The sequence below is a fragment of the Ureibacillus thermophilus genome (assembly GCF_004331915.1).
Classification (GTDB): Bacteria; Bacillota; Bacilli; order Bacillales_A; family Planococcaceae; genus Ureibacillus; species Ureibacillus thermophilus.
Window position 1 is genome coordinate 592,201 of the sequence record NZ_CP036528.1, and the last position, 104,266, is coordinate 696,466.

Annotated in this window: 111 protein-coding genes, 6 pseudogenes and 2 other annotated features; of the genes and pseudogenes, 101 read left to right on the plus strand and 16 right to left on the minus strand. The window is 39.1% G+C overall.

The genetic code is table 11. From position 1 onward, the window contains the following. Positions 1 to 172: 172 nt before the first annotated feature. The 4 genes and pseudogenes from DKZ56_RS02830 to tnpC (DKZ56_RS02845) all read left to right on the plus strand — a co-directional run. Positions 173 to 1,144: a DUF4003 family protein gene (locus DKZ56_RS02830; RefSeq protein ID WP_208651225.1), complete on the plus strand. Its 972-nt coding sequence runs from the start codon at positions 173 to 175 to the stop codon at positions 1,142 to 1,144. Between the two features lie 60 nt (positions 1,145 to 1,204). Then, entirely contained in the window at positions 1,205 to 2,632 is a 1,428-nt protein-coding gene (locus DKZ56_RS02835) for an aldehyde dehydrogenase family protein (RefSeq protein WP_208651226.1), read from the plus strand. Positions 2,633 to 2,730: 98 nt separating this feature from the next. Further along, a complete protein-coding gene (locus DKZ56_RS02840; protein WP_208651227.1) occupies positions 2,731 to 3,219 on the plus strand; it encodes an acyl-CoA thioesterase in 489 nt (162 codons plus the stop codon). Positions 3,220 to 3,388: 169 nt separating this feature from the next. Further along, positions 3,389 to 4,330: pseudogene (gene tnpC / locus DKZ56_RS02845) on the plus strand (IS66 family transposase); the annotation flags it as partial. A 251-nt stretch (positions 4,331 to 4,581) separates the two neighbouring features. Here the strand turns inward: tnpC (DKZ56_RS02845) and DKZ56_RS15920 are convergent. Then, positions 4,582 to 5,256 (minus strand): methyl-accepting chemotaxis protein, encoded by a 675-nt coding sequence (locus DKZ56_RS15920; RefSeq protein WP_425471046.1) that lies wholly within the window; start codon positions 5,254 to 5,256, stop codon positions 4,582 to 4,584. A gap of 90 nt (positions 5,257 to 5,346) precedes the next feature. Then, positions 5,347 to 5,898, minus strand: a pseudogene (locus DKZ56_RS15925) (protoglobin domain-containing protein); the annotation flags it as partial. Positions 5,899 to 6,035: 137 nt separating this feature from the next. Between DKZ56_RS15925 and DKZ56_RS02855 the strand changes: the two are divergent. The 32 genes from DKZ56_RS02855 to DKZ56_RS03010 all read left to right on the plus strand — a co-directional run bounded on the left by DKZ56_RS02855 (position 6,036) and on the right by DKZ56_RS03010 (position 40,914). Continuing rightward, entirely contained in the window at positions 6,036 to 6,263 is a 228-nt protein-coding gene (locus tag DKZ56_RS02855; protein WP_208651229.1) for a hypothetical protein, read from the plus strand. A 216-nt stretch (positions 6,264 to 6,479) separates the two neighbouring features. After that, complete coding sequence (locus tag DKZ56_RS02860; RefSeq protein ID WP_208651230.1) at positions 6,480 to 6,785, plus strand: DUF4870 domain-containing protein; 306 nt, start codon at positions 6,480 to 6,482, stop codon at positions 6,783 to 6,785. Between the two features lie 205 nt (positions 6,786 to 6,990). Then, on the plus strand, positions 6,991 to 7,455 hold the full coding sequence (locus tag DKZ56_RS02865) for a CtsR family transcriptional regulator (protein WP_208652143.1): 465 nt from the start codon (positions 6,991 to 6,993) through the stop codon (positions 7,453 to 7,455). 14 nt (positions 7,456 to 7,469) lie between these two features. Beyond that, positions 7,470 to 8,024, plus strand: coding sequence for a UvrB/UvrC motif-containing protein (locus DKZ56_RS02870; RefSeq protein WP_208651231.1), 555 nt, complete (start codon positions 7,470 to 7,472; stop codon positions 8,022 to 8,024). Continuing rightward, positions 8,021 to 9,115, plus strand: a complete 1,095-nt coding sequence (mcsB, locus tag DKZ56_RS02875; RefSeq protein ID WP_208651232.1) for a protein-arginine kinase McsB — start codon at positions 8,021 to 8,023, stop codon at positions 9,113 to 9,115. Before DKZ56_RS02870 ends, mcsB begins: the two co-directional genes overlap by 4 nt. Beyond that, positions 9,105 to 11,543 carry an ATP-dependent Clp protease ATP-binding subunit gene (locus DKZ56_RS02880; RefSeq protein WP_208651233.1) on the plus strand — a complete coding sequence of 813 codons (2,439 nt, stop codon included), beginning with the start codon at positions 9,105 to 9,107 and terminating at the stop codon, positions 11,541 to 11,543. The genes mcsB and DKZ56_RS02880 overlap by 11 nt, the downstream gene beginning before the upstream one ends. A gap of 124 nt (positions 11,544 to 11,667) precedes the next feature. Beyond that, positions 11,668 to 13,038 (plus strand): DNA repair protein RadA, encoded by a 1,371-nt coding sequence (radA, locus tag DKZ56_RS02885; RefSeq protein WP_208651234.1) that lies wholly within the window; start codon positions 11,668 to 11,670, stop codon positions 13,036 to 13,038. Between the two features lie 202 nt (positions 13,039 to 13,240). Continuing rightward, the gene (locus DKZ56_RS02890; RefSeq protein ID WP_208652144.1) at positions 13,241 to 14,335 is read left to right on the plus strand and encodes a PIN/TRAM domain-containing protein; all 1,095 of its coding nucleotides are present in this window, start codon (positions 13,241 to 13,243) and stop codon (positions 14,333 to 14,335) included. 27 nt (positions 14,336 to 14,362) lie between these two features. Further along, positions 14,363 to 15,058, plus strand: coding sequence for a 2-C-methyl-D-erythritol 4-phosphate cytidylyltransferase (ispD, locus tag DKZ56_RS02895; protein ID WP_208651235.1), 696 nt, complete (start codon positions 14,363 to 14,365; stop codon positions 15,056 to 15,058). Positions 15,059 to 15,255: 197 nt separating this feature from the next. Then, positions 15,256 to 15,738, plus strand: a complete 483-nt coding sequence (gene ispF, locus DKZ56_RS02900) for a 2-C-methyl-D-erythritol 2,4-cyclodiphosphate synthase (RefSeq protein WP_208651236.1) — start codon at positions 15,256 to 15,258, stop codon at positions 15,736 to 15,738. Positions 15,739 to 15,907: 169 nt separating this feature from the next. Then, entirely contained in the window at positions 15,908 to 17,368 is a 1,461-nt protein-coding gene (gene gltX, locus DKZ56_RS02905) for a glutamate--tRNA ligase (RefSeq protein ID WP_208651237.1), read from the plus strand. 8 nt (positions 17,369 to 17,376) lie between these two features. Continuing rightward, positions 17,377 to 17,591: a binding site (T-box leader), on the plus strand. Positions 17,592 to 17,721: 130 nt separating this feature from the next. Further along, entirely contained in the window at positions 17,722 to 19,125 is a 1,404-nt protein-coding gene (gene cysS, locus DKZ56_RS02910; RefSeq protein WP_208651238.1) for a cysteine--tRNA ligase, read from the plus strand. Between the two features lies 1 nt (position 19,126). After that, positions 19,127 to 19,540, plus strand: a complete 414-nt coding sequence (locus DKZ56_RS02915; RefSeq protein ID WP_208651239.1) for a Mini-ribonuclease 3 — start codon at positions 19,127 to 19,129, stop codon at positions 19,538 to 19,540. Then, entirely contained in the window at positions 19,537 to 20,286 is a 750-nt protein-coding gene (gene rlmB / locus DKZ56_RS02920) for a 23S rRNA (guanosine(2251)-2'-O)-methyltransferase RlmB (RefSeq protein WP_208651240.1), read from the plus strand. Before DKZ56_RS02915 ends, rlmB begins: the two co-directional genes overlap by 4 nt. Before the next feature lie 2 nt (positions 20,287 to 20,288). After that, entirely contained in the window at positions 20,289 to 20,801 is a 513-nt protein-coding gene (locus DKZ56_RS02925; RefSeq protein ID WP_208651241.1) for an NYN domain-containing protein, read from the plus strand. Positions 20,802 to 20,871: 70 nt separating this feature from the next. Continuing rightward, a complete protein-coding gene (sigH, locus tag DKZ56_RS02930) occupies positions 20,872 to 21,519 on the plus strand; it encodes an RNA polymerase sporulation sigma factor SigH (RefSeq protein WP_208651242.1) in 648 nt (215 codons plus the stop codon). Between the two features lie 82 nt (positions 21,520 to 21,601). Beyond that, positions 21,602 to 21,745, plus strand: a complete 144-nt coding sequence (gene rpmG / locus DKZ56_RS02935; RefSeq protein WP_208651243.1) for a 50S ribosomal protein L33 — start codon at positions 21,602 to 21,604, stop codon at positions 21,743 to 21,745. 44 nt (positions 21,746 to 21,789) lie between these two features. Beyond that, positions 21,790 to 21,975 (plus strand): preprotein translocase subunit SecE, encoded by a 186-nt coding sequence (gene secE, locus DKZ56_RS02940; protein ID WP_208651244.1) that lies wholly within the window; start codon positions 21,790 to 21,792, stop codon positions 21,973 to 21,975. A gap of 151 nt (positions 21,976 to 22,126) precedes the next feature. Next, on the plus strand, positions 22,127 to 22,663 hold the full coding sequence (nusG, locus tag DKZ56_RS02945; RefSeq protein WP_208651245.1) for a transcription termination/antitermination protein NusG: 537 nt from the start codon (positions 22,127 to 22,129) through the stop codon (positions 22,661 to 22,663). Positions 22,664 to 22,884: 221 nt separating this feature from the next. Continuing rightward, positions 22,885 to 23,310 (plus strand): 50S ribosomal protein L11, encoded by a 426-nt coding sequence (gene rplK / locus DKZ56_RS02950; protein WP_208651246.1) that lies wholly within the window; start codon positions 22,885 to 22,887, stop codon positions 23,308 to 23,310. Positions 23,311 to 23,422: 112 nt separating this feature from the next. Continuing rightward, complete coding sequence (rplA, locus tag DKZ56_RS02955) at positions 23,423 to 24,121, plus strand: 50S ribosomal protein L1 (protein WP_208651247.1); 699 nt, start codon at positions 23,423 to 23,425, stop codon at positions 24,119 to 24,121. A 73-nt stretch (positions 24,122 to 24,194) separates the two neighbouring features. Further along, positions 24,195 to 24,332: a sequence feature (ribosomal protein L10 leader region), on the plus strand. A gap of 31 nt (positions 24,333 to 24,363) precedes the next feature. Continuing rightward, the gene (rplJ, locus tag DKZ56_RS02960) at positions 24,364 to 24,864 is read left to right on the plus strand and encodes a 50S ribosomal protein L10 (protein ID WP_208651248.1); all 501 of its coding nucleotides are present in this window, start codon (positions 24,364 to 24,366) and stop codon (positions 24,862 to 24,864) included. A 70-nt stretch (positions 24,865 to 24,934) separates the two neighbouring features. Beyond that, the gene (gene rplL / locus DKZ56_RS02965) at positions 24,935 to 25,300 is read left to right on the plus strand and encodes a 50S ribosomal protein L7/L12 (RefSeq protein ID WP_208651249.1); all 366 of its coding nucleotides are present in this window, start codon (positions 24,935 to 24,937) and stop codon (positions 25,298 to 25,300) included. A 93-nt stretch (positions 25,301 to 25,393) separates the two neighbouring features. Beyond that, positions 25,394 to 25,993 (plus strand): class I SAM-dependent methyltransferase, encoded by a 600-nt coding sequence (locus DKZ56_RS02970; RefSeq protein WP_208651250.1) that lies wholly within the window; start codon positions 25,394 to 25,396, stop codon positions 25,991 to 25,993. Between the two features lie 244 nt (positions 25,994 to 26,237). Further along, positions 26,238 to 29,795 carry a DNA-directed RNA polymerase subunit beta gene (rpoB, locus tag DKZ56_RS02975; RefSeq protein ID WP_208651251.1) on the plus strand — a complete coding sequence of 1,186 codons (3,558 nt, stop codon included), beginning with the start codon at positions 26,238 to 26,240 and terminating at the stop codon, positions 29,793 to 29,795. Between the two features lie 96 nt (positions 29,796 to 29,891). Then, positions 29,892 to 33,581, plus strand: a complete 3,690-nt coding sequence (gene rpoC, locus DKZ56_RS02980) for a DNA-directed RNA polymerase subunit beta' (RefSeq protein ID WP_208651252.1) — start codon at positions 29,892 to 29,894, stop codon at positions 33,579 to 33,581. 189 nt (positions 33,582 to 33,770) lie between these two features. Then, complete coding sequence (locus DKZ56_RS02985; RefSeq protein ID WP_208651253.1) at positions 33,771 to 34,022, plus strand: 50S ribosomal protein L7ae-like protein; 252 nt, start codon at positions 33,771 to 33,773, stop codon at positions 34,020 to 34,022. 98 nt (positions 34,023 to 34,120) lie between these two features. Beyond that, positions 34,121 to 34,540 carry a 30S ribosomal protein S12 gene (gene rpsL, locus DKZ56_RS02990; protein ID WP_208651254.1) on the plus strand — a complete coding sequence of 140 codons (420 nt, stop codon included), beginning with the start codon at positions 34,121 to 34,123 and terminating at the stop codon, positions 34,538 to 34,540. A 37-nt stretch (positions 34,541 to 34,577) separates the two neighbouring features. Continuing rightward, a complete protein-coding gene (rpsG, locus tag DKZ56_RS02995; RefSeq protein ID WP_208651255.1) occupies positions 34,578 to 35,048 on the plus strand; it encodes a 30S ribosomal protein S7 in 471 nt (156 codons plus the stop codon). An 87-nt stretch (positions 35,049 to 35,135) separates the two neighbouring features. Then, positions 35,136 to 37,211, plus strand: coding sequence for an elongation factor G (gene fusA, locus DKZ56_RS03000; protein ID WP_208651256.1), 2,076 nt, complete (start codon positions 35,136 to 35,138; stop codon positions 37,209 to 37,211). A 128-nt stretch (positions 37,212 to 37,339) separates the two neighbouring features. Beyond that, on the plus strand, positions 37,340 to 38,527 hold the full coding sequence (tuf, locus tag DKZ56_RS03005; RefSeq protein WP_208651257.1) for an elongation factor Tu: 1,188 nt from the start codon (positions 37,340 to 37,342) through the stop codon (positions 38,525 to 38,527). A 206-nt stretch (positions 38,528 to 38,733) separates the two neighbouring features. Continuing rightward, the gene (locus DKZ56_RS03010) at positions 38,734 to 40,914 is read left to right on the plus strand and encodes a malate synthase G (protein ID WP_208651258.1); all 2,181 of its coding nucleotides are present in this window, start codon (positions 38,734 to 38,736) and stop codon (positions 40,912 to 40,914) included. A gap of 45 nt (positions 40,915 to 40,959) precedes the next feature. Here DKZ56_RS03010 and DKZ56_RS03015 read toward each other — a convergent pair whose 3' ends face one another. Beyond that, the gene (locus DKZ56_RS03015; protein ID WP_208651259.1) at positions 40,960 to 41,847 is read right to left on the minus strand and encodes a LysR family transcriptional regulator; all 888 of its coding nucleotides are present in this window, start codon (positions 41,845 to 41,847) and stop codon (positions 40,960 to 40,962) included. Between the two features lie 161 nt (positions 41,848 to 42,008). On the opposite strand from DKZ56_RS03015, the gene DKZ56_RS03020 reads away from it, so the two are divergent. From DKZ56_RS03020 to rpsI, 39 genes are all read left to right on the plus strand, one after another. Next, positions 42,009 to 42,686 carry a response regulator transcription factor gene (locus DKZ56_RS03020; RefSeq protein WP_208651260.1) on the plus strand — a complete coding sequence of 226 codons (678 nt, stop codon included), beginning with the start codon at positions 42,009 to 42,011 and terminating at the stop codon, positions 42,684 to 42,686. Next, on the plus strand, positions 42,683 to 43,675 hold the full coding sequence (locus DKZ56_RS03025) for a sensor histidine kinase (protein ID WP_208651261.1): 993 nt from the start codon (positions 42,683 to 42,685) through the stop codon (positions 43,673 to 43,675). The genes DKZ56_RS03020 and DKZ56_RS03025 overlap by 4 nt, the downstream gene beginning before the upstream one ends. A 104-nt stretch (positions 43,676 to 43,779) precedes the next feature. Next, a complete protein-coding gene (locus tag DKZ56_RS03030) occupies positions 43,780 to 44,544 on the plus strand; it encodes an ABC transporter ATP-binding protein (RefSeq protein ID WP_208652145.1) in 765 nt (254 codons plus the stop codon). Next, a complete protein-coding gene (locus DKZ56_RS03035; RefSeq protein WP_208651262.1) occupies positions 44,531 to 46,492 on the plus strand; it encodes an FtsX-like permease family protein in 1,962 nt (653 codons plus the stop codon). The genes DKZ56_RS03030 and DKZ56_RS03035 overlap by 14 nt, the downstream gene beginning before the upstream one ends. A gap of 439 nt (positions 46,493 to 46,931) precedes the next feature. Further along, positions 46,932 to 47,240, plus strand: a complete 309-nt coding sequence (gene rpsJ / locus DKZ56_RS03040; RefSeq protein WP_016839367.1) for a 30S ribosomal protein S10 — start codon at positions 46,932 to 46,934, stop codon at positions 47,238 to 47,240. A gap of 43 nt (positions 47,241 to 47,283) precedes the next feature. After that, positions 47,284 to 47,916 (plus strand): 50S ribosomal protein L3, encoded by a 633-nt coding sequence (gene rplC, locus DKZ56_RS03045; protein WP_208651263.1) that lies wholly within the window; start codon positions 47,284 to 47,286, stop codon positions 47,914 to 47,916. Positions 47,917 to 47,942: 26 nt separating this feature from the next. Further along, the gene (gene rplD, locus DKZ56_RS03050; protein WP_208651264.1) at positions 47,943 to 48,566 is read left to right on the plus strand and encodes a 50S ribosomal protein L4; all 624 of its coding nucleotides are present in this window, start codon (positions 47,943 to 47,945) and stop codon (positions 48,564 to 48,566) included. Further along, the gene (gene rplW, locus DKZ56_RS03055; RefSeq protein WP_208651265.1) at positions 48,566 to 48,844 is read left to right on the plus strand and encodes a 50S ribosomal protein L23; all 279 of its coding nucleotides are present in this window, start codon (positions 48,566 to 48,568) and stop codon (positions 48,842 to 48,844) included. Before rplD ends, rplW begins: the two co-directional genes overlap by 1 nt. A 45-nt stretch (positions 48,845 to 48,889) precedes the next feature. After that, positions 48,890 to 49,720, plus strand: coding sequence for a 50S ribosomal protein L2 (gene rplB, locus DKZ56_RS03060; RefSeq protein WP_208651266.1), 831 nt, complete (start codon positions 48,890 to 48,892; stop codon positions 49,718 to 49,720). A gap of 60 nt (positions 49,721 to 49,780) precedes the next feature. Next, positions 49,781 to 50,059 carry a 30S ribosomal protein S19 gene (rpsS, locus tag DKZ56_RS03065; RefSeq protein WP_141601979.1) on the plus strand — a complete coding sequence of 93 codons (279 nt, stop codon included), beginning with the start codon at positions 49,781 to 49,783 and terminating at the stop codon, positions 50,057 to 50,059. Between the two features lie 22 nt (positions 50,060 to 50,081). Beyond that, positions 50,082 to 50,429, plus strand: a complete 348-nt coding sequence (gene rplV, locus DKZ56_RS03070) for a 50S ribosomal protein L22 (RefSeq protein WP_208651267.1) — start codon at positions 50,082 to 50,084, stop codon at positions 50,427 to 50,429. A 2-nt stretch (positions 50,430 to 50,431) separates the two neighbouring features. Continuing rightward, the gene (gene rpsC, locus DKZ56_RS03075) at positions 50,432 to 51,088 is read left to right on the plus strand and encodes a 30S ribosomal protein S3 (RefSeq protein WP_208651268.1); all 657 of its coding nucleotides are present in this window, start codon (positions 50,432 to 50,434) and stop codon (positions 51,086 to 51,088) included. 2 nt (positions 51,089 to 51,090) lie between these two features. Next, positions 51,091 to 51,525, plus strand: a complete 435-nt coding sequence (gene rplP, locus DKZ56_RS03080; protein WP_208651269.1) for a 50S ribosomal protein L16 — start codon at positions 51,091 to 51,093, stop codon at positions 51,523 to 51,525. Further along, on the plus strand, positions 51,515 to 51,715 hold the full coding sequence (gene rpmC / locus DKZ56_RS03085; RefSeq protein ID WP_208651270.1) for a 50S ribosomal protein L29: 201 nt from the start codon (positions 51,515 to 51,517) through the stop codon (positions 51,713 to 51,715). Before rplP ends, rpmC begins: the two co-directional genes overlap by 11 nt. 17 nt (positions 51,716 to 51,732) lie before the next feature. Beyond that, positions 51,733 to 51,996, plus strand: coding sequence for a 30S ribosomal protein S17 (gene rpsQ, locus DKZ56_RS03090; protein WP_141601974.1), 264 nt, complete (start codon positions 51,733 to 51,735; stop codon positions 51,994 to 51,996). Between the two features lie 43 nt (positions 51,997 to 52,039). Further along, positions 52,040 to 52,408: a 50S ribosomal protein L14 gene (rplN, locus tag DKZ56_RS03095; protein ID WP_208651271.1), complete on the plus strand. Its 369-nt coding sequence runs from the start codon at positions 52,040 to 52,042 to the stop codon at positions 52,406 to 52,408. A gap of 37 nt (positions 52,409 to 52,445) precedes the next feature. After that, a complete protein-coding gene (rplX, locus tag DKZ56_RS03100; RefSeq protein WP_208651272.1) occupies positions 52,446 to 52,754 on the plus strand; it encodes a 50S ribosomal protein L24 in 309 nt (102 codons plus the stop codon). A gap of 27 nt (positions 52,755 to 52,781) precedes the next feature. Further along, a complete protein-coding gene (rplE, locus tag DKZ56_RS03105) occupies positions 52,782 to 53,321 on the plus strand; it encodes a 50S ribosomal protein L5 (protein ID WP_208651273.1) in 540 nt (179 codons plus the stop codon). Positions 53,322 to 53,339: 18 nt separating this feature from the next. Further along, entirely contained in the window at positions 53,340 to 53,525 is a 186-nt protein-coding gene (locus DKZ56_RS03110) for a type Z 30S ribosomal protein S14 (protein WP_208651274.1), read from the plus strand. 31 nt (positions 53,526 to 53,556) lie between these two features. Next, the gene (rpsH, locus tag DKZ56_RS03115; protein WP_208651275.1) at positions 53,557 to 53,955 is read left to right on the plus strand and encodes a 30S ribosomal protein S8; all 399 of its coding nucleotides are present in this window, start codon (positions 53,557 to 53,559) and stop codon (positions 53,953 to 53,955) included. Positions 53,956 to 53,985: 30 nt separating this feature from the next. Next, positions 53,986 to 54,525 carry a 50S ribosomal protein L6 gene (rplF, locus tag DKZ56_RS03120; protein WP_208651276.1) on the plus strand — a complete coding sequence of 180 codons (540 nt, stop codon included), beginning with the start codon at positions 53,986 to 53,988 and terminating at the stop codon, positions 54,523 to 54,525. A gap of 32 nt (positions 54,526 to 54,557) precedes the next feature. Further along, positions 54,558 to 54,917 carry a 50S ribosomal protein L18 gene (gene rplR, locus DKZ56_RS03125; protein ID WP_208651277.1) on the plus strand — a complete coding sequence of 120 codons (360 nt, stop codon included), beginning with the start codon at positions 54,558 to 54,560 and terminating at the stop codon, positions 54,915 to 54,917. Positions 54,918 to 54,938: 21 nt separating this feature from the next. After that, a complete protein-coding gene (rpsE, locus tag DKZ56_RS03130) occupies positions 54,939 to 55,439 on the plus strand; it encodes a 30S ribosomal protein S5 (RefSeq protein WP_208651278.1) in 501 nt (166 codons plus the stop codon). Between the two features lie 12 nt (positions 55,440 to 55,451). Continuing rightward, positions 55,452 to 55,634 (plus strand): 50S ribosomal protein L30, encoded by a 183-nt coding sequence (gene rpmD, locus DKZ56_RS03135; RefSeq protein ID WP_208651279.1) that lies wholly within the window; start codon positions 55,452 to 55,454, stop codon positions 55,632 to 55,634. Positions 55,635 to 55,670: 36 nt separating this feature from the next. Further along, positions 55,671 to 56,111 carry a 50S ribosomal protein L15 gene (rplO, locus tag DKZ56_RS03140; protein ID WP_208651280.1) on the plus strand — a complete coding sequence of 147 codons (441 nt, stop codon included), beginning with the start codon at positions 55,671 to 55,673 and terminating at the stop codon, positions 56,109 to 56,111. Continuing rightward, positions 56,111 to 57,406 carry a preprotein translocase subunit SecY gene (gene secY / locus DKZ56_RS03145; protein ID WP_208651281.1) on the plus strand — a complete coding sequence of 432 codons (1,296 nt, stop codon included), beginning with the start codon at positions 56,111 to 56,113 and terminating at the stop codon, positions 57,404 to 57,406. The genes rplO and secY overlap by 1 nt, the downstream gene beginning before the upstream one ends. 59 nt (positions 57,407 to 57,465) lie before the next feature. After that, the gene (locus DKZ56_RS03150) at positions 57,466 to 58,122 is read left to right on the plus strand and encodes an adenylate kinase (RefSeq protein ID WP_208651282.1); all 657 of its coding nucleotides are present in this window, start codon (positions 57,466 to 57,468) and stop codon (positions 58,120 to 58,122) included. Between the two features lie 391 nt (positions 58,123 to 58,513). Further along, positions 58,514 to 58,732: a translation initiation factor IF-1 gene (infA, locus tag DKZ56_RS03155; protein ID WP_208651283.1), complete on the plus strand. Its 219-nt coding sequence runs from the start codon at positions 58,514 to 58,516 to the stop codon at positions 58,730 to 58,732. Positions 58,733 to 58,768: 36 nt separating this feature from the next. After that, positions 58,769 to 58,882 carry a 50S ribosomal protein L36 gene (rpmJ, locus tag DKZ56_RS03160; RefSeq protein ID WP_152154137.1) on the plus strand — a complete coding sequence of 38 codons (114 nt, stop codon included), beginning with the start codon at positions 58,769 to 58,771 and terminating at the stop codon, positions 58,880 to 58,882. Between the two features lie 22 nt (positions 58,883 to 58,904). Further along, complete coding sequence (gene rpsM, locus DKZ56_RS03165) at positions 58,905 to 59,270, plus strand: 30S ribosomal protein S13 (RefSeq protein WP_208651284.1); 366 nt, start codon at positions 58,905 to 58,907, stop codon at positions 59,268 to 59,270. A gap of 22 nt (positions 59,271 to 59,292) precedes the next feature. Next, on the plus strand, positions 59,293 to 59,682 hold the full coding sequence (gene rpsK, locus DKZ56_RS03170) for a 30S ribosomal protein S11 (protein ID WP_016839392.1): 390 nt from the start codon (positions 59,293 to 59,295) through the stop codon (positions 59,680 to 59,682). Positions 59,683 to 59,810: 128 nt separating this feature from the next. After that, a complete protein-coding gene (locus DKZ56_RS03175; protein ID WP_208651285.1) occupies positions 59,811 to 60,755 on the plus strand; it encodes a DNA-directed RNA polymerase subunit alpha in 945 nt (314 codons plus the stop codon). A 41-nt stretch (positions 60,756 to 60,796) separates the two neighbouring features. Continuing rightward, positions 60,797 to 61,177 carry a 50S ribosomal protein L17 gene (rplQ, locus tag DKZ56_RS03180; protein ID WP_208651286.1) on the plus strand — a complete coding sequence of 127 codons (381 nt, stop codon included), beginning with the start codon at positions 60,797 to 60,799 and terminating at the stop codon, positions 61,175 to 61,177. Between the two features lie 348 nt (positions 61,178 to 61,525). Continuing rightward, complete coding sequence (locus DKZ56_RS03185; RefSeq protein ID WP_208651287.1) at positions 61,526 to 62,371, plus strand: energy-coupling factor ABC transporter ATP-binding protein; 846 nt, start codon at positions 61,526 to 61,528, stop codon at positions 62,369 to 62,371. Then, positions 62,347 to 63,216 (plus strand): energy-coupling factor ABC transporter ATP-binding protein, encoded by an 870-nt coding sequence (locus DKZ56_RS03190; protein ID WP_208651288.1) that lies wholly within the window; start codon positions 62,347 to 62,349, stop codon positions 63,214 to 63,216. Before DKZ56_RS03185 ends, DKZ56_RS03190 begins: the two co-directional genes overlap by 25 nt. Then, complete coding sequence (locus tag DKZ56_RS03195) at positions 63,213 to 64,010, plus strand: energy-coupling factor transporter transmembrane component T family protein (RefSeq protein ID WP_208651289.1); 798 nt, start codon at positions 63,213 to 63,215, stop codon at positions 64,008 to 64,010. The genes DKZ56_RS03190 and DKZ56_RS03195 overlap by 4 nt, the downstream gene beginning before the upstream one ends. A 15-nt stretch (positions 64,011 to 64,025) precedes the next feature. Continuing rightward, positions 64,026 to 64,769: a tRNA pseudouridine(38-40) synthase TruA gene (truA, locus tag DKZ56_RS03200; protein WP_208651290.1), complete on the plus strand. Its 744-nt coding sequence runs from the start codon at positions 64,026 to 64,028 to the stop codon at positions 64,767 to 64,769. Between the two features lie 158 nt (positions 64,770 to 64,927). Beyond that, on the plus strand, positions 64,928 to 65,365 hold the full coding sequence (gene rplM, locus DKZ56_RS03205; protein ID WP_208651291.1) for a 50S ribosomal protein L13: 438 nt from the start codon (positions 64,928 to 64,930) through the stop codon (positions 65,363 to 65,365). A 22-nt stretch (positions 65,366 to 65,387) separates the two neighbouring features. Continuing rightward, positions 65,388 to 65,780 carry a 30S ribosomal protein S9 gene (gene rpsI, locus DKZ56_RS03210; protein WP_208651292.1) on the plus strand — a complete coding sequence of 131 codons (393 nt, stop codon included), beginning with the start codon at positions 65,388 to 65,390 and terminating at the stop codon, positions 65,778 to 65,780. A gap of 144 nt (positions 65,781 to 65,924) precedes the next feature. Here rpsI and DKZ56_RS03215 read toward each other — a convergent pair whose 3' ends face one another. The 5 genes from DKZ56_RS03215 to DKZ56_RS03235 all read right to left on the minus strand — a co-directional run bounded on the left by DKZ56_RS03215 (position 65,925) and on the right by DKZ56_RS03235 (position 69,931). Beyond that, positions 65,925 to 66,950 (minus strand): tyrosine-type recombinase/integrase, encoded by a 1,026-nt coding sequence (locus DKZ56_RS03215; RefSeq protein ID WP_208651293.1) that lies wholly within the window; start codon positions 66,948 to 66,950, stop codon positions 65,925 to 65,927. A gap of 81 nt (positions 66,951 to 67,031) precedes the next feature. Beyond that, the gene (locus DKZ56_RS03220; RefSeq protein ID WP_208651294.1) at positions 67,032 to 68,009 is read right to left on the minus strand and encodes a hypothetical protein; all 978 of its coding nucleotides are present in this window, start codon (positions 68,007 to 68,009) and stop codon (positions 67,032 to 67,034) included. Between the two features lie 113 nt (positions 68,010 to 68,122). Next, positions 68,123 to 68,446, minus strand: a complete 324-nt coding sequence (locus DKZ56_RS03225; protein ID WP_208651295.1) for an ImmA/IrrE family metallo-endopeptidase — start codon at positions 68,444 to 68,446, stop codon at positions 68,123 to 68,125. Between the two features lie 12 nt (positions 68,447 to 68,458). Next, the gene (locus tag DKZ56_RS03230) at positions 68,459 to 68,758 is read right to left on the minus strand and encodes a transposase family protein (protein WP_208651296.1); all 300 of its coding nucleotides are present in this window, start codon (positions 68,756 to 68,758) and stop codon (positions 68,459 to 68,461) included. Positions 68,759 to 68,887: 129 nt separating this feature from the next. Beyond that, positions 68,888 to 69,931, minus strand: a complete 1,044-nt coding sequence (locus DKZ56_RS03235) for a zinc-dependent alcohol dehydrogenase family protein (protein ID WP_208651297.1) — start codon at positions 69,929 to 69,931, stop codon at positions 68,888 to 68,890. A gap of 226 nt (positions 69,932 to 70,157) precedes the next feature. On the opposite strand from DKZ56_RS03235, the pseudogene DKZ56_RS03240 reads away from it, so the two are divergent. The 20 genes and pseudogenes from DKZ56_RS03240 to DKZ56_RS03335 form a co-directional block, all read left to right on the plus strand. After that, positions 70,158 to 70,661 (plus strand): annotated as a pseudogene (locus DKZ56_RS03240) (tripartite tricarboxylate transporter permease); the annotation flags it as partial. Between the two features lie 241 nt (positions 70,662 to 70,902). Then, positions 70,903 to 71,421, plus strand: coding sequence for a helical membrane plugin domain-containing protein (locus tag DKZ56_RS03245; RefSeq protein WP_208651298.1), 519 nt, complete (start codon positions 70,903 to 70,905; stop codon positions 71,419 to 71,421). Further along, positions 71,414 to 71,758, plus strand: a complete 345-nt coding sequence (gene hypA, locus DKZ56_RS03250) for a hydrogenase maturation nickel metallochaperone HypA (RefSeq protein WP_096550093.1) — start codon at positions 71,414 to 71,416, stop codon at positions 71,756 to 71,758. The genes DKZ56_RS03245 and hypA overlap by 8 nt, the downstream gene beginning before the upstream one ends. A 2-nt stretch (positions 71,759 to 71,760) precedes the next feature. After that, positions 71,761 to 72,453, plus strand: coding sequence for a hydrogenase nickel incorporation protein HypB (hypB, locus tag DKZ56_RS03255; protein WP_245989585.1), 693 nt, complete (start codon positions 71,761 to 71,763; stop codon positions 72,451 to 72,453). A gap of 7 nt (positions 72,454 to 72,460) precedes the next feature. Next, positions 72,461 to 73,432 (plus strand): hydrogenase small subunit, encoded by a 972-nt coding sequence (locus DKZ56_RS03260; RefSeq protein WP_208651299.1) that lies wholly within the window; start codon positions 72,461 to 72,463, stop codon positions 73,430 to 73,432. A gap of 37 nt (positions 73,433 to 73,469) precedes the next feature. Beyond that, positions 73,470 to 75,074: a nickel-dependent hydrogenase large subunit gene (locus tag DKZ56_RS03265; RefSeq protein ID WP_208651300.1), complete on the plus strand. Its 1,605-nt coding sequence runs from the start codon at positions 73,470 to 73,472 to the stop codon at positions 75,072 to 75,074. 99 nt (positions 75,075 to 75,173) lie between these two features. Beyond that, positions 75,174 to 75,650 (plus strand): hydrogenase maturation protease, encoded by a 477-nt coding sequence (locus DKZ56_RS03270; protein WP_208651301.1) that lies wholly within the window; start codon positions 75,174 to 75,176, stop codon positions 75,648 to 75,650. After that, on the plus strand, positions 75,631 to 75,918 hold the full coding sequence (locus DKZ56_RS03275; RefSeq protein WP_096550097.1) for a hydrogenase maturation protease: 288 nt from the start codon (positions 75,631 to 75,633) through the stop codon (positions 75,916 to 75,918). Before DKZ56_RS03270 ends, DKZ56_RS03275 begins: the two co-directional genes overlap by 20 nt. 143 nt (positions 75,919 to 76,061) lie before the next feature. Continuing rightward, complete coding sequence (locus DKZ56_RS03280; protein WP_208651302.1) at positions 76,062 to 77,273, plus strand: tetratricopeptide repeat protein; 1,212 nt, start codon at positions 76,062 to 76,064, stop codon at positions 77,271 to 77,273. 13 nt (positions 77,274 to 77,286) lie between these two features. Beyond that, positions 77,287 to 77,661: a hypothetical protein gene (locus DKZ56_RS03285; protein WP_096550099.1), complete on the plus strand. Its 375-nt coding sequence runs from the start codon at positions 77,287 to 77,289 to the stop codon at positions 77,659 to 77,661. Between the two features lie 5 nt (positions 77,662 to 77,666). Next, the gene (locus DKZ56_RS03290; RefSeq protein ID WP_245989586.1) at positions 77,667 to 78,572 is read left to right on the plus strand and encodes a NifU family protein; all 906 of its coding nucleotides are present in this window, start codon (positions 77,667 to 77,669) and stop codon (positions 78,570 to 78,572) included. Then, complete coding sequence (locus DKZ56_RS03295; protein ID WP_096550100.1) at positions 78,541 to 78,804, plus strand: HypC/HybG/HupF family hydrogenase formation chaperone; 264 nt, start codon at positions 78,541 to 78,543, stop codon at positions 78,802 to 78,804. Before DKZ56_RS03290 ends, DKZ56_RS03295 begins: the two co-directional genes overlap by 32 nt. A gap of 23 nt (positions 78,805 to 78,827) precedes the next feature. After that, positions 78,828 to 79,943 carry a hydrogenase formation protein HypD gene (hypD, locus tag DKZ56_RS03300; protein WP_245989587.1) on the plus strand — a complete coding sequence of 372 codons (1,116 nt, stop codon included), beginning with the start codon at positions 78,828 to 78,830 and terminating at the stop codon, positions 79,941 to 79,943. A gap of 30 nt (positions 79,944 to 79,973) precedes the next feature. Further along, entirely contained in the window at positions 79,974 to 80,999 is a 1,026-nt protein-coding gene (gene hypE / locus DKZ56_RS03305) for a hydrogenase expression/formation protein HypE (protein ID WP_208651303.1), read from the plus strand. 32 nt (positions 81,000 to 81,031) lie between these two features. Next, on the plus strand, positions 81,032 to 83,017 hold the full coding sequence (gene hypF, locus DKZ56_RS03310) for a carbamoyltransferase HypF (RefSeq protein ID WP_208651304.1): 1,986 nt from the start codon (positions 81,032 to 81,034) through the stop codon (positions 83,015 to 83,017). Positions 83,018 to 83,029: 12 nt separating this feature from the next. Beyond that, positions 83,030 to 84,628, plus strand: a complete 1,599-nt coding sequence (locus tag DKZ56_RS03315; RefSeq protein WP_096550103.1) for an ABC transporter substrate-binding protein — start codon at positions 83,030 to 83,032, stop codon at positions 84,626 to 84,628. 23 nt (positions 84,629 to 84,651) lie between these two features. Then, entirely contained in the window at positions 84,652 to 85,644 is a 993-nt protein-coding gene (locus DKZ56_RS03320) for an ABC transporter permease (protein ID WP_168412710.1), read from the plus strand. After that, positions 85,641 to 86,477 (plus strand): ABC transporter permease, encoded by an 837-nt coding sequence (locus DKZ56_RS03325; protein ID WP_208651305.1) that lies wholly within the window; start codon positions 85,641 to 85,643, stop codon positions 86,475 to 86,477. The genes DKZ56_RS03320 and DKZ56_RS03325 overlap by 4 nt, the downstream gene beginning before the upstream one ends. Before the next feature lie 15 nt (positions 86,478 to 86,492). Continuing rightward, entirely contained in the window at positions 86,493 to 87,476 is a 984-nt protein-coding gene (locus DKZ56_RS03330) for an oligopeptide/dipeptide ABC transporter ATP-binding protein (protein ID WP_208651306.1), read from the plus strand. Beyond that, a complete protein-coding gene (locus DKZ56_RS03335; protein ID WP_245989588.1) occupies positions 87,439 to 88,086 on the plus strand; it encodes an ABC transporter ATP-binding protein in 648 nt (215 codons plus the stop codon). The genes DKZ56_RS03330 and DKZ56_RS03335 overlap by 38 nt, the downstream gene beginning before the upstream one ends. Positions 88,087 to 88,313: 227 nt before the next feature. On the opposite strand, the gene DKZ56_RS03340 is transcribed toward DKZ56_RS03335, so the two are convergent. Further along, entirely contained in the window at positions 88,314 to 89,369 is a 1,056-nt protein-coding gene (locus DKZ56_RS03340; RefSeq protein ID WP_208651307.1) for an acyl-CoA dehydrogenase family protein, read from the minus strand. A gap of 184 nt (positions 89,370 to 89,553) precedes the next feature. Further along, positions 89,554 to 90,087: a DUF4242 domain-containing protein gene (locus tag DKZ56_RS03345; protein ID WP_208651308.1), complete on the minus strand. Its 534-nt coding sequence runs from the start codon at positions 90,085 to 90,087 to the stop codon at positions 89,554 to 89,556. Positions 90,088 to 90,218: 131 nt separating this feature from the next. Here DKZ56_RS03345 and DKZ56_RS03350 point away from each other — a divergent pair, with 131 nt between their 5' ends. From DKZ56_RS03350 to DKZ56_RS03370, 5 genes are all read left to right on the plus strand, one after another. Further along, positions 90,219 to 90,668, plus strand: a complete 450-nt coding sequence (locus tag DKZ56_RS03350) for a winged helix-turn-helix transcriptional regulator (RefSeq protein ID WP_096550807.1) — start codon at positions 90,219 to 90,221, stop codon at positions 90,666 to 90,668. A 201-nt stretch (positions 90,669 to 90,869) separates the two neighbouring features. Continuing rightward, positions 90,870 to 91,655 carry an ABC transporter ATP-binding protein gene (locus DKZ56_RS03355; RefSeq protein ID WP_425471047.1) on the plus strand — a complete coding sequence of 262 codons (786 nt, stop codon included), beginning with the start codon at positions 90,870 to 90,872 and terminating at the stop codon, positions 91,653 to 91,655. 37 nt (positions 91,656 to 91,692) lie between these two features. Next, positions 91,693 to 92,661, plus strand: a complete 969-nt coding sequence (locus DKZ56_RS03360) for an ABC transporter substrate-binding protein (RefSeq protein ID WP_208651310.1) — start codon at positions 91,693 to 91,695, stop codon at positions 92,659 to 92,661. Positions 92,662 to 92,665: 4 nt separating this feature from the next. Beyond that, positions 92,666 to 93,430, plus strand: coding sequence for an ABC transporter permease (locus DKZ56_RS03365; RefSeq protein WP_208651311.1), 765 nt, complete (start codon positions 92,666 to 92,668; stop codon positions 93,428 to 93,430). A gap of 137 nt (positions 93,431 to 93,567) precedes the next feature. After that, positions 93,568 to 94,410 (plus strand): cobalamin-binding protein, encoded by an 843-nt coding sequence (locus DKZ56_RS03370; protein WP_208651312.1) that lies wholly within the window; start codon positions 93,568 to 93,570, stop codon positions 94,408 to 94,410. A 190-nt stretch (positions 94,411 to 94,600) separates the two neighbouring features. On the opposite strand, the pseudogene DKZ56_RS03375 reads toward DKZ56_RS03370, so the two are convergent. Then, positions 94,601 to 95,080: pseudogene (locus tag DKZ56_RS03375) on the minus strand (transposase); the annotation flags it as partial. A 343-nt stretch (positions 95,081 to 95,423) separates the two neighbouring features. Between DKZ56_RS03375 and tnpC (DKZ56_RS03380) the strand changes: the two are divergent. After that, a pseudogene (gene tnpC, locus DKZ56_RS03380) lies at positions 95,424 to 96,419 on the plus strand (IS66 family transposase); the annotation flags it as partial. 209 nt (positions 96,420 to 96,628) lie between these two features. On the opposite strand, the pseudogene DKZ56_RS03385 reads toward tnpC (DKZ56_RS03380), so the two are convergent. From DKZ56_RS03385 to tnpC (DKZ56_RS03405), 5 genes and pseudogenes are all read right to left on the minus strand, one after another. Next, positions 96,629 to 97,063 (minus strand): annotated as a pseudogene (locus tag DKZ56_RS03385) (transposase); the annotation flags it as partial. Between the two features lie 480 nt (positions 97,064 to 97,543). Beyond that, positions 97,544 to 100,516 carry a DEAD/DEAH box helicase gene (locus DKZ56_RS03390; protein ID WP_168412288.1) on the minus strand — a complete coding sequence of 991 codons (2,973 nt, stop codon included), beginning with the start codon at positions 100,514 to 100,516 and terminating at the stop codon, positions 97,544 to 97,546. Further along, on the minus strand, positions 100,509 to 101,507 hold the full coding sequence (locus DKZ56_RS03395) for a Hachiman antiphage defense system protein HamA (protein WP_168412287.1): 999 nt from the start codon (positions 101,505 to 101,507) through the stop codon (positions 100,509 to 100,511). The genes DKZ56_RS03390 and DKZ56_RS03395 overlap by 8 nt, the downstream gene beginning before the upstream one ends. 1,044 nt (positions 101,508 to 102,551) lie before the next feature. Further along, on the minus strand, positions 102,552 to 103,250 hold the full coding sequence (locus tag DKZ56_RS03400; RefSeq protein WP_168412286.1) for an AbiTii domain-containing protein: 699 nt from the start codon (positions 103,248 to 103,250) through the stop codon (positions 102,552 to 102,554). A 311-nt stretch (positions 103,251 to 103,561) separates the two neighbouring features. Further along, a partial coding sequence (gene tnpC, locus DKZ56_RS03405) for an IS66 family transposase (protein ID WP_208651313.1) occupies positions 103,562 to 104,266 on the minus strand: 705 nt, incomplete at its 5' end.

Here is a 104,266-nt window from a genome sequence, read left to right on the forward strand (position 1 = left end):
AAAACTTGCGTCAATGATCTTAATTGAACCGCCGTATACGGAACCGTACGTACGGTGGTGTGAGAGGACGGGAGTTAATCGCTCCCTCCTACTCGATTAGTCCCAGTCTCTTTTTATTAATTTTGAAACTTATCCTCCTAGAAACCGTATTAAAAGCTAGGAGTGATTTGAAATGGATATACAATTTACCAAAGGACTTCAAGACAATTACAATCGGATCGCCAATTATTTTGGAAACCAATTTAAAGTAGGTGTGATGATTTCCCTTGCCAGCAAGTATACCCTTGAAAAAAGAGAATTCAGCGGAGTGGCGCTGCAAAAAATTGTCGACCAAATGGCGGCATACTCAAAAAAGTCTTTGAGCATCCAAAGAAATTCACCAATTCCCTATTACATAGCTGCTCGATTTTTGGGGCAAGATTTAGAAACATGCTTTGAAAGTTTATTGCAAAGGGATACAGCGTTAAAAGAAGCTGGGTTTCATACATCTCCATTTCGGCTGGCGGGTGCGATGATGCTGGATGAAGATATTCACCTTCACACAAAACGGGCAAAAGCTTTATATGATGAAATGCACCGAAAACAATTTTTTTTAACGGCTAAAGAAGATATACCTTATGTAGTTTTATTATCAAAAGAAAATGAACATCCCCAAAGGCAAGTAGAGACAATGGTGCAATATTATAAAGGTTTAAGAAAGCAAGGATTTATGCTAGGTAATGCCCTTCAATCCCTTGCACAGATTTTAACCATGTATAGCTCAGAATATAACGACATGCTTCTTCAGTATGTTGTAGAGCTGCGGCATTCATTGAATCATAAAGGCATTAAAATAAAACCATTACATTATCCTTATTTAGGAATTTTAGCGTTAAATGCAACAGATCATATAAAAATAGGTGAAATTGCCGAATGGCAGAAAACTTTCATGGAATTAAAAATGTTCCGCATGGCAAAGGAATTTGCTTTAATTGTCGCCATCCAAAAAGTCATCAAAGAACTAGTAGAAGTTCAAAATATGGTCGATATGAAAGAAAATCTATTTATTGAAAATTTAATTGATGCTTTGGATATTGCGCTGGATGTCTTAGATTTTTTTGTTTTGCCTGGAAGTGTCGGTGATTTGTTTGATTTCTTCCGTTGATTCACTCAAAAATTGTTAGGAGTGATAAAATGGAAATAAATCATAATGGAGGTGTGCTACATGAAAGAAACAAAATTATGGATTAACGGCCAGTGGGAGGATGCAAAAGAAACTTATGACTTAACGGCTCCATATACTGGCGAAGTGATTGCCAAAGTAGCGAAGGCTTCTGTTCAAGATGTCGAACGGGCAATTCAAGGGGCGCATGAAGCTTTTCAATCCTTTAAAAAGACAAGCGCCTATGAAAGAGCGGAAATTTTATATAAAGTTGTGGACATCCTGAAGAAACGAAAACAAGAATTAGCTGAAATTCTTGCCAGTGAAGCTGCAAAACCGATTACGGCAGGACTTGCTGAATTGGACCGCACTATTGCAACTTATCAGTTTGCAGCCGAAGCAGCGAAAAATGTGTTTGGTGAAACAGTACCGATGGATGCAGCGCCAGGAGGGAAAAACCGAATCGGTTATACAAAACGTGTTCCGCTAGGTGTTGTATCGGCCATTACGCCATTTAATTTCCCGTTTAACTTAGTGGCCCATAAATTAGGACCAGCCTTTGCAGTAGGGAATACCGTTGTATTGAAACCTGCCACTCAAACGCCGTTAAGTGCATTAGCAATGGCGGAAATTTTTAAAGAAGCCGGCCTCCCAGATGGTGCTTTGCAAATCGTGACGGGCTCAGGCGGAGAGTTGAGCGATGTGCTTGTGACGCATCCTTTAGTGAAAAAAGTGACGTTCACAGGCAGCGGTGCCGTGGGGATGAAAATCAAAGAAAAAGTTGGTTTAAGAAAAGTAACATTGGAATTAGGCTCCAATGCGGCAGTCATTATTGAACCAAGCGCACCAATCGAGAAAATAATCTCTCGCACAGTGAGCGGCGCATTTGGCTTCTCTGGGCAAGTATGTATTTCATTGCAACGAATTTATGTACATGAATCCATTTACGATCAATTTACAAAAGCATTTGTAGAGGAAACGAAAAAATTGAAATTGGGTGATCCTTTTGACCCTGCAACTGACTTAAGCGCAATGATTCATCCGAAAGAAGTGGAGCGCATTAAAGAATGGATTGAAGAAGCGAAGGCGCAAGGGGCAAAGGTGGCGACGGGTGCTGAATTTACAGAACGCACGATGTCGCCAACAGTGATGGTGAATGTAAAACCGGATATGAAAATTATGTGTTTAGAAACCTTCGCACCGATCGTTTCCATTGTTCCTTACAAAACGTTAGATGAAGCCATTCAATATGTGAATCAATCCGATTTAGGTTTAAATGCAGGAATATATACAAATGTATTAACTGATGCGTTAAAAGCGGCCGATGAATTGGAAGCTGGAGCGATTGTGATTAACGATATTCCAACATTCCGCGTGGATCATATGCCGTATGGAGGCGTGAAAAACAGCGGTTATGGACGTGAAGGAATTAAATATGCTATCCAAGAAATGACGGATTTAAAATTCATTACCATTAAAACAGAAATCTAAACGAAAAGTGCTCTGCTCATTTGTATGGGATGAATATTATGTTAGCATAATAATGTCAAATGTTTAGAAAAGTATATGTTGAATTGGAGGACATACAAATGAGCAGTGCACATCCAATGAGCCGGTCACGTACAACTCAGACGAGGCTAATCTTGCCGCCGGATACAAATCAATATGGTTCCATATTCGGCGGAAAGATATTGGCATATATTGATGAAATCGCAGCCATTGCATGCATGAAACATACCGGGAAAGAAGTAGTAACCGCTTCCTTTGATTCGGTCGATTTTGTATCTCCTGCTTACGTGGGGGATATGCTGGAGTTGGAAGCCATTATCACTTCTACAGGGAGAACTTCGATGGAAGTGTATGTGCGAGTCCTTTCCCGCAATGTAAAAACTGGCGAAGAGAAATTAACAACGGAATCTTTTGTAACAATGGTAGCCATTGATGAAGAAGGAAAACCGACGCCAGTACCGGCTGTTTATCCTGAAACGGAAGAAGAAGAGAAGTTATATAAAGCAGGGTTGGAAAGACAAAAGACAAGAAGAGAAAAAAGAAAAAAGTTAAAAGAGGCAATCGTTTAAGAAAAATCATAAGGGGCTGTTCAGAAAGTGTTCGACTTTCTGGACAGCCTTACTTCTTATAGTAATATTCTCTTAAGTAAGCCCGAAATCAAACAACGCCTATAAATCAATGACACCTCCCTGTAAGATGAAAGTAACAATTACAAAGGAGGTATTCTTTTTTTGGCAACGGAAAATAAAGGAATGGAACCGTTATGGTCTCCTTACAAACGATAAAAATTTATCGAACTGGGTGATTCGAATCGCGGAGGATTGGCTTCATCCAATCTACCATCGTATGAAAGAGCTCCTTATGAAAAAATCAATTCTTCATATTGATGAAACATACGCTCAAATACTCAATCGTTCGGATGGAAAGTCGGCTCAGTCTAATGCTTATAACTGGGTATTCCGAAGCGTTGCTTCTCAAGGGCCGACCATCGTCATGTTTCATAGTGCGTTATCGCGAAGTCGGGAAGTTTTAAAAGACTTCGTGGAAAAGTTCAAGGGAACCATCATTTGTGACGGATATTCTGCATACGCTGGTTTACCTAACGTCACATTCGCCAATTGTTGGGCACATGCGCGTAGAAAATGGTTAAAAGCCAACAGTAAAAACGCCGAAAAAGGTGTAGAATATTGTAATCGACTCTACGAATTGGAACGAAAGTTTAAGAAACTTTCACCAAGCAAACGTCGAAAAGCACGAAAAAAATATTCCAAACCGATTGTGGAAGAATTCTTACAATGGGTAGATGAATCTCCTTTTTACGGCAAAAGTGCCCTTGCGGAAGCGGCAAACTATACCTTGAAACATGCCGAAGGTCTAAAAGCATTTCTATATGACGGTCGAATTGCGATTGACAATAACCCAGCAGAAAATGCGATTCGTCCGAGTGTGATTGGTCGGAAGAACTGGCTTTTCTCTGTGAGTGAATTGGGAGCTGATGCCAATGCCATTTGTTTGAGTTTAGCTGAAACGGCAAAAGCTAATGGAATTGATTTCTATCAATACTTGGTCAAAGTATTGACAGAACTACCGAATCTTCCAATCCATCAGCAGCCAGAAATAATCGATCGCTACTTGCCTTGGTCTAAAAATATACGTGAATCATGTGCAATAGCAAAATAGCCCTCAATCGAAAAAAACATCAAGATTGTAGGGCTATTTGTCGTGCGTACCGAAAGGTGCGCTTTTTTTAATCCCTGTTTTAAGTTTTCAATGCGTCATTTGAATTCGGGCTTACTAATATTCTCTTAAAAACTTTCCCTGCGGTGGTCACAAAACGTGCCTCCTCGTCGCAATTTATCTGCGGCAAAACTCTAGCGACAGCCGCAAAGGAGGCGTCTTGAAATGACTTTTCAGACGCCCCCTTTTCAAATCTACTTCGAAATATCATGAACAACTTCGATTAACGTATCAGAAGATTTAGCAATCAAGTTAGTGCTTTCTACTAAATGGGAAATATTGTTTGAAATTTGCTCGATGTCTTTGAACGTAGAAGCGTATTGATTGCGGATTTCAGACACTTTCTTTGCAATTTGTTCAAACGATTCTGCTAAGTTGCCTTGAGTTTCAACGCTTAATTTCACTTGTTCATCCACGTTATTTACGCTGGATGTCATGTCTGAAATATTCGCTTCCATTTCTTTAATTAATGTAGACACATCTTGTACAGCATTTTTTGTTTCTTCTGCGAGTTTTCGAACTTCTTCAGCTACAACAGCAAAGCCTTTTCCGTGTTCACCCGCGCGCGCTGCTTCGATGGAGGCGTTAAGAGCAAGCAAGTTTGTCTGGTCGGCAATACCTGTAACTAAATTGACAATCTCGGAAATTTTCTGAGAAGAAGAGCGTAGATTCATCATGGACTCTTCTAATAAATTAACGCTTTTTAAAATCGTATTCATTAAATCTGTTTGTTTTGCTAATTGGGCTTTACCCTGATTGGATTTTTCTTCTGTATCCGCTACATAATCCAAACCTTGTGATGTGGATGTAGCAATGTTATGAGATTGTTCTGAAATGAATTGGATGGATGTAATAGTATCCTGATTCATATGATTCAGTTCTTCTGCAATTTGTTGAAGGGATGCAATTAAAGATTGTTTGATTTGCTCATCTTCTCTGCGAACTCGTTCCTGCTCTCTTTCGTATGCTTCAATCACCAGTTGCTGCTCAAAATTAATCACTTTTGCGAAGGCATTGACCGCAAGCAATGCGTCTTCTTTTGAAATATTCTGTTCTTTAATAATTTCTGAAAAAGAGGTTACTAAAGATTGGAATGATGACAAATACCATTTGGATAAAAGGCTAGTACGGATATGTGCAAGAGCAATTCTTTTTCGATTTTCTATATAATGTTTATCAATTTTCGCATCAAAAATATCCTGTAGATGTTTTGAAAGTGTAACTTTTAACCGATCCATATTGGAATGTTTGTTGATTAAATCGACTAAATCTTGATTTAGCGAAATGTTATCGTAAAAAGCTTGCACCATTTTTGGAATATCATTTTCAATGATCGGTTTTAGTTGACGCAAGATGGCCAAATCATTTTTTGTCAGATGAATGATGTTCATTTGTTTCGCTATAACAGGATCATGTGAAACATCAATCAACACCTCTTGGACATATTGATTTACATCAAAAAACGGTTTTGAAATAGATTTGTTATTCTTGCTTAATCGCACAAATCTCATATGTATACCTCACTTAAAAATTATTAATATGAAATTCATTTTTCTATGTAATCAAATTCCTAAAATTGTATTTTCAACCTATACGTTGTAAAATATCATTAGTTTTATTGAATTTAAAGAAAAGGATGTTTGCGAACATGAATCAACGGAGGCTTGCGTATGTCATTGTTTCAATGGTGACGGTAGCTGTTTTTTCAATGCTCATGTTAAATAATATGTTTGAAGAAGTTCCTAAAAATCATAAGATTTTAATTGTCATCAGCGCTACGCTTTTTTCAGGCTTTTTAGCCCGAGCCCTTTTCCCAACTGAACATCCTGATGAGGTAGACTCAAAAAATTTAAAAGAAAATAATAAAAAAGATTAAATAAAAGCTGCTCATTTGAGCAGTTTTTTTCTTTTTTTCACATAATAGCATATAACGCAGGACCTTCTAAAGATTTTTTTGTCTATGAATTGATAAATATGGGAAAAATACGAAAATAAAAGGAAAAATTTTTTCAGGAATTTGAAACTATTCAAAGAGCCATTCGTAAAAATATATAACAAGATATTAATAAATTTAAACGGGAGTTGAAAATAGATGGAAGAAAAGTGGGCAAAAGTTATTATTCACGCAAGTGCATTTTTTGCTCCGGTTTTAGTGCCAATATTATTTTTTCTAATTAGCCAAGAGGAGACAATCAAACGTCTTTCTATCCAAGCGTTACTATTCCAATTTGTCATGTGGGTGTTAATCGGTATTTCGACAGTACTTAGTTTTGTATTAATCGGTATTCCGTTCTTAATCATTTTCGGCATTATGACTTTGGTTGTACCGATTATCGGAATTTTCAATGCGCTTCGAGAAAATGAATGGAACTATCCGATTGTAGGACGATGGGTGTAAACAGCAATTATTTCCAATTACTGTATAGTATTTTGATGAATTGAATAGATTAAATAAAAATCGGCAAACGTAATGTTAATTGCGTCTTGTCGATTTTTTTCCCCCTCCATTTTGTCAAGGGTTTTTATTTGCAAATATAAAAAAATGGACATATAATAAAGTCAAAGAAAGTCAAAGTCAAAAAGCGAGGTGAATTGACATGAATATGAAAAATATTTCCGATTTGATTGAAGGGTATTTAAAACGGATTATCGAATTAGATGATAAAGGACATATTGAAATCAAACGTAGCGAATTAGCCGACAAATTCCAATGCGTTCCCTCGCAAATAAATTATGTCATCAATACACGATTCACGGTGGAAAAAGGCTATCTTGTTGAAAGTAAACGAGGTGGCGGTGGATATATTCGAATTTTTCGTGTGAAGCCGAGCTCAAAAGTGGAGTTGATCGATCATTTAATTAAGCAAATCGAAAATGGCGCCACTCAAAATATGGCGGAAGATATCATATATCGATTGCTGGAAGAAGGAGTAATCATGGAAAAGGAAGCAAGGTTAATGCTCGCAGCCGTTAACCGTGATACGCTGAAGCTTCAACTACCAACTCGCGATGAACTAAGGTCGGCCATTTTAAAAGCGATGTTACTAACTTTAAAATATGAAAAATGATGAGGTGGTAGGTTATGCTTTGTGAACACTGTAAGCAACGGGAAGCAACGGTAACTGTTACACAAATCATCAATGGTCATAAAAGCGAAAAACATTATTGTGAAGTATGTGCAGCCCAGTTTCATCCTTTCAACTTTGAATTTCATAAAGAAGAACCTTTTCCGATTCATCAATTACTTTCCAACTGGTTTGGCATGCCGCTTTTGAAAAATGATGTGCAAGAAAGACCTGTTCAGCCCTCCGTTCAAACGACTGCATGCCCAGCTTGCGGATTTACATTTCGTAAATTTTTAAATGAGGGGAAATTAGGCTGTCCTCAATGCTATGAAACTTTCAGGGAAAAACTTCCGCAAGTGCTTGAAAAAATTCAGGCAGGAACGAAACATACAGGCAAAAGACCTGGGCAAAAAGCGGATAACAATCGCCTCTTGAAAAAACAAATTGAGCATGCCCGTGAACAAATGCAATTAGCCATTCAAGATGAGCGATTTGAAGATGCAGCGAGATTCCGAGATGAAATCAAAGAACTGGAACGTAAGCTTGAAATGGGAGGTGTGGATACACCATGAACCTAGACTATTTCTTAAAAGCAGAAGCACCAAGCTGGATGGGGGATGGAGGTTCGGAAGATGACATTGTCATTTCCACCCGCGTTCGGTTGGCAAGAAATTTAGAAGGTTTTCGGTTTCCATTGATTTTTACTGATGAGGAAGCGAAAACTATCGACCAAATGGTGGCGCAAGCCTTTTATCAATTAAACGATGAAAAACATAATTTTTCCCATTTTACGATTCAGGAAATGCCTGCGTTAAAACGGCAAGTACTTGTAGAGAAACATCTAATTAGCCCGATGCTTGCAGGAAAAGAAAAGTTCGCATCAGTGATTATCTCGCAAGATGAAGCCATCAGTGTCATGGTCAATGAAGAAGACCATTTAAGAATTCAATGTTTAGCCCCTGGCCTTAAATTAGTCGAAACTTATGAAATGGCGAATAAATTAGATAGCCAGTTGGAAAAACTTTTACCGTTTGCTTTCCATAACGATTTCGGCTATTTAACGAGCTGTCCGACAAATGTAGGTACCGGTTTAAGAGCCTCTGTTATGATGCATTTGCCTGGGCTTTCAATGACAAAACAAATCAAAGCTTTAACGCAAATGCTCGCTCGCTTCGGCATGGTGGTGAGAGGCATTTACGGTGAAGGCAGCGAAAACTTAGGAAATATGTATCAAATTTCAAATCAAGTCACTCTTGGAAAATCTGAAGATGAAATTATCGATGATTTACAAGAAGTCGTGATGCAAATTATCGAACAAGAACGAAAAGCAAGACAAGCGCTTTTAGCCCAATCAGCCATTGCTTTGGAAGACCGCATCCACCGGGCTTACGGTACATTGAAACATGCGCGGATTATGACGAGCGAAGAAGCGGCTACTTGTTTATCCAATGTTCGATTAGGTGTCGATTTGGGAATCATTCAAGATGTTCCAAAGCATATTTTGAATGAGTGTACAATTCTTATTCAACCTGGATTTGTACAACAATATGCAGGCACTACATTAGAACCGGCTGAACGGGATGTATTCCGAGCAAAATTAATACGGGAAAAATTAAATAATGGAAAATTAAAACGAAAAGGAGAGGAAAAATATGATGTTTAATCGATTTACTCAACGCGCTCAAAAAGTGTTGCAGTTGGCACAAGAAGAAGCGATTCGTTGGAAACATGAATCCATCGGCACAGAACACATCCTGCTTGGGCTTATTCGAGAAGGCGGAGGTATCGCCGCAAAAGCCTTAGAAGCAATTGATGTAACGCCAGAAATGATTGAACGAGGCATTGAAGAATTAGTAGGAAAAGGAACAAAAGACGTAGGACCAATTGTACACTATACACCTAGAGCGAAAAAAGTTATTGAACTAGCCGTTGATGAATCGCGGAAATTAGGCCACGCTTACATCGGTACAGAACACATTTTGCTTGCGTTAATTCGAGAAGGCGAGGGTGTTGCAGCGCGCGTGCTTGCAAATGCTGGTGTAAGCCTCAATAAAGCTCGCCAACAAGTGTTATTGCTCCTTGGAAGCAACGATGTTTCCCAAAACTCAAATCCTGCGCAAACAGTTAGCACACCAACCCTTGACAGTTTGGCAAGGGATTTAACAGCCATTGCCCGTGAAGGCGGACTTGACCCAGTGATTGGACGCAGCAAAGAAATCACACGGGTTATTGAGGTTCTTTCCCGCCGTACAAAAAACAACCCAGTGTTGATTGGGGAACCGGGTGTAGGTAAAACGGCTATTGCAGAAGGCCTTGCGCAACAAATCGTGAACAACGAAGTACCTGAGACTTTGCGCGATAAACGTGTCATGACTCTTGATATGGGTACAGTTGTTGCAGGTACAAAATACCGCGGTGAATTTGAAGACCGTTTGAAAAAAGTGATGGATGAAATTCGCCAAGCCGGCAACATCATCTTGTTCATCGATGAGCTTCATACATTGATTGGTGCTGGTGGTGCAGAAGGTGCCATTGATGCTTCCAATATTTTAAAACCAGCTCTTGCCCGCGGAGAATTGCAATGCATCGGTGCCACAACATTGGATGAATATCGCAAATATATCGAGAAAGACGCAGCATTAGAACGTCGATTCCAACCAATTCAAGTGGATGAACCGACAGTGGAAGAAACAATCCAAATTATCAAAGGATTGCGTGATCGCTATGAAGCTCATCATCGCGTAAAAATTACAGATGAAGCCATTGAAGCGGCAGCTAAACTTTCTGACCGTTACATTTCCGACCGCTTCTTGCCTGACAAAGCGATCGACTTGATTGATGAAGCTGGTTCTAAAGTGCGTTTACGTTCCTTTACAATGCCTCCAAACTTAAAAGAACTTGAAGATAAATTAGAAAATGTGCGCAATGAGAAAAACGCAGCTGTGTCAAGCCAAGAATTTGAAAAAGCAGCCGCATTGCGCGACACAGAACAAAAAATTAAAGAAGAACTTGAGCAATTGAAAAAATCTTGGAAAGAAAAACAAGGAAAAGAAGAATCCAAAGTAACCGTTGAAGATATTGCCGAAGTCGTTTCCATGTGGACAGGAATTCCAGTGAACAAAATCGCTCAAGAAGAGTCCGAAAAATTGCTTCACTTGGAAGAAGAATTGCATAAACGTGTTGTCGGCCAACATGAAGCAGTGGAAGCAATCTCAAGAGCTATTCGCCGCGCCCGCGCTGGACTGAAAGATCCAAAACGACCAATTGGTACATTTATCTTCTTAGGTCCAACTGGCGTAGGTAAAACAGAATTGGCAAAAGCATTAGCAGAAGTTATGTTCGGCGATGAAGATGCGATGATCCGCATTGATATGTCCGAATATATGGAAAAACACTCCACTTCCCGCTTAGTTGGTTCACCTCCTGGATATGTAGGATTTGAAGAAGGCGGCCAATTAACGGAAAAAGTTCGCCGTAAACCATACTCTGTTGTGCTTTTAGATGAAATTGAAAAAGCGCATCCAGATGTATTCAACATCTTATTGCAAGTGCTTGATGACGGCCGCTTGACTGATTCAAAAGGACGCACAGTGGATTTCCGCAACACAGTTGTCATCATGACATCCAACATTGGTGCGGAAGCGTTAAAATATCAAAAAAACCTAGGATTTGGCGTAGGAGAAAAAGACAGCAAATATAAAGATATGAAATCTACTATGATGGACGAATTGAAAAAAGCCTTCCGTCCAGAATTCTTAAACCGAATTGATGAAATTATCGTCTTCAAACCATTAGAAAAAGAAGAATTGAAACAAATCGTATCCTTGATGGCAAAATCTTTAGTGAAACGCTTAAAAGATCAAGATATCGATTTGGAATTAACAGATGCGGCTTTAGAGAAAATCGCCGAAGAAGGCTACGATCCGCAATACGGCGCCCGCCCAATCCGAAGAGCTTTACAGAAAAATGTAGAGGACCGTTTATCCGAAGAATTATTGAAAGGCACGATTTCGAAAAACGGCAAAGTTGTCTTTGACTACGTGGATGGCGAGTTTGTTGTAAGAGAAAAAAATACGGTTGAAAATGCATAAAATTTTCATACATGAAGCTGTCCGCAAGTCAATACTAGTTGGCTTGCGGTACAGCTTATTTTAATTCAAGATAGAGCGAGCATATTGATTTAGTTATCGATTAAAAAATTTTGAGGAGGCACTAATGGTAAAAAAGAAAACAAAATTCTGCTGTCAAAGCTGCGGCTATGAATCGCCGAAATGGTTGGGGAGATGCCCTGGATGTGGGGAGTGGAACACCTTTGTAGAAGAAATAGAAGTCGTTTCAAAATCCCGTGGGGTGTTTCAACATTCAGAAGCAAAAAGCCAAAAAGCCGTTCCAATTGTCAGTATTGAAACGCAGGAAGAACAACGAGTTGAAACGAGCATGGTGGAGTTGAACCGGGTGCTTGGCGGCGGCATTGTGCCAGGTTCACTTGTACTTATAGGCGGAGACCCAGGGATTGGGAAATCGACACTTCTTATGCAGTTATCTGCGGATTTGTCCAACAGGGGGCATCGCGTGCTTTACGTCTCTGGGGAAGAATCATTGAAGCAAACAAGACTAAGGGCATCAAGACTCGGCGTTCAATCTAAAGAACTATTCATCTATGCGGAAACGGATTTAGAACTAATTCGTCATAGTATTGAAGAAGTAAAGCCCCAGTTTATCATCGTCGATTCCATTCAAACGGTGCATCATCCGGAAGTGACAAGCGCTCCCGGCAGCGTGTCGCAAGTGAGGGAATGTACTGCTGAACTGATGCGGATTGCCAAAACGAAAGGCATTGCCACATTTCTTGTGGGGCATGTGACGAAAGAAGGGCAAATTGCAGGGCCTCGTATTTTAGAGCATATGGTGGATACGGTTCTCTACTTTGAGGGAGAAAGACACCACACCTATCGTATTTTAAGAAGCCATAAAAACCGATTTGGCTCTACCAATGAAATTGCGATTTTTGAGATGATTCATTCAGGGCTTAAAGAAGTGTTAAATCCTTCTGAACTATTTTTAGAGGAACGTTCTCAAGGGGCTGCCGGTTCAACGGTTGTAGCTTCCATGGAAGGAACCAGACCTATTTTAGTGGAAATTCAATCATTGGTGACACCTACTAGTTTTAACTATCCAAAACGAATGGCAACGGGAGTAGACCAAAACCGGGTTCAGCTATTGATGGCGGTGTTGGAAAAAAGAATGGGAATGCTTTTGCAAGCCCAAGATGCTTATGTGAAAGTGGCGGGCGGCGTAAAATTGGATGAGCCGGCCATTGACTTAGCCATTTTGACATCTATTGTTTCCAGCTACAAAAATGCACCTGTCAATGTAACGGATGTATTTATTGGGGAAGTAGGTCTTACAGGGGAAGTTCGACGTGTCTCCCGCATCGAGCAAAGGGTTTATGAAGCGGCAAGACTCGGGTTTAAGCGCGTATTTATTCCTGCTTCAAACGTAGGCGGATGGGAATATCCAAAAGAAATAGAAGTGATTGGCGTTCAAACGATTAACGAAGCATTGAAGCTTTGTTTTAGTCGTTAAGAAGAATGCCCATTATTTGAGAACAATGGGCATTTTTTCACGAAAATTTGGGAAAAGTAAAGATAAAAATAAATTAATTTTTTATGAACAAAAAGGAAAAAAGTCCAAATTACGCATGGAAGAGGGCTGCAAATCGCAAAGGATTCATGAACGATGTATAATTATTAATAAGATAATATATCAAAAAAAAGGAGGTGGCCACATATTGAAAAGGGTTATTCAAATTGCTTTTCTGTTTATTGGAGGGGCATTGGGGTTTGTCTTTTTACCGCCATTATATGAAATTATTAATTTATCATCCAGTCCTTGGTTAAATAATCCATATACATCTGTAGCAATCGGAGCAATATTGCTGTTTCTTCTATCGTTTTCTTTATCAGATTATTGTGTAAGACTCATCAATTGGATGGAAGATGTGCTTTTTAAAATTCCAGCAGCGGACTTATTCTTTGGTACTCTAGGATTAATTGTCGGTTTAATTGTAGCATATTTTGTAGGGTTTGCTATTGAGCGGATTAATATTCCCATCATCACGGACTTCTTGCCGATTATTTTATCAATTATACTGGGCTATTTAGGATTTAGAGTCGGCTTTAAAAAGAGGGAAGAACTTTCTCAAATCTTTTCAAAATCTGGCGTAGGTTCAAAAAAGAAGCCTGGAGATAATGGCCAATCAGCTCCCCAAGAAAAAACGCTATATAAACTGTTGGATACTAGCGTTATTATTGACGGCCGCATCGCAGATATTGCAACGACAGGATTTATTGAAGGGGTTTTAGTTGTGCCGCAATTTGTATTGACAGAATTGCAGCATATTGCCGACTCCAGCGATTCCTTGAAACGCACCCGTGGCCGAAGGGGTCTGGATATGTTAAAAAGATTGCAGGACGGGAAATCTGTCAAAGTCATGATTTCAGAAGAAGATTTTGACGATGTTCAAGAAGTTGATTTAAAATTGGTTCGGCTTGCGAAAAAGATGGGCGCCAAAATTTTAACTAACGATTTTAATTTAAATAAAGTATGTGAACTTCACCATGTGCAAGTGTTAAATATCAATGAGCTTGCCAATGCGGTGAAGCCGGTTGTGATTCCAGGAGAAGATATGCAGGTTGTTGTCATTAAAGACGGCAAGGAACAAAATCAAGGTGTTGCTTATTTAGACGATGGTACAATGATTGTAATTGAAGGCGGCCGCAATTACATCGGTCAAGCGATTACGGTTACCGTCACAAGCGTATTGCAAACTTCTGCGGGACGTATGATTTTTGCAAAACCGAAAGATGAACAAGTCGCATAAAACGCAGCAAATGTAGGAGTTGAGTCTGTGGATTACGAAGTAGTGTTGCCTGCTGCCGGAAGTGGAAAACGCATGGGGGCAGGAACAAATAAATTATTTTTGTCTTTAGCCGATAAACCAATTCTGATTCATACCCTTGAAGTCTTTGAAAAGGATTCAAAGTGTACAGGAATTTATTTGGCGGTGAAGCCGGAAGAAAGAGAATATATCCAACGTTTATTAAACGAATATAACATTACAAAGGTAAAGGGTTTACCAAATGGTGGGAAGGAGCGTCAACATTCTGTTCACGCTTGTTTAAAAGTGATGAAAGATGTGGATATCGTTCTTGTCCATGATGCGGCAAGGCCCTTTATTCTTCAATCCGTTATTGATCGGTTGGTGGAGACGGCTTATGAAAAAGGCGCTGCCATCGCAGGCGTCCGTGCAAAAGATACAATGAAAAAAGTGCGTGAAGGCATCATTGTGGAAACAGTGGAGCGGGAGGATTTATGGGCGATTCAAACGCCGCAAGCTTTTCGTTTTGAATTGTTGCGCCAAGCGGAAGATCTAGCAGAAAAAGTCGGGTTTTTAGGAACCGACGAAGCGATGCTGGTGGAACGCCTTGGCCACGAAATCCATATTGTAGAAAGCAGTTATGAAAATATAAAAATTACTACGAAAGAAGATTTAATCTTTGGCGAAGCAATATTAAAAAATCGACAGTTGAAAACTGAAAGGTAGCCTCACCAATCAACTTGATTAGTGGGGCTTTTTCTTGTTTGACTTTACCTAAATAGAATTTTTGTGAAAAAGGCTTACAATCCATTCAAATGGGAAATATGTTAATATATGAATTGGTCATTTGCAATAGATTACAGTAAAGGATGGTGAATGCTGCATTATAGGCTAAATTAGTCTTCAGAAGATGCAGCTAGTATATGTTTCGGGTTGGACAAGGATTTGACGTTCATGCTTTTCAAGAAGGGCGTCCGCTGATTATTGGCGGAATTGAAATACCTCATACTAAAGGGCTTTTAGGACATTCCGATGCAGATGTATTATTGCATGCAATCACCGATGCAGCCCTTGGAGCGATTGGCGAAGGAGATATCGGCCGCCATTTTCCAGATACGGATCCGCAGTATAAGGATGCAGACTCCGCAAAATTATTAGAATATATTTGGAACATCGTAGAAGAAAAAGGCTATGTTCTTGGAAATGTAGATTGTACCATTATGGCCCAAAAACCAAAAATGGCTCCCTATATTGAACAAATGAAAAATCGTATTGCACAATTGTTGCATGCAGAACCATCCCAAGTGAATGTGAAAGCGACGACTACTGAAAAATTGGGATTTGTTGGACGAGAAGAAGGAATCGCAGCATTAGCGACCATATTATTAATAAAAAAACCATCTTGAGTGATGTAGCCATTTCCTTTTCGAAATGACAAAATTTATTCCCTTTCATAAACTTTTCAATGCTGCGCTGTAGTGGTAAAATGTACAAAAGTCAAGGGGAGCATGGAAAATCGCAGGATTTAAGGAAGAAATAAAGTTTTTTTATTGTAAAACTTAGGAGGAAATGATGATGGCAAAAAAAGTTCGTGTTCGGTATGCACCAAGTCCTACCGGTCATTTACATATCGGTGGAGCACGTACGGCATTGTTTAACTATTTATTCGCAAAACATTATGATGGAACATTTGTTGTCCGCATTGAAGATACAGATTTAGAGCGCAATATTGAAGGAGGGGAAGCATCCCAGCTTGATAATTTGCGCTGGCTGGGAATCATTCCGGATGAATCCCCTGAAATCGGCGGGCCTTATGCGCCATATCGCCAAACAGAAAGATTAGAGATTTATAAAAAACACGCAGAAGAACTATTAGAACGCGGTTTAGCTTATAAATGCTTCTGTACGCCGGAAGAATTGGAAGCTTCAAGGGAAGCCCAAAGAGCAAAAGGCGTGGCTGCTCCTGTTTATGATGGAAAATGTCGCCACTTAACAAAAGAAGAAATTGCAGAAAAAGAAGCGCAAGGAATTCCTTATACAATCCGCTTCAAAGTTCCTGAAAATGTCACTTATAAATTTAATGATATGGTGCGCGGAGAAGTTGTATTTGAATCAAAAGATATCGGCGATTGGGTAATCATGAAAGCCAATGGCATCCCTACTTATAACTTTGCGGTGGTGCTTGATGACCATTATATGGATATCACTCACGTATTCCGCGGAGAAGAGCATTTATCCAATACACCAAAACAAATGATGATTTTCGATGCGTTCGGCTGGGAATATCCTGAGTTCGGCCATTTGACAATCATTGTGAACGAAAATCACAAAAAATTATCAAAACGCGATGAATCCATTATCCAATTCGTTTCCCAATATAAAGAACTCGGCTATTTGCCGGAAGCCATGTTCAACTTCTTTGCATTGCTCGGCTGGTCTCCAGAAGGGGAAGAAGAAATCTTTACAAAAGAAGAACTCATCAAAATTTTCGATGAAAAACGTTTATCCAAATCACCATCCATGTTTGACCGGAATAAATTAACATGGATGAACAATCAATACATTAAAAAATTATCTTTAGAGGAAGTAGTCGAACTTTCATTGCCTCACTTGCAAAAAGCCGGTCTGTTTCCTGAAGAATTAAATGAAGAACAAAAAGAATGGGCAACGAAATTGATTAGCTTGTACCACAATCAAATGAGCTATGGTGCAGAAATTGTGGAACTATCTAGCCTATTCTTTAAAGATGAAGTGGAATATGACGAGGAAGCAAAAGAAGTGTTGGCATGGGAGCATGTAAAAGATGTCATTTCAGCCTTTAAACGTCAGTTGGAAGCGTTAGAAACATTCGATGCTCCTTCCATTAAAGCATCGATGAAAGAAGTGCAAAAAGAAACTGGCTATAAAGGGAAAAACTTATTTATGCCAATCCGTGTGGCGACAACAGGCCAAACGCACGGTCCAGATTTAGCTAATACGATTGAGTTGGTAGGAAAAGAAAAAGTGTTAGCCCGTTTAGAAAAGTTCGTAAACTAATTGCATATGGAAAAGCGTTGAAAAGGAGAAGTACGTAAAATATGTTTGACAGAGAGGGTCACCATTGGCTGAAAGTGACCTAAACCTCTATTTTACGGAAATGCACCTTTGAGCGCTTTGCTGAAAGAAAGTAGGCAAGTCGGCAAGTCGCCGTTATCGACAAACGAGGGGAAAGCATGATGCTTTCAATCAGAGTGGAACCGCGCAAAAGAGCGTCTCTGTCATAGAAATATGATGGGGGCGTTTTTTTATTAAGTTATTGACTTCTTTTATAAAAAAGATGGTAATTTAGTTATAGATGAACATTGTCCGGAAAAATGAAAAGATTGGAATTTTGTAAAGGAGAGACTGCTATGGTAATTCAGATTTACAACACGCTGACAAGAAAGAAAGAGCCTTTTGTTCCTCTTGAAGAAGGAAAAGTAAAAATGTACGTATGCGGACCAACTGTTTATAACTATATACACATTGGAAATGCCCGTCCGGCGATTGTATATGATACAGTTCGCAGATATTTGCAATATAAAGGCTATGAAGTAAAATACGTATCAAACTTTACAGATGTGGACGACAAAATAATTAAAGCGGCCAATGAGTTGGGAGAAGAGGTTTTTGAACTTACGGAACGCTTCATCAATGCCTATTTTGAAGATATTACGGCTCTCGGATGCAAGAAAGCGGATGTGCATCCTAGAGTAACGGAGCATATGAATGATATTATTGAGTTTATTCAAGTCTTGGTGGATAAAGGATATGCTTACGAATCTCAAGGGGATGTCTATTTCCGCACGCGCAAATTTGAGGAATATGGAAAGCTCAGCCATCAATCTATTGATGACTTGAAAGTGGGCGCCCGCATTGAACCGGGTGAAAAGAAAGAAGACCCGCTGGATTTTGCCCTCTGGAAAGCGGCAAAACCGGGGGAAATCTATTGGGAGAGTCCTTGGGGAAAAGGGCGGCCTGGTTGGCATATTGAATGCTCTGTGATGGCTCGAACTCATTTAGGAGATACTATTGATATCCATGCTGGAGGGCAAGATTTAACATTCCCTCACCACGAAAATGAAATTGCCCAATCCGAAAGTTATACTGGAAAACCTTTTGCCCGTTATTGGATGCATAATGGATATATTAATATCGATAATGAAAAAATGTCTAAATCATTAGGAAATTTTGTATTAGTCCATGACATTATCCAAAAAATCGATCCGCAAGTGTTAAGATTTTTCATGCTATCTGTACATTATCGCCATCCAATCAATTTCTCTCAAGAATTGATTGAATCGGCTCGAAGCGGATTAGAGCGTTTGCGCACAGCTTATTCGAACTTGGAGCATCGCTTAAATTCGGCTACAAATCTTGCGGAACAAAGTGAAGAGTATTTGCAAAAAATTGATGAGTTAAAAAAAGAATTTGAAAGAGAAATGGACGATGATTTCAATACAGCAAATGCCATTTCCGTTTTATTTGAGCTGGCGCGAATTGCTAATACGTATGTAAACCAAGCTAATACCGATGAAAAAGTATTAAAAGCATTTATTGAAACTTTTGATGTGCTAAGTGGCGTATTAGGAATTAACTTAGCGCAAAAGAAAGAAATTTTGGATGAAGAAATTGAAAAATTGATTGAAGAGCGGAACATTGCACGAAAGAATCGTGATTTCAAACGGGCAGATGAAATTCGAGATCAACTATTGAAAATGAATATAATTTTGGAAGATACACGTCAAGGTACCCGTTGGAAACGAGGTTCATAATATGACCCAACTTGTAGATGTCAATCAAATGAATGCACTTGCCTTAGCTTATATGGGAGATGCGGTGTTGGAACTGCACATCAGAGAACATTTGCTTTTGAGCGGCCGCATGAAGCCAAATACGCTGCACCATGAGGCAACTAAATATGTTTCTGCCAAAGCTCAATCTATGATTGTCCGTCGCATGATAGAAGAACAGTTTTTAACGGATGAAGAACTGGCGATTTTTAGAAGGGGCCGCAATGCAAAATCCGGCACTGTCCCGAAAAATACGGATGTGATAACTTATCGCAACAGCTCTGGATTTGAAGCAATTCTAGGTTCTCTATATTTGACGAAGCAATATGAGCGCGTCAACAAAATTATTGATTACGCAATACAAATCGTTGAAGAAGAGAAAGGAGGCGCGAAATGAGCGAGAATGGAGAAATCATTGCTGGAAAGAACCCGGTGTTGGAAGCCCTTCGTTCAGGGCGGGAAATCAATAAAATTTGGATTAGCGAAGGCGTGAAAAAATCTGGGATTAAAGAATTGCTAGATTTAGCTCGTGAACGCGGAGTATTTATACAATATGTGCCAAAGAAAAAAATTGACCAGTTAACAAACGCTAATCATCAAGGGATTGCCGCTTCTGTGGCTGCTTATAAATATGCGGAGCTGGCTGACTTGTTTCAGGTGGCGAAAGAAAGAAAGGAAGATCCGTTTTTCATCATTTTAGATGAATTAGAAGATCCGCATAATTTAGGTTCTATTATCAGAACTGCTGATGCGATTGGCGTTCATGGTATAATTATACCCAAGAGACGTTCTGTAGGTCTTACTGCAACGGTAGCGAAAGCATCTACCGGGGCAATTGAGCATGTTCCTGTTTGCCGGGTGAACAATTTGGCTCAAACGGTAGATGAATTAAAAGAAAGAGGCCTTTGGATTGCGGGGACAGATGCAAAAGGCAGCATTGATTATCGAAAAATGGATGCTGCCTTGCCTTTAGCAATCATTATCGGAAGCGAAGGGAAAGGTATGAGCCGTCTACTGAAGGAAAAATGCGATTTTCTCTATTCTTTGCCAATGGTTGGACACGTCAATTCATTGAATGCTTCTGTTGCAGCGGCATTATTAATGTATGAAGTGTATCGAAAAAGGCAAGAAGTGAATGATTAGTCATGGAGAACATTTTAATCGTTGACGGTTACAATATGATTGGTGCTTGGAAAGAATTGCGGTCTTTAAAAGATACCAATTTGGAGGAGGCGAGAAACCGCCTGGTGGAACTCTTGGCAGAATATCAGGCGGTGATGGGGTGGCGCGTCATAGTCGTATTTGATGCATACCATGTTTCAGGAGCCGAAAGATCTTATCTTCAAAATTCGGTGGAAGTTATTTATACCAAAAAGAATGAAACGGCGGATGAACGAATCGAAAAATTGTCAAATGAATTAAAAAAACGGAAAGTCCAAATTTATGTCGCCACCTCCGACATGACTGAACAAAACGTTATATTTGGAAACGGCGCTTTGAGAAAATCAGCCCGTGAACTAGAAATAGAATTGGAGATTATTCAATCAAATATATCAAAAAAGGTGGAAACATCGCAGAAAGAAAGGCCGAAATCTAGAATTCCATTATCGAAAGAAGTAGAGTTAACCTTTGAAAAATGGAGAAGAGGGTTAAAATAACTCATTGACCTATATTTTCCAACTCATATATACTGTTCCTAATACGATTTATACGTCTGGGGTGAGGCCGTTGCTAAAAACAGAGCAATCGCAAACAGCACAATCTTTTGAAGAGCTAACGGATGAACAGCTTGTCGAACTAGTGCACCAAGGGAATACAGAGGCGTTGGATTATTTAATTAATAAATATCGGGTATTCGTAAAAACAAAAGCGCGTTCTTATTTTTTAATCGGGGCGGATAAGGAAGATATCATCCAAGAAGGCATGATTGGCTTATATAAAGCTGTGAGAGATTTTAAAGGGGATAAATTAACTTCCTTCAAAGCTTTTGCGGAATTATGTATTACGCGTCAAATTATTACGGCTATTAAGACAGCTACGCGCCAAAAACATATTCCGCTCAATTCTTATGTTTCATTAGATAAGCCGATTTATGATGAAGAATCCGATCGGACGTTGATGGACGTCATAACAGGTGCGGAATCTGAAAACCCTGAACATTTAATGATTAATCGTGAAGAGTACTCCCATTTGGAGGAAAAAATCAGTGAAATATTGAGCGAACTTGAACAACAAGTACTTTCATTATACTTGGATGGACAATCCTATAATGAAATCTCTGAAGAATTAAATCGCCATGTGAAATCCATTGACAATGCGTTACAAAGAGTCAAGCGAAAATTAGAGCGCCATTTAGAAAATGGAGAAATTATTTGAAAACTATATTTGCTATTATTGACAGCTTGTTTTTTTGGTGTTAGTCTTTAAAAGATAAAATGCCAGAATAGAGGTTATTCTTATGGCAAAGAAAATCGTTTTATGCTGTGAAGAGTGTGGTTCGCGAAATTACACTTACCCTGAAAAAGAAAATACAACTAGATTGATGCTAAAAAAGTATTGTCCACATTGCAAACGGCATACGTTGCACAAACAAACCCGCTAGTTGATATAGAGAACATAGATGAGTTATTCGGAGGTTAAGCGAGAATGGGCAAAATTAAAAAGTTTCTGCAAGAAGTCGTGACAGAAATGAGGAAGACAAGCTGGCCGAAAAGTAAAGAGCTTACAAAATACACAGTAGTTGTAGTGACGACGGTAATCTTTTTCGCGCTCTTCTTTCTGCTAGTGGATTTAGGTGTTTCTGAATTGTTCCGTTGGTATTTAAATATATAATTATTTGAGTAAACATATTTTTTGAAAATAGCCCGTTTGTTCTTCTACGGGTTTTTTTCATTTGTTTTACTTTATAATAGTAATACGGAACCAGCCGCCGTCAGGGATGCGCATATGTAAAGGAGGGAAGGACGAATAGTCCGGCAACATTATGGAAAAACAATGGTATGTAGTTCACACTTATTCAGGTTATGAAAATCGTGTGAAGGCGAATCTGGAAAAACGTGTAGAAACAATGGGAATGCAAGATCTAATTTTCCGGGTTATTATTCCTGAACATGAAGAAACAGATTTAAAAGATGGAAAAAAACGCACAGTGAAACGCAAAGTATTCCCAGGCTATGTACTAGTTGAAATGATTTTAACAGATGAGTCTTGGTATGTTGTGCGAAACACTCCAGGCGTAACAGGATTTATCGGCTCTTCAGGCGGGGGCGCAAAACCGACGCCGCTACTTCCGGAAGAAGCGGATCGTTTATTACGCTCCATGGGACTTCACAAAAAAGCCATTGGCGAATTGGATATTTCTGTCGGCGATTTAGTGGAAGTGTTAGAAGGTCCGTTCAAGAACTTCAAAGGAAATGTTGAAGAAATTGATGTAGATAAAGGAAAAGTGAAAGTTTCTGTCGACATGTTTGGTCGCGAAACAAAAATGGAACTTGATTTTGAACAAGTGCAGCGAGTATAAATTTAAATGACGAAATTAGCTTAAATTGCAAATATTTTATTGCTTCATAATATTTTTGCTTGCTTAACAATCTGAAAAATGGTATCATTTCATAGGTCAGACTAGTTTTACAGTCTGAAGAATTGACTAAAGATATTTTATCGGCATGGCTGATAAATGGATATTTGAGTGGGAGGGGCAACCCAATATACCACATCACGGACTTTAAGGAGGTGTGTCTCGTGGCTAAAAAAGTAATTAAAATTGTTAAACTTCAAATTCCTGCTGGTAAAGCGAACCCAGCTCCACCAGTTGGTCCTGCACTTGGTCAAGCTGGTGTAAACATCATGGGATTCTGTAAAGAATTTAACGCTCGTACTGCTGATCAAGCAGGTTTAATTATACCTGTTGAAATTACAGTATTCGAAGACCGTTCATTTACTTTCATTACGAAAACTCCACCTGCAGCTGTATTACTTAAAAAAGCAGCTGGTATCGAATCAGGTTCTGGTGAGCCAAATCGTAAAAAAGTTGCAACGGTTAAACGCGATAAAGTTCGCGAAATCGCAGAACTTAAAATGCCTGACTTAAATGCTGCGTCTGTAGAAGCGGCTATGAGAATGGTTGAAGGTACAGCACGAAGCATGGGTATTGAGATTGTTGACTAATCTAATCTCACATTAATCGTGTTGTGTTTTTGAGGTTGCGCAAGTTCTGTAGAACCCGCAACCTTTATTCGTGGGAGGTAAATTCCGCTAAAACCACAAAGGAGGAAAAATAATGGCAAAACGTAGTAAAAGAATGCAAGAACTTTTAAAATTAGTTGATCGCACAAAATTGTATCCAGTAGAAGAAGCAATTGCATTAGCTCAAAAAACTAGCAACGTTAAATTTGATGCGACTGTAGAAGTAGCTTTTCGCTTAAATATTGATACTCGTAAAAACGACCAACAAATCCGCGGAGCAGTTGTGCTTCCAAACGGAACTGGTAAAACTCAACGCGTATTAGTATTTGCTAAAGGTGAAAAAGCGAAAGAAGCTGAAGCTGCTGGTGCAGATTATGTAGGCGATGTAGATTACATCAACAAAATTCAACAAGGTTGGTTCGATTTTGATGTAATCGTAGCTACACCTGACATGATGGGTGAAGTTGGTAAACTTGGTCGTGTATTAGGTCCAAAAGGATTAATGCCAAACCCGAAAACAGGTACAGTAACTTTCGATGTAGCAAAAGCAATCGCGGAAATCAAAGCTGGTAAAGTAGAATACCGCGCTGATAAAGCAGGTATCGTTCATGTACCAATCGGTAAAGTTTCTTTTGAAACTGAAAAATTGGTAGAAAACTTCTTAGCTGTATTCGAAGCGATTCAAAAAGCAAAACCAGCTGCCGCAAAAGGTACTTACATGAAATCAGTGAACATCACTACTACAATGGGTCCATCTATCAAAGTGGATGCTTCAAGCGTAGTAGTTAATTAATAAATAAAAAGTAGGATAAAACTATTGACAATTTTCCTATCCATGATTATTATGGATGATGTTCTGAATTGAATATTGTGACTCATTTGTACCGTAGACAGTAGGGGTGCACCGGCACTTAAACTTTCCCTACCGAGGTCATAAATCGATTCTTTTGATGATGACGTTTTATGCCTTCGTGTGTCTACACGGAGGCTTTTGTTTTATCGGTATGAATGACCCATTCTACAGGAGGTGTCAAAATGTCTAAAGCAATTGAAGCCAAAAAAGCGCAAGTACAAGAAATCGCGGATAAATTTAAAAATGCTGCTTCAGTAGTAATCGTTGACTACCGCGGTTTGAACGTAGCTCAAGTGACAGAATTGCGTAAACAACTTCGCGAAGCTGGCGTTGACTTTAAAGTTTACAAAAACACTTTAACTCGCCGCGCTGTTGAAGAAGTTGGATTAGAAGGACTTAACGATTATTTAACAGGTCCAAACGCGATCGCTTTCTCTAGCGAAGATGTTGTAGCGCCAGCGAAAATTCTTAACAAATTCGCGAAAGATAACGAAGCGCTTGAAATTAAAGCAGGTGTAATTGAAGGAAACATTGCAACAGTTGAAGAAGTTAAAGCTCTTGCTGATCTTCCATCTCGCGAAGGTTTACTATCAATGTTGCTTTCTGTACTTCAAGCTCCAATTCGCAACTTTGCTCTTGCAGCAAAAGCTGTTGCGGAACAAAAAGAAGAACAAGGTGCGTAATTTTTCGCTTACCACATTTCGATTTCAGGCAAATCGCCTAATAAAAATATCGATATAGGAGGAATATGAAATGACTAAAGAACAAATTATTGAAGCTATTAAAGAAATGACAGTTCTTGAATTAAATGACTTAGTAAAAGCAATCGAAGAAGAATTCGGCGTAACAGCTGCTGCTCCAGTTGCAGTTGTTGGTGGCGCTGCTGCAGGTGCTGCTGCTGAAGAAAAAACTGAATTCGATGTAGTACTTGCTAACGCTGGCGACCAAAAAATCAAAGTTATCAAAGTTGTACGTGAACTTACTGGCTTAGGCTTAAAAGAAGCTAAAGACTTAGTTGACAACGCTCCAAAACCACTTAAAGAAGGCGTTTCTAAAGAAGAAGCTGAAGAAATCAAAGCTAAACTTGAAGAAGTTGGCGCTTCTGTAGAACTTAAGTGATAATTGCTTAAGGATGGATTTATACTAAAAAATAAAAAAAAGCTCGTCGTATTTGGCGAGCTTTTCTTCATTTCTTCAGGGAGGCCCAATAATATGACAGAACATTATTATTCCAAAAAGCCTCAAACAGAAAGCAAACCTCAGCAATGGCGTTATGTGCTTTTAGGACATTCTTTATTATTCGAAACGGATTCGGGTGTATTTAGCAAAAACGAAGTGGATTTTGGATCGCGTTTATTGATTGAAACCTTTCAAATGCCTGAAGTAGATGGTGCTGTTTTAGATGTTGGCTGCGGCTACGGGCCCATTGGTTTGGCCATTGCAAAACAATATCCTGAGCGGACCGTTTTTATGATGGACATTAACGAACGGGCTGTTCAATTGGCGAAGAAGAACGCTGAAATGAACGGAATCCAAAATGTACGAATTTATGAAAGCGACGGCGTATCAGTAGATGGGGATGTCCAAGTGGCTGCTGTATTGACAAATCCGCCAATCCGTGCAGGTAAAGAAACGGTTTTTAAAATCTATGATGGAGCATTCCGATATTTGTGTGTTGGAGGAGAACTATGGGTGGTTATTCAGAAGAAACAAGGTGCGCCATCCACGCTAAAATATTTAGAAGAGAAGTTTCGTTCAGTGGAAATAATGGAGAAGAAAAAAGGTTATTGGATTATTAAAGCTGAAAAATAAGAGGAGTAACCATAAAATATTGACTTGACAAATCGGCTATGATAACATAATAAAATGCAAAAATATTATTTTTTGGGAGTGTGCCCTTTTGTATGCAATCATTTTGATGTGGGGATACTTGCCATTGATAAATTAAGTTTAATCGAAAATGAGGTTTTAGAAAAGTCTCGTTTTCTTTTTGTCTTTGAAAAATCATACACCATTTATTAGATTTTGCAAAGACCTATTATCGCTTTATTGAGGGGTGAATAAGTTGACAGGTCAACTAGTTCAGTACGGACGACACCGCCAGCGTAGAAGCTTTGCGCGCATTAAAGAGGTGTTGGAGCTTCCAAATTTAATTGAGATTCAAACATCCTCATACGAATGGTTCCTTAAAGAAGGATTGCTTGAGTTGTTTAAAGAAATTTCCCCAATTGAGGATTTCACAGGCAATCTCTCCCTTGAATTTGTCGATTTTTCATTAGGTGAACCAAAATATGATGTCGATGAATGTAAGGAACGAGATGTAACTTATGCAGCTCCATTGCGTGTAAAGGTACGTCTTCATAACAAAGAAACTGATGAAGTAAAAGAACAAGATGTGTTCATGGGGGATTTCCCATTAATGACTGAAACAGGCACATTTATTATCAATGGTGCCGAACGGGTTATCGTATCTCAGTTGGTACGTTCGCCAAGCGTATATTATCACGATAAAACAGACAAAAACGGCAAAAAAGGATTTGGTGCAACGGTCATCCCTAACCGCGGCGCATGGCTAGAGTTTGAAACAGATGCAAAAGACATTGTTTATGTCCGCATCGATCGCACTCGTAAATTGCCGGCTACCGTTTTATTAAGAGCGCTAGGCTTTGGTTCTGATCAAGAAATTCTTGATATTATCGGCGACAACGAATATTTGCGCAACACGATTGAAAAAGACAATACAGATAGCACGGAAAAGGCATTGATTGAAATTTATGAACGCCTTCGTCCGGGTGAACCGCCAACAGTTGAAAACGCCAAAAGCTTGCTTTATTCCCGTTTCTTTGATGCGAAACGCTATGATTTAGCGGCTGTTGGTCGTTATAAAATGAATAAAAAATTGCATATAAAAAATCGTTTGTTCAATCAAAGAATTGCCGAAACATTAGTCGACCCTGAAACAGGGGAAATTATTGTCGAAAAGGGTACAATTCTTGATCGCCGTACATTAGATAAAATTCTGCCTTATTTAGAGAAAGGTGTCGGATTCCGTACTTTATCTCAAGTAGGCGGTGTATTGGATGGAGATATTACAATCCAATCCATTAAGATATATGCTCCGAATGATGAAGACAAAATCATCAACGTGATTTCTAACGCAAACGTTGAAGAGGAAGTGAAACATTTAACACCAGCTGATATTATCGCTGCCTTGTCATACTTCTTCAACTTGCTATATGGCGTAGGAAACGTGGATGACATCGATCATTTAGGTAATCGTCGTTTACGTTCAGTTGGGGAATTGTTGCAAAATCAATTCCGCATTGGACTTTCCCGTATGGAACGTGTAGTGCGTGAACGGATGTCCATTAACGATACGGCTTCCATCGTGCCGCAACAATTGATTAATATTCGTCCTGTGATTGCAGCAATTAAAGAGTTCTTTGGTAGCTCGCAATTATCTCAATTTATGGACCAAACAAACCCGCTAGCAGAATTAACGCATAAACGCCGTCTTTCTGCCTTAGGACCAGGTGGTTTAACGAGAGAACGTGCAGGTATGGAAGTGCGCGACGTTCACTACTCACACTATGGTCGTATGTGTCCGATTGAAACGCCAGAGGGTCCAAACATCGGATTAATCAACTCGCTATCAACTTATGCAAAAGTGAATAAATTCGGCTTTATTGAAACCCCATACCGCCGAGTTGACCCTGAAACAGGGCGAGTAACAGATCAGATTGACTACTTGACAGCGGATGAAGAAGACAACTATATCGTGGCTCAAGCGAACTCACCGTTGAATCCAGACGGTACATTTGCCAAAGAAGAAGTTTTAGGTCGTTTCCGTGGAGACAACACAGTTTTCAAAAGAGAATTAGTTGACTACATGGACGTATCACCAAAACAAGTAGTATCTGCAGCGACAGCATGTATTCCGTTCTTAGAAAACGACGACTCCAACCGCGCGTTGATGGGGGCAAACATGCAGCGTCAGGCAGTGCCATTAATCCAACCGGAAGCTCCTTATGTAGGGACAGGAATGGAATACGTTGCCGCTCGTGACTCCGGTGCTGCGGTAGTCTGCAAACACGAAGGTATCGTGGAACATGTGGAATCAAGAGAGATTCGCGTTCGCCGCATTGAAGTGAAAGATGGCAAAGAAGTAAAAGGCGAACTAGATGTCTATAAGCTTCAGAAATTCCAACGTTCCAACCACGGTACATGCATTAACCAACGTCCAATCGTGAAAGTTGGAGATCGCGTAAAACCAAGAGATATCTTAGCGGATGGTCCTTCCATGGATAAAGGCGAACTTGCTTTAGGTCGCAACGTTCTTGTTGCCTTCATGACATGGGAAGGTTTCAACTACGAAGACGCGATTATCATGAACGAACGTCTTGTAAAAGATGATGTGTATACATCCATTCATATTGAAGAATATGAATCAGAAGCTCGTGATACAAAATTAGGTCCAGAAGAAATTACTCGCGATATTCCAAATGTGGGCGAAGATGCACTTCGCAACCTTGACGATCGCGGTATTGTCCGCATTGGTGCAGAGGTGCGCGATGGAGATATCTTAGTAGGGAAAGTAACGCCAAAAGGAGTTACAGAGTTAACAGCTGAAGAACGATTGCTCCATGCGATTTTCGGTGAAAAAGCCCGCGAAGTGCGTGATACATCATTGCGTGTACCACACGGAGCAGGTGGTATCGTTCTTGATGTAAAAGTCTTCAACCGCGAAGATGGAGATGAATTGCCACCAGGAGTTAACCAGCTCGTGCGTGTTTACATTGTTCAAAAACGCAAAATCCGCGTCGGTGACAAAATGGCCGGACGCCACGGTAACAAAGGGGTTATTTCCCGCATATTACCTGAAGAAGATATGCCATTCTTGCCAGACGGAACTCCAGTTGACATCATGTTAAATCCATTGGGCGTACCGTCTCGTATGAACATCGGACAAGTGTTGGAACTTCACTTAGGTATGGCTGCTCGAAAATTAGGTCAATACATGGCTACTCCAGTATTTGATGGAGCCAACGAAGAAGATGTTTGGAGTACAATGGAAGAAGCGGGAATTGCTCGAGACGGTAAGACAATCCTTTACGATGGACGCACGGGAGAACCGTTTGATAACCGAGTATCTGTCGGCATCATGTACATGATTAAACTCGCCCACATGGTTGATGATAAACTTCATGCCCGTTCAACTGGTCCATACTCGCTCGTAACGCAACAGCCACTGGGCGGTAAAGCGCAGTTCGGCGGACAACGTTTCGGTGAGATGGAGGTTTGGGCACTAGAAGCTTATGGTGCAGCTTATACACTTCAAGAATTATTAACAATCAAATCCGATGACGTTGTAGGCCGCGTGAAAACTTACGAAGCCATCGTAAAAGGCGAAAGTGTTCCTGAACCAGGCGTACCAGAAAGTTTCAAAGTGTTAATTAAAGAACTTCAATCACTAGGATTAGACGTGAAAATGCTCACAGTTGACGAAGAAGAAATCGAATTGAGAGATATGGATGATGAAGAGGATCTTCAACCAGCAGATGCTCTCAATATCTTGCCAGCTAAAGAAGAAAAACCTGTTGAAACTCAAAAATAATAAATGCGGGCAGGATTTTGTCCTGCCCTATTAAACCTTTAGGCTTTTGAATAAAAATGGAATGTCATAAGGACTTATTTAAGGGAGGTAGGCTCCTTGGTTGACGTAAATGAATTCGAATTTATGAAAATTGGTTTAGCTTCACCAGATAAAATCCGCTCTTGGTCTTATGGAGAAGTAAAAAAACCTGAAACAATTAACTATCGTACATTAAAACCTGAAAAAGACGGTCTTTTCTGCGAACGCATTTTTGGTCCTACAAAAGACTGGGAATGCCACTGTGGAAAATATAAACGTGTTCGTTATAAAGGTGTAGTATGTGATCGATGCGGCGTTGAAGTAACACGAGCAAAGGTTCGCCGTGAACGCATGGGCCATATTGAACTTGCGGCGCCAGTTTCCCATATCTGGTACTTCAAAGGAATTCCAAGCCGTATGGGTCTGATTCTTGATATGTCCCCTAGAGCACTTGAGGAAGTTATTTACTTTGCATCTTATGTAGTTATCGATCCAGGTGCTACAACACTAGAAAAGAAACAGTTATTATCTGAAAAAGAATATCGCACATATCGCTCAAAATTCGGCAATAGTTTCGAAGTAGGCATGGGTGCTGAAGCCATTAAAAAACTGCTCGAACAAATTGATTTAGAAGAAGAAGCAAATAAATTAAAAGAGGAATTAAAAACTGCTCAAGGCCAACGCCGTACACGTGCCATTAAACGCCTTGAAGTCATTGAATCTTTCCGCAGCTCTGGCAACAGACCGGAATGGATGGTTTTGGAAGTGCTTCCTGTTATTCCACCAGAACTTCGACCAATGGTACAGCTTGATGGTGGACGTTTTGCTACTTCAGACTTGAACGATTTATATCGCCGCGTAATTAACCGGAACAATCGTCTAAAACGGTTACTTGATTTAGGTGCTCCAAGCATCATCGTTCAAAACGAAAAACGCATGCTGCAAGAAGCAGTAGATGCCTTAATTGATAATGGACGCAGAGGCCGCCCTGTAACAGGCCCTGGTAACCGACCGTTAAAATCTTTATCTCATATGTTAAAAGGTAAACAGGGTCGTTTCCGTCAAAACTTGCTTGGTAAACGTGTTGACTACTCAGGCCGTTCCGTTATCGTTGTAGGTCCAAACCTAAAAATGTATCAATGCGGTTTGCCAAAAGAAATGGCCATTGAATTATTCAAGCCATTTGTTATGAAAGAGCTTGTTGAAAGAGGTTTGGCCCATAACATTAAGAGTGCAAAACGCAAAATTGAACGCATGCACAACGAAGTATGGGATGTATTAGAAGATGTGATCAAAGAACATCCAGTACTACTAAACCGCGCTCCAACACTTCACCGATTGGGTATTCAAGCATTCGAGCCAACGTTGGTTGAAGGTCGCGCGATTCGTTTGCATCCACTTGTATGTACAGCTTATAACGCAGACTTTGACGGAGACCAAATGGCCGTACACGTACCGTTATCAGCTGAAGCTCAAGCAGAAGCGCGTCTTTTAATGCTTGCGGCTCAAAACATTTTGAATCCTAAAGACGGTAAGCCAGTCGTAACACCGTCCCAAGACATGGTATTAGGAAACTATTACTTAACGCTTGAACGTAAAGGAGCTCGTGGAGAAGGCTCAATCTTCTCAAGCCCTAATGAAGTGTTAGTCGCTTACCAAAACGGCAATGTGCACTTGCATAGCCGAATTGCTGTAAAAGCAAGCTCTTTAAACAATAAAACATTTACGGAAGAGCAAAATAAAAAATTCTTGATTACAACAGTAGGTAAAATTATCTTTAATGAAATTTTGCCAGAGTCTTTCCCATACATTAACGAACCAACATCTTACAACTTGGAAGTAGCGACTCCAGACAAATATTTCGTCGACTTGAGAATTGACGATGAAATGTTGAAAGAACTGGAAGCTTCTGAAGAATACAACCAACTTTCTGAAAAAGAAAAAATTGAATATCAACGGAAAGCAGTATTGAAAAAATACATCGAAGATCAAGAGCTCATTACACCTTTCCGCAAAAAATTCTTGGGAAGCATTATCGCGGAAGTATTCAAACGATTCCATATTACGGAAACTTCCAAAATGCTTGACCGCTTGAAAGACTTAGGATTTAAGTATTCAACACGTGCGGGTATTACGGTAAGTATTGCGGACATCCTTGTATTGCCAGAAAAGAAAGAAATCTTGGATAAAGCTCAGAAAAAAGTGGATAAAGTCATGCAACAATTCCGCCGCGGTTTAATTACGGAAGAAGAACGATATGACCGAGTGATTTCCAGCTGGTCTGAGGCGAAAGATGAAATCCAAGCAAAATTAATGAACTCATTACCAAAATTGAACCCAATCTTCATGATGAGTGACTCTGGTGCCCGCGGTAACGCATCGAACTTTACTCAGCTTGCTGGTATGCGTGGTCTGATGGCCAACCCAGCTGGTCGTATCATCGAGCTCCCTATTAAATCTTCCTTCCGCGAAGGTTTAAGCGTATTGGAGTACTTCATTTCGACACACGGTGCCCGTAAAGGTCTTGCCGATACAGCGTTAAAAACAGCGGACTCTGGATATTTGACTCGCCGTCTTGTGGACGTTGCCCAAGACGTGATTATCCGCGAAGAAGATTGCGGTACAGACCGCGGATTAACAATTGGCGCATTAATGGATGGAACTGAAGTCATTGAATCACTGGAAGAACGTATTGTTGGACGATATGCGAAGAAAACAGTACGTCATCCTGAAACAGGCGAAGTGCTTGTAGAACGCGACAGCCTCATCACCCAAGATATTGCTCGTAAAATTATTGATGCTGGCATTGAAAAAGTGACAATTCGTTCAGCCTTTACATGCAATACAAGACATGGTGTATGTAAAAAATGCTACGGCATTAACTTGGCGACTGGTGAAGAAGTTGAAGTGGGTGAAGCAGTTGGTATTATTGCAGCCCAATCCATCGGTGAACCAGGTACCCAATTAACGATGCGTACATTCCACACTGGTGGGGTTGCTGGTAACGACATCACGCAAGGTCTTCCACGTATCCAAGAAATCTTTGAAGCTCGCAATCCAAAAGGGCAAGCGATTATTTCTGAAATCCGAGGCGTGGTGACTGATATTGAAGAAAGCCGCGATGGTTTAAGAGAAATTACAGTTGCCGGCGAAATTGAAACTCGCAAATATCAAGCACCATATAACGCACGCTTGAAAGTGGCGCTTGGAGATGAAGTGGAACCTGGCCAAGTGCTTACAGATGGTTCAATCGATCCAAAACAATTATTGAAAGTAAAAGACGTAGCAACAGTTCAAGAGTATCTGTTAAAAGAAGTTCAAAAAGTATACCGTATGCAAGGGGTAGAAATCGGCGACAAACACATCGAAGTAATGGTTCGCCAAATGCTTCGAAAAGTTCGCGTCATCGAAGCGGGAGATACAGACTTGCTTCCAGGAACGCTTCTTGATATCCATCAATTCACAGATGCAAACAGAGAAGCAATTATGAACGGAAAAATCCCTGCAACTTGCCGTCCGGTTATTCTTGGTATTACAAAAGCATCTCTTGAAACAGAATCGTTCTTATCTGCTGCATCCTTCCAAGAAACAACTCGCGTATTAACAGATGCAGCAATCAAAGGTAAACGAGATCCATTGCTTGGACTCAAAGAAAACGTAATTCTAGGAAAACTTGTTCCAGCAGGTACAGGTATGCAAAGATACCGTCAAATCAAAATCAAAGAAACGCCTGTTGACGCTCAAGATAAAGTAACTTCTGTTGAGTAATTGACAAGTCGTCTAAAATTTTCCTTTGACCAGTGGAAGGCTTAATTACTTCAAGCCTCCACTGGGTTTCCTTAAATAATTATTAGAAATAATTTTTATCATCCAATAAAAATAAATTGACAAATTGAAATGATAATGATAATATACTTAGGGTTGATAGCAACTGTTTCTACTTCGGAGGATATGTAAATGTCTTATGAAAAAGTAAAACAGGCAACTAAAACAATCATAGGAACAAAGCAGGCAGTAAAAGCAATAAAAGCTGGCCGGGCTAAAGAGATTATTATTGCACAGGATGCAGAAGAACGGATCACTCAACCCGTTATTGCACTTGCAGAAGAAAATGGAATTCCAGTCATTTTTGTGGAATCCAGAAAAGAGCTTGGCAAAGCGTGCGGAATCCAAGTTGGAGCTGCAGTTGTTGCGATTGCTGCGGATTAGTTTTTGTGAAAAAACACAAAAGCTTTGTTTTTACCTTAAAAATGAACCACCTGGATATGTGGTATTAAAAAATGATGAAATGAAGGGAGGAAAAACAGATGCCTACAATTAACCAATTGGTACGTAAGCCTCGTAAATCTAAAATTACTAAATCAAAATCACCTGCGTTAAACAAAGGTTACAACAGCTTTAAAAAATCTTTGACTAACGTTAATTCACCACAAAAACGCGGAGTATGTACACGTGTTGGTACAATGACACCTAAAAAACCAAACTCTGCGTTACGTAAATACGCTCGTGTTCGCTTAACTAACCAAATCGAAGTTACAGCTTACATTCCTGGTGAAGGCCATAACTTACAAGAACACAGTGTTGTATTAATCCGTGGTGGACGTGTAAAAGACTTACCAGGGGTACGTTATCACATCATCCGTGGTGCTCTTGATACTGCAGGTGTAACAGATCGTAAACAATCTCGCTCTTTATACGGTACGAAAAAACCAAAAGAGAAAAAATAATAATAAATAAATCACGATTGTGAAAGGAGGAAAACACATGCCACGTAAAGGTCCAGTTCCAAAACGCGACGTGTTACCTGACCCAATTTACAATTCAAAATTAGTAACACGCTTAATCAATAAAATCATGATCGATGGTAAGAAAGGTACTGCACAAAGAATTCTTTACGGTGCGTTTGATATCGTAAGAGAACGTACTGGTAGAGAACCTCTTGAAGTGTTCGAGGAAGCATTAAACAACGTAATGCCAGTTCTTGAGGTACGTGCTCGCCGTGTTGGTGGTTCTAACTATCAAGTACCGGTTGAAGTTCGTCCAGACCGTCGTATTACTTTAGGTCTTCGCTATTTAGTAAACTATGCGCGCCTTCGCGGTGAAAAAACAATGGAAGAGCGTTTAGCGAATGAAATTTTAGATGCTGCAAACAATACTGGTGCTGCAGTGAAAAAACGCGAAGACATGCACAAAATGGCAGAAGCAAACAAAGCATTTGCACACTATCGTTGGTAATCTAAATTTTGTACTAGCTCTATGCTAGTACAAAATTTAAATATAACATATTTAGTCTAAACCCAATATGGAAGGAGACAATTCCCTATGAAACGCGAATTCTCCCTAGAGAATACACGTAATATTGGGATTATGGCTCATATTGATGCTGGTAAAACAACAACAACTGAGCGGATCCTTTATTACACTGGTAAGATTCACAAAATTGGTGAAACTCACGAAGGTGCCTCTCAAATGGACTGGATGGAGCAAGAGCAAGAACGTGGTATTACAATCACTTCTGCTGCGACAACAGCTCAGTGGAAAGGTCATCGCATTAACATCATCGACACACCAGGACACGTAGACTTCACTGTAGAAGTTGAACGTTCTTTGCGCGTACTTGATGGTGCAGTTACAGTACTTGATGCCCAATCCGGCGTTGAGCCACAAACTGAAACAGTATGGCGCCAAGCTACAACATACGGTGTTCCACGTATCGTATTTGTAAACAAAATGGATAAAATCGGTGCCGATTTCTTGTATTCAGTAAGTACGCTTCGTGATCGCCTACAAGCAAACGCACATCCTGTTCAACTACCAATCGGTGCTGAAGATACATTCAATGGTATCATCGATTTAGTTGAAATGAAAGCTACTTTCTATAAAAACGACCTTGGTACTGAAATTGAACAAGGTGAAATTCCAGAAGAATACAAAGCACAAGCTGAAGAATACCGCGAAAAACTTATTGAAGCAGTTGCTGAACTAGACGAAGAATTAATGGAAAAATACTTCGCTGGTGAAGAAATCACTGTTGAAGAGTTAAAAGCGGCTATTCGTAAAGCGACAATCGCAGTAGAATTCTATCCAGTTCTATGCGGTAGTGCGTTCAAAAACAAAGGTGTTCAATTAATGCTTGATGCAGTAGTTGATTACCTACCATCACCTATTGATATTCCTGCAATTAAAGGAACAACACCTGATGGAGAAGAAGTAGAACGCCATGCAAGCGATGATGAACCATTCTCAGCATTAGCGTTCAAAGTTATGACTGACCCATATGTTGGTAAGTTAACATTCTTCCGTGTATACTCAGGTGTATTAGATTCTGGTTCATACGTTCTAAACTCTACAAAAAATAAACGTGAACGTATTGGACGTATCCTTCAAATGCACGCAAATCACCGTGAAGAAATTACAAAAGTATTTGCAGGAGATATTGCTGCAGCAGTTGGTTTAAAAGATACAGTAACTGGCGACACATTATGTGACGACAAGCATCCTGTTATCTTAGAATCAATGGAATTCCCAGAACCAGTTATCTCAGTTGCTATTGAACCAAAATCAAAAGCAGACCAAGATAAAATGAGTACAGCGCTTGGAAAACTTCAAGAAGAAGACCCAACATTCCGTGCGCATACAGACCAAGAAACAGGTCAAACAATCATCTCAGGTATGGGTGAGCTTCACCTTGATATCATCGTTGACCGTCTAAAACGCGAATTCAAAGTAGAAGCGAACGTTGGTGCTCCTCAAGTTTCATATCGTGAAACATTCCGCAAGACTGCTCAAGTTGAAGGTAAATTCGTTCGCCAATCTGGTGGTCGCGGTCAATATGGTCACGTATGGATCGAGTTCTCACCAAACGAAGAAGGAAAAGGCTTCGAATTCGAAAATGCTATTGTCGGTGGGGTAGTTCCACGCGAATATATTCCAGCTGTTGAAGCAGGATTAAAAGATGCTATGCAAAATGGTGTTATTGCTGGTTACCCAATTATCGACATTAAAGCGAAATTATTCGATGGTTCATACCATGATGTGGACTCCAGTGAAATGGCGTTCAAAATCGCTGCATCTATGGCATTGAAAAATGCAGCTTCAAAATGTGATCCTGTATTGCTTGAACCAATCATGAAAGTGGAAGTTGTAGTACCTGAAGAATATCTAGGAGATATTATGGGTCACGTAACTGCTCGCCGCGGTCGCGTTGAAGGTATGGAAGCTCGCGGTAATGCACAAGTAGTTCGTGCAATGGTTCCACTTGCTGAAATGTTTGGTTATGCAACAACGCTTCGTTCTGCAACTCAAGGACGCGGTGTATTCTCAATGGTATTTGACCATTATGAAGAAGTACCAAAATCCATTGCAGAAGAAATTATCAAAAAAAATAAAGGTGAATAATAATTGAAATCTCACCTTGTATCAAGTATAAATAATTTGTAAGCTATGATTGTATGACAAGGAAATTCTTTCTTGTCAGCAGTTGTAATAATAAATAAAAAAATATAAGAAATAGGAGGCTTTCTCTAATGGCTAAAGAAAAATTCGATCGTTCAAAACCACACGTTAACATTGGTACAATCGGTCACGTTGACCACGGTAAAACTACTTTAACAGCTGCTATCGCTACAGTTCTTGCAAAACGCATCGGTGGTGAAGCTAAATCTTACGACCAAATCGATAACGCGCCAGAAGAAAAAGAACGCGGTATCACAATCAACACTTCTCACGTTGAATATGAAACTGAAAAACGCCACTATGCACACGTAGACTGCCCAGGACACGCTGACTACGTTAAAAACATGATCACTGGTGCAGCTCAAATGGACGGCGGTATTCTAGTAGTATCTGCTGCTGACGGTCCAATGCCACAAACTCGTGAACACATCCTACTTTCTCGCCAAGTAGGTGTACCATACCTAGTAGTATTCTTAAACAAATGCGATATGGTAGACGATCCAGAATTATTAGAATTAGTAGAAATGGAAGTTCGCGACTTGCTTTCAGAATATGACTTCCCAGGCGACGAAGTTCCTGTAATCAAAGGTTCTGCTCTTAAAGCTCTTGAAGGAGATGCTGAATGGGAAGAAAAAATCATTGAATTAATGGATGCAGTTGACGAATACATTCCAACTCCACAACGTGAAGTTGATAAACCATTCATGATGCCAGTAGAAGACGTATTCTCTATCACTGGTCGTGGTACAGTTGCAACTGGTCGTGTAGAACGCGGTCAACTTAAAGTTGGTGACGAAGTAGAAATCATCGGTCTTGCTGATGAGCCAACAAAAACAACTGTAACTGGTATCGAAATGTTCCGTAAATTACTTGACTATGCTGAAGCTGGTGACAACATCGGTGCACTTCTTCGCGGTATTTCTCGTGACGAAGTACAACGTGGTCAAGTATTAGCAAAACCAGGTTCTATTACACCACACACTGCTTTCAAAGCACAAGTTTACGTATTATCAAAAGAAGAAGGTGGACGTCATACTCCATTCTTCTCTAACTACCGTCCACAATTCTACTTCCGTACTACAGACGTTACTGGCGTAATCACATTACCAGAAGGCGTAGAAATGGTTATGCCTGGAGATAACGTAGAAATGACAGTAGAATTGATCTCACCAATCGCGATTGAAGAAGGTACTAAATTCTCAATCCGTGAAGGTGGACGTACTGTAGGTGCAGGTTCTGTATCTGAAATCATTAAATAATTGAACAAAAAATAGCTTACAACTGAAGCCATCTTGTAGATGTTTCTACAAGATGGCTATTTTTTATGGTTCTATAGATAATGGGCATATAGTTTATTCAAAATATGTATTTCATTTATACGAAGTTTTTCTATTATAATGAAATTAAGAAGATTTCGATATCTTCAAAAATAAATTGGGAAAAATACGCAAGGGGGATGCGGTATATGGCGAATTATGTTCAAGTAGGGAATTTGCAAGTAGCGAAAATATTGTATGATTTTGTAAACGAAGTCTTGCCTGAAGCAGAAGTGAATCAAGACGCGTTCTGGGCAGGATTTGATCAAATCATTCATGATTTAACACCTGAAAACAAGGAGCTTCTTGAAAAACGCAGAGAGTTGGAAGAAGCAATCCATAATTGGCATAGAGAAAACCGGGGTAATTTTGACTTTGATAAATATAAAGCATTCTTACAAGAGATCGGCTATATTGAGCCACAAGTAGAAGACTTTGAAGTGACAACAGAAAATGTGGATGATGAAGTGGCAGTTCAAGCTGGTCCTCAATTAGTAGTGCCAGTAAGCAATGGCCGTTATGCATTAAACGCTGCCAATGCTCGTTGGGGAAGCCTTTACGATGCATTATATGGAACAGATGCCATCAGCGAAGAAGACGGCGCTGAAAAAGGCACTAGCTACAACCCAGTTCGCGGTCAAAAGGTAATTGAATACTCCAAGAAATTTTTAGATCAGGCAGTTCCATTAAAAGATGCATCTCATCTTGATGCTATAAAATATGCGATTGAAGATGGAAAATTAGTTGTGACACTAGCAAACGGCAACAAAACTAGCCTTGTAGATGAGTCAAAAGCAGCAGGTTATACAGGTTCTCCAGAAGATCCTTCGGTTGTTTTATTGAAAAACAATGACTTGCATATTGAAATTCAAATCGACCGCAATCATCCAGTGGGCAAAGACGACCCTGCCGGCATTAAAGACATCATTTTAGAAGCTGCTGTGACAACGATCATGGACTGTGAAGACTCTGTTGCCGCTGTGGATGCAGAAGATAAAGTGCTTGTTTACAGCAACTGGCTAGGATTAGTTCGTGGGGATTTATCTGCGACTTTCGAAAAAGGTTCAAAAACTTTGACTCGTACTTTAAATCCTGACCGCACATATAAAGATTTAAATGGTAATGAATTTACATTACCTGGCCGTTCATTGATGTTTGTCCGCAACGTAGGACACTTAATGACAACAAATGCCATCTTAGACAAAAACGGCGAAGAAATCCCAGAAGGAATTATGGATGGCGTGATTACAAGCTTAATTGCGAAACTTGATGTGATTGGAAAATCGAAATATAAAAACTCCAAAAAAGGTTCAATTTACATTGTAAAACCAAAAATGCACGGCTCAAAAGAAGTGGCTTTCACAAATAAATTGTTTGGCCGTATTGAAGATTTGCTAGGCCTTGAACGCTACACATTGAAAGTGGGCGTAATGGATGAAGAACGTCGCACAACATTGAACTTGAAAAACTGCATTAAAGAAGTAAAAGAACGCATTATCTTCATCAATACAGGATTCCTAGACAGAACTGGGGATGAAATCCATACATCCATGGAAGCTGGACCAATGATTCGCAAAAACGAAATGAAATCTTCTGTTTGGTTAAATGCATACGAAAAATCAAATGTATTTGTCGGATTACAATGCGGCTTGCAAGGCCATGCACAAATTGGTAAAGGAATGTGGGCAATGCCTGACTTAATGGCAGCTATGCTTGAGCAAAAAATCGCTCATCCAAAAGCTGGTGCCAATACAGCTTGGGTACCATCTCCAACAGCTGCTACATTGCACTCCATCCACTATCATTTAGTCGATGTAAAAGAAGTGCAAAAAGGCATCACAGATTTTGAAGATTTACAAGATGCTATTCTTCAAATTCCTGTAGCGAAAAATCCAAACTGGAGCCCAGAAGAAATTCAAGAAGAGTTGGACAACAACTGCCAAGGAATTTTAGGTTACGTAATTCGCTGGGTTGAACAAGGCGTTGGATGCTCAAAAGTGCCAGACATTAACAATATCGGCTTAATGGAAGACCGTGCAACGCTTCGTATTTCCAGCCAACATATCGCCAACTGGTTGCACCATGGCATTGTAACAAAAGAGCAAGTGTATGAAACATTAAAACGCATGGCTGTAGTGGTGGATAAGCAAAATGAAGCGGATCCAAACTATCGCCCAATGGCTCCAAACTTTGAAGAGTCTGTTGGTTTCCAAGCAGCTTGCGACCTTATCTTCAAAGGTTATGAACAGCCAAATGGCTACACTGAACCAATCCTACACAAACGTCGCCTAGAAGCAAAACAAAAATACGGCGTAGTTAGCGCAAATTAATCCAAATAAAAGACATGCGCTCCTAATGGAAGGAGGCATGTCTTTTTATTTCGGGATAAACTGATGGGCTAAATCAATAAATTCCCGTACGGCAAAGGATAAATATTTATTCTTTTTCCAAGTCAACCCTAATTCCAAAAAGAGATTTTCTTGTTTGAATGGGATTGAAACAATTTTATCATTTTGGAGTTTTTTGCAGATTTTTTTCGGAAGCAGTGCAATGCCGACTTTTGCGGCAACCATTTCAACAATTAAATCCTTTTGGGACGATTCACACACAATAGTTGGATAGAAGCCGTTTTTTGAGCATTCTTCAATGATGCGATCATATAAAGTAAAGTCCTTCCGGTAAATGATAAAGGCCTCTTTTTCCAACTGCGCTATTTCAACTGACGGATTTGCAGCAAGAGGATGATCTTTATGAACAATTAACATGAGCGGATCTTTCAAAATACTGATGGCCTCTAATTGATCATTGGGCACACATAAGTTGCAAATCAGGCCGATATCTAATTCTCCCTCTTCCACCCCTTGACGGATTTTCTTCGTTCCGACTTCCGTTAGTTTGATTTCAATATATGGATATTTTTCTTTATACAAACTAATAATTTTAGAGAAAAATTCCACTCCCACAATTGGTGGAATCCCAATCCGGATTTCTCCCTTTTTTAGTTCCATTAAATCGGTAAGTTCAGAACGTAGATTTTTAAAGGCGGAAAGAACGTGCTGCGCATTGGCAAGTACCGCCTTTCCCGCGTCCGTCAACTCCAATTGTTTTGAAGAACGATAAAATAATGGAACCCCAAGCTCAGCTTCTAAATTTTGAATGGCTTTACTGATAGATGGCTGGGAAACGTGCAAAGTAGAAGCCGCTTTTGTGAAACTAAGGTGTTTTGCAACTTCAGTAAAATATTCAATTTGGCGGATGTCCACAAAACACATCTCCTTTAAATGCACGATAGTCTTTTGTTCCATTATACTGATTAAAAGAGAATTTTCTAATGAAAAAAGTTATAAAAATGATTTTCTTACACAAATCGCAAAATAAATTACAATATATAAATATAAATAAACTTTCGTGAGAGGTTGAAAAAATGAAAATTTTTTTAATAGAAGATGATCCATCTATTTTTCATTTAATCAAAGAACGGTTTAGCCAATGGTCGATGGAAGTGGTGGGCCCGACGGATTTTAAAAAGGTGATGGATGACTTTTTGAAGGAAGAGCCTCATCTTGTGATTATTGATATTCAGCTCCCAGCCTTTGATGGGTTTCATTGGTGCAGGGAAATTCGGGCCGTTTCCAAAGTGCCGATTCTATTCTTATCATCAAGAGACCACCCAATGGATATGGTGATGGCGATGCAGATGGGAGCAGACGACTTTGTGCAGAAACCTTTCCATATGGAAGTGCTGCTTGCGAAAGTGCAGGCTCTTTTAAGGAGAACCTATGACTATGGGGAAAAGGTGCAAAATATAGTGAGATGGAACGGGGCCGTCATTGATTATGATAAAGGGACTATCCAATATGAAGAAAAATCGGTGGAATTAACGAAAAATGAATTGTTTATTTTAAAAACATTGCTGGATTCCGTGGACAAAATTGTTTCCCGCGATGAACTGATGAGGAAACTTTGGGATGACGAGCGATTTGTCAATGATAATACATTAACGGTCAATGTCAATCGCTTGCGTCAACGGCTTGAAGAAATCGGTTTGCGGGATGCCATTGTCACGAAAAAAGGACTTGGCTATATGGCGGTGACAAAATGATAGGACTATTTTTAAAAGAAAGAAGAGCGTGGATTATATTTTTCCTGCTTTTTCAAATATGGCTCAATGTATTGTTTTTCATCGATAACGGATTGTCCAATGTATCAATTCTATATGTGAACTTGATGGATTTTTTGTTCTTTATTCTTTTTATAATCTGGCGTTATTTGAAAGAAACAAAACAACTGAAAGTCATTTATGAACTACCGATTAATGAAGAACTGCTTTCTCCCTTTCAGCGAAAGTATATGGAACATTTTCAAAAACAATATAAAGAACTAGATAATAGACTTCATCAAATAAAACTGGAAATGCTTGAGCAGCAAGATGCGATGCTTGCATGGGTGCATGAAATGAAATCACCGATGACCGCCATGAAATTAATTGTAGAACAAGTAGAACCTTATACATTAAGGGAAAAGATTGAAAAAGAATGGTTCCGCATGTTTTTGTTGCTTGATCAAAAAATTCATGAAACAAGGCTTTCAACCATTGAAAAAGATAACCGCTTGGAAAAGGTTTACTTAGAAACTATCGTTCATCAACAAATCAAGGATTTCCGTTCATGGTGTATTGAAAAGGGAATTGGTGTGGAAACGAAGAATTTGCAAGAAACCGTGGCAACCGATGCTAAATGGCTTGGGTTCATCATCCGCCAAATCTTCTCCAATGCGGTGAAGTACAGCCATGAAAACAGCGAAATTCATATCTATACAACCTATGATGAAAAGGGTCATTTATTATTGCATATAAAAGATTTTGGTATTGGCATCCGTGCCGAAGACTTGCCGCGCATTTTCCAACGGTCCTATACGGGAACTATAGGGAGAGAAACAACGGCAGCAACCGGGATGGGTTTATACTTAGCGAAGGAAGCGGCTGAAAAACTGGGGCTTACGCTGAGGGTAGACTCGCAAGTAGGTGTCGGCACAACCTTTACAATCCAATTCCCGTTGGAAAATGAATATATTCAATCTTATGGTATGTGACAAAATTGTCATGTACCATTTTTTTTTGTCACGGGATTCGAACGATTGAAAGAAGCTGAATGTGTACAATGATAGTAACAAAACCATACAAGGGGTTGACGAAATTGGCTGTTTTAGTGGCAAGAAAAATTAGAAAAACCTATGGCAAACGTACATTAAAACATGAGGTATTAAAAGGAATTGACTTGGAAGTAAATGAAGGTGAATTTGTCGGCATCATGGGTTCTTCCGGTTCAGGAAAAACGACATTATTAAACGTGCTATGTTCCATTGATTTTGCAACAGAAGGAATTGTAGAAATCAACGGGAAACAGCTATACAAAATGAAGGAACGGGATTTAGCAAAATTTCGCCGGGAACATTTAGGGTTCATCTTTCAAGATTATAATTTGCTTGATACGTTAACGGTGAAAGAAAATATTTTGCTGCCGTTATCTGTTGGCAAAGTATCAAAAAATGAGGCGGAGAAGCGTTTAACAATGCTCGTTGAATATTTAGGAATCAAAGACATTTTAAATAAATATCCAAATGAAATATCCGGAGGGCAAAAACAAAGAACATCAGCGGCAAGGGCTTTAATTACAGAACCTTCCATCGTATTTGCCGATGAGCCGACTGGTGCCCTTGATTCCAAATCGGCCACTGCACTTCTTGCAAATTTAGAAAATATTAATAAAGAACGAGGCGCAACGATTATGATGGTGACCCACGATGCAGTGGCAGCAAGCTTCTGCAGCCGTGTATTGTTTTTAAAAGATGGTCAAATCTATACGGAGCTTTATAAAGGGGATAAAATGAGACAGGCGTTTTTCCAGGATATTTTAAATACCCAAAGAGTGCTTGGCGGTGATGGATATGACGTTGACTAATTTAGTTTTTAAAAGCATGAAGAAGAATATCAAGCACTATTACTTATACTTCTTTGCATTAATCTTTAGTGTGACTCTTTGCTTTTCATTCGTCACGATCCAATACAATCCTTCTGTTGTCAAAGCATTGGCGGCAAGCGGCAGCGCAACGGCAGCTTTTGAATCGATTACGTATGTTTTATATTTTATACTAATCTTTTTTATCCTTTATGCGAACCAATTATTTATGAAACGCCGCAGTAAAGAAATTGGCTTATATCAATTAATCGGGATGACCAAGGGTTTGATTTTTCGGTTATTATTGATAGAAAATGTCGTGTTGTTCACATTGGCTGTTGGAATCGGGATGGTGCTGGGATTTTTAACTTCGCGTTTTTTTGCCATGATCTTAATGAAGTTAATAAAAAATGATGCGATTGTCAGTTTATCGTTTTCCATGACGGCCTTTTCTAAATCGCTCATTATTTTTGCCCTTCTATTAGTGGTGGTTATGCTTCAAATTTTCATCATGATTCGAAAAGCATCATTATTGTCATTGTTTAATGCGGCCAAAAAAGCCGATGAACGGATTAAAAAGTTCAGCATTTTCCATATGGTCATGGGAATCATCGGAATTGGATTGATTGCTTATGGGTATTACGATTCCACAAGATTGTTCAGCGTGGGAGGCGCCACAACAAACAATCTCTTGATTAATATGCTGCTGATTTTAGGTTCCACAATTATTGGCTCCTATTTATTTTTCCGGTATTCTGTGGCGCTTATTATGAACTTAATCCGGAAAAGCAAAAAGGGGTATTTAAAAATAACGGACGTTTTAGGTGTCACAACGATTATGCACCGCATGAAGGGAAATGCCAGTTCCCTTACATTAATAACGGTGTTGACGGGGCTAGCCGTCGGGATTATGACGCTGTCTTATATTTCCTATTATTCATCAGAATCCGATGCGAGACAGTTGTCTCCATTTGATTACATTTTATTAGATAATAAAGGAATTGAATTTTTCGATCAGCTCGTAGCGGAAGGAATCGAATATGAAAAAACTACTTTTCAAATTTCTGCGGTAAATGTGAAAATGGCTGATTTATTTAATTTGGATGAAAAGAATGCTGGATATATAAATATCAATCAAGAGGCAGTTTCATCAGTGGTTTCTTTATCGGACTATAAAAAAATAAATCCAAACGCTCAATTGGAAGAAGGGGAAACCATTATTACAAGCTATGCAAATGTATTGTCTGAATTACTGCCGCTTGAAAGTAAAAAGAAAATTCAAGTAAACACAAGTGAAAAGAATTACTCTTTATTTATCAAAGAAGTAAGGGAAGATGAGTTTTTCTTATCGGTGTTGGCAAGCGCCGGTTCGCCGGTATTGATAGTGACAGATGAATTATTCGATGAAATACAAAAGGTTCAAAAACCGGAAATTACAAGTCAAATCGGTATTAATTTAGTAAACGAAAAAGACCGTGAAAGGGCCGAAACATTATTTAAAACCTTGAGGGAACGAAAAGCCATTGAATATGATTATCAAAAAACTTACAAAGAATATTACGATGAGAATATAGCGCTTAACGGAATGACTATTTTTGTGACAGGATTTTTGGGACTGGCCTTTTTGTTGACAACAGGAAGCATTCTTTACTTTAAACAAATGGGCGAAGCGGAAGATGAAAGAGAGTCCTATACGATTTTGCGGAAAATCGGGTTTTCCAACGGAGAAATCATGCGCGGAATTTACGTCAAACAATTATTTAACTTTGGCATGCCGCTCGTGATTGGTATCTTACATAGTTATTTTGCAGTGAAATCTGGTTGGTGGCTATTCGGGTCTGAAATGGCAACACCAATGATCATCATCATTGCCATTTACGTAGCGATGTACACGGTATTTGGAATACTATCTGGAATGTACTATAAAAAGGTAGTAAAAGAAGCGCTATAAGAAAAAGCTGTTCAATTGCCTTTTTTCAAAGAGGCCGGCGCAATGTCTGGCCGCTTTTTTGTAGATTTATATAATGAAATTTGGCCTTGTGGGTAAAAATTGTTTCATATTTAAATAGAAACCATGTTTAAGTGTATGAAAGGGTAGATAAATTCTTAATGTAGGCAAGAAAATTTTCAGAATTTTATTGGAGTTGATTTATATCAATACCTTTTATATACTATAAGACAGCTTAAGAAGTACAAGGCAGAGCAAGAATTCATTTAAATGAAAGAAAATACTTGCTAACATCTAGGGTATTGGTATATAATGTTGAATGTTGGTCTTTGACTGCGATGAAGCGGGAGGTTGCCGACACACCCGGCCGCTTTGCCATGGCGAGTGTGTGGGAAATTTCCGTGGAGAATGTCTAGTAATTAGGCGAAAAGGAGGGAAAATAATGGCAAAACAAAAGATTCGTATTCGTTTAAAAGCGTATGATCACCGCGTGTTAGATCAATCCGCTGAAAAAATCGTTGAAACTGCTAAACGTTCAGGTGCTAGCGTATCAGGTCCGATTCCGTTACCAACTGAAAAAACAGTGTACACAATCCTTCGAGCTGTTCACAAATACAAAGATTCTCGTGAACAATTTGAAATGCGTACACACAAACGTTTAATCGACATCATTAACCCAACACCACAAACAGTGGATGCGTTAATGAAGCTTGATTTACCATCTGGCGTTGACATCGAAATCAAACTTTAATTGTAATCATAAAAACTTTTAATAATCACAGGAGGTGTGACAAATGACCAAAGGAATCTTAGGTAGAAAAATCGGTATGACGCAAGTTTTTGCTGAGAACGGCGATTTAATACCGGTAACAGTGATTGAAGCGACACCAAACGTAGTGCTTCAAAAGAAAACTGTTGAAAACGATGGCTACGAAGCAATCCAATTAGGTTTTGAAGATAAGCGTGAAAAGCTTGCAAACAAACCTGAAAAAGGACACGTAGCAAAAGCAAATACTGCTCCTAAGCGCTTCATTCGTGAAATTCGTGGAGTAAACTTAGATGAGTATGAAGTTGGTCAAGAAGTCAAAGTAGATATTTTCGCAGAAGGCGATTGGGTAGATGTAACAGGTACATCAAAAGGTAAAGGTTTCCAAGGTGTAATCAAACGCCACGGACAATCTCGCGGACCTATGGCTCACGGTTCTCGTTATCACCGTCGTCCTGGTTCAATGGGTCCTATTGCTCCAAACAGAGTATTCAAATCTAAAAACTTACCTGGTCAAACTGGCGGAAATAAAGTAACAATTCAAAACTTACAAATCGTAAAAGTAATTCCAGAACGCAACTTACTATTAATCAAAGGGAATGTTCCTGGTTCTCGCAAATCTTTAGTAACAGTAAAATCTGCTGTGAAAAAATCTAAATAATTCACTGGAGAAAGGAGGAAACAGGAATGACAAAGGTAACTGTACTTAGTCAAACAGGTGCTTCAGTTGGAGAAATCGAATTAAAAGATGAAATTTTCGGCATCGAACCAAACGAAGCAGTTTTATTCGACGCAGTAATCGCTCAACGCGCTTCTCTACGTCAAGGTACACACAAAGTAAAAAACCGCTCTGAAGTTTCTGGTGGTGGTAGAAAACCATGGCGCCAAAAAGGAACTGGACGTGCTCGTCAAGGTTCAATCCGTGCTCCTCAATGGCGTGGTGGTGGTACAGTATTCGGTCCACAACCAAGAAGCTACAGCTATAAATTACCGAAAAAAGTTCGCCGTTTAGCGCTTAAATCTGCTTTATCCGCTAAAGTGAACGAGCAAAACTTATTAGTTTTAGATGCGTTAAAATTAGACGCTCCAAAAACAAAAGAATTCAAAGCGATTTTAAATAATTTAAAAATCGATTCAAAAGCTTTATTCGTTACAGCTGATTTAGATGAAAACGTGGCATTATCCGCACGTAACATCCCAGGCGTAACTGTGATCACAGCTAACGGAATCAACGTGCTTGACTTATTAGGTCATGACAAAGTTGTATTCACGAAAGCTGCAGTAGAAAAAGTTGAGGAGGTGCTTGGATAATGGATGCACGTGATGTAATCAAACGTCCTGTCATTACTGAGCGTTCTTCTGAACTAATGGCTGAGAAAAAATACACTTTCGAAGTTGATCTTCGTGCGAATAAAACGCAAGTTAAAGATGCAGTTGAAGAAATCTTCGGCGTAAAAGTAGCAAAAGTTAACATCATGAACTACAAAGGTAAAGTAAAACGCGTTGGAAAATTCCAAGGTTTAACAAACAGACGCCGTAAAGCAATTGTAACTTTAACACCAGATAGTAAAGAAATCGAAATTTTCTAATTGTGAATCGAATTGATTTGAGATGTAAAGAAGGAGGGAAACAACATGGCGATTAAAAAGTATAAACCAACCTCAAATGGTCGTCGTAATATGACGTCATTTGACTTTGCGGAAATCACAACTGATAAGCCGGAAAAATCATTATTAGCGCCATTAAAACGCAAAGCTGGTCGAAACAACCAGGGGAAAATTACTGTTCGTCATCACGGTGGTGGACATAAACGCCAATATCGTATCATTGATTTCAAACGTGATAAAGATGGCATTCCAGGCCGCGTTGCTACAATCGAATACGATCCAAACCGTTCAGCAAACATCGCATTAATTAACTATGCTGATGGTGAAAAACGTTATATCATTGCACCAAAAGGATTAAAAGTAGGTCAAGAAATTATTTCTGGTCCAGATGCTGATATTAAAGTAGGTAACGCTTTACCATTAGCAAACATCCCAATGGGTACTACAATTCACAACATCGAATTAAAACCTGGTAAAGGTGGACAACTAGTTCGTTCTGCTGGTGCATCTGCACAAGTATTAGGACGCGAAGGTAAATATGTAATTGTACGCCTTCAATCTGGTGAAGTTCGTTTAATCTTAGCGACTTGCCGCGCAACAATCGGTCAAGTTGGTAACGAATCTCACGAACTAGTAAACATCGGTAAAGCAGGTCGTTCACGCTGGTTAGGTAAACGTCCTACAGTTCGCGGTTCTGTAATGAACCCTAATGATCACCCACATGGTGGTGGTGAAGGTAAAGCACCAATCGGACGCAAATCACCAATGACACCTTGGGGCAAACCAGCTCTTGGTTATAAAACACGTAAAAAACGCAATCGTTCTGATAAGTTTATTATTCGCGGACGTAAAAAATAATGTGATAAAACTACGGTTCGTGCGTAGAGCCGTGGTGAAATCACGGAGGGAGGTTACTAAATGGGTCGCAGCTTGAAAAAAGGACCATTTTGTGATGAGCATTTAATGAAAAAAGTAGAAGCACAACAAGGTCAAGAGAAAAAACAAGTAATCAAAACTTGGTCTCGCCGTTCTACAATCTTCCCTAACTTCGTTGGACTAACAATTGCGGTTTATGATGGACGCAAACATGTGCCAGTTTATATTACGGAAGATATGGTAGGCCACAAATTAGGCGAGTTCGTACCAACTCGAACTTATAAAGGCCACGGTAATGATGACAAAAAAACAAGACGCTAATTTTGAGAGGAGGTAAATCCTGATGACAACAAAAGCTAAAGCTGTTGCTCGCACAGTCCGAATTGCACCTCGTAAAGTGCGTTTAGTTGTAGATTTAATTAGAGGTAAGCAAGTAGGAGAAGCAGTTGCGATTTTACGTCACACTCCAAAAGCGGCGTCTCCTGTCGTTGAGAAAGTATTAAAATCCGCAGTTGCAAATGCTGAGCACAATTACAATTTAGATCCAAATAACTTATATATTTCTGAAATTTACGTTGATGAAGGACCAACATTAAAACGTTATCGTCCACGCGCACAAGGTCGTGCAAGCGGAATTAACAAACGCACAAGCCACATCACTGTAGTGGTATCTGAGAAGAAGGAGGGTTAATTTTGGGTCAAAAAGTACATCCAAACGGATTGCGAATCGGCATCATTCGCGACTGGGAGTCAAGATGGTACGCTGAAAAAGACTATGCCGATTTGCTTCATGAAGATCTCAAAATCCGTAAATACATCGAAACGACATTAAAAGACGCAGCAGTTTCTAAAGTAGAAATCGAACGCGCTGCTAATCGTGTGAACATTACAATCCACACTGCAAAACCAGGAATGGTTATCGGTAAAGGTGGTACGGAAGTAGAAAACTTACGTAAATACCTAAGCGATTTAACTGGCAAACGTGTACACATTAATATTGTTGAAATCAAAAAACCGGATCTTGATGCAAAATTAGTTGCTGAAAACATTGCGCGTCAACTTGAAAACCGCGTTTCATTCCGTCGTGCTCAAAAACAAGCAATCCAACGCACAATGCGTGCAGGAGCAAAAGGAATTAAAACTCAAGTGTCTGGTCGTTTAGGCGGAGCTGATATCGCTCGTGCAGAACATTATAGCGAAGGAACTGTACCACTTCATACGCTTCGTGCTGACATCGACTACGCTCATGCAGAAGCAGATACAACATACGGAAAACTAGGCGTAAAAGTATGGATTTATCGTGGTGAGGTCCTTCCTACGAAGAAAAACTCTGCGGAAGGAGGAAAATAATTATGTTAATGCCAAAACGCGTGAAATATCGTCGCGAACATCGCGGTAAAATGCGTGGCCAAGCAAAAGGCGGTCGCGAAGTACAATTTGGTGAATGGGGCCTTCAAGCTACAACAGCTAGTTGGGTGACAAACCGTCAAATCGAAGCTGCCCGTATTGCGATGACTCGTTACATGAAACGTGGCGGTAAAGTTTGGATTAAAATCTTCCCACACAAACCTTATACGAAAAAACCTCTTGAGGTACGGATGGGTTCCGGTAAAGGTTCACCTGAAGGTTGGGTAGCTGTAGTAAAACCAGGAAAAGTTATGTTTGAAGTTGCTGGTGTATCTGAAGAAGTTGCACGCGAAGCTCTTCGTTTAGCATCACATAAACTTCCTGTAAAATGTAAAATTGTGAAACGTCAAGAAACTGGTGGTGATTCTAATGAAAGCTAAAGATATCCGTGAACTTGCCACTTCTGAAATCGAAATGAAAATTAAATCACTAAAAGAAGAGCTTTTCAACCTTCGCTTCCAATTAGCGACTGGTCAATTAGAAAATACAGCTCGCATTCGTGAAGTTCGTAAAACGATTGCGCGCATGAAAACTGTGATTCGCGAAAGAGAAATCAGTGGAGATAACTGATAAAGGAGGTCCGGTATATGTCTGAGCGTAAACAACGCAAAGTTTACACTGGCCGTGTAGTTTCAGATAAAATGGACAAAACGATTGTCGTTCTTGTTGAAACTTACAAAAAACACAAATTATACGGCAAACGTGTAAAATATTCAAAAAAATTCAAAGCTCATGACGAGCATAATGAAGCTAAAGTTGGCGATATCGTACGCATTATGGAAACACGCCCACTATCAGCTACAAAACATTTCCGTCTTGTTGAAATTGTAGAAAAAGCGGTTGTTATTTAATAGATATTCGGAAAAACGGAAGTTCCGAAGGGAGGTAACCTAAATGATCCAACAAGAAACTCGTTTAAAAGTTGCTGACAACTCTGGTGCACGTGAAGTGTTAACAATTAAAGTGCTTGGCGGTTCTGGACGTAAAACTGCGAATATCGGTGATATTATCGTTTGCACAGTTAAGAAAGCAACACCAGGAGGCGTTGTTAAGAAAGGTGATGTTGTAAAAGCCGTTGTAGTACGCACTAAATCTGGTGTTCGTCGAAAAGATGGTACGTATATCAAATTTGACGAAAATGCATGTGTTATCATCAGAGACGATAAATCACCACGTGGTACACGTATTTTCGGACCAGTTGCACGTGAGTTGCGTGATAAAAACTTCATGAAAATCATTTCTCTAGCTCCAGAAGTTCTTTAATCATTTGATAGTACCAATTAAGGAGGTGCGACACATAATGCATGTTAAAAAGGGCGACAAAGTAAAAGTTATTACTGGAAAAGACAAAGGCAAAGAAGGCATTGTACTTGCTGCTTTTCCTAAAAAAAATCGTGTAATTGTTGAAGGCGTAAATATTGTGAAAAAACATCTGAAGCCTAATCAATTAAACCCACAAGGTGGTATTGTAAGCCAAGAAGCACCAATCCACGTTTCGAACGTAATGCTAATCGATCCAAAAACCGGCGAGCCGACTCGTGTAGGTTATAAAATCGAAAATGGCAAAAAAGTTCGTGTTGCAAAAAAATCAGGTGCAGTAATTGACTAATAGAAATTTTGAAAGGAGGTACAAAACATGAGCCGCCTAAAAGAAAAATATAAAAACGAAGTAGTTCCTGCTTTAATGAATAAGTTTGGATATAAATCAATCATGCAAGTTCCTAAAGTTGAAAAAATCGTTGTCAACATGGGTGTTGGTGACGCAGTACAAAACTCTAAAGCATTAGATGCAGCTGTTGAAGAATTAGCGATCATCACTGGTCAAAAACCTGTTATCACTAGAGCGAAAAAATCAATCGCTGGATTCCGTTTGCGTGCAGGTATGCCAATCGGTGCCAAAGTTACATTACGTGGTGACCGTATGTATGATTTCCTTGATAAATTAGTATCTATCGCACTTCCACGTGTACGTGACTTCCGCGGTGTTTCTAAAAAAGCATTCGATGGTCGCGGTAACTACACATTGGGTGTTAAAGAACAATTGATTTTCCCAGAAATCGATTACGATAAAATTTCAAAAGTACGCGGTATGGATATCGTGATCGTAACGACAGCGAATTCTGATGAGGAAGCTCGCGAGTTATTGACACAATTCGGTATGCCGTTCCAAAAATAATAAAAGGAGGGCGAAATCGTGGCAAAAAAATCAATGATCGTTAAACAAAAACGCAAACCTAAATTCAAAGTGCAAGCATATACACGTTGTGAACGCTGTGGACGTCCACACTCTGTATATCGCAAATTCAAACTTTGCCGTATTTGTTTCCGTGAACTTGCATATAAAGGACAAATTCCTGGTGTGAAAAAAGCTAGCTGGTAATGCCCAAAAAATGGGAAGGAGGTAAAAGAATATGACAATGACAGATCCAATTGCAGATATGCTAACTCGCATCCGTAATGCGAATATGGTTCGTCACGAGAAGCTAGAAGTACCGGCTTCCAAAATTAAAAAAGAAATCGCTGAAATTCTTAAGCGAGAAGGCTTCATTCGTGATGTGGAATATATCGATGACAACAAGCAAGGTATTATCCGTATTTTCTTGAAATATGGAAAAAATAACGAACGTGTAATCACTGGATTAAAACGCATTTCTAAACCAGGTCTACGCGTTTATGCAAAAACTGACGAAATTCCTAAAGTATTAAACGGATTAGGAATCGCTATACTTTCAACTTCTCAAGGTGTGTTAACTGATAAAGAAGCACGCGCTAAAAAAGTAGGCGGAGAAGTAATAGCTTACATTTGGTAATAAGTAATATGCGAATGGAGGTGCAATGAAATGTCTCGTGTAGGAAAAAAACCGATTGAAGTTCCTGCTGGCGTTACAGTAACTGTTAGCGATGACAATACTGTAACTGTAAAGGGACCGAAAGGCGAATTAACTCGTCAATTCAACAAAGATATGAAAATTGAACAAGAAGGAAATATAATTACAGTTGTTCGCCCTTCTGATTCAAAAGAACACCGTACAATTCACGGTACAACTCGTGCGTTGCTAGCAAACATGGTAAAAGGTGTATCTGAAGGATTCTCTCGTTCTTTAGAATTGATTGGGGTTGGGTACCGTGCTCAATTACAAGGTAAAAAACTTGTACTAAACGTTGGTTACTCACATCCAGTAGAATTTACACCTGAAAATGGGATCGAAATCGAAGTTCCTTCCAACACAAAAATCGTGGTAAAAGGAATTGACAAAGAACGCGTAGGTGCGTTTGCAGCGGATATTCGTGCTGTACGTCCACCTGAACCATACAAAGGTAAAGGTATTCGCTACGAAGGTGAATATGTACGTCGTAAAGAAGGTAAAACAGGTAAGTAATGCTAGATAAGCGTTAGAAAGGAGTGACCACTATGATTACGAAACTAGATAAAAATAAAGTTCGTAAAAAACGTCATGCACGCGTGCGTACGAAAGTTCACGGTACACCTGAACGTCCACGTTTGAACGTATATCGTTCCAATAAACACATTTACGCACAAATCATTGACGATGTTGCAGGACATACACTTGTAAGTGCGTCAACATTAGAAAAAGATTTTGAAGGTCCTGGCAGCAATAAAGAAGCTGCAGCAAAAGTTGGCGAATTAATTGCAAAACGTGCATTAGAAAAAAATATTACTTCCGTTGTATTTGACCGTGGTGGTTATTTATATCATGGACGTGTGAAAGCATTAGCAGAAGCTGCACGCGAAAACGGTTTACAATTCTAATAAGAAGGAGGGACATACTTCATGAGTCGTATTGACGCAAACAAATTAGAACTTGAAGAACGCGTTGTTGCGGTAAACCGCGTTGCGAAAGTTGTAAAAGGTGGACGTCGCTTCCGCTTCTCAGCGCTAGTAGTAGTAGGTGACAAAAACGGTCATGTTGGATTCGGTACTGGTAAAGCTCAAGAAGTACCTGATGCGATTCGTAAAGCTGTAGAAGACGCGAAGAAAAACTTGATCGAAGTACCACGTGTAGGTGGAACTATTCCACATGAGGTAATTGGTCACTTTGGTGCTGGTAAAATCTTAATGAAACCTGCTTCAGAAGGTACTGGAGTAATCGCTGGTGGTCCAGTACGTGCGGTACTTGATTTAGCAGGAATTACGGATATCCTATCAAAATCTCTAGGTTCTAACACACCAATCAACATGGTTCGCGCTACTGTTGATGGTTTAAAACAATTAAAACGTGCTGAAGAAGTAGCTAAGCTTCGTGGTAAATCAGTAGAAGAGCTACTAGGATAAGGGGGGATAATCATGGCAAACAAATTACAAATCACCCTTACGAAATCTGTAATCGGCGCTAGCGAAAAACAGCGCAAAGTGGTAGAAGCTTTAGGATTAAAAAAAGTAAATGCTACTGTAGAACATTCAGATAATCCTGCCATTCGCGGCATGATTAATAAAGTATCTCACTTAGTAACAGTTAAAGAAATCTAATGATTTAAACTAATAAATAAGGAGGTGCCATCTAAGATGAAACTTCATGAGCTAAAACCAGCGGAAGGTTCACGCAAAAAACGCAACCGCGTTGGTCGTGGTATCGGTTCTGGTAACGGTAAAACTGCTGGACGCGGTCATAAAGGTCAAAACGCTCGTTCAGGAGGCGGTGTTCGCCCTGGTTTTGAAGGTGGTCAAAACCCATTGTTCCGCCGCTTACCAAAACGTGGTTTTACTAATGTAAACCGTAAAGAATATGCAATCGTGAACCTTGATGCATTAAATCGTTTCGAAGACGGTGCAGAAATTACACCTGCATTGTTAATCGAAACTGGTGTTGTGAGCAAAGAAAAAGCTGGTATCAAAATCCTTGGAAATGGAACTCTTACTAAAAAGCTTAATGTAAAAGCTCACAAGTTCTCTGCTTCTGCAAAAGAAGCGATTGAGAGCGCTGGCGGAACAACTGAGGTGATTTAATGTTTCGTACTTTCGCAAACTTTATGCGAGTCCGCGATATTCGCAATAAAATATTCTTCACTTTACTCATGCTAATCGTTTTTCGTATAGGAACTTTTATCCCTGTACCAAACGTGGATGCAGATGTATTAAAAGTAACGGATGAATTTAACCTTGTTGGTTTTCTGAACGTGTTTGGCGGCGGTGCTTTATCCAATTTCTCCATTTTTGCTTTAGGGATTATGCCTTATATCACTGCTTCCATCATTGTTCAATTATTACAGATGGATGTCGTGCCTAAGTTTGCAGAATGGGGACGTCAAGGTGAAGTAGGTCGCAGAAAGTTGGCGCAGTTTACTCGCTACTTTACTGTTGTGTTAGCATTCATCCAAGCCTTTGCAATGTCATTTGGTTTTAACAAATTATATGGAGGTACACTAGTTACAGATACAAGTATACTTTCATATTTGACGATTGCGATTGTACTTACAGCCGGTACAGCATTTTTGCTTTGGCTTGGTGAGCAGATTACGGCTCATGGCATTGGTAATGGTATTTCTATCATTATCTTTGCTGGGATCGTTGCTGCAATACCTACAACAATCAACCAAATTTATGCCCAACAAATTGAAGGTGCAGGGGATCAACTTTTCATCCGTATTGTGATTTTATTGCTTCTTGCTTTAATTATCTTGGCCATTGTTGTTGGAGTTATTTACGTACAACAAGCATTACGTAAAATTCCAATCCAATATGCTAAACGCGTTTCTGGTCGAGTAGGGCATGTTGGGGCACAACAAACGCACTTGCCGTTGAAAGTAAATGCTGCCGGAGTGATTCCTGTCATCTTCGCAGTAGCATTTCTTGTTACACCTCAGACTTTAGCAGCGTTTTTCGGTCAAAATAAAGTAACAACATTCATTGCCAACATGTTTGACTATACGAAACCTGTTGGGATGATTCTTTATATTGCTTTAATCATAGCGTTCACTTATTTCTATGCATTTGTTCAAGTGAACCCTGAACGTATTGCCGATAACTTGAAAAAACAAGGTGCATATATTCCTGGAATTCGACCAGGAAACGATACTCAAAACTACTTAACAAAAGTGCTCTACCGCTTAACATTTGTCGGTGCACTCTTTTTATCGGTAGTAGCGATATTGCCTATTTTGTTTATCAACTTTATGAATTTACCTGCTTCCGCTAAAATTGGTGGAACAAGCGTCATCATCATTGTTGGCGTCGCATTAGAAACGATGAAACAATTAGAAGCACAGTTGGTAAAACGTCATTATAAAGGTTTTATGAAATAATTGTTGGTTAGGAAACATTTTTGTTTCCTAAGCCAGCACCTTGGGAGGGAAATGTCCGTATGAATATTGTTTTGATGGGCTTGCCTGGTGCCGGGAAAGGTACGCAAGCAGAGAAAATCGTTAACAAATACGAAATCCCTCATATTTCTACAGGTGATATGTTCCGCGCTGCCATCAGCCAAGGCACTGAACTTGGCCTTAAAGCGAAATCATATATGGATCAAGGTGCGCTAGTTCCGGATGAAGTAACTATTGGCATTGTTCGCGAAAGATTAGCTCAAAAAGACTGTGACAAAGGTTTTTTGCTTGATGGATTCCCACGTACTGTTCCTCAAGCAGAAGCGTTAGAAAACCTCTTAGAAGAACTTGGCAAGAAAATTGATCACGTCATTAATATCCAAGTGGAAAAAGATGAGCTCGTGAAACGTTTGAGCGGTCGTCGCATTTGTAAAACTTGTGGAGCTTCTTATCACGTAATTTTCAACCCTCCTAAAGAAGAAGGCAAATGTGATAAGGACGGCGGAGAATTATACACACGTGCAGACGACAATCCTGAAACGGTTGCTAATCGCCTGGAAGTAAATATGAAACAAGCACAACCTTTACTTGATTTTTATGAGAAAAAAGGTTTACTAACAAATATTAATGGTCAGCAAGATATTGAAAAAGTATTTGCTGATATCGACGCTCTATTATTACAGGGCAGCCGCAGCTGATACCCGTCATTCTTTCGAAAGTCATAATACTTTTCGCGAGGGGTTATCGGAAACAACAGAAATTTGAGAGTTGTATAAAGTGCCCGGTATACACTGCTTGCGAAAGTTTGTACTTACAAAGAAGTTCTTTTGTGAAGAGTGTTATGGGTTTCGTGGAAGCATCAAGTGATCGGGTATGAATTTTCATATGTTTCCGGAAATCTTATATATAGAACAATTTTATACCGGATTTATTCATTCCCTGGATTGTGTGAAGCGAAACCAGCGAGCGTCTTTCGAACATCTCTCATACAATCCAACGTTTGTTAATGGAGTTGCTTCTAACCTGTAAAACTGTTGCGAGGTTCTCGAATGGGAACGATTTAGCAGATAAAGAAGGGAGACAGGGTTGATGGCGAAAGACGATGTAATTGAAGTCGAAGGAACAGTTGTTGAGACTTTGCCAAATGCGATGTTTAAGGTACAATTAGAAAATGGGCACACTGTGCTTGCACACGTTTCTGGGAAGATTCGTATGCATTTCATTCGAATTTTGCCTGGAGATAAAGTGACGATTGAGTTATCACCTTATGATTTGACTCGCGGTCGTATCACATACCGTTTTAAATAATCTTTGCACTCCGAAGACTTAAGGAGGTTGAGTTGAATGAAAGTGAGACCATCAGTAAAACCGATTTGCGAAAAATGTAAAATTATTCGCAGACGCGGTAAAGTAATGGTAATCTGCGAAAACCCAAAACATAAACAAAAACAAGGTTAATTTTTAAGGAGGTGCGAAATTAATGGCACGTATTGCTGGTGTTGATATTCCTCGCGATAAACGCGTAGTGATTTCATTAACTTATATTTATGGTGTTGGTAAAGCAACTGCTAAGAAAGTATTAGCTGCAGCTGGTGTTTCTGAAGATACTCGTGTACGTGATCTTACAGAAGACGAATTAGACAGAATTCGTACAGAATTAGATAAATATAAAATCGAAGGTGACTTACGCCGAGAAGTATCACTTAACATTAAACGCTTAATGGAAATTGGTTGCTACCGTGGTATCCGTCACCGTCGTGGTTTACCAGTTCGCGGACAAAATACGAAAAACAATGCACGTACTCGTAAAGGTCCTCGTAAAACTGTAGCGAACAAGAAAAAATAATAGGTAAAGGGGGTTTACCGAAATGGCTCGTAAACAACAATCACGTAAACGTCGCGTGAAAAAAAATATCGAATCAGGTATTGCGCACATTCGTTCTACATTTAACAATACAATCGTAACGATTACTGATATGCAAGGGAATGCAGTTTCTTGGTCAAGCGCAGGTGCTCTTGGATTCAAAGGTTCTCGTAAATCCACTCCATACGCTGCTCAAATGGCTGCCGAAGCTGCTGCAAAAGCTTCTCTTGAACATGGTTTAAAAACGTTAGAAGTAACTGTTAAAGGTCCAGGTGCAGGTCGTGAAGCAGCTATTCGTGCACTTCAAGCTGCAGGACTTGAAGTAACAGCGATTAAAGATGTTACACCAGTTCCACATAACGGTTGCCGTCCGCCAAAACGTCGTCGTGTGTAATGGGTGCAACTCTTTGGAGTACATCATTCTTGTGCAAGAAGAATTGTACAAATTTATAAAGTCAAGTTTTTTTGACTATTATGATGGTATGACCTATACAGTCGATGTTTTGAAGGAGGGTAAATTGAATGATCGAAATTGAAAAACCAAGGATTGAAACTGTTGAGATCAGCGAAGATTCCACATACGGTAAGTTTGTTGTCGAACCGCTCGAACGTGGATATGGTACTACTTTGGGAAATTCTTTACGGCGCATCCTTCTATCCTCATTACCTGGTGCAGCGATTACATCTGTACAAATCGATGGGGTATTACATGAATTCTCAACTATTGAAGGGGTAGTAGAGGACGTTGCTTCAATTATTTTAAATCTAAAGAAACTTGCTTTGAAAATTTACTCCGATGAAGAAAAAGTTCTTGAGATTGATGTGAAAGGTGAAGCAACTGTAACAGCTGCTGATATCACTCACGATAGTGACGTTGAAATTTTAAATCCAGATTTATACATTGCAACAGTCGCAAGCAACGGTCATTTGCGTATGCGCATGTATGCAAGAAGAGGCCGTGGTTATACTCCTGCTGATCAAAACAAACGTGAGGATCTTCCTATCGGTGTGATCCCGATCGACTCTATTTACACTCCAGTTTCACGCGTTAATTATCAAGTGGAAAATACTCGTGTAGGACAAAACTCTGACTACGACAAATTATCCCTTGATGTCTGGACAGATGGAAGCATCGGTCCAAAAGAGGCGATTTCACTCGGAGCGAAAATATTAACGGAACATCTAAATATTTTTGTTGGTCTAACAGATGAAGCACAAGCAGCGGAAATCATGGTAGAAAAAGAAGAGGACCAAAAAGAAAAAGTATTAGAAATGACAATTGAAGAATTGGATCTTTCTGTTCGTTCCTATAACTGTTTAAAACGTGCAGGTATCAATACCGTATTAGAACTTACGAATAAGACGGAAGACGATATGATGAAAGTTCGCAACCTCGGTCGTAAGTCTTTGGAAGAAGTAAAAGCTAAACTTGCAGAACTTGGTTTGTCTTTGCGCAAAGACGACTAAGAATCGCTATTTATTATGTTCGAATAAAGGAGGGAACATTCATGGGTTACAGAAAACTTGGCCGTACTAGTTCTCAACGTAAAGCATTATTACGTGATTTAGCAACTGATTTAATCATCAATGAACGCATTGAGACAACTGAAGCTCGTGCAAAGGAATTACGTTCAGTTGTTGAAAAAATGATTACATTAGGTAAACGTGGAGATTTACATGCTCGCCGTCAAGCAGCAGCATTCATCCGTCGTGAAGTAGTAACTACAACTGATGAAGATGGCAATGAAACAACAAAATTTGCGCTTCAAAAATTATTTGATGATATCGCACCACGTTATGCTGATCGCCAAGGTGGCTACACACGCATCTTAAAAGTAGGTCCTCGTCGTGGCGATGGAGCACCTGTTGTAATCATCGAGTTAGTTTAATTTGAAGGGGGTGCCCGGGCCTTTTCCGGCTTGATCGCCCCTTTTTTTACAAATGAATGATTTATACGACAATTACAAAGCACTTGAGCGTTACGATGATCGAATATTAATTCGTATCGTCTAGCTCTCCGCACCTCATTCATCCGATGGCGGAACGAAAGAGACCGTTTAATCGTTTATTAAATGTTAGCGCATTTCTCCTGAATGAGGTGCGCGCTTTTTTATTCATGTCAAACTATTTATAAAAATAAAATACGTTTTAACTTTTTGAAAAAATTAAACGTATTTTATTTTTATATATAGTGGGTTTTCTTGGATTAGTAGAGCCTAGGGGAGGGGAGCGAAGAAGTGACCGAAATATTATCGTTTAATAATGTATCTTTTTCTTATACACCAGATAAACCGGATGCCCGCAAAGCCGTTGAAAACGTCTCATTTACAGTGAATGAAGGAGAATGGATTGCCATTGTTGGCCATAATGGTTCAGGCAAATCCACAATGGTAAAAATGATTTGCGGTCTCCTTTTCCCGCAAGAAGGAGAAATTCGTGTCTTGCGCAATGTATTAACAGAAGAAAACCTTTGGGAGATTCGCTCAAAAATCGGAATGGTGTTTCAAAATCCGGATAACCAATTTGTAGGGGCTACCGTGCAAGATGACGTAGCCTTCGCATTAGAAAATAACGGGATTCCCTATGAAGAAATGGTGGAAAGGGTTTCCTCTTCACTGAAAAAAGTTAAAATGTATGAGTTTTTAAATCATGAGCCTCACCATTTATCCGGCGGTCAAAAGCAGCGGGTAGCCATTGCCGGCGCCCTTGCAATGCAACCGAAATTATTGATTTTAGATGAAGCTACTTCCATGCTTGATCCTCAAGGACGAGAAGAGGTTTTACATACGGTTTTGGATTTACGCAAACAAATTGGATTAACCGTCTTATCGATTACACACGATGTTGAAGAAGCTCTTCTTGCAGACCGCATTATTTTTATGAACCAAGGGAAGAAATACGCAGAAGGTACACCAGAAGAAATTTTCTCATTAGGGGACAAGATCATTGAATTTGGCCTAGAATTGCCTTTTGCCATGAGAATGACGACATTGCTTCAAGCAAAGGGTGTACCACTCACAGGTAAAAATTTAACAGAAGAAGAGTTGGTGAATGATCTATGGACATCAAACTTCAACAAGTAAGCTTTGCCTATTCAGTAGGTACACCTTTTGAAAAGTATGCATTATTTGACGTGAATTTGAACATCCCATCAAAAACATATCATGCCATCATTGGACATACCGGATCCGGTAAATCCACGATCCTGCAGCACTTTAACGGTTTGCTTAAGCCAACGAAAGGTGTCGTGCAGCTAGGAGAACGGAAAATTGAAGCAGGAAAAAAGGCAAAGGAGTTAAAACCAATTCGCCAAAAGGTCGGCATTGTGTTTCAATTTCCAGAGCATCAACTGTTCGAAGAAACCGTGTTAAAAGACATTATGTTTGGCCCCATGAATTTTGGCATTTCTGAAGAGGAAGCAGAAAAGAGGGCTCGGGAATGCATAAAGTTGGTCGGTTTGCCGGAAGAAGTGCTTGAGAAGTCTCCCTTTGACTTATCTGGCGGGCAAATGAGAAGAGTAGCCATTGCTGGCGTATTAGCAATGAATCCAGAAGTCATCGTATTGGATGAACCAACGGCAGGGCTCGATCCAAGAGGCCAAAAAGAAATCATGGATTTATTCTATCGTTTGCATAAAGAAAGAGGATTAACAACGATTCTTGTTACCCACAGCATGGAAGATGCGGCAAAATACGCAGACCAAATTTCCATTATGCATGAAGGGCACTGTGTGCGGACAGGAACGCCTCGGGAGATTTTTGCAGACAACGAGTTTCTAAAAAAATATCGGTTGGAAGTGCCGCGCATCGTCAAATTCCAGCAGAAGATTGAAAATTTAATTGGACAATCCCTCTCTAAAGTCTGCTTAACGGAAGAAGAGTTGGCAGATGAAATTGCCCGGGTAATGAAGGAGCGTGATCAATCATGATGGAGAAAATGATTTTTGGACGTTTTATCCCTGGAAATTCCTTCGTCCATCAGTTAGATCCACGTTCCAAACTGATCTTTACCTTTGTTTTTGTCATTATTGTTTTCTTGGCAAATAATGCAATTACCTATGGTTTATTATTAGCGTTTACTTTGTTTGTCATTTTAATTTCCAAAATCCGCTTATATTTCTTAGTGAACGGATTAAAGCCGGTAATTCTGTTGATCATATTTACGTTTCTTATCCATATTCTCTTCACGAGGGAAGGAAATGTCCTATTTGAACTTGGCTTTTTAAAAGTATATGAAGGCGGATTGCGGCAAGGATTTTTCATTTCCATCCGGTTCGTTGTTCTGATCTTTATCACAACAATCTTAACATTAACAACTTCGCCAATTTCTATTACAGATGGACTAGAAGTCTTATTGAATCCGTTAAAAAAATTAAAATTGCCAATTCATGAGTTGGCATTGATGATGTCCATCGCTCTCCGTTTTATTCCAACGTTGATGGATGAAACGGATAAAATTATGAAGGCGCAAATGGCAAGAGGCTCCGACCTAGGTTCAGGGCCTATAAAAGATCGGATTAAAGCGGTTGTTCCGCTGTTGGTTCCGCTGTTTGTTAGTGCCTTTAAACGAGCTGAAGATTTGGCAACAGCAATGGAAGTTCGAGGCTATCGTGGGGGAGAAGGTAGAACTCGGTACCGCAAACTAAAATGGGATGCGAAAGATACGATTTGCATCTTTGCGCTAGTTTTCATAACGGCCCTTTTAGTATACTTCCGCAGTTAGAAAAGGGTGATGTATTTGCGACGAATGAAAGCAGTTATTTCTTATGACGGCACTAACTTTTCCGGCTATCAAGCGCAGCCGGGAAAGCGCACAGTGCAGTCAGAAATAGAAAAGGTGTTGACAGCCATGCATAAGGGAGAACAGGTGCGCATCTTTGCCAGCGGGCGTACAGATGCGCGGGTGCATGCGACGGGACAAGTTATACATTTTGACACGCCTCTCTCCATTCCAAGTGAAAATTATAAAATTGCGTTGAATGCGCAGCTTCCTGGAGATGTCCGCATTTTAGAGATGGAAGAAGTTTCGCCGGATTTCCATGCCCGTTTCAGTGCAAAAGGGAAACGCTATCGATATAAATGGAACTGTGAGGAAGTGCAAAGTCCATTCAAAAGACACTATACGGTTGAAACGAAAGGAAGAAAACCGGACGTAGGAAAAATGGCGAAAGGTGCAGAGTATATGATTGGCACCCACGACTTTACGAGCTTTTGTGCAGCGAGCACGCCAGTGGAGGATAAAGTACGCACCATTTATTCCCTTAAGTTCGAGTGGCATGATCAGGAACTTCATATGGTGATCGAAGGAAACGGTTTTTTATATAATATGGTGCGCATCATCGCAGGCACATTATGGGAAGTGGGAATCGGAAAAAGGGAGCCGGAGTCCATCAAGGATATACTGGAATCCAAAAATCGTGAAATGGCTGGCACGACCGCTCCCCCCCACGGATTGTATTTAGAAAAAGTGTTTTATGAATAGAAAACAACTTACCCTTGTGTATAACATTTTTCTTGACTATTGCTTTAATCTATAATATTATAAGATACGGTATTTTCATTCCACTTATAAGCCCCGAATCTTATTAGTGTGAAAATGGAAAATTAACGGTTCATGAAATCGATTAGGAGGATATATACATGCGTACAACATTTATGGCGAAAGGTCATGAAGTAGAGCGTAAATGGTTAGTGGTTGACGCAGAAGGCAAAACGCTTGGGCGTTTAGCTTCCGAAGTTGCGGCTATTTTACGCGGTAAACATAAACCAATTTATACACCACACGTTGACACTGGTGATCATGTCATCGTAATTAATGCTGAAAAAATCCAATTAACAGGTAAAAAATTAACTGATAAAATTTACTACCGTCACTCACTTCATCCTGGCGGTTTGAAAAAACGTACAGCAGGCGAAATGCTTGAAAAAAATCCAACAAGAATGATTGAACTTGCAGTAAAAGGCATGCTTCCTAAAAACTCTTTAGGACGCAAAATGTTCAAAAAACTTCATGTTTATGCAGGACCAGAACATCCACATGCTGCACAAAAACCAGAAAGCTATGAGCTTCGCGGATAATTAATTAGAGGAGGATATTCACTTGGCACAAGTTCAATATACTGGCACAGGTCGTCGTAAAAGTGCTGTAGCTCGTGTACGTTTAGTACCTGGCGAAGGCAAAATCATCATCAACAAACGTGATGTAGAAGAATATATTCCATTTGAAACATTACGTGAAGTAATTAAACAACCATTAAAATTAACTCAAACTTTAGGTAGTTACGATGTATTAGTAAACGTGCAAGGCGGCGGTTTTACTGGTCAAGCTGGCGCTATCCGCCACGGTATCGCTCGTGCGTTGCTTCAAGTTGACCCAGATTTCCGTTCAACTTTAAAACAAGCAGGTTTACTAACTCGTGACCCACGTATGAAAGAACGTAAAAAATACGGTCTCAAAGGCGCTCGTCGCGCACCACAATTCTCAAAACGTTAAGATTTTATCATTTACGAAACCCTCAACCACTTATGGTTGGGGGGGTTCTTATTTTATGAGGTGCTGTGAAATCGTCCAAATTCGCACACGTAATATACATGAAATATACAGGTAGTATACAAACTTTTTTAAAAGAAAGACAGCTTACTTAAGCGTGTCTATCGCTATAAGCAGCTGCTCAATGTCCTTGTGAGTATATACATTATCCGTGATGTCTTTTCCTGCGTGACCCATAATTCTTCTAATTGATAGCTTGTTTGCTCCAGCGTTGTCCATCAACGTGGCGAATGTATGCCTGCAGTCGTGAGGTCTATGGTCAAGCTCTAATTGCTCCATGATCTTCTTCCATCTTTCATGATAGTAGACGTAGTAACTCATTTTATTTCCTTCGTGATTGGTGACTAGATATTCATGCTTGGGATTCATCCTCGCTTCAATTAGATGAAGTATCTTTTTATGAATGGGAATGACCCTATTCGTTCCTGCTTCAGTTTTGAAGCCGCCCCTAAAGCATCTTTCTTCTAAACGGATATTTTCGTTTTTAATCTCAACAAGCTCTCCTGGGCGGAGACCTGTGTATATCATAATCAATACCGTGTCGATAAAATCCAACCTATCAACGTGTTCCCACAGTTTGTTAATCTCATCCAAAGTGAATGGTTTTCTTGAACTTTTAGTATTGTTCCTCGGAAGCTCAACAAACCTTGCATAATCTTTATGAGTGAGGTCGTTTTCCATGGCGTATTTATATAATTGGTTGTATAAGATTTTTATCTTTCGTTTTGTTCCGTGGGATTTATCGCAGTTGTCTATAACTTCCTGCATGTGCGATTTTCTGATGTCGATGAATTTCATGTCATGTAAAGATTTAGACCGATTATAAGCCATAGTGTAGCCACTCTGACTCGATTTCGACATTTTAGGGAATCTCTCTTTTTTAAATCTTTCATAAACCTCTTTAAATGTAATCTTTCCAGCTGATAAATCGAATGGATTTTTATTGTACTCGGCCAACGCCATCATCGCTTTCGGTCTAGTTTTGTAGTAACCCAAGTATTCGTATTTTTGTTTCCCGTCATCCGTCCATCCTGTGGTAACTCTTACAGCCCACGGCCTTCTTCTTCTCCCAGAAAGCTTGAAAACAGATCCGTATCCGTTTGGAAGTTTCATCTATTATACCAACCTAGAATGTATGTTCTGTTTTAAATTATAAGAATTGCCAGAAAGAAAACGGGCAATTAAACGATATTATTATCTTTGGATTTTATAACCACCTAGAATTTTAGGTGTAGCAAGTTCCTTTCCATATCCATCTTTGAAGTAAACCATTACGGATCCGTCAGCTTTTCCTGAGTTTATAACTACTTTTTCAACAGCTGTACCCACAGATTCAGCAAATCTTTCTTTCTCGTGTTCTGGTGTATAGTACCAAACATCGCTAACAATTACATCGACAATTCCCCAGTCATCCCCAGACATAGGTCTAATATCAATAAGCACTCCTTCAGATACAGAAATCATTTCTGCAATAACGTTATTAAATTCATTATCAATATGCGATTTGACAGCTTCTTCACTTGGATACGCTACTGTACCACCTTCTATGGTAGCATTTTTTCCATTTAAATTATTTTCTGATGTTAGATTACCTGTTAAATTTTCTCCAACTCCGCCGTACACATCTTTAATGTGCTGTGGTTGTGGATGTTCATCAAGATTAAATCTAAACATTGCATTATAAGCAAAATATGCAGGACCCCATTCAGGTGGTATTTCAAAGTCATGGACGATCTTGCCGTCTTTCACCTCTAAAAAGTCACTTTTTACGTTAAAATTTCCATCTATTATACTAACTTCAAATAGCGCTCCATCTAACGCATTAGTTTCGATATTTACAGTGATTTTTCCTTCTGAAGCTGTAGCTGTCATACTACCAGTAAATTCCAAGATATCTGATAAATCGTTATCCTTACTTTCGTCATCGGTTGCAGTTTCGAGTTCATCTTCAACCTCTTCATTTAATGATACATTGTCATTCGAAACTTTTTCTGCTGTTGGAGCAGTAATCGTCGCTAGAATAAATGAAATGATAAATATGCTACCTACATATTTTAAAATACCTTTCCTAGTAGGATTTTCACTTTTTCTCAATATCAATCTTGGACTAATCAAACCAACAATAAGGACAATAAAAGAAACGGTAAATATCAACATAAATAATCCAAACACTTAAAACATTCCTTTCTAATAGTTTTATATTTTAATAGAAAATCAATTTCTATAACTAACAAATAAAAATAAATACGACTCCAGAACTTGGTATCGCTTCGTGTTGTTAAATTCTATTGAAGATATAAGTTGTTAAATCTTTTTAAATGCACAACTTCTCGGGGCACATTAGCCATCATCGCAATTTCGTAAATGGTGAGGTGACTATATTCTCTCATAAAGTCGTCCGGCATGAGTAGCTCAACGGCGAATTTGTTGGCTTCTATTTCGATTCTTTCGGTCGAGAATAATGTTTTTCTTTTTAGAAAAGGAGTGTTTGCATCGTGGTGTAATACTGCGTGGCCTAACTCATGAGCGCAAACGAAGGAGATTTTATCTTTGGCGTTTAAAGCAATCGATACTTTGGTATTGTTGGAAATGCAACAGTTTTTAGCCACGACGCTCGTTTTTCAAGTAAACGTGGAATGACAATGTTTACAGAAATAACGCTGTTTACGCAATTTTAAATAGGTATGAAAACCTGAAACACTAGGCATTTTAATGAGAGACGTTTTAAAACCGTGTTTAATGATTTGATCATCGAAGACATGGCCACAAGCATAACAAGCTTTTGATTGATACGTTAACGTCCCTTGAAAGACTTTCGCTTTTACTTTTTTGATCGTTTCGGTAGAACAAAAATTTTCATCAAATGTGATATTTTTGTCTTTTATATTGAGTAGGTTTCGTATAGAATGATGGTGAGACATGTGACGCAACTCCTTTGGAAAATGTGTTTTGGCGATTACATTTTACCAGAGTTTTGTCACTGTCTCATTTTTTGTTCAAAAAAATTGGTGCTGGTTTTTACTCACCAACACCAAATATTATAGAGCCGTTTATTCAAAATCAATAATGACTTTCAATGCTTTTTCTTTGGAGGCGTTTTGGAAAGTGTCGTAAGCATCGAGAATGTTTTCAAATTTGAAGGCGTGGGTGATCAACTCTTCCACCTTGATTTTTCCGCTTGAAAGGGTTTTCAACAGCATCGGAGTTGAGCTTGTTGAAACAAGTCCCGTTGTAATGGTCACATTTCGGATCCACAAATTTTGAAGTTCCAGTTCGACTGGTTTGCCATGCACCCCAGCATTTGCAAGATGGCCGCCCGGGGCAAGAATTTTTTGGCAGATGTCAAAAGTTGAAGGGAAACCGGCCGCTTCAATTGCTACATCTACTCCACGTCCATCCGTAAGTTCCAGGATTTGTTGAATTGCCGATTCTGCATTTTGGGAGTTGACAGTATCTGTGGCACCAAATTTTTTTGACGCTTCTAAACGGTTATCATCCAAATCGATCATAATGATTTTTCCAGGAGAATAAAACTGGGAAGTAATTAAAGCGGACATACCAATTGGTCCGGCACCGATAATCGCGACCGTGTCCCCCGGCTTCACTTGTCCATTCAGCACGCCGATTTCGAATCCTGTTGGCAAAATATCTGAAATCAAAACAGCTGCCTGATCGGAAATTCCTTTCGGGATATGGTACAAGGAATTATCGGCATGGGGAATGCGCACATATTCAGCCTGGGTGCCGTTGATCAAATGCCCTAAAATCCAACCTCCATCTTCGCAATGGGCGTAAAGGGATTGTTTACAATAATGGCAGCTTCCGCAAGACGTAATACAGGAAATGATAACCTTATCCCCTGGTTTGAAGTTTTTTACTCCGGATCCGACTTCCTCTACGATTCCTACTCCTTCGTGCCCCAAAATGGTCCCTTCTTTTACCGCCGGCACATCTCCGCTTAAAATGTGCAAGTCTGTACCGCAGATGGTTGTCTTGACGAGTCTTACGATTGCGTCACTGTCTTTTATAATTTCCGGTTTTTCCACTTCTCTCAATGCTTTTTTTCCTGGACCTTCATAGACTAGAGCTTTCATGTAGCAGCCTCCTTTATTATAATTCTTTCTTTAACATAATATATTTTCGGAAAATTTGCAATAAATGTTTTTGGCAATTAAAAAATGGTTCTTACGTTCTTTTGGTGAAAAGTCGAGATAATTGAGAATGAGAAGCTAAAAAATTCTATTTGCACACTGATTTTCTCAATTACTCCCTCCCTATCACCAAGATTGCGTAAGAGCCAAAAATTAATTACCATCAACAACCATTGGAATTGATGTGGTGACTGGGGTTGCAAGATTTACATATAACCAGTCCGTACTATACAGCGGAATAGAGTTTTTAACTGTAGCAGTAGGATTATTTGCATTAGGTGAGGTATTTAAAACTATTTTGGAAAAAGATTATAAACAAGAGGAAATTTCCAAAATCAATCGAATTATCCCGACGAAAGAAGAAATGAAGGATAGTGCAGCTCCTATTGCGCGGGGTTCGATTTTAGGATTTTTATTAGGCGTACTTCCAGGTGCAGGAGCAACGTTATCTTCGTTTTTTGCCTATTCCCTTGAAAAGAAAGTGAATAAAAAACGAGACAAATTAGGAAAAGGGTATATTGCGGGAGTGGCTGCGCCAGAGTCAGCAAATAATGCAGCTTCTTGTGGCGCAATGATTCCTCTATTAACATTAGGCATTCCAGGATCCGGTACTACAGCTATATTAATGGGTGCGCTGATCATGTATAACGTGCAGCCAGACCCCCTATTATTCCGGATATTGCAAAGCAAGAATGCCGCAGCCGATTGTATTTCAGGAAACTTTAGGAAAAAATACATTTGACAAAAACAAGGAGATTATGTTATGTATTAGTTAAATTTAATTTTCAGAAGATTATTTCAATTCTTTATATTAATATAAATTCGGTTCTCCAAAAAGGTTATTTTGAAAAAAACGTGTGTTCAATTAAATTTTTTTCATAGATTCATAAGCTAGCAAAAGAGGAGGTGGAAAATTGAGCAGCCAAAACAATGTGGTAACAATGAATAGTGAAGCTGTTTTAATGAATAAGCTGTCAGAGCCAGAGACCATTGCCCAATTAATTACCCTGCTTGATAATCTCGAAAAATTTAACGAATTATTTAGCGTCATTGAGCAATTTATTTCCCGCAGTCCAGAGATGGCGGATTCTATTAACAGGTTAATTTTGGCTTTGCGAGAGGAATTACCAAAAAACAATTTCATTAGTAATTTGAAAAAAAGCGTCGATACTTTAATGCGTATTCAAAGTCTAATTAACACTGAAGAATTCAAGAAAATTGAAGAAACCTTACTGAATGAAAGAACGCTTAAATTAGTAAGCAATTTATGCGGTTCTGTATCAGAAGCTGCTTCCAAAGAAAATTACAATGTTTCAGGCAGCTCCGGCATTTTTGTATTGTTGAAAGAACTGACAAGTCCAGAAATACAGCCTGCTATCCATTTTGTTTTGAACTTCGCAAAAATATTTTCAAAGGAGCTTAAGAATGCATGAACTGTCTATTGCATATAGTCTAGTGCAATTAGCAGTAGAGACTGCAGAACAAAATCATTTAAAAAAAGTGGAAGCCCTTCGCTTAAAGTTAGGGGTATTTTCTGGTGTAGTCAAAGAAGCATTGGAGTTTTCTTTTGATATTGCAACAGAAGGAACCATCATTGAAGGAGCCCGCTTAATTATTGATGAAATTCCATTAAAAATCTATTGTCCACAATGTGAAAAAGAGTATGTGCTAAAGAAGCCAGTTCCAGTCAAATGCCCGAAATGCAGCATTGGAACGGATCAGATTTTAGAGGGAAAAGAAATCGAATTATATGAACTAGTAGGTGGTTAATATTGAGCCAAGCTATTGAGCAGCCTCGCATCGTTAAAATAAGAGAGAATGTGTTGAAGAAAAATGATATTTTAGCTCGAGAATTAAGAAAGCGCTTCCAAGAACAGCAAGTTTACGTTGTCAATATAGTTTCAAGCCCTGGTTCCGGAAAAACAACATTGCTGACGGAAGTATTGGCACGGCTTAGCCAAAAATTTAATGTGGCAGCTTTAGTAGGAGATTTGGCAACAGAGAATGATGCCCATCGCCTAGAACAAAGCGGAGCAAAAGTAAAACAAATAACAACAGGAACAGTTTGTCATCTGGAAGCCCAAATGATTGAAGATTCCATAAAAAATTGGGATCTAAATCAGCTGGATTTTTTATTTATTGAAAATGTTGGAAATTTAGTTTGCCCTTCCAGTTATGACTTAGGTGAAAATTTACGGGTTGTCTTATTCTCTACAACGGAAGGCGAAGATAAACCCGAAAAATATCCGACAATCGTCAACAGCGCCGACATTGCCATTCTTACAAAAATAGATTTGCTAGAAGCGGTGGATTTTAATAAAGAATCATTTTATCAATCCATCTATCAATCTAGACCGAATATGAAAGTTTTTGAAGTATCAGCAAAAAAAGATATAGGAATTAATCAATGGATGGATTTCTTAATAGAAGAAAAAATGAAAGCTTTTAAAAAAATGGAGGTGTGAAGAGGTAATGGTAAATGTCTTTTGGATTCATGGAGGAGCCTGCAATGGAAACACACAATCCTTTTTAAATGCAGATGAACCTACCGTGATTGATTTAGTAACGGACTTTGGCATCAATATTCTTTATCATCATTCAGTTTCAATGGAATTTGGAAACCAGGTGAAAGAAATTTTAGACGACATCATTGAAGAACGTACGGAATTAGACATTTTAGTAGTGGAAGGCACCGTCATTCAAGGTCCGAATGGAACAGGCCGCTTCGATACGTTATTTGAACGCCCTAAAAAAGATTGGATTTATGATTTAGCCCATAAAGCCAAATTTGTTGTGGCTATTGGTGATTGTGCATGTTGGGGTGGAATTCCAGCAACAAGCCCGAATCCATCCGAATCAACGGGATTGCAATTCTTTAAAGATAAACCAGGCGGCTTTTTAACATCAGAGTTCCGTTCCAAAGCAGGTTTGCCGGTAATCAACATTCCAGGCTGCCCTGCCCATCCGGACTGGGTAACGCAAATACTTGTAGCGATTGCAACGGGCAGAACTTCTGATATTACACTGGATGAATATCACCGCCCTGAAACATTTTTTAAAACCTTTACGCAAACCGGCTGTACACGCGTTCAATATTATGAATATAAAGAACCGGTGGAAGAGTTTGGTCAAGGAACGAGAAAAGGCTGCCTCTTTTACGAACAAGGCTGCCGCGGTCCAATGACTCGTTCATCTTGTAACCGCATTTTATGGAACCGACAATCTTCTAAGACAAGAGCAGGCATGCCGTGCATCGGATGTACAGAGCCGCAATTCCCATTCTTTGATCTTGCGCCGGGAACTGTATTTAAAACGCAAAAAATCTTGGGAACAATTCCAAAAGAAGTGCCTACAGGTATGGATTCACTAAGCTATTCAACGCATGCTGCCATCGCGCGCACAGTAGCGCCTAAATGGGCAAAAGAAGATATGTTTGTACCGTGATAATTGGAAGGGTTGTAAAAATTAAGGAGGGGAGAATTTGGCACAGCAAACAATTAAGGTACCTTCGTTAGGTCGTGTAGAAGGGGATTTAGACGTCAAAGTAAAAATTGAAGATGGTGTGGTGGTAGATGCTTGGACAGAAGCGACAATGTTTAGGGGATTCGAAAAAATATTAATTGGAAAAGACCCTCAAGCTGGCCTCATCATGACGCCAAGAATTTGCGGAATTTGCGGCGGAAGCCACTTGACAAAATCTGCCTATGCGTTGGATACGGCATTTCATACTGAAGTGCCACCAAATGCCACTTTGATAAGAAATATCGCACAAGCGGTGGAAACACTTCAAAGTATTCCACGATGGTTCTACGCATTGTTTGCCATTGGGTTAACGCATAAAAACTATCAATCTTCTTCCTTATATGAAGAGGTAACGAGAAGATGGGCACCGTTTGTTGGAGTGAACTATGAAAAAGGAGTCATTCTTTCAGCAAAGCCGGTGGAAATTTATGCAATATTTGGAGGGCAATGGCCACATTCCAGCTTTATGATTCCTGGTGGGGTGATGTGTGCTCCAACTTTATCAGATGTGACACGTTCCATCTCCATTTTGGGATATTTCCGGAAAAATTGGCTGGAAGATGTTTTACTTGGCTGTTCAATGGAAAGATGGCTCCAAAACAAAACTTGGTCCGATGTGCTTGAGTGGTTGGAAGAAAAAGAAGAGCATTATGAATCCGATTTAGGATTGTTTATTCGTTACAGCCAAGAAATCGGATTAGATAAATATGGAGCTGGACCAGGCAAATATTTGGCTGCTGGAAGTTTCCCGCATCCTGAGAAATTTATGCATCCAACAATTGAATCAAGAAATAGTGCATTGATTGCCCGTTCTGGTGTATACGATGGTGAGAATTTCTATGATTTTGACCAAGCCCGAGTTCGCGAAGATCACACACATTCCTTCTATGAAGGAACGGGTTCATACCATCCATTTGAAGGATTTACAAATCCACTTGATCCAGAAGAAGGGCTAAAACAAGGAAAATATACGTTTGCAAAAGCTCCACGCTATTTATTGGATAACGGAGAAGAGACGCCGTTAGAAGTTGGACCGCTTGCAAGACAATTGATGGTTGCTCGGGAAGGCGCGGAAGATTGGCAAGATTATGATCCATTGATTTACAACATTGTAAAAGAAATTGGACCAAGCGTGATGGTTCGCGTGTTAGCTCGATTCCATGAAGCACCAAAATATATTCGTTATGTACAAAATTGGTTAAAGCAAATTGACTTGAATGAGAAATTCTATATAAAACCAGGCGAATTAATTGAAGGAAGAGGTTTTGGAGCAACGGAAGCAGCGCGAGGATTTTTAGCCGATTGGATTCAAGTGAAGGACGGAAAAATTGAAAAGTATCAAATTATTACACCGACTGCATGGAATATTGGACCACGTGACCGCTTTGGCCAAAGAGGACCAATCGAAACGGCATTAATCGGCACACCAATTAAAAATCCGGAAGATCCGATCGAGCTGGCACATATTGCACAAGGCTACGACTCTTGCCTTGTATGTACAGTCCATGCATATGATGCAAAAACGAATAAACAATTAGCAAAGTATCGTGTAACGAATTTTTAAAAGTTAGAGATGCATTAAATGCAAACAAAACTATTAGAGGGCACTTTTCTCATAAGCCCTCTAATTTATTCATAAAAGTAATCATTAATGGGGGACAGCATGATTACAATTATAGGCTGCGGTAATTTGATTCGAAAAGACGATGGAGTTGGTCCGATTTTAATACGAAAATTATGGGATTTAGGTGTTCCTTCGCATGTGCGCTTAGCGGATGGAGGAACGGCGGGAATGGATGTCGTATTCCAAATCGGAAAAGCTGAAGAATTGATCATTATTGATGCTTGCACAACAGGAGCTGAACCGGGGACGGTGTTTGAAATACCCGGTGAGGAAGTGGAGGAAACGCCGTTAGAGAATATCAACTTGCATGATTTTCGCTGGAATCATGCCATTGCCATGGGAAAATGGCTTTTGAAAAATGACTTTCCAAAAAAAGTAACGGTCTATTTAATTGAAGCTCAGGATTTATCTTACGGTACGGGGCTTTCGCCAGCAGTGGATGAAAGTGTAAACAAACTAGCCAAAAAAATCATTCGGAAAGTATCAGGTGAAGAAATTGAAGTGTCAAATAACTGAGAGTGGCTATTTACATATCCCTGCAGAAATTGCACAACAGTATTTTACGACTGGGGCAGTGATCGCCCTTTTGAAAGGAAAAGAACTGCTGATCATGCCAGTGAATTATGTAGGAGCTGGCGGGTTAATTTTAAAATATCGCAATGCCAAAGGAGACCGTTCTGTATTGCTTTCCGAACTTTTGCCGGAAGATGTGGACTATGGTATGCGTGACGTCCAGTGGGATGAAGAAGCATTGGCGCTTCGGATACCACTTTATATAACGTAAGATTGCCCGATGTTTTTTGGCATAGAAAATCTTTGAGGGTATGCTCGGACAATTTCCCGTCATTGGAACGGGAATACCCGAGATCCCCCCACTTATTGATAAGCGAAATTTTGTAGTGGATTGGATGGAAGGGGAGTGTCAAAATGTTAAAACGTCAGCCAATTGGTGTATTTCCAGGTACAGCAGGATTCTTTTTATTGCCTCCCATTGATCATGCGGATACCATTATGCCTTCTTTACTGCAAGGTTTTATGCCAAAACCTTGTCCGAAAGAATGGCAATTTTTTTTAGCTGCAATTGAAGGAGAACCGGTTGAGAGAGTAGAGGAGTTATTGCCTGAAACACCGGAAGGCCATTTTAATCGATTTATTTTATATCCAGAGAAAGAATATTACGAAAAAGCAAAATCCATGTTGGAAGAAGATTTGCTTTTGCTTTTAGATGCAGTTGCCTGGCGTTTCAATATGAAGCAAGAACCTCCCTGCTATGAAGACAAAACAGTTGGCGAAATTCGCGCTTTCATTTTAGCAACCCATGCGTATGATGCTTTTCAACAGAACAACTGGATAAAAGGAATTGAACTATTAGAAGAAGCTGCTCAAGCTGTCCAGGATATTTCACCGATTTTTTCAGCAAGGCTGCTAAGTGAAGCGGCTTCAACGAAACAATCATTAGGAATGGTAGACAAGCAGTTAATTGAGTTATATAAAACAGCATTAAAACTAATCGAACAATCGCCTTTTGAAGATATGCGTGCAGAATTGACTTTTCAGCTAGGAACAGCTTATCAGGAATTAGCAGATGGCAATAAAACCTATTATCAGGAAGCCATCAAATGCTATAACAAAGCATTAAAAACGTTCAGGAAAGATCAATATCCTGAAAACTACGCCATGATTCATATGAATTTAGCTTTGTCTTATATAGCGATGCCGCCCAATGCCCATAATTATCAATTAAAAAATGCAATGGCGATTCAGTCGCTTCGGGAAGCATTGCGTTATCTGGATAAAGAGATCCATAGGGATTTATGGTGCAGTGCAACAATTAATTTAGCCAATGCATTGCAATATGCTAAGTCTTCCCACATTGAAGATAACTTATGGGAAGCTGTGGCGCTTTATGAAGATGTGTTAAAAGTGCGCAGGAAGGAAACAGATCCTCATGGCTATGCACGGCTTGTCGCAAATCAAGGTACAGCCCTCTCTCATCTGGGCGCGTTCTCCAGCGCGGTCCCAAAACTAACCGAAGCAAAACAAATTTTTAAAGAGCTTGGTGATAAGGAATCTGCAAAAGTTGTGGAGGATATGTTGCAGGAAATCAGGATGAAACAAGAAGAACTTTCCAAACAGTAGCGGGGGGAAGCTAGTGAGCGATTATGAAAAACAATATTTTAATACATTGCTGCAAATAGCAACAGAGCGATTGGTAGAGCGGGCCGTTCAACGGTCGGAAGGTGCAGAAAAAGCTTTGCGCCTGCTGCGTACAGACCCTTATGGCAACGGGATATGGCTGGATAAATTCATCAATGCTTTTTTTGAGGAATTTTTACTTGATAATACTGCTGGTTCTTGTTTTATCTTGCAAGCATTATCAAAAAGGCGTTATAACTTAGAATTATTGCCTCAACAAGCGTTAACGGTGGAAGAAATTATCAAGAAGATGGCAAAAGAAGTGTTTGGGGAGCTGTTAAAACAAAAGGCAGAGGAATTGCTTGAACAGCATGTAGCTTTTGGGGGGTGAACCTTTTGAAAACACCATCGAGAAGTGTAGAGGATTTGACAGGGCGGATCGATCAAATTTTAAGAGAGATACGGGACATGGATTTTGCGGACTATCAACTGAAAAAAATCATGGAGTTAAAAAAAGCCATAGAAGCTTTTCATGAAGATGCCCTAAGAAAGCTAGTCAAAATTGTGCGCTCAACGGATGAAGGAAAAAGGTTGATGATGGAGGCGATTGAAGACCCTTCTGTCTATACGATGCTTTTATTGCATGGAATTATTAAACAAAACTTATATACAAAAGTCGCAGCGGTTATGGAAGAGATTCGGCCTTATTTAAACTCCCACGGCGGCAATATTGAATTAGAGAAAATAGAAGACAATGTGGTCTATGTACGAATGCAAGGAGCTTGTTCGGGGTGTTCCTTATCGGCGGTGACATTAAAAAGTGTAGTGGAAGAAGCCATCAAAACTCGGGTTCCGGAAATTGAAAGAGTTGAGATGGTGAACGAGTTATCTCCGGGCTTTATGCCATTTCATCAACAAGTGGACGAGGGGAGCTTATTAGATTCATGTTGGAGAGAAGGGCCAAATATCAAAGAGCTTCAAGAGAATAAACCCTATTACATCTCGATTGATGGCATAGATGTGTTGCTCATTATTATTGATAACAAAGTAATGGCTTACCGAAATCGATGCCCTCATAAAGGAATCCCTTTTTCACAAGAGGCAGTTGAGCAAGAAGGAAATATGTTTTTAATCGGGCATGACGAAACGTTTCGCTTTGACTTAACCAATGGGGAATGTATAACTGTCCCATATATTCAATTAGAACCGTTTCCTGTCCGAATAGAAAATCAAAAAGTGTGGATTAGAACCGGGAATGGGGGGATTGTAGATGTGCTTAGCGATTCCAGGAAAAATCATTGAGCTTTTGGATGACAATTTGGCGATGATTGACGTTTCAGGTGTTAGACGTAAAGTCAACATCAGTTTAATCAAACACGAAAATGTACAAGTAGATGACTGGGTGTTAATCCACGTCGGATTTGCAATGAATAAAATCAGTGAAGAACAAGCGAAAGAGCAATTACAGCTGTTAGCGGAAATTGGAGAAGAACAGGAAGCGTTAGCAGAAGTGAAAGGCTATCAATTTGAATAAGTGGATATGATTGGGGGATAAACATGAAAATGCGATTTGTGGATGAATTTCGCAATCCTGAACTCATCCGAAAAACTTTAGATGAAATTGAGCGAATCATCGAGCCGGATGACCATTTCCGTATTATGGAAGCATGCGGGGGGCATACCTATTCCATTTTCCATTTCGGTTTACAAGAATTATTGCCGAAAAATATTGAGTTTATACATGGACCAGGTTGTCCTGTTTGTGTTCTTCCTCCAGGTCGTGTGGATGAAGGATTGGAGATTGCATCCAAAAATTCGGATGTGATTTTTACAGCTTTTGGGGATGTGATGCGAGTGCCCGGAAAAAAAGGCTCGCCTTTAAACTACAAAGCGATGGGTACAGATGTGCGGATGATTTATTCGCCTCTTGATGCATTAAACATTGCCATAAAAAATCCAGATAAAAAAATAATATTATTCGCAATCGGTTTTGAAACGACGGCGCCTTCTACGGCCATTACGGTGTTAAAGGCAAAAGAATTGGATATCGACAACTTTTTCGTCTATTCCAACCATGTAAAAATCGTACCGGTTTTAAAATCCATATTAGATCAGCCCAATATGAGGATTGATGGTTTTATAGGACCGGGGCATGCATCAGTCGTCATTGGCGCCCACCCTTATGAAATTATTGCAAAAGAATATAAGAAGCCGGTTGTGATTTCTGGATTTGAACCGTTGGATTTATTACAGTCCATTTTAATGTTAATCAAACAATTGAAAAACGGGGAATCCAAAGTGGAAATTCAATATAAGCGGGTTGTGATGGAAGGAGGCAATGTTTCTGCGCTCGAAATCATAGATCAAGTGTTTGAAGACCGTCCAGCATTCGAATGGCGCGGATTAGGCGCGATTCAAAATTCTGCATTGAAGCTAAAGCCAGAATTTGCGAAATGGGACGCAGAAGTGCAATTTAATGTTGAAAAAATCACGATTGAAGAAAATAAAGATGCCCAATGCGGCGAGGTGTTAAAAGGAATGCTCAAGCCAAATCAATGCAAATTGTTTGGAAAAGTATGCACGCCAGACAATCCTGTCGGCGCTCTCATGGTTTCTTCTGAAGGGGCGTGTGCAACTTATTACAATCATCTCTATTCAACCATGAGCTTATAACATTTTATCAAGGAAAAAGGAGTCGTTGCCATGCTGAAAGAGAAAATCGCATTTAGAGAACCAACCATTCAACTAGCCCATGGAGCCGGCGGGAAGGCAAGCAGGAGGTTAATTGAGGGACTATTAGCGCCATATTTAAATGTTAGTGAATTAAATGATGCGGCCTATGTCCAAATCGATCAAGCCCAAATTGCTTTTACAGCAGATAGTTTTGTAGTGAATCCATTGAGATTTCCAGGAGGTTCCATTGGAGAGCTAGCAATCAATGGAACGGTAAATGATCTTGCAATGGGCGGTGCGAAACCACTGGCAATTGTGACAACTTTCATCATCGAAGCGGGTCTGGAAACAGAAATATTGGAAGCTGAAATAAAAGCCATGCATGAAGCGGCGGAAAAAGCAAATGTGGCCATTGTAGGCGGCGATACAAAAGTGGTCGAACATCAAAAAGCGGACAAGCTGTTTATTACAACAGCAGGCATTGGTTTGGCGGATCCAAGAGTCAATTTATCAGCAGGCAGGGTGAAGCAAGGAGACAAAATCATTCTCTCAGGGCCTATTGGAGATCATGGCATCACCATTCTCTTTGCCCGGGGAGAACTTGACTTAGAGGCAGATATCAAATCAGATACCCGTGCAGTTTGGCCCTTTGTTTCGAAACTGATTGATGCTGCAGCACCGGGATTAAAATGGATGCGAGATCCAACCCGTGGAGGAATGGCGACGGCTTTAAATGAACTAGCAAGAGATGCAAAAGTGGCAATCATGCTTGAAGAAGAAGCCATCCAAGTGAATCCAGAAGTTCGCGGCGCTTGTGAAATACTAGGTCTTGATCCTATGCATATTGCAAACGAAGGACAATTCATTGCTGTTGTTAGTGAGGAATATGCCGATGCCGCATTAAAAGCCATTCAACAAGTTCCAGGTGGAGAACAGGCAGCCATCATTGGAGAAGTGTTTGAAAGCGACCGCCATATTGTCCTTTCCCGCTCTTCCTATGGAGGAACGCGTGCGATTGATATGTTAGTCGGTGATCCGCTCCCACGGATATGTTAGCAATCTTTAACCCTAGAAAGAGAGGAATAAAAATGACAACGCCATATCGTACAATGACCTATACTTTTTTACCTGATACTGCTATTTGCGATGATTGTTTAAAAGAATTGTTTGACCCGGAAAGTAAACGTTATTTATATCCATATATCGGCTGCCCTAATTGCGGTCCAAGATATGCGTTAATGAAAAATGTTCCATTTGAACGCCAAAATACAACCATGGCGGATTGGGAAATGTGCCCTACCTGTAAAGAAGAATATGAAAATCCGCAAAACCGCCGGTACCACGCAGAATTAAATTGCTGCCCACAATGCGGCCCAAACTATTACCTATCTGAAAACGGAGAGCGCTATGAAGGCGAAGAGATGTTTCGTCGGGTCGCTGAACTATTGAATGCCGGGGAAATCCTTCTTGTAAAAAACAATGGAGGCTATCATTTAGTTTGCGATGCCTTTAATAGAAATGCAGTACAGGTAATGAGGGATAAATTAGGCCGTCCAAGAAAATCCTTTGCCATTATGGTTAAAGATTTAGAAGCGGCCAAGGAGATTGTCCATTTATCCGAAAAAGAAGAAGCCATTTTGTTATCGAAAAAGCGACCTATTCTGCTTGCAAAATCAAAAAGTGAAGAATTGAGTTCCATCGTGGCGCCAAATAATACGGATATTGGCCTTATGGTGCCTTATACAGGATTGCAGCATTTGCTTTTCCATTTTGGAGCACCCCGCTATATCGTGATGACAAGCGCCAATTATCCAGGAGAACCTACTATTCATAAAGAAGATCAATTAACGAGATTAGTAGAGGATTTTCAATGTGCAACATTAATAGGAGAACGTGAAATTGAGCGCAGCGTTGACGATACGGTTTTAAAAGTGACAAAACTTGGAGCAGTTCCATTTAGAAGATCCCGGGGCTATAACAATTTGTTGGATATCACGTTGCCTTCTTCCCGCCCGATTTTAACGGTAGGTGCAGATTTAAAGAGCACCATTACGCTGGTAAAAGACCAGAAAGTCGTTATGAGCCACCATCTTGGTGACATGACGAAATATGGCACACAGTTGAAGTTTGAACGGACAGTGAAGGATTATTTGGCCATCCATGGGGTGGACTTGAGCGAAACCATCATCGGTTATGATTTGCATCCGGAATACTTTACGACTAAATTTGCCCAAAATTTAGAAGGCTATCGACACATCGCCGTTCAACATCATAAAGCCCATTTGGCCTCTATATTGGCATTGAAAAATAAACTGTCCGAACGGGTTGTTGGCATTGTTTTTGACGGTGCTGGATTTGGTGAAGATGGAGAAATTTGGGGCGGTGAAATCTTTGTTGGAAGCGTACAGGAAGGATTTACGCGGCACGGCCATTTAAGAAAAGCATCTTTAATTGGCGGAGATGCCGCAGCAACATATCCGCTTCAAGCATTAGCTGGATTTATTGGGGATTTTGACAAAGACTTGTTTGATCGGCTGCAGCTTCCGGATCCGTTCCCGAAAGCGCTGAAAATTAAGGAAAAAAATATTCGGACATTTCCGACAACGTCTGTAGGCAGGTTATATGATGCGGTGGCGGCATTACTAGGTTTCCATTTGGACAACTCCTTTGAAGGGGAAGCGGCTATAGCATTGGAGTATTTGGCCAGCCAATCCAAAGTGGAAGAAGTCTACACATTCCCTTGGACGGGTGAAGAATTAGACTATCGCCCATTATTTGAAGAAATGATTCAATCAAAGCTGAAAGGCCAATCACCATCAGTGATTGCAAGGGGATTCCATCGCAGTTTGGCCCAGGCGGTTGTGGATGTGATTCAGTCCCTTTGTGAAGAATATGATACGAATTACGCCGTATTGTCCGGCGGGGTGTTCCATAATAGTCTGCTGGTTTCCGACATTTTCGATTTATTGGAAGGTTCAAAGATTGAAATTTTATATGATGATGAAGTTCCATTGGGCGATAACTGCATCAGTTTGGGACAAGCAGCCATTCTTTCAGCAACAATCATTGAATAAAAGGTGAGCACTATGAAGGTTAATAATCGATTCCTACTTTTATCAGTGCTGATTTTCGCATGTTTCCTGCTGGTTGCATGCGCATCCCAAGCTTCTGACTCAGAAACAGACAAGAAAAAAGATAGTTTAGTATTGGCAATCGGCTCAGAACCGACCGATGGATTTGATCCAACGACTGGATGGGGGCGGTACGGTTCCCCATTGTTTCAAAGCACCTTGCTTACACTGGACCGAAATTTCAATGTGCAGCCGGATTTGGCCGTGGACTATAGCGTGAGTGAAGATGGATTGGAGTGGACTGTAAAAATTCGCGATGATGTGAAGTTTTCCGACGGTGAGCCGCTGACAATCGAGGATGTGATATTTACCTTTGAAACGGCCAAAAACAGCCAATCAGTGGTGGACTTACAAAACTTAAAAAAGATTGAAAAACTTGATGCCCAAACAGTGAAATTTGTTTTAGAAAGACCCCAATCGACCTTTTTATACACATTAACAATGCTAGGAATTGTACCGAAACATGCCTATTCTGAAAACTATCGGGAAAATCCAATTGGCTCTGGACCATATAAGTTAGTGCAATGGGATAAAGGGCAGCAGCTGATTGTCGAGGAGAATCCTTATTATTACGGAAAAAAATCTCCTTTTAAGAAATTAACATTCCTCTTTTTATCCCAGGATGCCGCATTTTTAGCGGCAAAAGCGGGACAGGTGGATATTGTATCCGTTCCGCCAAACTTAGCGAAAGAATCCATTTCTGGAATGAAGTTAATCGCCTTGGATAGTGTAGATAACCGGGGGATTATGCTGCCTTTCGTAAAACCGGGATACGATGCTGAAAAAGGAATTGAAATTGGGCATGAGGTTACATCGGATCTGGCCATTCGAAAAGCGCTGAATATCGGCATTGACAGGGACAAGCTAGTGGAAGATGTTCTTGAAGGATTCGGCACTCCTGCTTTTTCGGTAGCGGACAAACTGCCATGGTGGAATGAAGAGACCGTTTTTGAAGATGGGGATATAGAAGCGGCAGAACAAATTTTAATGGATGCCGGATGGCGGAAAAACGCGGATGGAATTTTTGAAAAAGACGGAGAGAAGGCAAGTTTTACATTGGTATATCCCGCCAGTGACCAAACGCGCCAATCGTTGGCCATTGCATTTAAACAAATGGCCAAAGAAATCGGCATTGAGGTCAACACGGAAGGCAAAAGCTGGAGCGAAATCGAGGAAGTTATGCATTCAACGCCAGTCGTTATGGGATGGGGAAGCCATGACCCGATTGAAATTTACCACCTGTACCATAGCAAATACCGTGGCCAAGGCTATTCCAATGCTAACTATTATTCGAACAAAAAAGTCGACCAATATATGGACCAGGCTATTCATGCTATAACGCCGGAGGAAGCTAATGAATATTGGAAAAAAGCCCAATGGGATGGAGAAACGGGCTTTTCTGCTTTGGGCGATGCTCCATGGGTTTGGTTGGTGAATCTTCAGCACTTATATTTTGTGAATGAACATTTGAATATAGGCGAACAGAAGATACAACCCCATGGACACGGATGGCCGATAACGGAATTTATTGCAGATTGGACATGGGAAGAGTGAGTATGGAAAGAAGGTAGAGGGCATTGCAACTCTTGAATATAGGAAAATTTATTCTATTGCGCACATTGAAATTTGCCATATTGCTATTTGCCGTTGTCTTGTTCTCTTTCATACTCGTCAGCTTCTCGCCTGTCGATCCCATCCAATCCTATCTCGGGGCGGAGATGATGGTGGTCAGCGAAGAGCAAAAGGAACGACTTGCTGAATATTTTGGTGTCGATGAATCAAAAACACAGCAATTTCTTAATTGGTTGAATATGTTTTTGCATGGGGATTTGGGCACTTCCCTCTTATACAGGCAAGAGGTAATCGCTGTAATACAAGAAAGATTTCTGGCCTCTTTTGTATTAATGGCAATTTCATGGATAATCTCTGGCATTTTTGGTTATGCATTAGGAGTCATTGCAGGGATGAATAAAGGAACGATGATAGATAAAGCCATTAAATCCTTTTGTTTCATCCTCGCTTCAACACCTGCCTTTTGGATAGGCATATTATTATTAATTGTCTTTTCCTTGTGGCTCGGTTGGTTTCCTATTGGTTTAAGCCTGCCTATTGGAATGTTGGCTGAAGAAGTAACGGTATGGGATTGGTTAAAACATATCATTCTCCCTGCTTTGACATTAAGTATTATTGGCGTTTCCAATATCACCCTTCATACAAGGCAAAAAGTGATGGACGTTCTCGAGAGTGAATTTATCCGATTTGCCCGGTCAAAGGGGGAAGAAGGTTTCCGGCTTTTTGCCAGACATGGTTTGCGAAATACGTTATTCCCTGCCATTTCTGTGCACTTTGCCTCATTTGGAGAATTGTTTGGAGGGGCCATTTTAGCTGAACAAGTATTTTCTTATCCGGGTTTGGGACAAGCCATCGTTCAAGCAGGAATGAATAGTGATGTTCCCCTGTTGCTGGGAATCGTTGTATTTAGTACGTTGTTTGTGTTTATCGGCAATTTATTGGCCGATTTGTTGTATTACCTCATCGATGTACGGATGAAAAATGGTGAAACGATATGAAAAATCAGTATCTTTTTATTGATTTTGACAGTACCAATTATAAAAGACGAATCTTATGGAAAATCATCGGACTTGTATGCCTCTTTTTGCTAGTTGCCCTTAGTGGTTTTTGGATTGGGGAAGAACAGATCGAAGCAAATATGGGTGAAAAGCATCTTAGCCCTTCCTTGGATCATCCTTTTGGGACAGATTGGCTAGGTCGCGATATGTTTTTTCGAACGCTTTTGGGGCTTCATTTAAGTTGGAAGGTAGGATTATTCGCAGCTGTTATAAGTACAGTGATTGCATTGACATTAAGCTTGCTTTCATCGATCAATAAATTTTTTGATTCGCTTGTCACGATGCTTATCGATTTGTTTTTAAGCATTCCCCACCTCGTCGCTTTAATTTTAATTGCTTTCGTGCTAGGAGGGGGAGTAAAAGGCATTGTGATTGGGATTGCATTTACCCATTGGCCTTCGCTGACGAGGGTGTTACGGGCGGAAATCTTGCAAATCAAATCATCGGAATATGTACATATATCTAAGAAATTGGGAAAATCCCGCATGTGGATTATCCGGCATCACTACTTGCCGCAGCTAGCGCCCCAATTGTTTGTTGGCTTTATCTTGTTGTTTCCGCATGCCATATTGCATGAATCCGCCATTACTTTCTTAGGGTTTGGATTATCGCCGGAACAGCCCGCTATCGGCATAATATTATCAGAGGCGATGAAATATTTAACAATGGGCATGTGGTGGCTTGTTGTTTTTCCTGGTCTTTCATTGTTTGGGATGGTCGTGATATTTGATGCGTTGGGCAATAACTTGAGAAAACTGTTGAATCCAAATTAAGAAAGGATTTCATTCATGCATGTTTATGAATTGAATCATGAAACACAGGAAGAACTAGAAAAAATACAAAACAATCTTTTGCTGGAAGTAAAAAATTTATCCCTCACCATTGAACGATTTGGCAAAGGATGGACAAGGGAACGTTTATATGTTATTCGAGACTTTCATTTAAAGATTCATCATGGAGAAGTAGTGGCAATTGTAGGTGCCAGTGGGTCAGGCAAAAGTTTGTTAGCGGACGCCATTTTAGGAATTCATCCGAAGAATTCAATTGTTGATGGGATGATAAAATACGAAAACGAACTGTTGACGGAGAAACGAAGAAAACGGCTTCGGGGCAATGATATTCTGTTGATTCCACAAATGACCAATGCCTTAGACCCTTTAATGAAAGTAGGAAAACAAGTAAAAACATTAATGAAACAAAACAATCGTCAAAAAGCGGTGAAGCAAATTTTCCAAAAGGTAGGGCTGGACCCAGATGTTTATCATCAAATTCCTTCCGCATGTTCAGGAGGGATGATTCGAAAAATTTTTATTGCCATGGCGTTGGCGAGTGAAGCGAAGTTAATCATTGCAGATGAACCAACGAATGGACTGGATTATGAATCAATAGATGAAATGTTATTCCAAATAAAAATGTTGGCAAAGGACAACAAGGGAGTAATCATGATTACCCATGATTTAGAAGCGGCAATGAAAGTAGCCGATAAAATAGCCGTGTTCTATGCGGGGGAAACCGTTGAAGTGGTTGACAAAAAACATTTGAAAAAAGGCGGGAAATTCCGCCACCCATATTCCAGGGCATTGTGGAATGCATTGCCGCAAAACGGGTTTATCGCCATTGATAGCACCCAACCTTCCGCTACTGAAAAATTGACCGGTTGTTCCTTTGCAAAGCAATGTCCGAAAGCAACGAAAAAATGCAAAATAGAAAAGCCGTTATTAAAAGAGATTAGTCATGACGAAATGGTTAGGTGCTTCTATGCTGGAATGTAAAAATATTGGTTTTTATTACAATCGTTCAAATTGGCTGTTTCGAAACATCCATTTATCCATTGAACGGGGAGAAATTATCGGCATATACGGAAAAAGCGGATCGGGGAAAACAACCCTAGCGAAAATTATGGCAAACTATCTTTCGCCTATGGAAGGGGAAGTTCTAGTGGATGGTGAAAAGAGCAATCATTCAGAAGTGTACCCAGTGCAGTTGATTTGGCAGCATCCTGAACAGGCTATCAATCCTAAATGGAAGCTTTCCAAAATATTTGAAGAAGCAAAAGAATTGGATCAAGATATCCCCTCTATCCTTGGCATTAAAGAGGAGTGGCTCAATCGCAGAGCTCACGAACTTTCTGGCGGCGAGCTGCAAAGGTTTTGCATTGCCCGCGCCTTTCATCCCGATACCCGGTATATTATTGCCGATGAAATTACCAGCATGTTCGACGCCATTACACAGGCGCAAATATGGCATGCTCTCATTCGGCTTGTAAAAGAGCGGAATATCGGAGTATTGGCCATCAGTCACCACATTTCCTTGCTGGAACGAATTAGCGATCGCATCATTGATTTTAATCAATTAAAGGGGGCGTCTGAAAAGTCATTTTGAGACGCCCCCTTTGCGGCTGTCGCATATGCTTTCGCCGCAGATAAATTGCGGCTGTCGCATATGCTTTCGCCGCAGATAAATTGCGGCTGTCGCTAGAGTTTTTGCTGCAGATAAATTGCGACGAGGAGGCGCGTTTTGTGACCACCGCAGGGAAAGTTTTTAAGAGAATATTACTAAGGCTGTTCAGAAAGTGTTCAACTTTCTGGACAGCCCCTTACAATTGGGTATTAGTTAGAAAGAACTTTTTCCAGGTGTTTGATGGTTGGTGTCAAATTTGCAAAGAAATAGGCTTCGCGCAATCGGCGGGAAGGGTCGCAACATTGCAAATACCCGGCGCTTCCGTTATGAAGCATACTTGCTTGTGTAGCTTCCAATGTTGAATAGGTCGTTTCCAAGCGGATTTTTGCGATTTCTTTCCAGTGTAGAGAATCTTTTTTCAATAATTGCTCGAGTTTTTCTTCAATTTGATGGATGGTTTCTTCAATATCACTTGCTTGTGTCGGCAAGAATTGATTGCACCCATTTTGTCTTGATTTCACTTTATGAATGGAATCAGTAGAAGCTTTCATGATACCGATGCCCAATGGGATTTGGTATAGAATGAATTTCGGACGAATCAGCTCGACAAACTCGTCGGCATTTTCCGCAAGCACATACTCATTTTGAATAAATACTTGATCGAATTGACAAGCATAAGTGGCGCTTCCATTTACGCCTAAATAACCAGCCTTTTCTTTGAGTGTTAGCCCTTTGGCATTGCATGGAACAAAAAACATCACCCGTTTACTTTCACTGACGCTCGCAATGGTACCAAACCAATGGCTCTCCTCCAAATTTGAAACAGCCGGAAGAACGCCGGAAAGGATGTAACCTCCGTCCGTTTCCTCAGCACGTAAATGCAATTTTTCGAGCCCGGCATAATATTTCATTGGATTGGATAAGCCTGTGGCAGCCAAAAGTTCTCCATTTTCAAACAACGGCAGTAAGCGGTTTTTGATGGTCGCATTGTTTGTATTTCGCACATACGTTAATCCGGCAAGGTGACACCAAAGGCAAAATGCCGTAGTCATACAAACTTTCGCCGTTTCTTCCACCAACTTCATTTCTTTTAAAAGGTATTCTGTTTCCGTTTTGCCTTCCGACCGGAAAAATCCTTCTTTTCCGAGCTCCAGCAAATAATCCCTTGCGTAATAGCCTTCTGTATCAATTTTCTTTACAAAAGGCTTCAACTTTTGTTCGATGATGCTTTCCAGCAACGGTTTTTCCGCTAAGCTTTTCGTCAATGGCTTTCACCTCTACAACCCTTTCCATTGAAGGTAAAATAAATTATAATAAAACAAATAATTCAGACTAGTTTAGTAAGTTTAAAGTTATTTTATTATACCTTGTATAAAAAAACAACTGAAAATTAAAAAAAGTAGCAAAACCATTGATTGGTTTGCTACTTGGAAAGGTTGGGCAAAACATTTACTCGTTAGGCAAAATTTCTGTAATGGAATCGATCGGTGTTTGAACGGCTTTGCGGGCGCGTTTTACAGCTTCTTCATCCGGCGCATCGTAGAAGCATAAGCATTTTGTCATATCTTCACATACATAAGTTCTTGAGAATTTCACTTCCGGCACTTCCTGATAATGCACAGAGTTTTTCTGTTTTCTGGCAAGGTATTGCTCCATCGTAATATCTTCCGGGATATTCCATTCAACTAAGTAGTTGACAACTTCATTGCTTTTCTTTACTTCTTCCAAGTCTTTACCAACCAGGCGGACTGGTTTGACAAGTTGAACCGGGATGGAAAATTCTCTTAACACATCAGTAAAATCGGCGCGTTTTTCGCCTTCAAAGATAAAAAATGCACGAGTGAAATCTTTTGATACTTGCAGTTCAATTAAAGACGCATTGTTTGCTGCCAATTTTTCCTGCAGTGACTTTGTAGTCTGATTCAATTCTTCTTTTGTAGATACAATTCCTTTTAAGGAAGATTCAACTAAATATAATCCCATTAATAAACCCCTCGCTTAAATTTAAATTTTAGTTTTCCGGTAAGGTTATAATATTATACTTAGTTAAAAAAATCAACTTTGTATATAAAATAATTTTTATGTTAAACTGGGAAAACGGAGGTAGGCTGAATATGGAAACAAAAACTCGATACGATATTCCTTGCAATATTGCACAATCGCTGAATATCATCGGCGACAGATGGACGCTGCTGATTATTCACGAAATTTTATCAGGACATACGTTATTCAACGAGATCAAAAAAGGGCTAAAGGGCATTTCTTCCAATCTTTTATCTGAGAGGCTGAAATATTTGGAACAACAAGGAATCGTGGAAACCGAATTATATTCGGAGCACCCACCCCGCTATTGCTATAAATTGACGGACAGCGGAAAAGATTTGGAGGATGTTTTTAATGCCTTCATTATATGGGGAAGCAAACATTTAAAAAAATGCTATAAAAAAATTGTTGATGAAGAAACAGGCGATGAGATAGAAATTGGATATTATTCAAAAAGAACCGGGGAGCGGGTAAATAAAATTGCAGTCGTTCCGGTCAGCAATCCAGCTGAAAATGAATAAGCCAAAAGCTGACAATAGGTTGATGGGGTTCACAAACCCTATCACTATTGCCAGCTTTTTTTATGAAAAGGGATGTTTTCAAAAAATTCTTAAAGGTAGTTGAAAAATATTACAAAGTATAATAAAATAACTTAAAATTACAAAACTAAGTAATCTTATATACATTTATGATTTTGAAGGTGGGAGGTGGATGGGATGGTTCTGGATCGGCAACCAATGATTCAAATTCATCAAGTGAGTAAAAGCTTCAAAAAGAACAAACAAGATGTACAAGTATTAGACAATATATCTTTTACTGTTCAAAAAGGGGAAATCATCTCCATTTTGGGGGAAAGCGGCTGCGGAAAAAGCACCTTGTTGAATATCATCGGCGGATTTGAACAAGCGTCTGGCGGGGAAGTATTGTTAGATGGCATAAAAGTCAATGGGCCGAGTAGAAAATGCATTATGCTGTTCCAAAATTACGGTTTGCTCCCTTGGCGGACCGTGTTAAAAAATGTGGAGCTGGGGCTTGAAAAATCAATGAAAGATAAAAAAGAAAGAAAAGAGAAAGCGTTGCACTATATTCAATTAGTTGGGTTGCAAGGGAAAGAAAATATGTTTCCACATGAATTATCCGGCGGTATGCAACAAAGAGTGGGAATTGCAAGAGCCTTGGCCCTGCAACCGGAATTGATATTGATGGACGAACCTTTTGCTGCTTTGGATACATTTAATCGCTATTATTTGCAAAATGAATTGCTTCGTATCCAGGAGCAGGAAAAAACAACGATGATTCTTGTCACCCATGACATTGATGAAGCCATTTATTTATCCGACAGAATTTTTATTATGCATCCGAATCCCGGAAGAATCCATAAAGAAATCAAGATCCATCTGACGAAACCCCGGGACCGGAGCAACGGAGATTTTCAGTATTATCGAAACATTGTGTTTAAAGAATTCCACTTCAGCAGACCTGAAACTTTAATTGAGTTCAATATTTAATTTTTGCAAATGAAAAAAATAGATTGGATGGGTAGTCATGAAACGAATTAAAAAAGGGTTATTGTTTGTTCTTGCAACGATTCTTCTATTAAGTTTATATGCTTGCAATTCTGAAGGAGAGAATTCATCTGCAACAAGCGGAAATGGAAAGAAAACGATCAAAATCGGTTATTTGCCAATAACACATGCGGTGCCATTATTTGTGGAAAAAGAACTGGAAGAATATCAAAACTTTAATTTGGAGCTCATTAAATTTGGTTCTTGGACTGAGCTTTCCGATGCTTTGAATACAGGCCGCATTGATGGGGCATCCATGCTAATTACTCTTGCCATGAAAGCAAAGGAACAAGGCATTGATTTGAATGCTGTGGCATTAGGACATCGTGATGGCAACGTGGTGGTTGTCTCCAAAGATATTAATCAAGTTGCAGATTTAAAAGGAAAAAGTTTTGCCATTCCGCATAAATTCTCGACTCAAAATATATTACTTTATCAATTGTTGAAACAAAACGGTTTGAAATATGAAGATGTAAATGTTGTGGAATTGCCGCCTGCGGAAATGCCGGCCGCTCTTTCTGAAGGGAGAATATCCGGCTATGTGGTGGCAGAACCATTTGGCGCCGTATCCGTCTCCCTCGATAAAGGAAAGGTGCTTTATCAAGATAATGAAATTTGGAAAAACTCCATTGACTGTTCATTAGTATTGCGCAAAGAGTTTATTGAACAGGAAAGCGAACTCGCACAGGAATTTGTGAATTACTATATTGCGGCGGGCCATGCTGCTGAACAAAAAGATGCGCATGTGAAGGACATGTTATCCAATTATTTGAATGTGGAACAAAATGTGCTTGATTTGTCTTTAGAATGGATTTCTTACGATGATTTAAAAATCAATCAGGAAGATTATGAAGAATTGTCTAATCATCTGGTGGAAATGGGACTCTTCGATAATCCTCCGGCATATGAAGACTTTGTTAATAATTCTTTTATAGAAAAAGCGAAGTGAGAGAATGAAGAACTATAAATTTTTCATTAACGCCATTATAGGATTTGCCATTTTAATTGGGGTTTGGCAGTTTATTGTTGTAGCGGGCGATTACGAAGCCGCTTTGTTTCCACCACCTTCTTTAGTGTGGGAAGGAATTGTATCTTTAATTACTGACGGAACATTATTGGTTCATTTGCAAGTAAGTTTATTGCGTTTCATTTCCGGTTATCTATCAGCGGTGGTTGTAGCCATTTTATTGGGACTGGTTCTTGGAAGAATTCCTTTATTATGGGGCGTGATTGACCCAATCGTTCAAGTGTTGCGTCCTGTTTCTCCGATTGCCTGGTCGCCGTTTATCGTGCTTTGGTTTGGGATTGGGAATATTCCGGCCATTGTCATCATCTTTATTGCCGCCTTTTTCCCGGTATTATTGTCCACTGTTGCAGCCGTAAGAAAGGTGGAACCTACTTATTTGAAAGTGGCCCAAAACTTTGAAATAAAGAAGTTCGAAATTTTGAGAAAAATTATTTTCCCGGCTGTTTTTCCGTATATTGCCAATGGCCTCCATATCGCGGTAGGAACGGCCTGGATCTTCTTAGTATCCGGTGAAATGGTCGGCTCCCAATCAGGCCTTGGCTATTTGATTGTCGATGCGCGAAATTCCATGAGATTGGATTTGGTGATGGCGGGTATTGTGTTTATCGGGGTTGCAGGCTTTATTTTGGACCGGGCAGTTGGTTTGTTTGAAAACTGGATCAACCGTATTTGGGGAAGACAAAGTGCATAAGATTTCCCCATTTCTAAGAAAAAAAGCTCAATTTCTTCGCTGCATGCAAGAATTTGGGCATTTTTTTTTTTGAAAAGAGAGGATTTTCCCTTGCTGCATCGAAAAATACATTCACAAAGTTTACGAGGGGGAGAGAAATGCGTCTAGTTTCCATTTGTCCAAGCAATACGGAACTTGTAGGCTATTTAGGTTTGGCATCTTCTTTAGTCGGGGTGGATGATTATTCTGATTGGCCGAAAGAAATTGAACAATTGCCGCGATTAGGCGGAGATTTAAATATTGATATAGAAAAGGTGGAAGAGCTGAAACCGGATTTAGTATTAGCTTCCCTTTCCGTCCCTGGAATGGAACGGAATATTGAAGAACTGGAAAAACGGAAGATTCCGTATCAAATTGTGCCGAATCCAAAAACCCTTGCGGAAGTCGGGGAAACTTTACTATGCGTTGGTGAAATGACAAATACAGAGGATGAGGCAAAGAGGATTTATCAAAAATTTATGGATATGCTGGAGAAGTACCGAAAATTATCTCAACAAGTTGAGCACAGGAAAACCGTTTATTTTGAATGGTGGGCCAAGCCGATTTTTACGCCCGGTGCGACGAATTGGTTGACGGAATTGGCTGAACTCGCTGGGGGAAAAAATATATTTGAAGATTTTCAAGAGGCCAATGTTCAAACAGAATGGGAAGAAGTAAAAAAGAGAAATCCGGATGTGTTTTGCATTGCATGGGTAGGTGTTGAAACAGAAAGAGTGAATCCAAAAGTGATAATGAAGCGCCCAGGAATTCAAGAAATGAAAAGCATTCAAAATAACGAATTTTATATATTGGAAGAGGCCTTATTTTGCCGTCCTTCTCCAAAACTGTTGCAAGGATTATGCAAGTTGGCGGCCCTTTTGCACCCGCAAATCTTTCCTCCTTATGATGGAAAGGATCCATTGCTTGGTGAAGAAGAAAAAGAAAAAGAAAATTCTTTATAGTATACTTTGGGGAACGGAAGGGGATTGGATATCTCTACCTTTAGAGAGGTTGGGACAAATCTAAAAAAACATCATTTTCTCCAAAGAGAAAATGATGTTTCAGACTGTCGACAAACCCCAACTCAAATGCTTCATTTGAGTTGGGGTTTGTCTTTTTTTTGCTCATCATTTTCTAAGATTCTTGTCTTATTTAGGCTGGACATGGTCTTTTCCATGTCCAGTTTGCCATTTTCTTTAAGTTCATGGCAGCGAAAGTAAGCATCGCCTGCATGGACAATTTTTCCAATCCTCGTAGAGTTGTCCATCGCATGCCATGCTTCTCTTTTCCATCGGCAAAGACCCGTTCAATCGTTTCTTTGCGCTTATCATATATATTTCTATTGATCTCTGTATGTCTTAAGTGGTCGACTTCTTCCACATAGTGCTCCCAAATGTGGCGATGAATAAATTTAGTGTGATCTTTACTTTGGGTACACTTTTCTAAAAATGGGCACGTTTTACATATTTCCGGTTTCGAAGCGTACTGTCGATATCCTTCTCTTGTTGTTGTTCGGTATTCAAGAGTTTGGTTGTTTGGGCAGATGTAACAATCATAATGCTCATCGTATACATATTCATACTTTTTAAAGAAACCGTCCTTTGTTCTAGGCCTTGTATATGGCATGACTGGACGAATCTCTTTATCCAATAGAGTGCGGATACGGCTCCTATTTGTGCGTTTGCTTCCCTATTTAGTGCGGATACTTCCCCCTTTAGTGCGGATACCTTCTCATTTTGTTCGTTTACCTCCCACTTTGGTGCGGATACCTTCTCATTTAGTGCGGATACGGCTCCTATTTGTGCGTTTGCTTCCTTATTTAGTGCGGATACCTTCCCATTTAGTTCATTTCCCCTCTCCTTTAGTGAAGATACGTAAGCCCGAATTCAAACGACGCATATCAATCGATCGTACCTCCCTGTAAGATAGAGTTATCGATTACAGAGGAGGTGTTTTTGTTTGGCAGTTGAAAACAACGGTCTTAGCAAAACTTATTTATGACAAGTTTGTCCTTTATTTACCCTTATATCGGCAAATAAAGGAATGGCATCGTTATGGGCTCTTGACAAATGACAAGAATCTTTCCAACTGGGTGATTCGCACAGCAGAAGATTGGCTTCTTCCATTATATAATCGGATGAAAGAAAAGCTCATGAAAAAATCCATCCTCCATGTCGATGAAACCTATGCCCAAGTTTTGAATCGCTCGGATGGGAAGCCAGCCCAATCTAAGGCTTACAACTGGGTATTCCGTAGCGTAGCTTCTCAAGGACCGGCAATTATTCTGTTCCATAGTGCTTTATCTCGAAGTCGGGAAATTTTGAATGACTTTATGAAAGGCTTTAAAGGAACGATTATCTGCGATGGATATTCTGCATACCATGATGTACCGAATATTCATTTTGCCAACTGCTGGGCTCATGTTCGTCGCTATTGGTTAAAAGCTGATAGTAAAAATGGGCGGATTGGTGTAGATTATTGTGATCGACTTTACCGCCTAGAACGTAAATTTAAGAAACTTCGACCGAGTGAACGGAGAAAAGCTAGACAAAAGGAGTCCAAACCAATTGTCGAGGCATTTTTCAAATGGATTGAAGAATCTCCTTTCTATGGGAAGAATGCCCTTGCAAAAGCTGCGGAGTATACATTGAAGCACGCCGAAGGCTTAAAAGCTTTTCTGTATGATGGACGCATTGAAATGGACAACAACCCAGCTGAAAATGCGATTCGGCCGAATGTCATTGGACGAAAAAACTGGCTGTTTTCCGTGAGTGAATCGGGAGCCGATGCAAATGCCATCTGTTTAAGCTTGGCTGAAACGGCAAAAGCGAATGGAATTGATTTTTATCAATACTTAGTGAAAGTATTGTCGGAACTCCCAAGTTTACCAATCCATCAACAGCCAGAAATATTAGATCGCTATTTGCCATGGTCGAAAACAATTCGTGAATCATGTGCAATGGCAAAATAGCCCTCAATCCGAAAAAACTTGGGATTGAAGGGCTATTCATCGTGCGTACCAGAGGGTGCGCATTTTTTTATTTATCTCACATATTTCGGGCTTACGAATGTCGCGTACCAAATAAAACTAAATAGAGCATATAATAAACGCCCACGAAAAAACACGTGGGCGTTATTTTACGCTTACCGAAAAAACACGTGGGCGTTATTTTACGCTTACGCATCAATGGCGGCACTGTCGATAGCCTGATGTTTTCCATCAATTACTCCTTCCTCTTGAGCTAACTGGACGAGATCTTGAAAGATTCTTTTCACAAGTCCAGTTTTGGTTAGTGTAGAAAATACTCGGCTAAGAGTAGAGATGGATGGTGCAGGCCTGCTAATATCTAAACCACATTGGTAACGAAAACGCAGGTCATTTTTTAATCGATTGTGAAGAGAAGTAAAAGTATCAATACCTTCTAATGGGGCAGCGATAAGAGCCCTTAATATCCCTTCTTTGGAATGTCCTTCAGCCCCTTGGGGTGAAGAACTTTTCAATTGTTTAGCATAAGGACGCAAATCTAGAGCACTAAAAAAAATCGGTAATTTCTCTTTTGACTCTAAAATTTGCAATTCTTCAAAGGAAAATAGACTTTCTTGTAGAATATACAAAGTGACTTCCTCCTTATGGATTTTTGTGGTTTGGTCACTTCAAAATTCTACAAATAAGGGGTGAAGTCCTTTTTTATGCTTTAGAAAACCTTATAGTTCTTGGGTTGAAAAATGTTCAAAATGCTCATATATAAAATTTTTAAATATTCAAATCCTTTATTCTAATAATAATCACCAATCTAAATAAGTCATTCCATTAATAATTGTATTGTTATACCTTATCTCTCCCAAAATGTTGCAATTTTTCTCACTTCAATTAGTACTGAAATAATTTGAACGATCCATTCATTATAAAAAGCTATTGAATTGTAGCACCTTCATTCTATCTAATATTATTCTCATGTTCATTCCTGTTATTATCAGTGAAATTTTATACATACTTTTCCTAACTTTTATTGGACTCTAGACTTTCTCAGCCTATTCTAACTTTAAATAATACTTGAGAAACTATCTTTCTTCCCACACCTAGATAAAATATAACTATATATATCTCAAATTAGATCTAAAAGCATCTAAAGAAATAAGAGGAACAGTTTCTTTAAGATACTCTATAATTTCTATTTTATTTTCTCTTAAAATCATTTCAATAGTATCTTTATCATTTAAATTTAACGTTGAGAAATTATTTTTAATCCAATTACCGACAAAAAGAATTCCCATTCTTTCACTAAAACCTAACTCTATTAAGATTAAATTAATACGACTGTTTATACCATACTGAATAAATAGGCCTAAATCTTCAAGATCCTTACTTATAATTATTCCTTGTTTTTGCAATTCAATCTTAGCGATTGTAACTATTTTTGATAAAACCGGTACGATATTGGATTCGATAAATAACATTATTTTTAGAACATCTTCAACTTCAACGTTGGTTTTATTTGAAATATCACCATACCATTCGCCCTCTATCCAGTTTAATATTACTTTTTTCAATAATCCCTTTGTAAGATTAATATCATTTTCTTGATGAAATTGCTCAAAATCGAATTCTAGATGATTTAAAGAGTATATAATATCTAGTAGGTAACCAATAGTTTCGTCAGTAAATGGAAGGGAAGTATTTTGCCAAAAATCATCTCCTAAATTGATAACCCCTTTAATGTCTTCATATATTCTAACTGTTGAGTCACTTTGTTTTAATATACCAATTTCATTCCGTTTTAAGTACGGACTTAGAACTTCGCCTCTTAATTTAAAAATATGCTCAAGCGTTAACTTATTATTGTAGTCAGATTGAAAGTAGCTATAAGTTTTATTTATTAAATTCTCAAGGATATCACTAATATTATCAGGGGTTGATTCTTCATAAAGAGAATCTATTATTGATTTATCAATTGAATCTATTAATCTTTTAAATTCTTCACTTTGCTCATCAATGAGTTCATTTGTTATTAACAATCTGTCTTCTTTTAATTCGTTTGTAATTTCATTAATTATTTGGTACAAGTATCCCCTAACTGGTTCTATTTGATCATCAGATATTACTTCTTGGATATAACTGTACTCACTTGGATTTACAGAAATTACTAACCCTTCAGTTTCTTGACCAGCTCTTCCGGCTCGGCCAATAATATTTTTTATATCCCTTTTTCTAATTGGCTCCATTATTTTTAAGGAAGAATTAAATCTTTTAATTGTATGCAACACAAGAGTTTTTATCGGTAGATTAACCCCTTCAGCAAGGGTATTTGTACAAACTATTAAAGGTACTATCTTTTTTCTAATACTATTTTCTATTACTTCCCTTACAAATTGCGGTAAATCACCATGATGAATCACGAAACCATTCTCAACAGACTTTGTTAATATATAATCCTTTCCAAAAACCTGTTCAATGTATATTATTAGATTTTCTAATTCCTCAGTTTTAGAAAAATCTAAAGGTTTAGGAAAATTGAGCAGGCTAATTTGATTAATTATCTCTTCTGCTAGACCTTTAACACCATTTTCACCCTTTTGGGGAGTAAATACTGCAACCACACCGTTATTTAGCGAACGTAAAGCAACTGAAATAGCTCTAGTTTTATAAGTTTTATATTTATATGTGTTTATTTTACCAGTAGAACTTTTCTTATATTTGTAATCCTCTTTAACACTTAAAAATTTGTTTATCAAGGATTTTTCAAGTCCATTTTTTTGGGAATATAATTTTAAATTGAAGTATTTATTTTTATTGTCACCTTGCTCTATTAAAAAACCATAAGTTAAGTTAGTTGGCCTATAATCCGATTTTATAAGGGTATTTTCATCTCCGCCCAACCAAGAATTTATTGTTGCTATATTAGGAATAATAGCGGAAAGGTAAATATACTTTTTTTCTTGTGTACTACTATTTTTGAACTTTGCTAACAATAGTTCGTAATTTAAACCCCTGTGTTCATCATCAAGTAAATGTCCCTCATCACAAATTACAGTTGAAAATGTCTCATGAAGATTTGGAATATAATTTTCTATGGCCATAAACTTCTCTGGAGTGCATATTAATAAATCAACATTTTCCATTTCAACTTTTTCTTCTTTAGTGGGCGTATGACCACCATATATAGCTTTAACTGTTAAACCAAGATTTCTAAATTTTTTAGTAAAAGCATATTTTAGTTCCGATGCCAAAGCTCTATAAGGAGCTAGTAAAAGCACTTTTCTCTTTTTGTAAACAATTTCATTATAAATGACTATCTCACATAAAGAAGTTTTCCCAGAACTTGTGGGCATTTGAATAGAAAATGAATTATCATTAATGAGTATCCCTTTTTTCAGAGCTGCTTCTTGTGAAGGGAATAATACCCAACTACTTTCCAGCTTATGTAAAACAAAATCTTTCCAATTAATTGCGGGATTTGCTCTAGTTAGGCTATTCCAAATATTATTTTCACTAAATTTTTCAATTAATCTCTTCGCCAATAATAGTTGAACATACTTATAAGGGTCCGAAGTTTTTAATCTCTCATCGATTAGTTTAATAATACTAATTAATATTTGCTTATCTCCTGATTCCAAGAAATCATTAAGTCTATCCATATATGGATTTCTAATGTTCCTGTTATTAATTAAAAATGCGTGAATAAATCGATCTATCTCAGATTCATAATCCTCTGTTTCAAACATTCTTGCTAATATTGAAGAGGTTGTAAAGTAATCTGTTAAGTAATATATTGATGATGCATATAGCATATTTTCAGCATAATTGACTCCGAAAAAGTTTTCACGTGTACTTTGGATAGAGTAAATTTCTAGCCCTTTTGCAATAAAAAGTAATTCTTGGCGATTTTCTTCCGTTAAATAAGCATCGCTTGATAATGCTTTATAAACCTTATTAAATAGCGAGATATAAAAATCATCTGATTGTTTTAAAAATGAATACTCTTTCTCTTGCCTTTCAAGGACATCTAATTCCATAGCATTTCTCCAAGAATTAGAATCCCGAATCCAATCTACCAAAATATTACTCATTTGCAGTCACCTTATATGACGTTACTATATTCTTGTAAACTTTTTCATAAAAGTTTTTTAAATTTTTAATCGATATTATTGTCACGTCAGAATAATCACCTAATTTAAAATTGTATAAATCATAAAGGTAGAGAATAAAGTCTCTATTTCTACTATTACTTCGAAGAATGTCTTCTCTTTTAACATTTTTAAATGAAAGCTTCTTCGTGTCATTGTCATAGGATGCCCCAAGCTCTTTACAGTCATTTTCAATTCTTTTCCAATCTTTTTTTAATACTTTTACTGAATAATCAATTTCACGTCCTAACTCTACTAAAACCATATCACTATCAATAACAGTTATAGCTTTAAAGTGTTTTTTATAAGGTCCATAATTAGGTTCAATTGCATTAACAAACCTCTTAATTGAGTTTAAAGCCGAAGAATCATTTAATCTGATATATTGTTCTTCCAGCCATGAAAGAGTAATTGCCATTCGTTTTACATAGTCATCCTTAGCTCCATCTATAGCGTCTTGTAAAGGATGAAAATCACCTGCCGTTGCTTTTGACTTTATTTCAGCAGACACAACAAGATCATCCGGTGATGATACTTCAGCATTTTTAACTCCAAATAATATTACATCCGTTTTTTTCATTGGCTCATTACGGTCTACTTTCCAAAGCCACTTTTTAGGACCAAAAAGATTAAAATCAGAATTTTTATACATGTCAATTAGTAACTGATAAGATAATATTTCTGCAAACTCACCCGACATAGTCTTTCCGGGATCAGGTATAAGTTTCTTTAATATTTGTTCTGCTGGTCCGAAATTTTTGATTCTCTCTTCTAAATCAGAGTCAGTTATGTAACATTTTCTATAGTAATCTGGTAGTTTTTCAAAAAGTTCTTTTTCCTCATTTAATTCTAATATTATAAATTGTTCCATAGTTGTTTCTGAAGAGAAATGACATAGGAATTGTGGAATGTTAATCACACCCTTTTTAAACAAGCAAATACTCCATTTTCAATTTCTATTTAAATATTCGGTTAATTCCTCTTAATAATAATACATCATTTGCTAATATTAGACAATAATTGTCATTTGTTAATCATGTTTGTAAAAACATAGTATAAATTTAATCTTATTGACAATAATTTATTATGTTATTGCAACTGGTAATTCGTTCAGGGAAGAAGTACCGCGCTACATTTCTTCTTTTTCAAAAAATTTCTTTCCCTCTTAAAATGACGAATTTAGAGGCTATAATGATTTTTGATTAACCGATTATTTCAAATATAAAAGTAACCATAATAAGAGAAGACCGCGGTTACATGATGTTATCTTACGGAGATAACCATGTGCTGCGGTCTTTTTTACTGAAGGGAGGTTTTATTAGCCAAAATGAATTAGAGACTCTCTGGATAAATAGAATTTTAGAAAGATGTGAAAAAGTAGGGGGTTCGAAACAGATATGACACAAGCATCAAATATCAGCTTACACCATATGTGGAACTGGAAGATCTTATGAATAAACTGCAAATTGAAAGTGCATAAACTGTTGTTCAATTAACGTGAACAGCAGTTTTTTTCTTATTGGCTATTTAAACGTCAATGTTGATATAAAATAAAATTAAGGGAAACCACAGTTTATAAAAGTTTCCCTATCCTTATTCCACTAAAGCTCCCGTTGTTGAATTATGAGAACCTGTAAAAAATTATTTAACCTCCACCACCGATGCAATGAAGGTGGGTTTTTGCATTTTTTAACCAACTACCGAGAATTTGTTAAAAGGAATTAATATCATTAACTTTTTTGAATGTGATCTTTTCTCCAAACCTATTTAAAAAGGCTCTCTATCCATATAATAACAGATTTCCAAAATGAGAAAAGTAGAATGAAACCAGCCAAAATTGAAATGATAAAACTAAAAAGAGCCGGATGTTTTTCAAAAAACGTTTTCTTCTCCTTTGATTCCTTTTCTCCTCTGTTCGAACCATATTGATGACCAATGGACGAGTTTTTAATTTTATTATTATCTCCTATTTGAATACTCATTTTTTATCTCTTCCTTCCCATAAATGGCCAAATAAATGGCCAATCCTTGACCTTTCTATTTTGTTTTTGTCTCCGACTTTAACTGATTTATCATAAATGATATTTTCAATATTATAAATCACTTGTTTTACAGATTCATTTTCCTTAATTTGGGATCTAATATCTAACTCATCAAGATTTTCAAATTCCTTTTCTAGTTCCATGATTACTTCCACTAGTTTGGATTTTACACATGACACAATGCCATCCAGTTGGTTTGATCCGATTCTAACTCTCATTCCAGCTATTTGGAAGTCATCTGTTGATATTGCATGACAGTATGCTGTAGGAATTACAAACCCGTAATTTTCTCTATTTTCTCCCCGAAGGATGTTTTGGATTGTTGCAATTCCATCCGTCATTCTTACTGTACGTAGCTCGTCTATTTCCTCTTTGGATATTAAAAATTCTAGTGGCACAGGAGCATCTTTATATTTAACAGAGAAGTTTATTAAATAGGTTCCGATAATTCTTCCTTTAAGGATCCTGTAAGAAGGTACACTTTCTTTATCCTTATAACCCTGTAATTCCCCATTAACCCAGTTCATGATATTTTCATTATCCAAATCCGACAATATAACTTTTAATCTTAGCAATATGTTTTCAATACTTTCTTTTCCACTTACAGCATCTTTTAAAAGTTGGCTTCGGGCCATTTCTCTCGCACCTTCTTCATATTACATAGTATTCTTAATTTTATATTAAACAAAAATAAGGTGTTTTGTCGATTTAAACGAGTTTTTTCTAAAGAACTATAACATAGAGTTAATCTAGATATTGGTTCAAGCAAGGAGCCTTTTCAATTTCGATATTATTATAATACATGTTTAATTTTAGTTGTTAAAAGGCAACGGAGGCTTCTAGAAGGATTACAAATGGATTATGTGTTTTCGGGTTTTTGCATATATATCCACAAAAAGTAAGCGTAAAATAATCCCCACCTTTTAATGATAGGGATTAAATACTATTATTGTGATAAGTTATTAAAAACCCGACAATTCAAAGGAATTGTTTTGGACCAAGGAAGTAGTTGATCAAGCTCATCCATATTGCTTATATCCATATTGGGAAGCCTTTCAAATAAGTAGCGAAGATAATAAAATGGATTTAATTTATTCTCCTTTGCTGTCTCCACAATACTGTAAATGATTGAGCTGGCCTTAGCTCCTTTCGGAGTATTGCTAAAAATCCAGTTCTTCCTTCCGATCACAAATGGTTTAATGGATCGTTCACTTCGATTATTATCGATTTCTAAACGTCCATCCTCTAAAAATGCCACGAGTTTTTCCCATTGGTTGAGGCAGTATGTAATGGCTTGACCTAATAGACTCTTTGGTAAAACATTGCTTTTCTCTGTTTTTAGCCATGCTGAAAAAGCCTCCAACAATGGTTGGCTGTGTTTAAGTCGTTTTTTATATCGTTCTTCTGGTGTACATTCTTTCAAATCACGCTCGATGGCAAATAGCTGATTACAGAAATTGAGTCCTTCCCGAGCTGTGACTGCTGAATGACGTTTGGATTCAGGAAGTACGTTTAAAGCCTCATCGAACTTTCTGCGGGCATGAGCCCAACATCCAACTAATGTTACGCCGGATACCTTATGGTATCCTGCATATCCATCGACATGCAGGTATCCTTTAAACCCTTTTAGGAATTCTTTGGCATGTTCTCC

Bases quoted from the DNA above. Each gene is read 5' to 3' on its own strand.
- rpsK (WP_016839392.1), top strand. From the start codon at position 59,293: ATGGCTCGTAAACAACAATCACGTAAACGTCGCGTGAAAAAAAATATC.
- secY (WP_208651281.1), top strand. From the start codon at position 56,111: ATGTTTCGTACTTTCGCAAACTTTATGCGAGTCCGCGATATTCGCAAT.
- DKZ56_RS03020 (WP_208651260.1), top strand. From the start codon at position 42,009: ATGAAAATTTTTTTAATAGAAGATGATCCATCTATTTTTCATTTAATC.
- DKZ56_RS03035 (WP_208651262.1), top strand. From the start codon at position 44,531: ATGACGTTGACTAATTTAGTTTTTAAAAGCATGAAGAAGAATATCAAG.
- rpmC (WP_208651270.1), top strand. From the start codon at position 51,515: ATGAAAGCTAAAGATATCCGTGAACTTGCCACTTCTGAAATCGAAATG.
- rlmB (WP_208651240.1), top strand. From the start codon at position 19,537: ATGAGCGAGAATGGAGAAATCATTGCTGGAAAGAACCCGGTGTTGGAA.
- rplR (WP_208651277.1), top strand. From the start codon at position 54,558: ATGATTACGAAACTAGATAAAAATAAAGTTCGTAAAAAACGTCATGCA.
- DKZ56_RS03025 (WP_208651261.1), top strand. From the start codon at position 42,683: ATGATAGGACTATTTTTAAAAGAAAGAAGAGCGTGGATTATATTTTTC.
- hypA (WP_096550093.1), top strand. From the start codon at position 71,414: ATGCATGAACTGTCTATTGCATATAGTCTAGTGCAATTAGCAGTAGAG.
- rpsE (WP_208651278.1), top strand. From the start codon at position 54,939: ATGAGTCGTATTGACGCAAACAAATTAGAACTTGAAGAACGCGTTGTT.
- rplJ (WP_208651248.1), top strand. From the start codon at position 24,364: ATGTCTAAAGCAATTGAAGCCAAAAAAGCGCAAGTACAAGAAATCGCG.
- rplD (WP_208651264.1), top strand. From the start codon at position 47,943: ATGACAAAGGTAACTGTACTTAGTCAAACAGGTGCTTCAGTTGGAGAA.
- mcsB (WP_208651232.1), top strand. From the start codon at position 8,021: ATGAACCTAGACTATTTCTTAAAAGCAGAAGCACCAAGCTGGATGGGG.
- fusA (WP_208651256.1), top strand. From the start codon at position 35,136: ATGAAACGCGAATTCTCCCTAGAGAATACACGTAATATTGGGATTATG.
- rplB (WP_208651266.1), top strand. From the start codon at position 48,890: ATGGCGATTAAAAAGTATAAACCAACCTCAAATGGTCGTCGTAATATG.
- DKZ56_RS03230 (WP_208651296.1), bottom strand. From the start codon at position 68,758: ATGTCTCACCATCATTCTATACGAAACCTACTCAATATAAAAGACAAA.
- rpsG (WP_208651255.1), top strand. From the start codon at position 34,578: ATGCCACGTAAAGGTCCAGTTCCAAAACGCGACGTGTTACCTGACCCA.
- rpmD (WP_208651279.1), top strand. From the start codon at position 55,452: ATGGCAAACAAATTACAAATCACCCTTACGAAATCTGTAATCGGCGCT.
- DKZ56_RS03175 (WP_208651285.1), top strand. From the start codon at position 59,811: ATGATCGAAATTGAAAAACCAAGGATTGAAACTGTTGAGATCAGCGAA.
- DKZ56_RS03215 (WP_208651293.1), bottom strand. From the start codon at position 66,950: ATGAAACTTCCAAACGGATACGGATCTGTTTTCAAGCTTTCTGGGAGA.
- rpmJ (WP_152154137.1), top strand. From the start codon at position 58,769: ATGAAAGTGAGACCATCAGTAAAACCGATTTGCGAAAAATGTAAAATT.
- DKZ56_RS03400 (WP_168412286.1), bottom strand. From the start codon at position 103,250: ATGGCCCGAAGCCAACTTTTAAAAGATGCTGTAAGTGGAAAAGAAAGT.
- rpsH (WP_208651275.1), top strand. From the start codon at position 53,557: ATGACAATGACAGATCCAATTGCAGATATGCTAACTCGCATCCGTAAT.
- DKZ56_RS03270 (WP_208651301.1), top strand. From the start codon at position 75,174: ATGATTACAATTATAGGCTGCGGTAATTTGATTCGAAAAGACGATGGA.
- rplE (WP_208651273.1), top strand. From the start codon at position 52,782: ATGAGCCGCCTAAAAGAAAAATATAAAAACGAAGTAGTTCCTGCTTTA.
- rplM (WP_208651291.1), top strand. From the start codon at position 64,928: ATGCGTACAACATTTATGGCGAAAGGTCATGAAGTAGAGCGTAAATGG.
- DKZ56_RS03390 (WP_168412288.1), bottom strand. From the start codon at position 100,516: ATGAGTAATATTTTGGTAGATTGGATTCGGGATTCTAATTCTTGGAGA.
- DKZ56_RS03315 (WP_096550103.1), top strand. From the start codon at position 83,030: ATGAAGGTTAATAATCGATTCCTACTTTTATCAGTGCTGATTTTCGCA.
- rpsM (WP_208651284.1), top strand. From the start codon at position 58,905: ATGGCACGTATTGCTGGTGTTGATATTCCTCGCGATAAACGCGTAGTG.
- rplQ (WP_208651286.1), top strand. From the start codon at position 60,797: ATGGGTTACAGAAAACTTGGCCGTACTAGTTCTCAACGTAAAGCATTA.
- DKZ56_RS02985 (WP_208651253.1), top strand. From the start codon at position 33,771: ATGTCTTATGAAAAAGTAAAACAGGCAACTAAAACAATCATAGGAACA.
- DKZ56_RS03235 (WP_208651297.1), bottom strand. From the start codon at position 69,931: ATGAAAGCTCTAGTCTATGAAGGTCCAGGAAAAAAAGCATTGAGAGAA.
- DKZ56_RS02925 (WP_208651241.1), top strand. From the start codon at position 20,289: ATGGAGAACATTTTAATCGTTGACGGTTACAATATGATTGGTGCTTGG.
- DKZ56_RS02870 (WP_208651231.1), top strand. From the start codon at position 7,470: ATGCTTTGTGAACACTGTAAGCAACGGGAAGCAACGGTAACTGTTACA.
- rplL (WP_208651249.1), top strand. From the start codon at position 24,935: ATGACTAAAGAACAAATTATTGAAGCTATTAAAGAAATGACAGTTCTT.
- rpsL (WP_208651254.1), top strand. From the start codon at position 34,121: ATGCCTACAATTAACCAATTGGTACGTAAGCCTCGTAAATCTAAAATT.
- DKZ56_RS03010 (WP_208651258.1), top strand. From the start codon at position 38,734: ATGGCGAATTATGTTCAAGTAGGGAATTTGCAAGTAGCGAAAATATTG.
- DKZ56_RS15920 (WP_425471046.1), bottom strand. From the start codon at position 5,256: ATGAATCAGGATACTATTACATCCATCCAATTCATTTCAGAACAATCT.
- DKZ56_RS03350 (WP_096550807.1), top strand. From the start codon at position 90,219: ATGGAAACAAAAACTCGATACGATATTCCTTGCAATATTGCACAATCG.
- hypF (WP_208651304.1), top strand. From the start codon at position 81,032: ATGACAACGCCATATCGTACAATGACCTATACTTTTTTACCTGATACT.
- gltX (WP_208651237.1), top strand. From the start codon at position 15,908: ATGGCAAAAAAAGTTCGTGTTCGGTATGCACCAAGTCCTACCGGTCAT.
- infA (WP_208651283.1), top strand. From the start codon at position 58,514: ATGGCGAAAGACGATGTAATTGAAGTCGAAGGAACAGTTGTTGAGACT.
- rplF (WP_208651276.1), top strand. From the start codon at position 53,986: ATGTCTCGTGTAGGAAAAAAACCGATTGAAGTTCCTGCTGGCGTTACA.
- hypD (WP_245989587.1), top strand. From the start codon at position 78,828: ATGAAAATGCGATTTGTGGATGAATTTCGCAATCCTGAACTCATCCGA.
- DKZ56_RS02860 (WP_208651230.1), top strand. From the start codon at position 6,480: ATGGAAGAAAAGTGGGCAAAAGTTATTATTCACGCAAGTGCATTTTTT.
- DKZ56_RS02915 (WP_208651239.1), top strand. From the start codon at position 19,127: ATGACCCAACTTGTAGATGTCAATCAAATGAATGCACTTGCCTTAGCT.
- radA (WP_208651234.1), top strand. From the start codon at position 11,668: ATGGTAAAAAAGAAAACAAAATTCTGCTGTCAAAGCTGCGGCTATGAA.
- rplA (WP_208651247.1), top strand. From the start codon at position 23,423: ATGGCAAAACGTAGTAAAAGAATGCAAGAACTTTTAAAATTAGTTGAT.
- DKZ56_RS02835 (WP_208651226.1), top strand. From the start codon at position 1,205: ATGAAAGAAACAAAATTATGGATTAACGGCCAGTGGGAGGATGCAAAA.
- DKZ56_RS02865 (WP_208652143.1), top strand. From the start codon at position 6,991: ATGAAAAATATTTCCGATTTGATTGAAGGGTATTTAAAACGGATTATC.
- DKZ56_RS03280 (WP_208651302.1), top strand. From the start codon at position 76,062: ATGTTAAAACGTCAGCCAATTGGTGTATTTCCAGGTACAGCAGGATTC.
- rplC (WP_208651263.1), top strand. From the start codon at position 47,284: ATGACCAAAGGAATCTTAGGTAGAAAAATCGGTATGACGCAAGTTTTT.
- rpsS (WP_141601979.1), top strand. From the start codon at position 49,781: ATGGGTCGCAGCTTGAAAAAAGGACCATTTTGTGATGAGCATTTAATG.
- rpsQ (WP_141601974.1), top strand. From the start codon at position 51,733: ATGTCTGAGCGTAAACAACGCAAAGTTTACACTGGCCGTGTAGTTTCA.
- DKZ56_RS03325 (WP_208651305.1), top strand. From the start codon at position 85,641: ATGAAAAATCAGTATCTTTTTATTGATTTTGACAGTACCAATTATAAA.
- nusG (WP_208651245.1), top strand. From the start codon at position 22,127: ATGGAAAAACAATGGTATGTAGTTCACACTTATTCAGGTTATGAAAAT.
- secE (WP_208651244.1), top strand. From the start codon at position 21,790: ATGGGCAAAATTAAAAAGTTTCTGCAAGAAGTCGTGACAGAAATGAGG.
- DKZ56_RS03295 (WP_096550100.1), top strand. From the start codon at position 78,541: ATGTGCTTAGCGATTCCAGGAAAAATCATTGAGCTTTTGGATGACAAT.
- DKZ56_RS03260 (WP_208651299.1), top strand. From the start codon at position 72,461: ATGGTAAATGTCTTTTGGATTCATGGAGGAGCCTGCAATGGAAACACA.
- DKZ56_RS03365 (WP_208651311.1), top strand. From the start codon at position 92,666: ATGAAGAACTATAAATTTTTCATTAACGCCATTATAGGATTTGCCATT.
- DKZ56_RS03360 (WP_208651310.1), top strand. From the start codon at position 91,693: ATGAAACGAATTAAAAAAGGGTTATTGTTTGTTCTTGCAACGATTCTT.
- DKZ56_RS03370 (WP_208651312.1), top strand. From the start codon at position 93,568: ATGCGTCTAGTTTCCATTTGTCCAAGCAATACGGAACTTGTAGGCTAT.
- rplV (WP_208651267.1), top strand. From the start codon at position 50,082: ATGACAACAAAAGCTAAAGCTGTTGCTCGCACAGTCCGAATTGCACCT.
- rplW (WP_208651265.1), top strand. From the start codon at position 48,566: ATGGATGCACGTGATGTAATCAAACGTCCTGTCATTACTGAGCGTTCT.
- rplX (WP_208651272.1), top strand. From the start codon at position 52,446: ATGCATGTTAAAAAGGGCGACAAAGTAAAAGTTATTACTGGAAAAGAC.
- cysS (WP_208651238.1), top strand. From the start codon at position 17,722: ATGGTAATTCAGATTTACAACACGCTGACAAGAAAGAAAGAGCCTTTT.
- DKZ56_RS02880 (WP_208651233.1), top strand. From the start codon at position 9,105: ATGATGTTTAATCGATTTACTCAACGCGCTCAAAAAGTGTTGCAGTTG.
- DKZ56_RS02830 (WP_208651225.1), top strand. From the start codon at position 173: ATGGATATACAATTTACCAAAGGACTTCAAGACAATTACAATCGGATC.
- DKZ56_RS03330 (WP_208651306.1), top strand. From the start codon at position 86,493: ATGCATGTTTATGAATTGAATCATGAAACACAGGAAGAACTAGAAAAA.
- DKZ56_RS02855 (WP_208651229.1), top strand. From the start codon at position 6,036: ATGAATCAACGGAGGCTTGCGTATGTCATTGTTTCAATGGTGACGGTA.
- rplP (WP_208651269.1), top strand. From the start codon at position 51,091: ATGTTAATGCCAAAACGCGTGAAATATCGTCGCGAACATCGCGGTAAA.
- rpmG (WP_208651243.1), top strand. From the start codon at position 21,602: ATGGCAAAGAAAATCGTTTTATGCTGTGAAGAGTGTGGTTCGCGAAAT.
- DKZ56_RS03195 (WP_208651289.1), top strand. From the start codon at position 63,213: ATGATGGAGAAAATGATTTTTGGACGTTTTATCCCTGGAAATTCCTTC.
- DKZ56_RS03335 (WP_245989588.1), top strand. From the start codon at position 87,439: ATGACGAAATGGTTAGGTGCTTCTATGCTGGAATGTAAAAATATTGGT.
- DKZ56_RS02840 (WP_208651227.1), top strand. From the start codon at position 2,731: ATGAGCAGTGCACATCCAATGAGCCGGTCACGTACAACTCAGACGAGG.
- DKZ56_RS03345 (WP_208651308.1), bottom strand. From the start codon at position 90,087: ATGGGATTATATTTAGTTGAATCTTCCTTAAAAGGAATTGTATCTACA.
- DKZ56_RS02970 (WP_208651250.1), top strand. From the start codon at position 25,394: ATGACAGAACATTATTATTCCAAAAAGCCTCAAACAGAAAGCAAACCT.
- rplO (WP_208651280.1), top strand. From the start codon at position 55,671: ATGAAACTTCATGAGCTAAAACCAGCGGAAGGTTCACGCAAAAAACGC.
- rplN (WP_208651271.1), top strand. From the start codon at position 52,040: ATGATCCAACAAGAAACTCGTTTAAAAGTTGCTGACAACTCTGGTGCA.
- ispF (WP_208651236.1), top strand. From the start codon at position 15,256: ATGTTTCGGGTTGGACAAGGATTTGACGTTCATGCTTTTCAAGAAGGG.
- tuf (WP_208651257.1), top strand. From the start codon at position 37,340: ATGGCTAAAGAAAAATTCGATCGTTCAAAACCACACGTTAACATTGGT.
- hypE (WP_208651303.1), top strand. From the start codon at position 79,974: ATGCTGAAAGAGAAAATCGCATTTAGAGAACCAACCATTCAACTAGCC.
- DKZ56_RS03150 (WP_208651282.1), top strand. From the start codon at position 57,466: ATGAATATTGTTTTGATGGGCTTGCCTGGTGCCGGGAAAGGTACGCAA.
- rpsJ (WP_016839367.1), top strand. From the start codon at position 46,932: ATGGCAAAACAAAAGATTCGTATTCGTTTAAAAGCGTATGATCACCGC.
- DKZ56_RS03190 (WP_208651288.1), top strand. From the start codon at position 62,347: ATGGACATCAAACTTCAACAAGTAAGCTTTGCCTATTCAGTAGGTACA.